Raw genomic sequence first — 88,181 nt, 5'->3', positions numbered from 1 at the left:
TTGAGAATGAATATAGAAAATATATTTACACCTTCATATGTTTCACTATTTTGTATAGAGTTATGAGTTTAATTGCTCTGTAGTATGTGGTTTTGGTTTTATTATGCTATTTGTTGATTAATATTAGGTGCGAAAGTTAAGATATTTTGTTATGATTAATTCATTTATTCATAACATATGTTTATGATTTCTAAACCCGTACGACTTTTATATCATCTTCCAGTAAGTAACAGATGTATCCACACACCTCATCACCTGTTATCTCTTCTATAGCTTTTACATAGTAGCGAACTTGTTTTAAATGATGCTCACTATAAGCTATGGAACTCTTGTAGTCAATGACATTCCAAGAGCCGTCTATACATTTAACAAGAAGATCTATGTAGCGAAGATTGTTTTTATAACGAAGTGCTTTTTCTTTGTAACAAATGCCATCTGTTAGCGTTAGTATCTCTTTTGAATCTAAAAACATCTTTACTCTATTCACAATGTCATCGACTCTCTCGGCTTCTAAAGAAAAGCCAAACTTATTGATCATCATGCTCTTTGCATTTTCTATACTCTCATGAGTAAACTCACTCATCATCTCTAACATATAGTGAAGTGCAAGACCAAAGTTAATGGCGTTTAGGTCGCCATTTTGCTCATCTTCTAAGACTAAAATATCACTCTGTGTTCCGTAGTACATTTCGTTAAATACTAATTTCTTAGGAGTTTTCTTCTCTTTTTTAGGCATTTCTTTACAACTAAGTTCTCCAAAATTTCCTACACAAAGTCCAAGGTCTCCAAAAGTAGATTTCTCAGATTTTTGAATGATTATAAGATTTTCTCTTGCTCTTGTAAATGCCACATATAAAGCGTTTAGACTATCTTCGCTTACTAGTCTTGCCTCTTTTTCTAGTGCATTCTCGTACTCTCTATCTATCTCCGATCTAGCCTTTGTTCTTAGATAAACATTTTGTAAGGTTATCCCCTCATATTCATAGATAATACTAGCTTTTGAAACTGGTGGTTTTTTAAGTCTGTCCATCACTATAACATGCTCGTACTCTAAACCCTTAGACTTATGAATAGTCAGTACCCTTACACCGCTCAGGTCAGAGGCAGCTGCTTTTGTGTCAAGTCTTTCATACTCAAAGAGCAGAGCTTCTATGTCACTGTAGTTTTTGACAACATTTAAAAAACGTATGAGATGAAAGTCATTGTGAAAGAGTTCAAACTTTTCTATGGCACCCTTTATGACGTCAAGGAGTTTTACAGAGTTAAAGTCCACAAACGCCACTCCGCACTCTTTCATCTCTATGAGTGCGAAGAAGTTGCGTTTATATATCTCTTTTTTAAAGTACAGGTATTTAAGGTACTCCAAAAGTGCTTGAATGCTTTTTTGGTTTATGAGTTTTGTTGTGGTCTCTGTTACTACTTCTATGCCCTCTTCTACAAGAGCGTTCTTCATCTCTTCCCCATCTCCGTTTGTTGCACACAAAATAGCGATTTCGTTTAGGTCTGCACCCTCTTTTATAAACCTCTTGACTTGTTCTATGCTTTCTTCTAGAACCTCATCATTTTGCACTATCTCTACATAGCCTTTGTCTGCTTCTTTTCTTACTAACTGAGGTGTGTATTTTTTTATCTTGCCAAGAAAGGCTCTGTTTACAAACTCTACTACCTCTTTTTGAGACCGGTAGTTTGTCAGGAGTTTGTCTACCTCAGTGGCGTTTTCTTCTACTACTTCACCAAAGAGCGCTGAAACTCCCCCACGAAACCTATAAATGGACTGCTTCACATCCCCTACAAAGAAAAAGCTTCCATTTTCAAAGATGCCATTTCCAGAAGTTATCTCTTTTATGAGTGGTTGGAGTATCTTGTACTGAGTTATGCTTGTGTCTTGAAACTCGTCTAGAAGTATATGCTCTATCTTCGCATCAAGTCTAAAGTATAAAAACTCACTATCATCAAGAGTATGGAGTATCTCATACACAAGTGCTGTTACATCTGAAAAACTTAGTTCGCTGTCGTCCATATAGAGAGCTTTTTTTGACTTTACATAGATGTCTACGAGTTCATTTAGCGCATAAAAGAAGTTCTGCTCTTTTGCTCTATGACTCATCTTTACAGCATTTTGAATGGTATGAAGATGTAAGTTCATCTCTAGTGTGAAACACTTCTTAAAAACCCAGTATTCTAAACTCTCTTTGACAACCCAACTTTTTTCTTTGAGTTCTTCAAAGCTTTGTGCTTCTACAGCTTTGATAAGAGAGGCTGAAGCACCTTTACAGTTAGAGACTATGCTTTGGAGTGAGCTAAGTGCTGCCATAGCTTCAGCCTCATAGTCTTTAGCTTGATACTTTTTAAACTCTAAGGTAGTGAGTTCTTCTTTTTTAAGATAAAACTCATCAAGCAAGGCAAATATGTCGCTCACTCTTTTTTTAGACTCCAAAGAGAGGTTTATAAGCACATCGCGTTTACCTGCCACACTCACCTCTTTTAAGAAACGCGACATGAGTTTTAGTTCGTGTTGGGAGTTAAATGTAGAGAAGTCTGGCATCAAAGAAGCATACAGAGAAAACTTTCTAAGTATCTGAGTGAAGAAACTATCTATAGTCATTATCTTAGTGTGTGAATTTAAAAACTCTAGGAGTATTCTCTTTCTATTTTCAAGTACGTAAGTTTGAGAAAGTTCTGTGACTTTGAGTATCTCTAAAAGTTCTCCACGAGTCTCTAACTCTTCTAGTGTCTCCACTATTCTCTCACTCATCTCATTTGCAGCTTTTTTAGTAAACGTGAGTGCCAAAACCTTGGAAGCATCCGCCCCGCCAAAAAGAAGTGATAAGTAACGAACAACAAGCATAAATGTCTTACCACTTCCTGCACTTGCCTCGTATGCGAGATTATTTTTTAGCATTTATCTAGTGATTTCCTCTCATAAAATTATCATGTTCATTCCACTTGAGTTTATCACAATACTTTGTTGTTGAAAATGCAAATATATGTAAAAACATATCCCAAAACTTGTTTACTGCTTTCATTATTTTATAATCCATTGTATAACTCCTATAATACTAACAACAAAACCACCGTATACACCATACTTTAATCCACCATATAGAATTTTAGTGGTATAAAAATCGCTCATTTCAAATATTGTTAATTTCTCTTTATTTTTTAATTTTTCTTCAATCTTCTTTCTTCTTTTTATAATGCCTTCTGACCTTTCATCTACATATTCAGCACCTCGTTTTGTAACCCAACATAAGTATGAAATCACTAATCCAATTATAATTAATCCCATGTAATTCCCTTTTTTATCTTCCACACATTATTTTGTACTCACAAAAGAGACAGTTTTTTACATCTTCACACATTACAGTTCCTATCTCTTCAACAAGCAGTAGGTCTTTTATGTGGCTTCCTAGTATTGCAAGTTTTTCAGATAGAAAAGCTTCTTGGACTATTTGTGATTCTTTAAGGTCATAAAACCCACAAGCACTTACTTCGCCTACACTACTTGCAAGCAGATGGTAAAACTCCAACTGAAAGTCTGTAGCTTCTGTAAAGTTGTTTTTGTTATAGAGTGAGTATGAGCCTGTTTTATAGTCTAGTACTTCTAGTGTGTCTTCGCGTTTGTCTATTCTGTCTATGTTTCCAACGAGGTTCATTCCCTCATACTCTATGCTAAAGTGCTCTTCGGTATAAACTACCTTATACCCATCGGCAAATCTTTGTATCTCTTTGTCATAAAACGCTACAAGTCTCTTTTTTTGTAGGGCGATAAGGTAAGTATCAAGCTCACTTTTTCCACATACCTTGTCAAGTTCTTTTTCTAAGTCCCTTTGGAGCTGGACTCTATCTTCATAACTATCTTTTTTACTATAGAGTTCTTTAAGAGCCAAGTGAACACCATTCCCTATTTCGTACTCTTCTGGCATGTCTTTGGGTATCTTATGTTCGCTCAGTCGCTCTATGTACTTGTGATAGTACTTGCGTTTACATGTTAGGTAAGTTTTAAGTCTTGTACTTGAGAGTTCTACATCTTTAAAAGAGTACTCTATCATTTTGTCCTCAAAGACTGCTTTTTCATGAGGTTTTACTTCAAAGAGTATGTTTGCAAACTCTAGCTCATCATATATTTTTTGCTCTTTTATACCTAACTCTTTAAGAAAACGCGAGGAACTGCTTTCCTCAGATGATACATAAGATATTGCCACTTCTTTTGAAGAGTTTATAAGCATCTCGTAGTAATGCTTTTGCAGGTTTTCTCTGTCTTTCATCGTTGGGAGTGATGCACTCTCTCGCAGTGAGGAGTTTAAAAACATGTCCTTATCACTGCGTTTAGGGACGTTTTTGTCATCAAAGTCTATAATGATGACTCCATCAAACTCTACAGAACGAGTCTCAAGAACTCCCAGAACAGTAACTTTACCGCCACGAACATCATCAAGTGTTCTTTGTGAGAGTCTTTGCATAAAAAGATTGAGCAGCGACTTTATGCTCATCTCTTTCATAAAGGGAAGAACTCTTCCAAAACTATGGAGTTCTTCTTCGTATATCTTTATCTCTTTTTTTGAAGCAAAGAACTCTTTTATCTCTTGCATAAACGCAACGAAGTCAACTTCGTTCGCACTTTTGTAGTAGATGCCAAAAAGAAGAGTATGCAACTCTTTACCAACTCTTTCTACTCTGGCTTCATTTTCTTCTGAGTCTTGCTCTATCGCTTTTATGGTCGCATTTAGCTTAGTGTACAAGCTCGTTGTGCTAAAAGCATCACCCATCGCGAGGTTTAGGTTAGACTTATCATCGAAGCTTTTTAAGACTTCCGCCATGCCCTCGTTTGGAACTACCACTACAATGTTTTCTGCCTCATAACCTTTTTGCACAAACTCATAGATTTTACTTTTAACAAACGCCACCTGTAAAAGAGACTCACTAAAACTTTCACAACTGATGTTGGAGTTTTTCACTATTGGATTCTTTTCTAAAATGGTTTTATCGTTTAAAGACAGGCGGTACTCATACCCAGCTTCAAGTTCTATGCCAAGGTCTGAAAATCTACTCTGCATTTTTGTGTTAAATCTACTTGTATTAAAAACAAGTTCAACTTCAGTATATTCACAACACTTGTCTAGAAGTTCAAACTCGAAGTTTGTCAAATGTCCATCTATCTTTAGTTTTATGCTTGTGTGGCTTGAAGCATATGCAGCATGAAACTCATATAACTTTGGAAGAAAAATCTTGTCTAAGTACTTTCTCTCGTTACAAAGTTTCTCATAACGCAGGTAAAGTTCTTCAAGGATGGTTATATGCTCTTCATACTCAGCATATAAGTCCGCACTTGCTAAGTTTTTTATATCATACTTCTCAGCACTTAACTCAGCAAAAAATTTAAAAATGTATGTTGAGTTTTTAGTAAAAGTAAAAAAGTTTCTCTGGATTTGAAGAGCCTCAAACTCTTTAAAATCAGAAGCTTCTAAAAGAAGTAAAACGCGAGAGTCATCATCTATTGTGATGTAGTTTGGAACTATGCAGAGCTTACCAATAAACTCACCCATAGTGACATAGTTTGGTAAAAAGAGTGATTCTTCTTGGAGTTTTAATTGTTCATGTCTAATCGCACGAGCAGAAGAGAGGATTAGTGTATTTTCATCCATGGCTTAGTATTCGTATGAGTTAGTATTTCTAGTATCAGCTTTGATATGATAGTACTTATAATCATCACCAATCTCTACTTTAGCAATAATATTCCACACACCCTCTCTAGGAAATTCTAAGCCTGAGAATAAATATATTCCATTTTTAATTTGTGGATTATCTAGTTTTTGATCAAACTCTTTTGTCTCAGGTCTACTTGTAGAAATAATAACTTTTGCATTATTAATAACCTCGGCATTTTTATCTGTTACTTTGAATGCTACACTATTTGTAAGTGCAAAACCTTCTACATAGTTTACATCATACTTTTTATCAAAGCTAATCGTTGCTCTAATAATTTCATTTGCATTTAAATCAGCATCTTGATACTTACTCATATATACATCACTTTCTTGAATATTTGCACTTTGAGTTACAACTATAGTTGCTACACAAAAACCAAAAACAAGCATTATTGAACCACCTATAAAGTATGGCCATATTCTTCCACTGCTAAAGAGACTCATTTTCTTGCCTTTTTCGATAAAGTTTTCTTTTAATCAACATAATCACAGCATACAGAATAACTCCATAAAAGAAGATTTTTACAGCCATAAAAACATACTTACCTGATTGACCTGTCCCATCTGTGAGTTCATGCCCATGACTCATTGCAATTTGCTCTGCAATATCAAGGTAACCGTTAAACATAGCAGCCGAATATTTATCCACTACTTCACCACTTTTAGATCTTTGACCTAGCAGTGGTAAAATTGTACCCCCATTGCTACTTGAAATTTCTTTGAAATTATCCCAAGAACGAGCATAAATAATTGCCATTAGATATGCTTGTACTGAAGAAGCATTTGGACTTAGCACTTGTTTTTTATCAAAATACTTATATAAAGACTCATCATTTGAGAATATGTCAACTTTAGAATCCATTTCAGCAAATACCAAAGTAATTGTTGGTTCAGTAAATTCTTGAACAAGTTTCTTTTCGTACTCTAGAATTTTTGTGTCTACTGGTAGATCTCTCAACATTAAAAGTCGTAAAGATATACCTGTTTTACTAAAAAGTTCAGTTCCTACTCTTTCAACAGAGTCACTAAACTTCTCATTGAAAACCACTTCATCTTTATATAAATATTCTGCTATTAATTGTGTTTGAAAAAACAGTGTGAAGATGAGGGCCGCAAGCCCCCTCGAATAATTCAACTAAACTCCCTAACCTATGAAAAGGTGATTAGGAGTGACAGCAACATAAATTGTATATGCTGCTAGTAGTACTAGACCAAGTGTTATTAATTTTTCCATTTATAACTCCTCTTCTTTAACTTCAACTACTTTACCATTTTCATCAATTTTTACATTAACTATATGGTTGGTTCTGCTCTGTGTATTACGCATTTCAATTGATTCTTCATTCACTATTTTGTAATACTTTTGTTGATTTTCATCTTGAACTGCCATTGATAAGTATGAAAAAGTTAAAGTTACAAGAACTAAAACTACAGTTGCTATTAAAAAACCCAACATGCCATCTATAACAAATAAGCCTCTCTTTTCATTTGTACGTTGATCCATATCTATCCCCCTACTTCGTTAAGCTAGTGATATATGCACCAACAGCTTGTTTTTGTGTAGCATTTAGTCTATTAAAGGCAGGCATAGAACCAATGAAACCTTTCTTCCCACGGTTTAAAACATCTACAGTAAATTCAGCAGTACCGTATGATGCTAAGTTAGGACTCATACCACCCATACCTTTTCCATCTAGACCATGACATGAAGAACAAGCTCCAGCAAACACATCTGAACCTTCACCTTTCATCCCATTTGCAACATAAGAAGATACTATCTCGATTTCTAAATCTGTAATTGGAGCATAGTCCTTGTTTGCATTCATAATACCATTACGGTCTGGCATATCACCCATTGGGTAGTTAAGACCTTTAGCCCCGTTATTTATTGTATCAACAATTGCTTTAGCACTTCCCCAAACATTTAAGTCTGCAGATTTACCGTCGATACCATCAGCTGAAAGACCATGACACACTTTACATTCTGATAAGAAAACAGATTCACCCATATTTATCATGTATTCTGTTTTTTCTTCTTCACTAAACTCTTGCATCTTATCTGCAAAATCTTTAGTAAACTTATCGTTAAGTACTTTTGTATCTTCGTTATACTCACCAATTTGTGAATAACTATTAACTGGATAACCAATTGTAAAATACCATGCAGCCCAAACCATCGTAGCTAAAAATATAACTGCCCAACCTTGAGGAACTGGATTTCTAAACTCTCCAATATCATCCCAAGAATCATCAACTAATTCACCATCAGCAGTATCAACTTGCATTTGACGAACATACTTAATAACAACAAATACTGTTATCACAACAAGTGCCATAGCAGCTAAAACTGTAAGTAAATTAACTATATCACCACTTAAAATTTCAGACAAATCTTTTCCAGAGTCGCCCGCAGTTATCACTAATGTATAATATGTTACTACCAACATAAGTACTGTAATAATAACTCCCCAAAGATAAATCTTATTCATATATCTCTCCTATTTCTTATCGTACCCATTAGGTACTTTATCATTTTTAACAGCATTTACTGGAGTATCTGTAATATCATCATGAAGTGCTAAATCAGCATACTCTTCATAGTCATGACCATCTGAATCTTTTCTATTTTTATATAAATGATATATATAAGCATAAAGACCAACTGTCAAAAATACAACAACTGCTAAATAACCATAAGCCTGTAGTTCGGCAATTCCCATTGTTTCTTCCACTTACTTTAGACTATTCATATATGCAATAATAGCTACAATTTCAGGAATCTTACCCTTAGAAACTGCATCTTTAACATCTTCATCTTTCATATCAGCAACAATGAGTTTAGCTTCAGCTAAAGCTAATCTTTTTGCATCTTCAAGTGTATCTCCCATTTCTATATAAGTGGTAGAACCATCTTTCATAGGAATCATTCTTGCGTTTTCAGTACCTATATCTTTAGTAAAAGTATATGGTGTTTTAAAAAATGAAGCAACAGTTAATTGTTCTGCATATGCAGTATCAATATCTGTCTCATTTTTGTACATCCATTTATATGCTGGCATAATAGAACCAGGAACAACACCAGCTGGATCTTTCATATGATGCTCATGCCAGTCAGTTGTACGGTAGTTACCTACACGTAGTAAGTCTGGACCAGTACGTTTAGAGCCCCAAAGAAATGGTCTATCAAAAGCATACTCGCCACTTAGTGAATAGTGCCCATAACGGTCAGTCTCTGACTTAAATGGACGAATTAACTGTGAGTGACATGCATTACAGCTATTATTTATATAAACATGACGACCTGCTAGCTCTAAAGTAGAGTAAGGAGTCGTACCAACAAGTGGACGCGCGGACTCTGCAAAGTTTGGAACAATCTCTACCAAACCAGCAAAAGCAATAGTAATAAATACACCTAGCGCAAAAGCAAATGGATTTTTTTCTAACCAATGAAACATATTATAATCCTTTATTAAGCGCCCATAGGCGATGCATTTTGTAGCTCAGATTCGTCAATTTCACGAGCAGATGTAGTTTTATAAATGTTATATGCAAACATAATAAAACCAATTAAATACAGAGTACCACCAACAGCACGAAGTGTAAAGTAAGGATGTAAAACAGTAACTGTATCGATGAATGAATAAGCTAAGTTACCATATTCATCGTGAGCACGCCACATCATACCTTGTGTAATTCCTGCAATCCACATAGAAGTAAAGTAAAGTACAATACCTAATGTTTGAATCCAAAACTGAGTTGCCATAAGAGACTTTGAGTATATCTCGCGTTTAAAGAAACGTGGTGCCATATGGTATATAGCTGCAACAATCGTAAATCCAACCCAACCAAGGGCACCATCATGAACATGACCAACAATCCAGTCAGTAAAGTGTGCAATAGCATTAACAGATTTAATAGCTTGAATAGGACCTTCTAATGTAGAGAACATATAGAATGTAGAACCAAGAATCATAAACTTAATTATTGGAGATGATGCAACTTGTTGCCACTCACCTTTCATAGTAAGAAGCATATTAATAGCTGAACCCCATGAAGGTAAAATAAGAACTATGGAAAATATAGAACCCATTGTCTGAACCCAGTCAGGAACTGTTGAGTAAAGAACATGGTGTCCACCTGCCCATAAGTAAACAAACATTAGTCCCCAGAATGAAAGTAATGATAGTTTATATGAGTAAATAGCTTGACCTGACTCTTTAGGTAAAAAGTAGTAAATGATTGCAACAATTGGTGTTGTTAAAACAAATGCAACTGCATTATGCCCAAACCACCACTGAACAAGTGCATCATTTGTACCAGAATACATAGAAACTGAATGATACCATGCTCCAATTCCACCTGAGAGGAAGTAAGTAGGTACTTCTAAGTTGTTAAAAAGGTGAAGCATTGCAACAGCAAGAAAAGTTGCAACATAGTACCAGATAGAAACATAAAGTGTCTTCTCTCTACGCATACCAACAAGACCAGCAATACTTGCTCCCCATAGTAACCATATAACTGTGATACCTAGATCTAATGGCCACTCAAATTCAGCATACTCTTTAGAAGTAGTAATACCCATCAGTAATGAAACTACAATAACAGCAGATGCTGCAAAGTAAATCCAAAAGTGTAAGTAACCTATCATCATAAGTGTTTTAGACTCAGCCATTGATACCTTAAGTACACGTTGACCAACAAAATACCAAGTTGACCACACAGAACTCAGTACAAAACCATAAATCACACTATCTGTATGTAAAACTCTTAAACGGCTAAAGTTTGTATACTCTGCTAAACCTTCTCCAAGAAAAGTGTTTAACCCGGGATAAGCCATTTGCCAAGCTATTAACACACCAACAAACATACCAACAATACCAACAAAAATAGCATTCATCATGAATAATTTTGCGATTGTATAATCATATTCTAACGGACGATCAACCATATAGTCTCCTCTAATATAGAAAATGTAAATTTACCTTAAACTTGTAAAAAGCTTAAATAAATAATTTACGTATATGATTTTAACCATTAATAGATTTGATAATCCTTAAAAGCTGTTGTTATAATAATCTAATGGAGTTTATTGTCTTTTCTCATTGCTTCAATAAGATCTGCATTATCAATCTTCATCTTTTGGAATGATTCTTGGAGATACTTGTAGAGAGATTCTTCATTCATTCCCTCTTTTGACACCTCTTTATAATATTCAAAAAAATCACTATATGGTGTTATGCCTGTTGCAAGTACTAAACGAAGACTAATATCACTAAAGTAATGGTTCCAAGATGGTGTAATTTTTGTTATTATTTTTTTCTTAATTCTAAGTGTTATAGTGAAAATAACTACCATCACAATTGAAAGAAAAACTATAAAAGCAACGATAGAACCTGCTAATCCTAGTAATTCAGAAGAGTACTTATTAAAAATAAGTCCAAATTCAATGAACGGTAGTGAAATAAATAAAAAAATAATACTCGTGCTACTCATGCCACCTAAAGGCTTGTTGTTAAATATAGTTCTTTTATTACCATTAGTGTTTGAAAAAGTTGATAAAATAGTTTGAAGTGAATATTGAGGCATTGTTATCCTTGATGGTTTATAGTAGAGGAAGTATTATTAAGAGTATAAACTATACTCTTAATGGTTTAAAAATTAAATTGTATGTATTCACCAATACTAACAAGTATCACAGTTGCTAAAAATGAAAGATTGATTCTCATAAATACTTTTCTAGCATCTTTAGGATTAAAGTCTTTACTTAACAGAACTAAACTGCTTATAAAAGCAAATATTCCTGTTACAACAAGTAAACCTAAAATAATGTAATTATCAGTTTTAAATATACTCACCATAAATATTCCAGTTTGAATAGTCATAACAAGCCATATAAAAGTTACACGCTGTAAGCTAATCTTGCCAAATAAACGCATAGCAGTAGGATAACCGCCATCTTTATAATCAACATAAAAAAGCATTACAAGTAACCAAAAATGTGGTATCTGCCATATAAAGTAGAATAAGCCTAATGCATAAAATTCTGCTTCTGCTAAAGATTGATAAGTTGCTATCCCATCTTCAGGTAGTCTAGCCGTAATCCAACCAATTGCAGGAGGAATAACACCAAGTATAGCACCAGGAACAACAGCTAAAGAACTGTGCTTTTTTAGAGGTGTATACACTATGTTATACCATACAAAAGCGAATAAGAAAAGATTAAATCCAACCAGTCCAAGCAAGTCATATATAAGTACTAATGAAGCGACTACAAGTGTAAGAGCAATAACAACACCTGTCGTAGGAGACCAGATACCCGAAGCTATTGGTCTGTGTTTTGTTCTATCCATTAGAGCATCTGACTTATACTCTTGAACTTGATTAAGAGCTGAAACACCCAAGGCAACTAGAAGTACGCCAAGAGTTGCTGTTAACATATCAATTCCAAATTCACCTTTTGCCATTACATAAGCAAAGAGAGCCGAAAGGCTCACTGCAAAAGAGAGATGGAACTTAGTGAGAACAAGAAAGTGTTTAATCATTACTTAGCTTCTAAGTACTTTGCTACTTCTTGTATCTCTGCTTCTGATACATAAGGGAATGCTGGCATTGTGCCCATCATACCTTTTTTACCATGCTTTAACACATTACGTAAAAGGTCTACATCATAGCTTACAAGACTTGGAGACGTACCATACTGTCCCTTACCATCTTCACCATGACATGAACTACATGCTGCAAATGAAGCAGGTTGATCACCTTTCATTCCACCAGCTACATAAGCCGCAATCTCCTCGGCATCTGTACCAGAAGCCATACCAGCAGGCATTGCACCCATAGCATAGCCAAGTTGATCTTGACCATTATTTATTACGTCCAATACTTGCTCTTTAGTCAATCTTCTAGTCTTAAGAGTAGGTCCAACAAGTTGCTTATCTGTTGTAATTGCATGACAACTTTTACATCCGTGTTGCTGTAATACTGCATCGCCTGATTTACCATAGTCACCTTTTGGTGTATCATCACTACTATTGAACCAAGCATAGTATTCATCTTTTGGAAGTACTACAATTCTAGAGTACATATATGAGTGATCCGTACCACAGTACTCAGCACACTCAACATCATATTCACCTACTTTTTCAGCATTAAACCACTGTTTTGTTATACGACCTGGAACAACATCCTCTTTCATACGGAAAGCTGGGACAAAGAATGCATGTATAACATCATCGATTGGTGCCGTCATATTTAAGATGATATTTGTATTAACTGGTACATAGAGTGCCGATAGGCCCATTGTTCCTTCTTGAACAATTTTACCATTTTCATCCCGTACAGGCTTAGTAAATGCTCCCCCAAGTTTGTGAACAAATCCACTTGGATTTGCAGCATATTCATATCTCCATTTCCATTTACTACCTTCAACTTGTACGGTAATACTTTCATTAGCTGCTGGCATAGTTCTAGCAGTTACCATTGATGTGTATCCGTACCAGAAACATACAAACAGTGTAATTGTAGGAACTACTGTCCATACAATTTCTAAAGCTGTATTATGTGTGATATTTTCAATATCTTCATTTTTTACATTACTTTCATGGTATTTCCATGCTAAATAAACCATTGGTAAAACAACAGAAGCAAATAGTACTACTGAAATCCAAAGGTTAATTACTAGAGCTTCATTAATATGCTCTGCAATGACAGTACCACTTGTGTTAAAACCTTCTAACATAGCGCCTCCTTAGTGACTTGAGTGTGCAGCTTTATGACTACCACCACTCGTAATTTCTGATGAAATATGACTCTCATCTGTATATTGAAAGTTCTGTACGTCGTAAATAACAACTGTAAAGAAAAATACAACGATGAAAACAGAAAAAGAAACCATCCATCCAATAAGTGTTTCACCTTTTAAGTGCATATAATAGAATAGAATAATAATTGCTTTGACTAGACCAATAAACATTTGAACAGCAAATATGTCATGAGTTAAGAACATACTTGGCTGAATAAAAGTAACTGCAGTTAAAATTAAAAGTCCTATTAGAACTTTATAATAACCACCCTTTTCTGCTTGATAATCTACTTTTGTACTAGTGCCCATTACTATGTCCTCCTGCAAAAATTGATCCAAAGTCTGGCATGTGATATCCGCCGACATCAGCACCAATCATATAGAAATAAGGAAAAACAAATACCCAGATTAAGTGAACTAAATCCCAGTAAAGTGCGATATTCCAATGAAGTATGTGATGTTCTGGAGTTACTTTGTTTGCATTAATACGCTTAAGTAACCAGACCATAAGACCAATACCTATAATAATGTGAAAACCGTGTAAACCAGTCATTGTAAAATACATTCCAAAGAATAATATTTGACCAAATGGCTTAGAGTGGTCATTTCCAGACTGAAGTGCATCAAGACCTAAGAAAACACCATGCTGATACTCAGCTGTCCACTCTATTGCTTTTACTCCTAAGAATACAAAAGCAAGAATAATAGTAGCCCATATCATAAGTTTAGCACCTTTGATATCACCACTACGCATCTTAAGTAAACCAAGACCCATTGTAAGTGCAGATACTAATAGTACAACTGTATTAAAACCACCAAGAACTCTATTTAAAGATGCTGATGCATCAAGAAAGTCTTGACTATGTAGTGTAAAGTAATATGTAAGAACCATAAACATAGCTCCAAACATAAGAACTTCAGTTAACATAAATAACCAAAATCCTAATTTACCACCGTAAAAGTCACCTTGCCAACCTTGAACTTCATGTTCTACTCCATCGCGAGTAGTCGCGATTTCTGGTACGTATGCGTGATCAGACATTAATCAATCCTTTTCATAGTTTCATAATCAAATTTAACCACTGGCTCACCATGGTGATATTCATATGGATTAAAATCAACATAAGGAACTTTTGTATGGTTCTCTAATGGTGGTGGTGAACTTGGCAAGTGCCACTCTAGTGTTGTAGCATTCCAAGGGTTAGTTCCTGAAAGCTCACCTTTTTTCCAACAACTTAAGAAGTTGTAAAACATAAGAACTAGTCCAGCTAAAATTACAGCTGCACCAACACCAGAAATTTGGTGATAAATCTCAAATTCAGGAAGATAATCAAAATAACGTCTCGGCATACCGTAGTAACCAGCGATAAACATTGGGAACCAAAGTAAGTTAATACCAACAAAGTTTAACCAAAATGCAACTTTAGCTCTTGTTTCGTTAAGTAATCTACCAGTAACTACTGGATACCAATAGTGCATACCAGCGAAGAATAAGAAAACAACTCCACCAAGAATAGCATAGTGAAAGTGTGCAACAGAATAGTAAGTATCTTGAAGGTGGATATCAGAACCAACCATAGCGATAGTTACACCTGTAAGACCACCAATAGCAAAAGTCACGATAGTTCCTAAAGCCCATAACATAGAAGATGAAAGAATAACCTTTCCTTTGTACATTGTAGCAATCCAGTCATAGAACTTAATACCTGTTGGAATCGCAACAAAGAATGTAAGGAATGAGAAAATTGTTTTAGCTATATCTGACATACCAGAAGTAAAAAGGTGGTGACCCCATACTAAATAACCAATACCTGCGATTGATGCAGATGAAAGTGCAATTGTACGGTAACCAAAAATTTCTCTTCTTGAGAATGTTGGAATAATTTCAGACATAATACCAAATGCTGGTAAAATCATTAAATAAACCGCTGGGTGAGAGTAAATCCAAAATAGGTGCTCAAAAAGTACTGGATCTCCACCTTTAGCAGGATCAAATATACCAATACCGAAGTATTTCTCTAATATAGCAAGAATAAGTGTAATACCTACAACTGGTGTTGCAAGAAGTTGAATCCATGCTGTTGCATAAATACCCCATACAAATAATGGCATTTTAAAGAAATCCATTCCTGGAGCACGTAAACGGTGAATAGTTACAAGAAAGTTAAGACCTGTAAGAATAGATGCCATACCAAGAACAAATGCAGCAACAAGTGTAGTAATTACATTTGTATCTGTGTTTAAACTATATGGAGCATAGAATGTCCAACCAGTATCAGCGAATCCATTTCCAGTCCATAATGAAGAAAGTGCTATTAAACACCCCACTATGTATAACCAAAAAGTGAACCAGTTAAGTCTTGGGAAAGATACGTCTTTTGCCCCAATCATTAATGGCATAATAATATTTCCAAAAACTGCTGGAATACCTGGAATGATAAATAAGAAAACCATTATTACACCATGAAGTGTAAATGCTTGGTTAAATGTATCCCCATCCATAATTTGTGCACCAGGTGCAAATAACTCTATTCTCATCGCCATTGCTGTAAAAATGGCAACAAAAAAGAATGTAAACATAACCGCGGCATACATAATACCAATACGTTTATGGTCTACAGTTAATAACCACTGCATAACTTTGGTTTTTGGGTGGCCAATGGCACAGTGTGTTTCGTCGAAATAACTTTTACTCATTCTCTTCTCCTTTTTTTTGATGGTCTTCTTCTTTTCTTCCAGACTTAACTAGGTAGATAAAAAAGCCAAATACTAATGTCAACATTACTATCGCTGCTATTTTCTCCCAAACAAAGATGTAAGTCTTTCCTTTAGGGTCATATGCAAAACAGTAAAGTAGTGTTTTTGCTATCGTAGGTCCAACTTTTCCGTCTGAAGCTTCGACTAAAGCCATCTTAGCATCAAAAGGAAGTTGCTCAATACCGTTAAGGTAACGAGTAATTTTTCCTTCTGGTGACAAGATAATTAATGCCGCAGCATGAATATAATCAACTTTACCTGCTTCAGATACAGTCTTCTCGTAAACAAATCCAACTTTCTCAGCTAATACGCCAGAACTGTTGTTTTCTCCAATTACAAAATGCCATGCATCAGCTACATAAGCTCGTGACATCGATGCTAGTTGGTTCTTGCGTTTAGACTTTGCTAAGTCAGGTGTCTCATCTTCTGCAAAACTTACAGTTAAAACTTTATAATCTGTATTTTCTGCAAGATCAAGACGACTTAGCATTTTTGCTAAATCATTTAGTTGAGGAGTACAAATACCCGCACATCTAAAATAATTTAAAGTAAGAATGGTTGGTTTCCCATCCATTAATTCCTTTAATGTGACACTTTTTGATTCTTCATTTAAAAATGTTAAATCAAGCGGTACCATGTTTCCTAGTTTCTCTTGAATGCCTAATGTATCTGCATTAGAAAAAGAAAAAAGTAAAGATAATACCAATAAGAATTTTCTCAAAATAGCCTCCTGATAGAAAATAATGTGAATTATACATTATACTTGCTTTAAGAAATCTTTAAGTTATATAAATTTTAGTTATGTTTTTGATTATAAAAAGTTATGACTTGGAGTATTTAGTTTATTTGGCTTGATCAGTATAAGAGCGACTAATGCGATAATGGAAAAAAGATAGAAATATAAGAGCTCACCACTTAATTTCAAAGCAATCATTCCAAAAACCGTATTTCCTTGAGGTATAAGAAAATATAATAATCTTACCTGTTTTTCAACTTTCTTAATCCATTCTAAATTATCTTTATTAGTTTTTATATTTGGGATATGACGATGAAGCAATATAAAATATATTATTGGGAGTTCTATGAACTTATATGCTACAAGTCCATAAACAAAGTACATATTATATAAACCATCATAATATAGTGGAGGGATTATTTCATAATTAAAACTAACTAGGGTAGCCACTACTGCCAAAAGTAGTACTACTAGCACCATCAAGCGACGACGTTTATCTAGTTTTTCAATTAATTCTTGCAATTTAGGTATCTAGACTAAGCTCTATTTTCTTTCATAAGATCTATAAACTGTTTAAAAATATAAGCACTTTCTTTTGGTCCAGGACTAGCTTCTGGATGATGCTGTACTGAAAATATTGGTTCATTTTTATACTTTAAACCTTCAATCGTATTGTCAAAAAGATTTGTATGTGTTACATCCGCTATCTCTATTATATTGTCAGGAACATTATAATTATGGTTTTGTGCTGTTATTTCTACGAGACCTGTCTTCTCGTTTTTTACAGGATGGTTTCCACCATGATGTCCAAACTTTAGTTTGAAAGTATCGTATCCGTGAGAGATTGAAAGAAGTTGGTGACCTAAACAAATACCAAAAATAGGAATTTTAGCAGTAATAAGTTTTTTAATTTGTTCTTGCTCTTTTTTAAGTACAAGTGGATCGCCGGGACCATTTGATAGGAAAACACCATCAATTATTTTTTGATTATATTGTTCTATTAAATCTTCTGCTTGAAAATCATTTGGTCTTACATCAACACTCATTCCAGCATTAACAAGTTCATTTAAAATATTACGTTTCACACCAAAGTCAATGACTGCTATTTTAGCCTTTACTTCTGGAGCTTCTTCATATTCAAAACCACTCTTATCATTATAAGTACTTGATGTATGTTTATAAGCTACTTTTGTACTCACTTGCTCAATGTAGTTTACATCTTCAATACGAGGAGAATTATCTAAAACTTTTTTTAGTTCTTCTTTGTCACTTATCTCAGTAGAAGCGACCATCATCATAGCACCTTCACTTCGTATCATCTTCGTTAAGTATCTAGTGTCAATGTTACAAATTCCCATAATATTGTGATTAATTAAAAACTCATGAAGTGATTCTTCTGCTCTAAAGTTAGAATAGCGTGATTGATAATTTCTAACAATCATACCCTTAGCATATGCAGATTTACTCTCCATATCCTGAATGTTTACACCAACATTTCCAATTTCTGGCATTGTAAATGTCACAAATTGTCCAGCATATGAAGGGTCACTAACGATCTCTTGATATCCACTTAAAGAAGTATTAAAAACGATCTCGCCAACAACAGTGTCTTCAACACCAAAGCTATCTGCCTCTAAAAATATACCATTCTCAAGATATATATAAACCCGCTTTAGATTTTGAAGACTAGTCACTATTCCATACCTCTTTTCACTATCTCTTCACGATATATTTTTTCATATAGTATATCGAATTCATCAGTCCCTGGAATATATCGTTTTTTATAAGATCTAATCTTATCAAGAACAGCATCCTCTATCTCAGAAGCTTCTGCAATAAAGCCAGTAATAGCATTATAGATTATATTTTTTATACGATTCTCTGTAACGTCAAACTGGATTAAATCTTCTTCATACAGTTCATCTAAAATTTTATGTGCAATATCGGAGTAGCGTTCTTCATAATTTAAGATAACACCATATTCAGGTGCTAATTTTTTCTTAATCATAAAAAATAGTTGTCTCTCGTCTGCAAGCATAAACTCGATTTCTTCTTCATTTTCTTCACAAATAATATCTACTTTTTCCTCAAGTGCCATCTCTTGTTTTACATTCTCTGCAAGCACTTTTTCTGCTTCTTGAGCAACACGTTCAAGCCCTTGAGTCATTGTCACGAAACCACTTTTATTTAAATCTATTGAAATTTTATTGGAAATATGAGGAATAGTTTTTAGTGATATTTTCATTGTGTGAGAACCCTACTTATTTATTAAATTTGGACATTTTACAATAAGTAAGGTAAAAGTTTGATTATTTATCTGACTTTCCTATTTAATATATATACAAATATTCTGTATCACTAATGTCATAAAATATTTTCAATGCATCTTCAGATCTTTTGTATGAACCTAAGATTGTGTTAGTATTATCTTTTACATTCATCACTTCTAAGGTGTCCATCTTTTCATTTGTAATAAAGTCTGCTTTAACACCATAAGAGTCTGCTCCCATAGAACTCAAACCATTTATGATAAAGCCCATTTGATAAGAAGTGTCTTGTCTTTGTAAGTATACAAACTGCTCTGACTCAGTGTAATCAACACTATAACTATAAGAAGGGTGATCTGCAGCAGTAATCTCTCCTGTAGCACTTAAATTACTATCATAACTATTCTCATCACCTACACTGACACTTGCAAGTATGTTTGATGTAATGCTGGTTTGAGCATAGTCAAATGTTAAATTAGCATCCATATCATACTGTTGTGTACTATTTACAAAGTTAATATCTGCCTGTATTTTAGCTTCACCTTGAGAGGCATTAACTTTCATAATAAAACCATCAATGCTTATAGCCTTAAAAGGGTTTAATGAGTTCCAGCCAAGAGTCAGTAAAGACTCTATATCAAATTCTATGTTATATGATGCTAGTGCCAACTCATCTAAAAGAATTGCCAATCCGTTTATGCCGACTTGAGAGATATAGATATTTTGAGCACCCATTTGACCAAAATCATCGCTAATATTTAAATCTTTAATGTAGTATTCCCATAAATTTTCATCTTCAATATTTTTCATCAATATATCTGCACTTAAGCTCTGAGATCCTTTAGATATAAGGACATCCATACTGTAAACATGTTCACCAATTGTATCAATTGTATATGGATCATTTATATTAGCTGACACAACTCTTATATTTGAAATACTTGCATCTTTATAATCAAATTCACTAAGGTTAACTTGTTCACGGGTATCCTCTTTTAACATAACTATTGTTGAAAGAGAAAAGTTTCTAATATTTTGGATATTTACTATATAGTAGTCACCATTATTTGTGCTTACAAGTAAAACTTCATCTTCTTCTAAAAATTTTAAAGTTTTATCTATCGTATCAAAAATATCCCGACAAGCATATGTCCCATCATTATTCTGAGTACAGTTATATCTATTATCAAATGTTTCAAATGTTTTTGCTTCTACTCTTGAAAAATTTGTTAAACTTGATAGAAGTTCAATAGTACCATCTGCACTAACCAAGTAAGGCATACCTTTTTCGAATGTAACATCATCACGACCATTTATCCACCAATCTAGATCTTTAAATGAAAGTGATGTTTTAAATACACCTTCTATTGTTGGTTCAGAATTTATACCAACTAAAGTACCATTTAGCTCATTGTTTTGAGTATTATGTGCATCAAAGTATAATTTACCATCAAAACTTCTTCCATCATCAGTTGTCACAGAGCCATCTAATGCTGCATTTAATGCATTTGGACTAAAATTCAGAGCTCCATATTCACTTACGAATACTCTTATATCAAAAGCATCTACAAGTGCTTGAGTTTGAGCACCTGTACTTGCACTAATGTCACCTGAGCCTTCTAAGTCCAAAGTCCCATTACTTCTATCAAATAAAAATCCAGATAAATTCATAGTATAGTTATCTGAAGATATTATGTTAATGTTATTTGTACTCACAACTCTGTTAAACTGTATTGCACTTACATCCATTGAAGTTGCATTGAAGTGAGTTTTAAATGCAACATTCGCTTTATTTCCATCAGTCCCTTCATTTGCAATTGTCAAGTATGCATCACCATCTACACTACTTTCACAAAGAAAAAATACTAAACAGATATTTGTATTTAAGTTTCCTATAGACAAGCTAACCTTATCTCCATAGCTTGTTGTATGTGAGCCAGATGATTGATTATCTGCTGCGATATCCATAGCAATAGCTGCACTACTAGCTATCTCACTCATTCTATCACCAAACAACAATAGAGTTGTATTTAGATCCTCCGTGACTTCTGTTTGAAATGCTGTAGCACTTAGATATGATTCTTCCAGAAGAGATTTCATACCAAGAGCACTTCCTAAACCTTGAGGCACTAACTCTCTCATAATATCTCCTGACACTAAAGAGAGTAAGTCATGTGTTTGATTATTTGTAGTGTATAAAGATAATGGTCCATTTCTCATACTTCTAGCAAAATATTTTGCATCATCTAAATCTACATTATTATTAAGTGATAAAAGTCCTTCTACAAGTTCTTTAGCATTAGTACCTGCAACCACGGTATGTCCAGTTCTAATATCTTCTATAGTTGTGAGTGAACCTTCCTCTATCACTACTACATCATCCTTCTCACCTTCACTGGCATTAGCATAACAAAGTGCTTTTGCACTTTTTAATGTTGTAGCCTGAGCTTCTATACTTTGATCTGAAAACCAATATGATTCATACTGATCACCACTTTCACTAATTGCATCTGCGGCTATACAATAACCCGCTTCAAGATAGTTGATATCTATTATCCATTCCCCCATTAAAGTTGTCGATATTGCAAGACCATTATTTTGTATATGATCCGTAAAGTCCATAGATATAAAGCCCATAGAACCACTTCCACTCAAGCCATCAGCACTCATACTTACTACCATGTCAACCTTAGAAGATATAACATAAAAAGTTTTTCCTTTAATTAACTCTAGTGTAAATTCTATAGGTGTATCATCTTTAGGCACATACACATCATCAGTTGAATTTTCATCAATACTATCAGTATTCTCTCCCTCATCATCTATAGTAAAAAATGTATTTATCCATTCAAATATCATAGACTTTAAGTAATCAATAATATCAGTAATAATGCTATTGCTTGTCACTTCATTAAGAGCTGGAGCTTTAGAAGAAGTTGATCTTAGCTTAGTATAGAGTTCCTGTATATATCCCTGAACCGTTTCATCAGCTGCTAGGTTATCTACATTAAATATATCACTATCAGAAACATACGATTGCAAGAGATATGGAACATACTCGGATATTAAATCTTCTTTTATAAGGTAAATAGAGTCTCTAGTAAAATCATCGATGTTTGCAGAACTTCTAGCAATGTTTTGCAAGTCTGATGTCATTTCAAGAGGCTCTACTGTTTCTATCGCAGTCTCTTCATTTATAACAGAAAGAGAATTTCCTTGCCCCTCACCTCCACATCCTGAAAGTACTAGTAAAACTAGGGTTAAAAAAGATATCTTGAGCATCATTGTTTGTCCTTTTTATTCTAATATTAGAACTAATATAGCCAAACAAATGATGATAACTAGTAAATTATATGCTTTAGGTATATTAAAATAACTTATATGTTTCCTAATGAAACAATAGTGCTTTACTAGGTATTAAGGAGTATTGTGAGCTCGGAAGCTTTATTAGCATCCATTTTTGTAAGAATTTTACCTACAACTTTTGGTTTAAGGGACTGTAATATCTTCACAGCATCTTCAGCTTTCATTTTAGAGAGTATCCCTGAAGCTGCTGCTGGCTTCATTTTTGAAAATGTTTCAGCAATTTTAGTCATTTTTATATTCTTTAGTTCTCTAAGTACTTCCTCGTTCCTCTTCAGCATTTTTTTTATGCTTACTACTTTTTGAACAATTTTTTCAAGTTTAATATTCACTTCTTCTTCTTTTATTGAGAGCATGTCGCCTTTTTGTTTCAATAATTCTTCTGTTGCAATTTTAAGTGCATCTAAAGCCTGTTTTTGTTCATCAATTCGTTCAAGCTCAACTAAAAGTTCGCTCTTTCGCTCTTGAAATATTTCTGTACATTCAAAAAGTCTATCGCTTGTCTGGAGTGCAAAAAGTGAAATAGTATATATAGACAGTAGTATAATTTTTTTCATGTAAGGGTTCCTCTATTTTTTTTCTTAGCATAAGTCATTAGTGCCACTTCATCCAAATCTTTCGCTTCTTGTATTTTAATTTTCTTAAGCACTTTTTTGACCTCTTCAAGTTCTAAGTAGTTAAACTTTTCAAACTCGATCATATCAACTTTTAACTGCTCTTTTGCTTCTCTAATCTCGTTCTTCGCAAATCCTACCCATTCTTGATTATGTTTTATCATTGCTCTTTGAGCATCAAGAAGTGTTCTTGCTGATAAAAATTCAATGATTTGACCTGTTTGTGGGGCAGAAATAGTATTGAGTTCATTAAAAGATATTTCTAGTGCTTTAGTAGCACTATTGAGATTTGCATTTGCAGATTGAAGAACTCGTTCACTCTTTTGCATTGTATTTTTTTTAACACTCACAAGAGGGCTGTATCGAGTCTTCATCAAGTATTCCTTAAAGGATTATAGTGTCATCTCTTTCAGGTGATGTAGATATTATACCAACTTTAGTTTTACTAATCTCTTCGATAGTCTTAACAAAGTCTTGTGCATCTTTAGGAAGAGCATCAAAAGTTCTTGCACCAACAGAGTTATTCCACCCTTTAAAAGTTTTATAAATCGGTGTTACTTCATCAAGGTTTGATGGCATATAGTCAATAGTCTCACCATTAAGCTCATAAGCTATACAAAGTTTAACTTCATCAAAACCATCAAGAACATCTAGTTTCATTAAAGCTAATTCATCACAGCCATTTAGTCTCGCCGCATGACGAGTAGCAACTGCATCAAACCAACCACATCTTCTTGCACGTCCTGTAGTTGTTCCAAACTCATTCCCTTGTTCACCTAGACGTTTTCCATCTTCACCAAAATCTTCAGATGGGAATGGTCCATTACCAACACGAGTACAGTAAGCTTTCACAATTCCTATAACTTTTCCAATATCTTTAGGATTAATTCCAAGACCTGTACAAGCACCAGCAGAAACTGTCGCTGAAGAAGTCACATAAGGGTAAGTTCCATGATCAATATCTAAAAGAGTTCCTTGAGCACCTTCGAGTAGAATACGCTTATTATCATCTATTGCTTTCCATACTAACTGTGTAGTGTCTGTTATGAAAGAGCCAAGTTTTTCTTTATAGCCTTCTAACTCAGTAAGAAGTTCTGACTCTTTTGGTGTAGCAATTTCATAAATATCAAAAATTTGTCTATTTTGCTCAAAATACTCAATAATAGAAGCTGTAAGTTTCTTAGGATTTAAAAGCTCACCAACACGAAAACCAGTACGATTAATCTTGTCTGCATAAGCAGGCCCTATTCCCTTACCAGTTGTACCAATAGCTTTATCACCTTTAAGGCGTTCTTTCGCTTGGTCAATAAGTGCATGATAGTAAAGATTTAAATGTGCTTTATCAGAGATAAAAAGACGACCTTCAAGACCTTCAAACTGTACCATCTCTTTAATGATAGACTCAGGAGAAAGAACTACACCATTTCCAACTACATTTATAGCTTTAGGATTTAGTACACCTGATGGAACAAGATGAAGTGCAAACTTAACACCATCTACCCAAATAGTATGTCCCGCGTTATGACCACCTTGAGAACGACAAACCATATCATACTCACAAGCAAGTCTATCAACTATCTTACCTTTACCCTCATCACCCCATTGAATACCAACGATTAAATCTGCTTTACGACTCGGCATTTAGTGCCTCCCTGCATTGAACTTTAGTTCTCATCATATTTTCCTCTTTATTCTTAATAATTATTTTGTTATTTCTTCACAAACTGCGTCTGTGTATATTGCGAAACCTACTGATGTAAGATTCTCATTTTTATATCTTCCGCCACGTGCAAAAACTTCATTTCCTGATATACAACGAAAGAAAAGCTCATCATAGTAAAGCATCTTAGCATAGTACATTGGTGCTAAAACAGTATTTTCACAAGATGTCTCCGAACACAAATCTTTCATTTTTCTGAGTTCTACTTTAATCTTATTTGGTGCAATAGATATAATTGCATCAATTTGCTCTACATACTGAAGATAAACAAGTTTAGTAAGCCACTCAACATCAAGTCTAATAAACTTATCTATATTGATATGTTTAAAATCTTCAATACTTAGTTCATCAAACATCTCTACTAGAAGTTCAGGAATTTTAATATTTGATATTTGAATAAGTGGTTTTACGTCTAGTTTAGTAAAAATGCTTGTTGCGATACTTAATGCACTTGAGAGTTTTTTCTCACCCATTAATTCTACACCAACTTGATACTGTTCAGTTGTTGGATATGTAACAATTGGCTGAATATAAAACCATTTTTTATGCTCAGTGTTTGTACCTAAACGCTTCTCTATAATACGGACAACATCTATAGTAGAGTCTGCTCTTAGAGAAAGGGAATTATTTTGTGTATCATTAATGCGGATAAGTTTCTTTTCATCAGCGATACTGAGATGCTGGTGATATGAGAACATAGGAGTAACTATCTCCTCGAAACAATTCTCATATAAAATTTCACTTGCTACATTTTCTATGCGGCGTTTTACCTTAGCTGACTCACCAAAGTAAAGTTTTGAGCCATTAGGTATTTCATGCTCAAGTATCATTTATTTACCTATTCCAAAAGTTATCTCGTTAAAGATTTTGTTTGCAGTTCCATCGTAAGGACGACGACCAAGTTTTGCAAGACTTAACTCCACTGCGTTTACAACCCAAGCCATCTCATAGTGTGAAATAAGGCCCATCTGGTTTATACGGAAAATCTTGCCTTTTAAGTGGTCTTGTCCACCTGCTACATTCACATCAAAGTCTGTTTTTAAAAGTGCTCTAATTTCTGCTGCATTTTCATCATCTATAGTTGTCATAGACTTTGCAGGAGTTTGAGGATATACATGTAAACCTATAGCCTTTAAAGCCGATTGTACAGCATTTGCTCTAACTGCAGTATCAGCATATAATTTCTCTATACCACCATCAGCCTCTATACTTTTAAGAACTTCTAAAAGTCCTATTGTTAAAGTTGTTGCTGCAGTCCAAGCCGTTGTATTCTGACGTTGTTTCTTAATCTCTGTAGATAAGTTCAGGTAGTAACCTTTACCACTTCCTATCGTTTCAATCGCCGCATTTGATAAACCCAGAATTGATAAACCAGGAGGGAGCATAAGCGCTTTTTGACTTCCTGCAATAAGAACATCGATGTTTGTAACATCAATAGCTTCAACACCGACAGCAGTAATACCATCAGCAATAATCATAATCTTAGGGTTTATAGCCTTTACAGCTTTTGCTATTTCTTCTACTGGATGTCGAAGTCCACCAGCTGATTCGCTGATTTGAATAGCTATCGCATCTATATTTGTATTTTCTTTGAGTGCATTCACTATGGCTTCTACAGATACAGGAGTGTTCCATTCATTTTTTATCTCTACATTTTTAAGTCCGTGAGCAGTAGCAATTTTGCCAAAACGCTCACCAAACTTTCCAGAGTTAACACTTAGAAGTGTGTTTTTACAAAGATTTATTACCGCAGACTCCATTGCACCCGTGCCTGATGAAGCTATCACAACTACTTCATCTGTTTTAAAAAGATTAAAAAGGTGTTTACGAGTTTTTTCAAATATCGCTTCAAACTCAGGAGTACGATGATGCATAGTCTCATCGCTCATGGCATTACGAACATTTTGTGAAACAGGAGTTGGTCCGGGTGTAAAAAGTAACATATAAAAATTCCTACTAAGATAAAATAAAACCACGTATTATATCGAAATAAGTTTAAACTTTAGAAGAGTGCTTTATTTTACTTCATTCTAGTGATTTTAAACCTTCTATTATTTCTTATGCTATAATACTGTCATATATCTTAATAAGGATTTTAATGGATATTTTCGACTCTCTGAGTTTAGGAATCATCGAAGGATTTACTGAATTTCTCCCTATTTCTTCCACTGGTCATCTCATTGTCGCAAGTCATTTTTTAGGTATAGAACAGACTAATGTTACAAAAGCCTATGAGGTCATTATACAGTTCTCCGCTATCTTAGCTGTCATGTTTAACTATAAAGATAAATTTACTCCAAAACACATAAGTCTTTGGTATAAAGTTTTTCTTGCCTTTATCCCAATCGGAGCAGTAGGCTTTGTTTTTTCTCATCAAATTAAAGAACTCTTTAGTATTAACATTGTTGCTATTATGTTCATTGTTGGAGGTATTGTTTTTTTAATTGTTGAAAAGTTTTTCATCAAAGAAGAAAAAGTACTTGTTCATGATGTAGAACAAGTTACTTTTAAACAGGCAAGTTTTATCGGTTTAGCACAAGTTTTAGCACTTATACCCGGAACAAGTCGGGCAGGCTCTACTATTATAGGGGCCCTGCTTGTTGGTATGAGTAGAAAAGCAAGTGCTGAGTTTAGCTTTTTACTTGCTCTTCCTGTCATGTCAGCTGTGACGGCTTATGATGTTTTAAAGCATTATCATGAGTTTACATCTGAGAATTTACTAACATTAGGGATAGGGTTTATAGTATCATTTATTGTTGCATTTATAACGATAAAACTCTTCTTAAAATTTTTAGATAACTTTACTTTTCTCGCGTTTGGCATCTATAGAATTATATTTGGGATTACTCTACTTTTACTCTTTAATTAATATTTGGAATAATTATTGCTTTTATTTTAATAATCTTAAATGTTAAAGGAGATATCGTGCAGACAATGATCCGATATAACGCCCACTTGCATATTTTTTTACTCAACTTAGAAAAAAAAATTTATAAGTTGAGTGTTAAGGTATTATAGAGTATTTATAATTTTTAGTGCTAGCCCTAATGCTTTAGAACGATGAGACAATGTTTTTTTAATCTCATCGTCTAATTCACCTAATGTTTTTTCATACCCAAGAGGTATAAACATCGGGTCGTATCCAAAACCACCCTCGCCTCTTGTTTCACAGATTGCCGTTCCATACATCCAACCGTGAACAGTTTTTTCAACATCTTTTGTCACTATGGCTATCGCAGCCGTGTAATGTGCACCTGACTCTGTTGCACCCTTTGCTTTTATATCTTCTATAAGTTTATAGAGATTATCTTTGTCACATGCATCTTCACCCGCATGCCTAGCACTGTATATACCAGGTGCACCATCTAAAACATCTATGCTGATACCACTGTCATCAGCAATAACGACCATGTTTTTATTACCTATGGCATTAAAAACAGCCCTAGCTTTAAGAAGTGCATTATCTTTAAATGTATGTGCATCTTCTACGATTTCAAACTCTTCTATAAGTTCTGAGTAAGATATAACCTCATGTTCTGTACAAAGGGCCTTAATCTCACGTAATTTTCCTTTATTAGATGTAGCTAAAACTAATTTCAATTGTTTGTCCTTATAGTATATTGTAATAATGTTTCGTTATAATCCCATAATTATACTATAAAGGCTCTTTAGATGTTTAAAAAAGTACTTCCCCTATCCTCTATTATTTTCCTGAGATTTTTAGGACTATTTTTAGTTTTACCGGTTCTTTCTGTTTATGCCCTTGACCTTCCTGGTGCTACACCATTTCTTGTAGGTATTATTGTTGGTGGCTATGCACTTACTCAAGCTATTTTTCAACTCCCATTTGGAACTATGAGTGATAAAATAGGACGAAAACCTACTATTTTATTTGGTCTTATCATTTTTATCATAGGTTCACTCATGTGTGCTTATTCTACTGATATTTACATGCTTATGGCTGGTCGTTTCCTTCAAGGTGCAGGAGCTATAGGTTCTGTTGCTACAGCAATGGTTTCAGACCTGGTTGAAGAAGAAAAACGTGGTAAAGCAATGGCAATCATGGGTGGCTTCATCGCTATGAGTTTTGCTCTAGCTATGGGTTTAGGTCCTGTTATAGCTTCAAGCTATGGCATAAATGTTATCTTTTTCATTACAACAGGATTAGCTATTTTATCTATAGTTATTCTTTTTACAAAAGTTCCTACTCCTCCAAAGATTAAGCATACATATCACAACGATTCAAGAACACTAGATATTCTAAAAGACAATAATCTTTTAAATATGATAATCATTAATACTTTACAAAAAGGTCTTATGACTATGGCGTTTGTACTTATTCCAATTATATTAACAAAAGAGCAATATGGTTTTAACTGGGAAAAATCAGAATTATGGATGGCTTACCTTCCAGCTATGATAGCAGGTCTTATAGCTATGGGTCCCGCAGCTGTTTTTGGTGAAAAGAAAAATATCCCTAAGCAGATATTTCTTATCTCTATAGTTTTATTTTTAGCATCATTTTTAATAATGGGATACACAACTTCAAGTAAAATATTTGTAATTGGGGTTGTATTGTTTTTCATTGGTTTTAACATGATGGAACCACTTGTTCAGTCAATGATTAGTAAGTTCGCTCGTGTGCACCAAAAAGGTGCAGCACTTGGAATTTCAAACTCTTCAGCATACTTCGCAACTTTCCTAGGTGGTACATTTGCTGGTATTTATCTGGACTTTAGTGACAGAGAAATGCTAACTGCTAGTGTTTCAGTTGTAATCGTTTTATGGCTTATATGGACAGTGTTAAAACTTCAAAATCCAGTAAGGCACTCTCACCTATACATCGATAATGATAGTGTTGATTTCGATAAACTAAATGCTCTTGAGCATGAACATATCGCAGAGTGGTATATCAATGAAACAGAAAATCTTGTAGTTATCAAGTATGTAACTGCAGAAATAGAAGAAGATGATTTAAAAGCGAAAGTCTCTAGGTAGAGGCTCTCTTATCTTATTCTATCTCCACTTCGCATCATATTCCATTTGTGTGGCCGACATTAAAAATGCTTTTATACCCTTTTTACTTAGCACTTGATTACACATATTTATATTGTTAACAATCAAAAATTTAAAAGTCGGACCTTTCAAAGTCATTATTCCATCTGCTAAAATAAATCCTTCATTTCCCTCTATATTAGTTTCAAGATCAAAAGTTATAAAATTACTTTTTTCATTTTATTTTGTCAAACTCGCTTAAAGAGGCTACTGAAGCATCTCGAAAACCATCTCCACGATTTATATAAAGAAAAAAATCATTCTTGTATAGGGCAAGTCTGGTTGCAGGTGCAATAGAGTGTCTGTATTAATTCGAATGACAACTATCCTGACATAGGGGGCTAAGCCTCTCCTACGATGAACAGCTTAGTTTAATGTTTTTTGATTCCATCGGTGCTGACTTACTAAGGTGGTCTAAGTTTGGGTGTTCCTCGCAAGGTGAGAGGGAAACTTTAAGTAGGTCTTGAACCATTGAGTAATCCCCTTTATCCGCTAAAACAATTGATTCTTGAAGTATATGGTTTTTAAGTATGTACTTTGGATTAACCGCTAACATCTTTTCATGGCGTTTACTAGCCTCTTGTGTCTCTTTTTCTAAACGCACTGAGTATTTATCTAACCACTTTTCCATTGAGTCTCGGCTAACACAGATGTCTAAAATATCCGATTTATTTCCATCATAACGCGATAGTTTTCTAAAAAAAAGTGTGTAGTCTATAGTAGCTCTCTCGAGGGATCGTAGAAGCTGGTAAGACAACTCTTTATCACTCTCTTCTTCAGCATAGAGACCCATCTTTGCATTCATTATCTTGTTATACTCTCTTTCATAAGCCGGTCTAAAAACATCATCTAAAATATCTTCAGCAACTTCGTAGTTGACTATAGGAGAAAGTGCAACTGCAAGCCGATCTAAATTCCAGTGAGCTATTGCTGGTTGACTAGAAAAGCGGTACATACCATCTCGATCTGTATGATTACAAATATAGTCTTTTTCATAATCATCTAAAAATGCAAATGGCCCATAATCTATAGTTCGTCCATCAATGCTCATATTATCAGTATTCATAACACCATGGTTAAAACCTACACTTTGCCATTTAGCTATAGTTTTTGCGGTATTGTTTACTATTTCTGCATACATCTTTAGGTACATGCTCTCTTCGTTTTTTAAGTGAGGAAAAGACTCTTCTATGACATAATCAGCTAATTTTTGTAGCTTGGCATGCTCACCAGTGGAGTTAAAATACTCAAAAGTCCCAAAACGCACCCAAGTAGGAGATAAACGCAGTACTATTGCACCTTTTTCCCATCTCTCTCTCGCTACATCTGTGTCACTCCCTATAAGAGCCAAAGCACGAGAAGTCTCTATGCCTAAACCATGCATGGCCTCACTCATCAAGTACTCACGTATTGATGAACGTAAAACTGCACGACCGTCTCCTTGACGAGAGTACTGTGTCAGACCTGCACCTTTTAATTGTAAATTTTGTCCATTTATTTTACCAAGATTTATAGCTCGTCCATCACCTAAACGTCCTGCAAAGTGACCAAACTGATGTCCAGAATAACACATAGCAAAAGTTTCGCTTCCTTCTAGCTTTTGTGAGCCATTAACAATATCTAAAAGTTTTTCATCAAGATTTAAATCTTCATCAACCCCTAAAAGTTTTGCAGCACTTTGTGAAGTAGAAATAACAAAAGGTTTATCTAGTGGTGTTGGGTCAACTCTAGTGTAAAAGACTGGATCATGTTCTAAATAGGGAGAGGTAAGTTTTAGGTTTGAAAATTTCATACTGAGGTTTTATCAAAAGAGATATTAAAGAATGCTAGAATTATTTTTTTAACAAATTTTTAGAGTTTTGATTAAGAAAAATACACTAAACTTCAAGTATGAATAAAAACCTACAAACAGTATTTCACTACCATGAAACTACAAAACACGCACAACAAAGATATGCTCGTTCACTTGGATATATGGACTGGTCAACACAACCTAATCCTTTTAGAGAGTACCAAGGAGCAGAGAAAATTTCTCTGCCTTTAGCATTCGACAATTCAACGCCACCTTATCATTTACTTGATACTGACTTACCATCTGCTCCACTTATGAAAGAGTCAATATCTCAACTTTTACAATACTCAATGGGAATAGCTGCATGGAAAGTCTCTGGAGATAGCTCTTGGGCAGTAAGATGTAATGCATCAAGTGGAAACCTTCATCCAACTGAGACTTATTTAGTTTTACCTCCAGTACTAGAGGAACAAGGTGACAAGACTTCTATCTATCACTATAGTGCTAAAAAACATGCACTTGAGTCTTTAGCTGATATAGAAACAAGCTTTTGGGACACTTTACCAACTGGAAGTTTTGTTATTGGTCTTTCAGGAATCTCTTGGAGGGAAGTTTGGAAGTATGGAGAGAGAGCATTTAGATATGTAAACCTCGATGCTGGTCATGCTTGGCAATCAATTAATGTATCTGCAAAAATGTTAGGCTGGAAACTTACTCGTCTTGATACTATAGGCGATTCAGATATAGAAACTCTTTTTGGCTTAGCTCAATCACAAAGATTTTCTGAAAGAGAAAGAGGCGATATGCTTTTTGTAGTTTCTCCCGAGGAAGTAAGTTCTTCATTAAAAATTGACTCTTTAACTGAAAACATTCCTCTAGTTTATAATTCTATTGCTAACAAACTAAGTCCAAGTATGCAAGAGTGGGAAATAATTCCTACTATTGAAGAAGCAACGGCAACAGAGCCCATAGTGCAAGAAACTACAACTAGGAACATACCTAGCATGAAAACGACTCTAGAATCTAAAGCGGTAATCCTTAGACGTAGAAGTATCCATGTAATGGATCCTGTTCGATCTCTTATAACAAAAGATGAGTTTCATACGCTCCTTTCAGGTGTAGCAGGTTCGCTAGATTCAAAAGAAAACGCAGCACATTTAGTTCTTTTTGTTCACCGTGTTGAAGAGTATGACGCAGGTCTTTACATCTTAGTGAGAAATCCAAAAGATTTAAAAGCCTTGCAAGATCAAATGTTCTCTGTATTTGCTTGGGAAGAAACAGAGTTTGAGAATCTCTATTTACTTGAGAAAAAAGATCTACAACTTGCAAGCAAAACTATAAGCTGTTCACAAGAAATAGCAAGTGATGGAGCTTTCTCTCTTGGAATGCTATGTAACTTCTCAGAGCAAATAAATAAATATGGTGCACATAGATATAAGGAGCTTTACTGGGAGTGTGGAGCAGTAGGCCAACAGCTTTATCTTGATGCTACATCTATGGGTCTGAGTGGAACTGGAATCGGTTGTTTCTTAGATGACATTGTTCATGGTATGCTTGGACTCAAAGATAACAACTTTCAAACACTTTACCACTTTACAATTGGCCGTGGATATGTAGATAGTAGAATACAAACACAGGCAGCTTATGAGGAAGAGAGATGAAAGTAGTTTTGCTCTCTTTTGTCTTTAGTCTCGTATGTTTTGGGGATTATGAAAGAGGCAGTATAGATATGCATGGTGGAGCAGATTCTTATAAGTACGAACAGAAAAATAGTTTTAATAAAAGAGAAATGGGATTTTCAACTTTTTTAGATGCAAATGCATCTAAAAAAACAACGAAAGAAGAAAAGAAAAAAAGTAAGTAATTATTTTATTTTTTCTATTACAGATTCTACTGAGAAACCAAACTTAAGAAAAAGTTGGCTTGCTGGAGCTGATGCACCAAAAGTATCCATAGCAATAACAGTGTCTGCAAGTCTATACCACTCTAAACCACGAGCAGCTTCAATAGCTACAGTTTTTGTACCCTTGACGATGATAGAATCCATATAAGTAGAATCTTGTTCAATGAAAAGATCATAACATGGAACTGAAACAACATTTACAGAAACATTTTGCTCGGCCATTGTATCTCTTACTTTAAGAGCAAGTTCTACTTCAGAACCTGAAGCCATTATAGTTATAGTTGCATTATCACTCTGCGCGACTAAGTAACCACCACGAGATGCCGTACCTGTAACAGCACTTGGAAGAACTGAAAGGTTTTGACGTGAACATACAAATGCTGATGGAGATTTTTTCATAGTAAGTGCTGTTTTCCAAGCTTCTACATTCTCTGCACCATCTGCTGGGCGCCATACATAAAAGTTTGGTAATGCTCTAAACTGTGAAAGGTGTTCTATAGGCTGATGCGTTGGACCATCTTCACCAACACCAATACTATCATGAGTCCAAATATAAAAGTTTTGGATTCCAGTAAGTGCCGCAATACGAGCTGCTGGTTTTAAGTAATCTGAAAATACAAAAAATGTAGCAGAGAAAGGAAGTAGTGGACCATATAAAGCCATCGCGTTGACGATAGATGCCATTGCATGTTCACGAATACCAAAGTATATATTTCGCCCCTTAGGGAAAACACCCATATCGTTTAGGTTTGTTTTGTTTGATGGGCTTAGGTCTGCTGAACCACCTACAAAACTTGGAAGACCACGAGCTATAGCATTCATAATCTTACCATTAGTTGAACGAGTCGCTTCAGCTTTCTCAAAAATAGGATAATTTATACGAGAAAAATCAGGATTTTCTAAACCTGTAAGTGCTTCATTTTGCTCCATAAGTGGAAGAGTTTTTTGAGAGTGAATCCATTCACGTTCTAGTAAATCACCCTCTTCGATTGCACATCTAAATCTAGCCATAACATCTGCGTCAACATGAAAAGTTTTAAGAGGGTCAAATCCAGCATCAGTTTTTGCTTTTGCAATTACCGCGCCACCTAAAGGAGCACCATGAGCATGGTGTGAACCTTCTAACTCTCCAGCACCCTTAGCAATAATAGTATTTGCTATGATAAGAGTTGGTCTCTTGTTCGCTTTAGCAGTTGTAAGTGCTGTGTCAATCTCATCAAAATTATGTCCATCTATTTCTAGAACATCCCACGCTTGAGACTCAAAACGCATACGGATATTTTCACTTATACTTAAGTCAGTAGAACCCTCAATTGTTATACGATTTGAATCATAAATAACAACAAGGTTATCAAGTTTGTTGTGTCCAGCGATAGAGCAAGCTTCATAAGAGAGTCCCTCTTCTAAATCGCCATCACCACATAAACAGTAAACGTTATGGTCAATTAACTCAGCAGTGTCAGAATTAACTTGAGCACCTACAAATTTTGATGCCATTGAAAAACCAACTGCGTTTGCTACACCTTGACCTAATGGACCAGTTGTAATCTCAATACCCGCAGTATGTCCAAACTCTGGATGTCCTGGTGTTTTAGAATCTAGTTGACGGAAATTCTTTAAGTCTTCTAACTCAAGACCGTATCCCCATAAATAATAAAGTGAGTAGATGAGACCTGTTGCATGACCACCAGAAAAAACTAATCTGTCACGATTTAACCATGAAGGATTTTTAGGGTTATGATTTAAGTGCTCGCTTAAAACTGTTGCTATATCTGCAAGACCCATAGGTGCACCAGGATGTCCTGAAGAAGCACGTTCCACCATATCTGCTGCTAAAAATCTAATCGAATCTGCCATCTTTTGACGCATTACATTACTCATTTTTTTTCCTTATTTATGTCTATTAATATATTTAGTTAGTAACGAAGACAGCTCACTCTGTAGGTTCTCCTCAAAGCTAAGCATTACATTACTTAATTCGTCTGCTAGTTCATTTGCTTGTTTCATCGACTCATCAAGCCCTAGAATAGTTACAAAACTATTTTTATCTTCATCGTTGTTTGTAAGTTTACCTGCTTCTTCACTGCTCTGCGTTACATCGAGTATGTCATCTTGGATTTGGAAAAGAAGTCCAAGTTTAATACCAAACTCATATAAGCTATCAGCTAAATCTTCTTTACCAACTATAATCGCACCCATTTTTAGTGAAGCTGCAATAAGCTTTGCTGTTTTGTTTGTATGGAGTATTTTTATATCTTCAACTTTAAGAGGTTTGTTCTCAAAGTGACAGTCTATTGCTTGACCTAAAACCATACCATTAAGTCCACCATTACTTGCTAACTCTCTGATGAGTTTTACACGTGTTTCATTTGAAAAAGGTGCATTTGATAAAACTTCAAAAGAGTAAGTATTTAAAGCATCACCAACAAGAATCGCTGTCACTTCATCAAAAGTTACATGCAGTGTAGGATTACCACGACGAAGTGGTGAGTCATCCATAGCTGGTAAATCATCATGAATAAGCGAGTATGTATGAAGAAGTTCTATAGCAAACGCAGCATGACGAGCACCCTCAAGTAAAAGTGGGTTATATGCATTTACAACACCCAGTAAAAGTGCAGGACGAAAACGCTTGCCACCGGCAATAAGCATGTTTTGTAAAGCATTCTCATAATGAGGGTGAATACTCTTTGAAGTTGGTAGGTTATCTGTTAAAAATTTCTCAAAGTTTTGCATATGCAATATTATACTTTTTCTACTTAATATTTACAAAAAATTGAAAGTTTCTTCTCTCAAAAAGAAGTGATGAAAAGTCTTTAAAGCCTTCTATGTGCTTACGGAGTTCTTTTTGTGTTTTTACTTCAGCTCCATTTACCTGAATAAGTCTATCTCCAACTAATAGTCCATAGCCTAAAAAATTCTGAGAAAGTTTTGTAATATGAAGTTGCTTATCAAAATAGACACCCTTTTGCTCTAAAAAAGTATCGCTAACATAACCACCACCATATCGCTTAGATGTTTCTACAAGTAAGTTAAGAACTTTTCCATCACGCTTCACTTGTACTTTATGCTTTGAACCTATTTTTGAAAAAAGCACTTTTCTCATTAAGACAGAGGCAGCTTTTATTTTTACACCATCAAATGTAAGAATACAATCATCTTTTTTAAATAGGTTATTTTTCATATATGGATCACTCTCAGAAACTAAAACATAACCACCTTCATTTTTAACTCTTATTCCAATATCTGAATATGCAACTTTACTTGAGGATACAAATCTTTTTAAATACTCTTTTTGAATAATTCCTTCTGGAGTCACAATAGCTTCTAGAGAACAACAACTACTTGTAATTAATGCAGGTGTTGTAGTTTTTTGACTAAAAGTAGCAAAGGAATTAAGACCAACTTGATTCTTTAAAACCTTGCTCTCTCTTGCATCAGTTGTATTAACCATTGCTAAACCGAGTTGTAATCGCATATTTATAGCAAAAGGGTAAGGGAACTTATTTGTATCTTCAATAAGGTAGAGGGAAAGAAAAGGGTCATATTTTAATATTTTAGCATTTGGAGTAGTTTTGGACCATATAAGTAGTTCTGTGTTTTTTATAGGAATATGTAAAGAATTATTTTGAATTGTTTTAGAGTCATTTATTTTTTCTATGCAGGAATCATAACCACCTTGACAGGAATAAAGGTTAAATAAAAGAAGGTTTAGTGCTATAAATAGGCGAAGCACCTATTTAGTCCCACTAAAGGGATTACCCATGGAATTTAGCATTCCCATGGCACTCTGTTGTTGGTTGGTTTGAACCATTTTATTTGCATCATTTATAGCACCTATGAGTAAAATTTCTAGTGAACTTTTGTCAGAAAGTAGTTCATCATCAATAAGTAAATCGATAACTTCACCACTTCCATTAACACTTAGCTCAACTAGGCCACCACCAGTTTTAACACTGTAAGTCTTTTGTTCTAGTTCACTCTTGAGTTTATCTGCATTTCCCTGCATTCCCTCAAGCATTTTACTCATATTTTCCATATCAAACATTGTTTAGATATGTTCCGCTATTGTTTCTATATCGTTGTTATCATCGAGAATAACAACTTTTGGTTCATAATTTTCAAGTTCTTTTTCATCATAAGTTGCATAAGCAACAATAATTACTTTGTCGCCTTTATGAACTTTTCTAGCAGCCGCACCATTTAGGCAGATATCGCGAGAACCGCGTTCACCTAAAATAATATAAGTAGAAAAACGCTCACCATTGTTGATATTTAATATCTCTACTTTCTGTCCAACTCGCATCTTAGAAGCTTCTAAAAGCTCCTCATCTATAGTAATAGAACCAACATAGTTTAAGTTAGCATCAGTAACAGTAGCACGATGAATTTTGCTGTACAACATATCAATTAACATAGCTCTTTCCTTACATTCCCATTTGTTTTTTTGCGTCAGCAGGAGATATTGGAGCATCCCACATTTCGTCACTAATTACATACTCTTGGACAACATTTCCACCAACAATATGCTCAGCGATAATTCTGTCTATTTTCTCTTCTGTAAGACCAACATACATAGTATGACCTGGCTCTACTAGCATTATTGGACCTGCTGAACATCTATTCATACATGAAGTTTTGATGATTGGTGCAGTCATCATAATCCCTTCTTTCATAAGTTTCATTGCTGTGTACTGAAAGAGACCTTTAGTATCTTCTGTTACACAAGATGGTTTTGGCATACCTGGAGGAGCTGACTGCTCACACTTAAATATATAAAATGCTGGTTGAGGGATTCCCATAATAATAGTCCTTTGAAATATTTATGAAATTATATCTAAAAATTTATCCATATAAACTCATGGAGGAAAATAAGTTATTTTATTTAAGTTAAGTAGTAAGTTTTTAGATATAATTCACTAAATTATAACATAGGATATGCTCTCTTGAAAACTTTACTATTTTTTATGGTTCTTGCTTCTTCTTTGTATAGTGATGCTAAGATTTATACTGGGGCAAACTATGGCTTCTACAATGAATCTTTCACTAATACCCTAGCAGAAAGTTCCAACCAACTTGCAAGTATAAAACTCGGATATGGCAAACGTGAAGCTTATGCCATAGAGTGTTCCCTAGAATTTCTAAAGAATAACTCAAAGATATTTTCAGCAGAGGATGCTAATAAGTATGCTTTCAATCTAGAACTTATCAAAGCATTTGAATTAACAAAACACCTTAATCCCTTTGTAAAAATAGGCTTTGGAACAGGAATTTTAAAAATCGAGAGGAAGCTTCAGTCTGGTTTATCTTATGGAACCTTTAATGTAGGGCTAGGTGCATACATTCCACTCTCTGAGCACTTTGATTTTGAGGTGGGCTACTTATATAAGGCTGCCTCTTATGAACAGATAGACACTATAGTAGAACAAACTTCTTATAAATCGGATATAAACATGTTTTATACCGGTTTAAATGTAAGGTTTTAGGAGAAAATATGAAACAAATAATAACTACACTATTAACTACTCTTGCACTTATGCTCACAGCCTGTGGTCAAGGCACTTCTGCTCCACTTAAAGATGTAGTAGGCATCAAGATAAATGAAGCAAACCAAAGTATTTATTCTACGGATGCGTCAATTCAACTAAGTGCTACAGTTACTTATGATGATAATTCAACAGATGATGTAACAGAGTATGTTGAGTGGAAAAGCTCAACTGATAAACTTACTGTTTCAACATCAGGTGTAGTAAGTGTTGGTTTTTATAATGGAGGTGATTCAAATATCTCTATTGCTTATGAAACATTAACGGATGGACCAGTAAATATAGCTCTTATTCCAATGAAAGATTTTAATATCACGGTTTCTGATGGAGGTACCCCAGCAAGTGGTGATCAACCTTTACTAGCAACAGGAATATTTGAAGATAATACAAGTAGAGTCATCCTTAGAAATATTTTATGGGATTTAAACAATAGTGCTACCATATCCATAGAAGGAAACGATACTCTGATAACACTACTTAGTGGAGACACAAAGATAACTGCAAGTATGTTTATCTATGATAACGACTATAATCAAACTGAAGAGATAATTTATACAGCACCTTAAGAGAGCTATTAAATATTTAAAAGCTCTCTCACAACTTCTCTATCATCAAATGGAAATCTCTCTCCATAGATGATTTGGTGTGACTCATCACCTTTTCCTAGTATAACAACAACCTCTTCATCACCTTGCTCATCGAGAGCCATCTCAATTGCTTTTCTTCTATTTAACTCTACCATTACATTTGTTTGGTCTTCTATACCACTAAGGATATCATTGACTATTGCGTCTGGATCTTCGTTACGTGGGTTATCACTAGTTATATAGACTCTTTTAGCTAAAGAAGCTGCAACTCTGCCCATCATTGGACGTTTACTTACATCTCTATCGCCACCCGCTCCAAATACTACTAATAGTTCTTTCTCTTTAAGTGCATTAAGAACCTGCTGCATACCATCAGGTGTGTGAGCAAAATCTACAATTACATTTGGCACTTGACATACCTGCTCCATACGTCCACTTACTCCCGCGAAGTTATCCATAGTAGCTGCTACCTCTTCGAGTTTTAGCCCTGTTAGTAGATGAACTGCTCCAACAGCAGCCATAAGGTTATAAAGATTAAAAAATCCATGAAGAGCTGCAGTAAAAGGTACTATATCTTGAAAATGTTGAATAATTCCACTACTTGCGTTATTTAATGAATAAGCCATAAGTCTATATGTTGCAGGATTTTCTATTCCATATGTGTAAGCATTTTTAAAGTTAAAGTCAGCCTTTGGTTCATCTTTATTTATAAGCTTTTTACCATCATCCTTAAAAAAAGAATTTTTAACAGCTGTATATTCTTCAATGGTTTTATGATAATCTAGATGATCCTGAGTTATATTTGTAAGTATCTTTAACTCAAAATTCAAGCCTTCAACTCTTTTTTGTACAATGGCATGAGAGCTTACTTCCATAATAAAAAACTCACAACCAGCATCAACAGCCTGATAGATATGCTTATAAGTGTTTAAAACTGAAGGAGTAGTCAGCGTTTTACCTTCTAAAACTTTATCATTCATAAAAAGACCACGTGTTCCTTGCATCGCCACCTTATAACCCAAATCTAAAAGAAAAGAATAAATAGCACTTGCTGTAGTAGTTTTACCATTTGTACCTGTAATTCCAATAATTTTTATTTTGTCTATACCAAAAAGTTTTGCAATTTCTTCTATTTTAATAATAGAATGGGCATTATTGTTTTCAGCATTTTGGAGGTATTTTTCATTTTGTGTAGTTATAACAAAAGCTGTCTCACTGTCACATTCTTGAGAGTTCTCAGTTACGTATTTATAGGGCTGGTTTGGTAATTCAATCTTCAATAATTTAACCTTTAACAAGTTTTTCAAAAAGTTTACTCAGTAGTTTATCACTTGGATAAATACTTAAAGCATTTTCTAAATATGTGAGTGCCATCTCTGCAAAATCATGTTCTATTAATTTATCTAAGAAATCTATAAAGTCATCTTTTTGTGTAATAATAACAGGTGTTGAAAACATAATATTTTCAAATGTCTCTTTAAATTCTCCACCTTCACTAAGAATCTTTTTAAAATCACTATAAAGAATTCCATCTTCATACTCCAACTTTTCTCTAAGAGGTGAGCTAAATGCTTCACTTAATTTTTCAAGTGAGCCGTTCATATTTTCTAAAATATCTCCCATAATCTTATCGGCAGACTCTTTATCCTCTTCTTTAAGTATCTCATAATAATCAAAAAGTGCTTCAGCCCCACCTTCTCCACTCATAGCCATTTCAGAAAGTATCACGCAGTTATATGCTTCTTTTGAATTTGGATAATTTTGTAGTACGATGGCAAATTTTTCTAATGCTATTCTATATTCAGCTTTAGAGAAACTATCTTTTGCTTGTGTTAATGTTTTATACTTATTTATAATATTCATTCTTATCTTTTGGGGCACTAAATGCCGATACTAAACTCGCTAAAGTGAGAGTTTGCTATTTATCTTAAAGGTTGTCTATATCATTTTCCATACCTGCAGGTACATTTATAACTGACAACTCTGGATGTATATCCATTCTTAGTTGGCGTTCAACACCATACTTTAGAGTTGTTCCACTACTTCCACAACCTACACATGCACCTTTTAGTTGTACATATACACATCCGTTTTTTACAGTTACAAAGTCAATATCTCCACCATCGAGTGCTAATGATGGACGTACTTTATCTATTACTAATTTAACTGGTTCTACTAACTCTTCATCAGAAAATGGTATCATTTTTTTCCTTTTATTTCATTTCATTTGTTTAAATTTTTTTTAATATCATAAAGTATGACAATATCGCTTAACAAGTCATAAAGAAATAAACTAGCTAATATTTTAAAGAGAGAATATCTTGTACATAAGATGGACTTCTCATGCCCACAAGTATATAATCAATACTTTCTTCTTGTAATAAAAAGTCTATAGCTATCTTCACAAGAGGCATATCACTTGTACCTAATTCTTCTTTTAGCGATATTCTAGTAGATTTACTACACTCATAAGCTACCATTTTTCTATACTCACCTAAAAACATATCTATATATTTAAGCATTCCGTCAAGGTTGGCTTCTTCTATGTTTTCAAGACTAGTTTTAATATGTGGAATGATTTGAGAGTACAAAAAGCTATCATAATCACCCAGCCAACCAAACTTATGTTTATTTTCATCTAGCTGTTGCAATAGGTTATATAAAGGTTTTAAATCATCATTATCACAAACATCCATTAACTCATTAAGATGATGAAAATACTCTTGACTTTCATCATAATCGGCAAGCCTAAACATAAGCTCTTCTTTTTGAGCATTTAATGGACGATTCGTTAAAACTCTAAGCCCATTTTCTTTTGCCCATAAAGCACATTTTAGCCCCTCTGTTTCTAGTAAATTAATTGGTAATTCAATAGTTGTAAAACTGTGTTGATTATTACCAACAAATTCAGACGCTTTGTCCGCTAGTGTAATTAAGTCTTCATATGGAAGAAATTCAACATCTGTATTTTCTTTTGCAAAACTATTAGAACTTATACCATAAGATCCTACTGTTCCAGCCTTTACTTGTTCTTCTAAACCGACAAATACATCAAATATTCTATCGTACATAGTATCTAAAGCTTCGTCTATATCTTTCTTTCTTTTAAGGGCATCTAGGAGAAAGTATTCAGGATTATGTACAAGGTAACAATCAATCTTGGTTTGTTCTAAACGTGATAAAGATTTAAAAAGCTGGTCTTTCATGAAAGATGTAGAAATCGAGTGATAACAATCATCTGAAAACATAACAACATCTTCAAATGCTTCTTCCTTGTGTGCTATTAAATTTGAACCTTGTATGTATCCGAACTTACTGACAATCTCTATGCTATCGCGTTTATCTTCATCAAAGTTTCTTAAAGCTAGTGCAATAGCTCTCTCAGCACCACCATCCATATAGTTTGATGATGTATCTATCAGAGTGACACCAGAGTCAATGGCCTCAATAAGTGCTTGAATATGTTGGGGGTTTTCATCTGTAATTCTATATGTTCCAAATGCGAAATTACTCATTGTAAATCCTGTTTGTTAAAGTATTTTAGTATGTGGAAGTTTAAAGGGGTTAAACGCGAGGCAAAGCCTTGCATTTAGATTTTAGCAGTTAAAACTAAACTAACTCGATAAATGCCATTGTAGTAGCATCACCACGACGAATTCTAGTTCTAATAATTCTAGTATATCCACCATTACGGCCTACATACTTAGGAGCTATTTCATTTACTAAAGTTTTTGTTGCTTCTTTACTTTGAAGCGCAGCAAATACTGTTCTATGAGCATTAGAATCATTCTTAGTAGCAACTGTAATAAGTTTTTCTACATATGAACGTAATTCTTTTGCTTTAATAACAGTAGTTTCAATTTTTCCATGTTCTATTAACGAAATACTAAGGTTCTTTAGTAAAGCAGCACGGTGTGCACTTGTACGACCTAGTTTACGATATCCATGACGGTGTCTCATATCTAATCCTCAATTAAGCTTGTAAAGCTTCTATTTTCTTTTTTAATGCAGTAACTACATCATCAGCTAGGTCTGCACCAACAGCAAAACCGAACTCTTGAACTTTCTCAACGATTTCATCGTAAGATTTTTTTCCAAGATTCTTAACATTTTTCAAATCGTTAGTACTCATAAGTGTAATTTCACCTATTAGTTTAATGCTTGAACGGTCAAGGCAGTTGAAACTACGAGCACTTAAACCTAAACTATCAATGTTAGTAGTTAGTTTTTTAAGATCTGGTGACTCTTCAACTCTTTCAATTGTTGCAGGAGCTTTAATACTAATCTCAGAATTAAATACAGCAAGTTGTGCATACATAACTTCTAAAGAGTTTCTAAATGCATCTACTGGAGTAATCTGACCATCAGTTTTAATGTTCATAACAACTCTTTCAAAGTTAGGGTTGTCTTCAACTAATACATTTTCCATTTTATAAGTTGCACTTCTTACCGGAGTAAAAAAAGCATCTAAAGCAATGTATCCATCTTCTAATTCTTCATAAGTATCTTCACTAGGAACATAACCTATACCTTGAGCAATTTTAATGCTAAAGTTAAGAGTAGAATCTTCATTTAAAGTAGCTAGTGGTGCATCTGGAGTAACAATAGCTACTTCATCGTTAGAAAGGTCTTTTCCTGTAATAGTGCAAGGACCTGCAAAACTATAATTTACTTCTGATTCAGTTGCATCATCATTTAATTTAAAGCGAATCTCTTTAAGGTTTAAGATAAAGTCTGAAATATCTTCAAGCATACCACGAACAGAGTCAAACTCATGTTTAGCACCTTCTATTTTAATAGCTATTGGTGCATAACCAACAGAACTACTTAATAGAAAACGGCGAAGAGGATGAGCTAGAGAAACACCATATCCTGTTTCAAAAGGATATGCCATAATGTTAGCTTCATTCTCACTAATTTGTTCAACTTCAAACTCCTGAGGAGCAAGTGGAGTAGTTTTAATTTTTTTCATCTCTTATACGCCTTTAATTACTATTTAGAGTAAAGCTCAACGATTAAACGTTCTTCAACAGGAATAACAACTTCATCACGTTCTGGTAGACGAGTAAAAATACCAAATACTTTCTCAGCATCGATATCAACCCATGGCGCTAAACCAGTTTGATTAGTAAGTTCAATAGCACGAACAACTTGGTTGTTCTTTTTGCTTGCTTCACGAACTTCTATTTTCTGACCAGGCTTAACACGGTAAGAAGGAATATCAAGTTTTTTGCCATCTACTAAAAGGTGACCGTGAGTTACAAGTTGACGAGCAAATCTACGAGTTGAAGCAAAACCCATACGATAAACAACGTTATCAAGTCTAGATTCAATTAAAGTAATAAGGTTTGTACCTGTATTTCCTTCTCTTCTTTTTGCTTCAACGAATAAAGCACGGAATTGCTTTTCAGAAACACCATACATGAATTTCGCTTTTTGCTTTTCATTAAGTTGTAAACCATACTCAGAAACTTTCTTACGACGCTGACCATGTTGACCAGGACCATAAGGTCTTTTTTCTAATGCAGATTTACCTGCTAAACGACGCTCACCTTTAAGGTTAAGGCTTACACCGAATCTTCTTTCGATTTTTTCTACTGGACCTCTATATCTTGCCATCAGTAATCTCCTTAAACTCTACGACGCTTAGGTGCGCGACAACCGTTGTGTGGTAATGGAGTTACGTCTTTCATAAATGTAACACGAATACCCTCAATTGCACCAACAGCTTTAGTTGCAGTCTCACGACCAGAACCAGGACCTTGAACTTTAATACCAAGTTCTTTTATACCATGTACTTGCGCTTTTGCAATTGCATCTTCAGTTGCAGCTTGTGCAGCAAATGGAGTCGATTTCTTAGAACCTTTAAATCCTAAAGAACCAGCAGAACTCCAAGCAATCATGTTACCCATCTCATCTGTAATAGTTACAAGAGTATTATTAAATGATGCAGCAATGTGGCAGATACCACGTGCAATATTCTTTTTTACTACTTTTTTTCTAACAGCTTTTCTTTTTGCCATCTATAATCCCTTACGCTGCGCCGACAGTCTTACGTTTACCCTTACGAGTACGCGCATTTGTCTTTGTTTTTTGTCCACGACATGGAAGACCACGACGGTGACGGAGACCTCTGTATGAACCTAAATCCATAAGAGCCTTAATATCCATAGCTACTTTCTTACGTAAATCACCTTCAACCATATGGTTGGCACGGATTTCAGCAGTAATTGCAGCTACATCAGCTTCATTGAGTTCGAAAACTCTTTTGTTATAGTCTATGCCAGTCGCATCTAAAATTAGACGAGAAGCATGAAGACCAATACCATAGACATACGTTAGACCGTATTCTATTCTTTTCTTTTTAGGTAAATCAACACCAGATATACGAGCCATGGTTATCCTTGTCTCTGTTTATGTTTTTTAACTTTGCAGATTACTCTTACAATGCCTTTTCTCTTGACAACTTGACAGTCATCACACATCTTCTTAACTGAAGCACGTACTTTCATTGAAAGCTCCTATATTTTCTCATAGAATCTGAACTAGTCCAGATTCTATTCAGTCACTAAAGCTACACCTATCGGTGAGAATTAATGAGTTAGTTTATCTTTGCTGCTTGTAGGCAAGCGATTGTTTTAGCTTGCCAATACTTTTATCTTTATAGAGTGTATATAGATAGAAATACTCTTTTTGTTTTGTTAAAACAGCAAAGCGGATGGGAATTATACCCAAACTATTTTAAAAGTTTTATTAATCCCACAATACACTCACTCCATACTCTTGATTTAGTACTATATATTTATTGTAATAAACTTTTTTTCCATATTTTTTACTGAGCAACTCTACTTCTACACTTTCATCGTTTAGTAGAGCTCTTACATCTTTATATTGTAACCATTTGCCATATCTCGACAATGTGTTTTGCCAAATTCTAAAATCACATGTTGCTTCTTCGGTGAGTTCAAATACTTCTCCATCTTCAGTCATCCAATGAGCATTTGAGCATGCATACAGTTTAATCTTTTTTCCAGAGACTTCTTTATCTCTCACTTCTATATCTCCATCTTCACAATATGGGCATTTTCCTAATGTCATATCAGATCCTTCTTCTTAAAAGTATAGGAATTGTATATGAAATATTAACTATAATACATTATTATTGCAGAGTGACATATTATTTAAAATTAGGAGTATTTTATGCAAAATGAATTTATGAACGCGATGGACTTTAGACATGCATGTAAAGTATTTGATGAGACGAAAAGAATATCTGATGAAAAAATAAAGTTTATCCTTGAATCTGGACGAAAATCCCCATCATCTTTTGGAATGGAGGCTTGGAAGTTTTTAGTAATCACTAACGAAGAATTAAAAACGAAACTTAGACCAGCTTGCTGGGATCAGGTTCAAGTCACAAGCTGTTCTCATTTAGTTGTGATACTTGCCGGAATAGACAGTGTAAAAGTGGAGTCAGGAGAAGTTAGAAAAAGGTTTGCTAGACGCGAGATGCCAGAAGAAGCACTTGATTTTTATATGGGGCTTTACACAAGTCATCTTGAGAGTACTTTAAGTAGTAATGAAAATATATATGCTTGGACAGCTAAGCAAGCATACATTGCAGCAGGAAATATGATGACTGCAGCTGCGTTTATTGGCATAGACTCTTGCCCTATCGAAGGCTTTGATAAAACGCAAGTAGAGAGTATACTTAGTCTAGACACATCAAAATACCAAGTAGCAATGGTTTTACCATTTGGATATAGAGTGAATGAGCAATCTCAACAATTACGTTTAGACTCTAAAGATATTATTGAGTTTATAAACTAGAATAAATAAAGCAACTAAAATTATATTTTATACCTAATCAAGAGAAAAGAGTATAAACTGCGATTATGAATGAATATATAAATAAATTCCAAAATGCAATAAACAATACATTTTTTTTAAAATTACCTCAAGAAGAGCAAGAGTTTATTAAAGAGAAATCTTTTGAACTAAAATTTTCACATCAAGAGCTTAAACAGATTATAGATATAGCTCGTGACCTAGGCATGTGGGATGAAAAAAGAATTACAGAAATTTTTCCAGATCATACACAGAGAAAAGTAGTTTTCACAAGACTGAGAGAGGCTTATGAGGCGATACGTAATCGCCCCAACTCTTATGAGAACTTCACACTTAAAAATATCCCACAAGAGCAAAAATTCACATTTAAAGTCGCTGATAAAAAAGGATTTGGTCTTGGTCTTTGCCCTGTGGCAAGTGAAAAAACACGTTGTTGTAACCTTATGACTCTTGATGCTGTAGAGTCGTGCGGTTTTGACTGTTCTTACTGTTCTATTCAAAGTTTTTACAATCAGAACACGATTACATTTGATAGTAGTTTTAAAGACAAACTTCTAAACTTAGAACTCGACAAGAACAAGACATATCATATAGGTACTGGTCAAGCTTCGGACTCTTTAATGTTTGGGAACAGAGAAGGTGTTTTAGATGCTCTTTTTGAATTTGCATTTAAAAATCCTAATGTTATACTGGAGTTTAAAACAAAATCAGACAATATCAAACACTTCTTAGAGAATGATGTCCCTAAAAATATTCTCTGTACTTGGAGCTTGAACACAAAAACTATCATAGAAAATGAAGAGCACCTTACTGCTTCACTTGATAAACGCATAGGTGCTGCCAGAAAACTAGCTGACAAAGGTGTTAAAGTAGGTTTTCACTTTCACCCCATTGTAGAGTATAATGGTTATATTGAAGAATACCAGAGTGTTTATCAAAGATTAATCAAAGAATTTCTACCTAGTGAAGTTGCTCTTGTAAGCTTTGGAACACTCACTTTTATTAAACCTGTTGTTAAACAACTTCGAGAGCGAGAGTTTAGAAGTAAAATCACACAAATCCAACATGTTGATGCTAGTGGAAAAACATCATATCCAGATGAAACAAAAGTAGAAATGTTTAAGTCAGCTTATGAAAGTTTCAAGGAATGGCAACAAGGTAAGGAGAAGGTATTTTTTTATCTATGTATGGAAGAACATCAAATGTGGGGTAAAACTTTTGGTTATCAGTATGCGACAAACAATGATTTTGAGCAAGCAATGCTCAGTTCATATTGTAATACATTAGAGCAAGATTATCTACTATAGATTAAGAAGCTCTAAGATAACCTAAATCTTTTTTATCTCTAAGTAAACAATATTCCTATTTAAATCAATTAACTCATTTTTATCATAAAAGTTTCAGCAACCTCTTCTAATATGAACTTATGTTTTGAACAAAAAGAATCATTCATAGTACTTACAATTTCTAAAGCTGTCGTTAAAGCATCGTCTTTTGAGTCGAACTCTACATTGTTATTCATATCACTTCTTTTGAAACAACCACACTCTCTATCTACTATTATTTTAAACATTTAATTTCCTTTAGTTTTTATTTGCGAATAATACCCAAATGCACTTTTCTGCATCTGAGTTCTTTTATATATATATTTTCTTAAGATATTAATAAAACTTGACTTACTTAAAGAGTTATTAGTTACAATTACACATATATATAAAGGCTACCAAGTGAATAAAAAAGTTTTACTTCTATGTACAGATAATAGTGCATTATCTATCTTTGGAGAAGCAGTTCTCAACAAGTATCTTCCTGGGGTAGAAGCTTATAGTGCTGGGGTGATAAACTCTACAAAGATTAATCCTAATGTAAAAACAGCCCTCGTTAAAGACGGTTCATGGTCTGATAAGTTTACTTCAAAAAACTTAAATGAAATGATGGATGTTGAGTATGACCTCGTAATCATTCTTAGCCAAAAAGCGACAAAGGCTTCTTCTAATTTTGGAGAGAAAACAGTTGTTATAGAGATAGAGTATGAAGAACCAAATTATGAAAATTCTACAAATATTGATCGTTTTATTAAAACAATCAAGATGGAACTCATTCCAATTACTCGAGATATTTTAGAACTATAATCACTCATATATGTGTAAGTACACTATATATAAATTAATATAAAACGGAAAAACCAAATGACACAAAACACACAAAGCTACTTTTTAGAGCTCGGAATCATAAACACTTTACTTATTGACAGACTAACGACACCTGGTGCTTATCTTATGGCACAAGATGGCAATGATGTCTTACTCCCTGGACCATACTTAACACAAGATATGAGAGAAGGAACACTTGTCGATGTCTTTATTTACACAGACTCAGAAGACAGACTCGTAGCTACTACACTAAAACCTACCGCTATGTTAGATGAACTTGCTCTTTTTGAAGTTATAGATGTAGCTCCTTTTGGGGCGTTTATGAATTGGGGACTAAGCAAAGATTTACTAGTTCCAAATATGTTTCAAAAGACTCCATTTAAACTTGGTGAAAAGAGATTCATAAGAGTCATTTATGATGAAAGAACTCACCGTCTAGTAGGAACAGAAAAACTAGGTGATTTTTTCGATAGAGATGTAAAAGGTTTAGCAGTAAATAAAGAAGCTAAAATACTTGTTATTGCAAAAACACCGCTAGGATTTAAGTGTCTTGTTAATGATAAATATGAGGGACTTATCTATCATAATGAAATCTTTGAAACCATTACACTTGGTGATGAAAGAACTGCTTATGTTAAATCTGTAAGAAAAGATGGCAATATCGATCTTACGCTCAGAAAAGCAGGTAGTAAAAAATCTGGTGGCAGTGATGAAAAAGTTCTAGCACTTCTCAAAGAGAATAAAGGAATCATGCCATATAACTATAAAAGTGATGCTGACCTTATCAAAGATGTCTTTAGCCTAAGTAAAAAAGAATTTAAGAGAACACTTACTTCACTACAAGATGCAAATAAAATAGAAGTAAAAGACACTGGTATATATCTAAAGGATTAAAAGATGATAAAGAAAAAAATCAATGAAGACTTAAGAGCGAAAAATATAGAGTTTATGATAGAAACAGTCAAATATAAAGCTCTTTACTTTTACCAACTTAAAATGACTGTTGACGTTATGGTACTTAATGATGAAAATGAAAAAGGTATAAAAAATATACCATTTGCTCATATTCCAAAAGCTACAAAAAAGATCATAAGACCAACTTAGTATGCAAGAAGAGCTTAATCAAGCAGCGAGTGGTGGTGATTTTTACATATGGATTGTAATGTTTTCTATTCTAGTTGTTGGTGTTGGTTATTTAGCTTATATAAATAAAGATATTCAAAGATAAATATGTTCTCAATATTATTTAGTGTACTTATTATAAAGCCTTTATATATTTTTTGTTATCATATAAATATTTATAAATTTCAAGGAAAAGATTATGAAAAAATGTGATTCACTGGACGAAGTAAGAAGCGAAATAGATGTAATTGATATTAAAATTGTTGAGTTGATTTCAGAGCGTAGTCATTTGATTCATCAAGCTGCTGGATTTAAAAACTCTGTAGAGGAAGTTAAGGCAGAAGATAGAATAGACTTTATACTTCAGCGTGTGCGTCATAAAGCTATAGAACTTGGAATAAATCCAAATATGCTTTCAGAATTATTTACAATTATGATTGATGAAATGGTTGAAATGGAAATATCTGAGTTTAGAAACTCATCCGTATTTTAAAAGAGGCGCCACACTTATGCTTTAGCGATAGTGGTGTTGGCATTCGCCCTGAGGTAAATCCGAGGAAGTACTCTTGGGGTGTAGTGCCAGAAATTCTTTTAACTATTTGTATCTATAAGTGATACGACCTTTATCAAGTGAGTATGGAGTTAACTCTAGTTTCACTTTATCACCTGGAAGAATCTTAATGTAATGCATTCTCATTTTTCCAGCAATGTGACATAAAATAATATGTCCATTATCTAATTCTACACGAAAAGTTGCGTTTGGCAATGCTTCAATAATCTTGCCATCAACTTCAATAACGTCTGTTTTAGCCATTATAAGTCCTTTTTTCTCTTAAGCAAGAGATAGTATTTCAGCTTTACCGTTGATAACTGCAACAGTATGCTCATAGTGTGAACCGCGTAAACCATCGGCACTAACAACATCCCACTTATTTGCTAAAATAATTGGTTTTGATTCTTTTTGACAAATCATAGGTTCCAAACAAAATACCATTCCATTTTTTATCTTTGGTCCAGCTTTCGCTTTTCCATCTAAAAAGTTAGGAATTTGAGGTTCTTCATGAGGTTTTCTACCTATTCCATGTCCACAAAAATCTCTTAAAGGTATATACCCTGCATCCAATATTGATTTTTCAAGAATTCCGGAGAGTTCTTTAAATCTCATTCCATCTCTTATCTGTTCGATAGCATGATAGAGTGTATCTTTTGCACAAGCAATTAAAGCTTCGTCCTCTTTTGTTATACTACCAACACCAACGCTAATAGCTGCATCACCGAACCAACCATCAAGTTCAGTTCCAATATCAAAACCAATAACATCTCCATCTTGGAGTTTGTAGTCAGTTGGAATACCGTGAATAATAACTTCATTGAGTGAAGTACAAACAGCATTTGGAAAACCGTATAAACCTTTAAAAGAAGGCTTGGCACCATGAGAACGGATATAATCCTCTGCCATAGCATCAAGGTCTTTTAAAGATGCTCCAATTTTTGTGTTTGTACGTAGTAGATCAAGAGCACCACCAACAATCTTGTTGGCAGCACGAAGTTTTTCAATCTCTTGGGGTTTTCTTAGCGAAATCGCCATTTTTAGAGACCGACCGCACTTAATGTTTCATATTTGCTCATATAAACCTGAGCTTCAACTTTTCTCATTGTATCAAGTGCAACTTGAACAACAATTAAAACTGCCGTACCACCAAAGAAGAATGGAACACCCATCCCTTTAATAATCATAAATGGTAATGTAGCTACAAGTCCTAAATAAAGTGCACCAGTAACAGTAAGTCTACTAGCTGTTTCATTTAAAAACTCTTTTGTCGCATTACCAGTACGAATACCTGGAATAAATCCACCTTGACGTTTTAGGTTATCTGCAATATCTTTTGCATTAAATGTAATAGATGCATAAAAGAATGCAAAGAATATTACAAATGAAAAAGTCAAAAAGTTAAAGAAATAACTATTTGGGTTGAGATAATCAGCAAACATTTGTACAGTTGGGTTTGTACTTGTTGACATTACTGTCATCGGGAACATTAATATTGCAGAAGCAAAAATAACTGGAATAACACCAGCCAAGTTTACCTTGATAGGAATATAGTTCATTACACGTTTATTTTGGTTCTGCATCATAGTCTTTTTAGCATATGTAACAGGAACACGACGTTCACCAAGTTCAACATAAATAATAATAGCTACTGTTCCTAAAATAAGGGCGAGTATCGCTATTACTGTAATAAAACTCATTGCACCAGTATTTACCATAGTTATTGTTTGACCAATAGCAGATGGAATAGCTGAAACAATACCAGCAAAAATGATTAAAGAGATACCGTTACCGATACCACTCTGTGTAATTTGCTCACCAATCCACATAAGTAACATAGTTCCAGCTAACATAGAGACAGCAGAAAGAAGTATAAATGTATTTTGATCAGCTAAAATTGCACTATTACCAGTAGGTCCAGTTAGGCTTTGGAGTCCAACACTTACACCAATCGCTTGAATAATTGTAATTACAATTGTTGCATAACGAATTATTTGCATGTATTTAACCATACCATCACGCTCTTTTTTCATTTGACCTAAAGTAGGAAATGTTGCAGCTAAAAGCTCCATAATAATTGAGGCTGTAATGTAAGGCATAATACCAAGTGAAATAATTGAGAGTCTCTCTACCGCGTTTCCGCTGAACATATTAAAAAGTCCTAGAGCATCTGCTTGATGTGAGTCGAAGAAAGAAGCAATAACTGCTGTGTCTACACCTGGAACTGGCACATAAGCCAGTAGGCGATAGACAAATAAAAACCCGATAGTAATAAGTATCTTATTAACTAGATTTTTATTCATTGTACTAGTTACCTGTAGTAGTAACGTTTTCGTCTTTAATTTTTGAAGCTAAATCTTTCGCAGTAGCTCCAACTAATTTAACTTTAGTAACACCTGCACCGATTTTGTGAACACTACGGAGAGTTTCCATAGTAATTTCAGCAAGTTCTGTAACAGCTTTTATTTTAGAAACATTAATCACATATGGCTTAACTAATCTAGAAGTAAATCCTATTTTAGGCATACGCTTTGCAAGTGGTTGTTGACCACCTTCAAAGTTTCTTTTTCTCTTGTAACCTGAACGAGATTTCTGACCTTTTTGACCTCTTGCTGAAGTCTTTCCAGTACCAGAACCTTGTCCACGTCCAACACGTTTACGATTTGCAGTAGAACCTTCAGAAGGTGTTAAATTTTCAATACCCATCATCTATCCTTTTAATCTGCCAAGTGCTTCAACAGTTGCGCGCACTAGAGTGTTAGGGTTGTTAGAACCGATTGATTTTGTAAGAATGTCTTTAATTCCTGCAAGCTCAAGAACTGGACGAGCAGCTCCACCAGCGATAACACCAGTACCTTCAGATGCTGGCTTAAGTAAAACACGAGAAGCGTTATACTTATGCTCAATATCGTGAGCGATTGTAGTACCTTTAATCTTAACAGTTGTTAAGTTTTTAAAAGCGTTATCAACAGCTTTACGAATAGCATCAGGAACCTCTTTAGCTTTACCAACACCGTAACCGATAGTACCATTTTTGTTACCAACAACTATAAGTGCAGTAAAACGAAAACGACGTCCACCTTTTACAACTTTAGTAACACGACCAATATTTACAATTGATTCTTCAAAATCATCTCTGTTAATTTCCATCATGTCTCCTTAAAACTTTATTTCGTTTGCACGAAGTGAGTCACCAAACGCAGCGATAACGCCGTGGTACTGGTAACCATTACGATCAAAAACAATCTCATTGATGTTAGCAGCTTTTAGTGTAGCAGCAAATGCTTCACCAAGTGCAGCAGCACCTTCTTTGTTTACTTTATGACCAGTTGACTTTGTGTTTAAAGCACATAATGTTGTTGCAGTAACATCATTAATTGCTTGTACACTTAAGTAACGATTTGACTTAAATACAGAAACACGAGGAAGTGAAGCACTACCAGATATTTTTGCACGAATACGTAACTTACGCTTTAAACGGTTTGCTACTTTTAATTTTAATACTTTTGCATTCATAATTTAATACCCTCCCTTACTTCTTAGCTGTTTTACCGGCTTTACGCACGATATGCTCTTCCATGTATTTAACACCTTTACCTTTGTACGGCTCTGGTGGACGGAAACTTCTGATTTTTGCAGCTGCAGAACCTAGAAGTTGTTTGTCATGACTCTTAAGTGTAACAACGTTTTTCTCAACAGTAGCTTCTAGACCATCAACTAAAGGAAAGTCGATGTCATGTGAATGACCAAGTTGAAGATTAAGAACTCTACCTTTAACAGCAGCTCTGTAACCAACACCGTTAATCTCTAGTTGCTTAGTGTAACCAGTTGTAAGACCAGCAACAATATTAGCAGCTAAAGCTCTGTAAGTTCCCCAGAATGCTCTATGAGCTTTCTCTTCTGATTTTGCAGCAAAAGTTAAAACATTGCCATCAAGAGCGAAGTCAACATTTCCTTTTGTGTCTAAATCCATAGTTACTTTACCTTTAGTAAAAGTAATAACATTTCCATTTGTACTAACATTAATGTCAGTAGTAAATTCTACTGGTTTTTTTCCAATTCTTGACATGTTATCTCCCTACCAAACCGTACACATAACTTCGCCACCAATGCCAAGCTCATAAGCTTTGTCATTAGCAAGAACGCCATGTGATGTACTAACAATAATAGTTCCGTAACCATTTTTGAAACGCTTTATGTCTTCTTTAGCTTTATAGACACGACGTCCAGGCTTAGAAACTCTTTTCATTTCATTAATTACAGTTTTACCATCTTCATCGTACTTAAGTACAACTTTTATAGTTTTTTTAACGCCATCTTCTTGAACGTTACAAGACTCTATATAGCCTTTGTCTACTAAGATATTTGCTAATGCTTCAACACTCTTTGAGTGTACTAAAGTAGTAACTGGTAATCTTCTCATACCTGCATTACGAACACGTGTTAATGCATCTGATACTAGGTCATTAATTGCCATTATTTTTCCTTCAATGTGTAGTTCATATCTCGAAAGATCGAACTGCTAATAATTAGAAGTTTCCTCTTGGATTACCAAGAAGACTTTCTAACACCTGGGATTAATCCCTCATTTGCCATTTTTCTAAAACATACACGACAGATACCGAAGTCACGAAGTACTGAATGTGGACGACCACAGATTTGACATCTTGTGTATCCACGTACTTTGAACTTTGGTGCTCTTGCCGCTTTTGCGATCATAGACTTTTTAGCCATTAGTTACTCCCTTTTGTGAAAGGCATACCCATTTTCTCTAGAAGAGCAAATGAAGCCTTGTCTGAATCAGTAGTTGTAACCATAGTAATATTCATACCATGAATTTGTATGATTGAATCATAACCAACTTCTGGGAAAATTAGTTGCTCTTGAAGACCGAAGTTATAGTTACCACGACCATCAAAACCATTTCTTGGAACACCACGGAAATCTTTTACACGTGGAAGTGCAATAGATACGAGACGATCAAGAAAGTTGTACATGTTTTCACCACGAAGAGTAACACGGATACCAACTGGCATACCTTCACGAACTTTAAAACCTGCAACAGATTTCTTAGCGATTACAGTCGTAGCTTTTTGACCAGCTATTTTAGTAATTGTGTCTTCGATATTTTTGATAAGCTTGTTATCTTTCATTGCAAAACCAGCACCAACAGAGATAATTATCTTCTCTAGTTTTGGTGTTTGCATAGGATTCTTAATTCCTAAATCAGCTTGTAATTCAGATTTTAAACCTAAATATTTTTCTTTAAAACGAGCCATAATTATGCCTCCACTTTACGTACATTTGAAGCATCGATAGGCATTTCTTTATTGATATGACCACCTTTTGCATTTTCTTCAGTTGGCTTAATAGCTTTCTTAGCTATTTTACAACCCTCAACAATAACCTTGTTTTTCTTAGGCATAACTGCAACAACAGTAGCCTTAGTTCCACGATCATCACCAGCGATAATTTCTACAGTATCGCCTTTTTTAAAATTAAACTTTGACATTAAACAACCTCCGGCGCTAGAGAAACAATTTTCATGAATCCAGCATAACGTACTTCACGACCAACAGGGCCAAAAATACGAGTACCTATTGGTTCTCTTTTATCATCAAGGATTACAGCTGCATTATCATCAAAACGAATTAATGAACCATTTTCACGTTGAACTTCTTTATGAGTTCTAACGATAACAGCTTTAACAACCTTACCTTTTTTAACTTTAGAAGTTGGAGTCGCTTTCTTCACAGAAGCAACAATAACGTCACCTATTGAAGCATAACGACGCTTAGAACCACCAAGCACTTTAATACACATAATCTCTTTAGCACCTGTATTATCAGCTACTACTAAACGAGTAAAACCTTGGATCATTACTTAGCTCCTGATACTACTGTTTTAAGTCTAAAAGATTTAGTCTTAGAAAGTGGGCGACATTCGATTGCAACAATCTCGTCTCCAACTTTTACTTCATTACGCTCATCATGTACTAAGTACTTTTTGAAACGTTTTACAACTTTATGGTAACGAGGGTGCATTACGCGACGCTCAACCACAATAGAAACAGTTTTGTCTCCAGCGATAGTTACTACTTTACCTTGAATTTCACGTTTGTGTGTCATATCCCGGCTCCTTAGTTTGCCACTGCTGTAATAGCAGTGTTGATTTTTGCAATATCTTTCTTAGCAACACGTAGTTCGCTAGTATCTTGAAGTTGCATCATCTTTTGTTTAATTTTAAGAGTAAAAAGCTCAGTTTTTCTCTCTTTTAGCATAGCATTTAATTCTGCTACTGTTTTATCTGCTAAATCAGAATATTTCATTGTTCATCTCCGCAGTGATAATTTTACATTTAAATGGAAGCTTGTGCATAGCAAGAGTTAATGCTTCACGAGCCATCTCTTCTGGAACACCAGCCATTTCAAATATGATACGACCTGGCTTAATATTCATAACCCATTGATCAACCGCTCCCTTACCTTTACCCATACGAGTTTCAAGAGGCTTAGCAGTTAATGGCTTAGCAGGGAATACACGAATCCAAATTTTACCACTTCTTTTAATGTGACGAGTTGCAGAGATACGTGCCGACTCTATTTGACGAGAGTTGATACGACCAGCTTCAACAGCTTTAAATGCTATGTCACCAAACGCTAGCTTGTAACCTGCACGAGAGTAACCACGGTTACGTCCCTTCATTACCTTACGGTATTTAGTTCTTTTTGGCATTAACATGATTAATCAGCCTTTTCAGTAGTTTCACGAGGAGCACGTTTACGTGGACGCTCTTTTTTCTCTTCAGCAACTTCAACAGGAACGCCTTTAGTAAGAACTTCCCCTTTGAATATCCATACTTTAATACCGATAATTCCGTATGTAGTATGAGCTTCAGCAAAACCGTAATCTATCTTAGCACGAAGTGTATGAAGAGGAACACGTCCCTCTAAGTACCACTCAGTACGAGCCATTTCAGCTCCACCAAGACGACCAGCAACTGCAATTTTAATACCTTTAGCACCAGAACGTTGTGCAGCTTGCATAACTTTCTTCATAGCACGTCTAAATGCTATACGACGCTCAAGTTGAGTACCAACATTTTCAGCAACTAATTGTGCTGAAGTTTGAGGCTTTTTCTCTTCTTTGATATTTACAGAAATCTGTTTACCAATAAGCTTTTGAAGACTTGTCTTAAGCTTCTCAATATCAGCACCTTTCTTCCCGATAATAATACCAGGACGAGCAGCAACGATAGTTACACGAAGTCTTTTAACTGTTCTTTCAATGATGATGTTAGCAACACCAGCATAGTAAAGCTCTTTCTTTAAATATGTTCTTATCTTGTGATCTTCACCTAAATCAGCAGCAGCTGTTTTAAAGTTAGGGAACCAACGGCTCTCCCAGTTACGGTTGATACCAAGACGTAAACCAATAGGATTAACTTTGTGACCCATTCTATTTACCCTCCACTATTACTAAGATATGTGCTGTTGGTTTTCTAATACCTGAAGCCATACCACGAGCACGTGGACGGAAACGTTTTAGAACTGGACCATTGTCAACACGACATGATTGAACGATACAATCTTCAGCTTCCATACCACTATTTGCTACTGCAGATGCAATAACTTTAGAGATAATTTTAGCCGCTTTGTTTGGTGTAAATTCTAAAGCAGCCATAGCTTCTTCAGCGTTCATACCTTGAACTTCTCTCGCTATTAAACGAGATTTAATAGGTGATACACGGATAAATTTTAATAATGCTCTAGCCATGTTCTATCCTTTCTTCTGTACAGAGCCCTTATGGCCCTTAAATGTACGAGTTGGTGCAAATTCACCAAGCTTGTAACCGATGTGGTTCTCAGAAACATGAACAGGAACAAATTGACGTCCGTTATGAACAGTAATTGTAAATCCTACCATATCTGGAGTAACCATTGATCTTCTTGACCAAGTTTTGATAGGTTTTTTATTACCTTCAGCCTTAGCCTTTTCGATCTTCTTACTTAAATGGTCATCAACAAATGGACCTTTTTTTAATGAACGAGCCATAATTAACCTACCCTTTTAGCATTTGGTTTACGACGAGTAATAATTAACTTATCACTTGCTTTCTTACGACGAGTTTTAGCACCCTTCGTTGGTTTACCCCATGGAGTAACTGGGTGACGACCTGAGTTCGTTTTACCTTCACCACCACCGTGTGGGTGATCTATTGGATTCATTGCTGAACCACGAGTCTGAGGACGAATACCAAGGTGACGTTGACGACCAGCTTTAGCGATAACAATGTTACCAAACTCTTCGTTTCCAACACTTCCAACAGTAGCTAAACACTCACCAAGAACTAAACGCATTTCAGATGAAGGCATACGTAATGATACATATCTACCATCACGACCCATAATTTGAGCAGAAGTTCCAGCAGCACGACACATTTGTCCACCCTTACCAGTCTTAAGTTCAATATTATGAATTAGTGTACCAACTGGGATACTCTTAAGTTTCATAGTGTTACCAGGCTTAACGTCAAGACCTTCAGCAGATGAACTAATAACATCACCTACATTTAGACCTTTTGGTTGAAGGATGTAACGCTTTTCACCATCAGCATAGTTGATAAGTGCAATACGACAGTTTCTATAAGGATCGTACTCAATTGCTGCAACTGTACCAGGAATATCAAATTTATTTCTTTTGAAATCAATGATTCGGTAAAGTTTTTTAGCACCAGCTTGACGGTGACGAGAAGTGATACGACCATTGTTGTTACGACCTGAATGAGTAGGTAGTTTTACAAGTAATGAACGAACACTAGCTTTTGCCGTAATATCTGAGCTATCAACATTTGTATAAAAACGACGAGACGGAGTTATCGGTCTATAAGTTTTAATTGCCATGTTATACCGCCAAACTTTCTATTTGTGCACCTTCTGGTAAAGTAACATAAAACTTCTTGAAGTTATTTTGTTTACCTTGTACACCACGGAAACGTTTAGTTTTTCCGCTTTGATTTAAAGAGTTTATTTTATTTGGAACAATTCCGAAATATTCTCTAAAAACTTCCTTAAGACCAGTTTTAGTCATACGAGTAGATGTTTGAACAACGATCACACCATCTTCTTGCATACCAAGAGTCTTCTCTGTATATATAATAGATTTAATATCTGTAATATCAGCCATTACTTAGCCTCACTTGTTAATGCTTCAAAAACTGCTTTTTCGATCACTAATGAACGATAGTTAGCAGCTAAGTATGCGTTTAACTCATTAGATTCGATAACGTAAGTAGCTTTTAAATTTTCAAAAGCTAAAAATGTTGGCTCGTCTAATAAAGATTTTACAATTAGAACATCTCTTTGACCTAGTGCTTTAAACATTGCAGCTGCATCTTTAGTTTTACCAGATGGAATTTCAATATTATCAACAACAAAAAGAGTACCATTTTGTGCATGCTCATTTAAAGCAAAGTTTAAAGCTAATTTCTTTTGCTTTTTATTTACTTTAAGGTTGTAGTTATGATTGTTCATTGAACCGAACGCTTTACCACCACCTACGAAGATAGGAGAACGACGTGAACCAGCACGAGCGCGACCGCCACCTTTTTGAGCCCATGGCTTCTTACCACCACCACGTACTTCACTTCTACCTTTTGTAGTAGCTGTGTTAGCACGTTGTGCAGCTTGAACTGACTTAACATAAAGCCAAAGGTTATGAGGGTTAATACCTGAGAAAGACTCAGGGATTGCTAACTCAGCACCTTTTTCCATTTTTTCATTTAAGATAATTGCGCTCATTATTTAGCTACCTTTACACGACCTAGAGCACCGTTAGCACCAGATACAGAACCTAAAACCGCAATGATTTTATTTTCAGCATCGTAAGAAACGATCTCATTTTTTACACTGTTTTGACAGTTTCCGTAATGTCCTGGCATTTTCTTACCTTTCATTACACGACCTGGCCACTCAGCATTACCGATTGAACCTGTTCTACGACCAAATCTATGACCGTGTGATGCAGGACCACCAGAGAAGTTCCAACGTTTCATTGCACCAGCAAAACCACGACCTTTTGTAGTAAAAGTTGACTTAACTATTTTAGCTTCCACTAAAGGTGTTAAATCAATGTCGCCAGCTTCAGTGTTTGTTACTTCTAAAGTAACGAAACGGTTGAATTCAGCTGCTAAAGAATACTTCTTTTGCTGACCTTCAATTGCTTTGTTCATTTTTTTACCGCTGTTGTAAGATGCAATAGCAGTCCCATCGTTTACTTCACATACCTTTGTGTCAAGAACTCTTAAAAGAGTAACTGGCTTTGAAGGAACAGAAATAGTACGACTCATACCGATTTTTTCAACAATATATTCCACTACGAACTCCTTACTTATCCATAGAGCGTACTTCTACGTCTACTTCCGGTGCAAGATCAAGCTTCATTAATGAATCTACAGTTTCTGGCGTAGCAGAAACAATATCAATCATTCTAGCGTGCATACGAATCTCAAATTGCTCACGAGCTTTCTTGTTAACGTGAACTGATTTAAGTACTGTATACTTACGAATCTTTGTTGGTAAAGGGATTGGACCACGAATTGCAGCACCTGTACGCTTTACAGCCTCAACTATTGATGCTACAGATCTATCAAGTACACGATGATCATAAGCTTTCAATTTTAAACGAATTTTTTCCATAATTTTCCTTCTAAAAGAACTCGTTAGGCGTGACCTAACTATTAACCACTATTTTTTAGGGTGGCGAATTATAGCAAAACTACTCTCTATATTCAAGGATTTAGGGTACAAAAAGTGAATCTAGTAATAATTTATTTCCTTTTAATAAGGAAGCGATACAATTGTAAACATAAAAATAGTGAGAAAAAATGGAAATATTACTTGAAGAATTCTATAAAACAGATATAAATGCAGAGAAATTTCATGCTAGAAAGTTATTTATTGATGATTTATCCTATCAAATCAATGGAATAACTCAAAGCGGAAAGACTAAACTTGTTAAAAACTATCTACTTGGTTTAAAAAAAAGTACTTATCTTTATATAGATTGTAACGATATTAGAATAGATATAACTCTTTTAAACAATTCTCTAACATCTTTTTGTAATAAGAACAAGATAGATATTCTTGTTTTAGATAATTATCGTGAAGAAATAAAGTTTGCAAATGTCTCACAACTTATAATTACATCTCAAGTGCAATACAAGATAGATGTCTTGCATCAAGTTCAATTGTTTCCTTTAGACTATGAAGAATTCCTAGCTTATGAGCATAAGTATGATTCTAGTGCTTTAAATCATTTCTTTCAACTAGGAGGATTTCCATCTATGCATAAAGTAAATGCTGATGAGAGAAATCTTTACCTACAAAAATCTCTCCAATATTCATTAGGTGATATAGAGTTTGACATACTCTGTTTATGTGCAAAATTCATGTCTCAAAAACTATCTGCATTTACAATATATGAAAGGCTCAAACTTAGTCGTAAAATATCTAAGGATAAACTTTATAAATCTTTTGATAATTTGCACCTAAAAAACTATATACATCTACTTGCAAAGTTTGAACACTCACGTGCAACTAAAAAAGTATATCTCTGTGATACATCACTTAAAAGTGCTCTTACAGTTGAGAAGAACTTTGGACGCCTCTTTGAGAATATGGTCTTTCTTGAATTACTCAAATCAAATAGGGCTTGCTTTTATGAAGAAGAAATAGATTTCTACCTTCCTCGCAGTCATGAAATAATTTTATGTAAACCTTTTGTCGATGAACGAAGACTCTTTAAAAAACTAGAAAGCATTGAAGCGTTTATATTTACCCACTCTATAAAAAAAGTAACAGTTATAACTATGAATAAGGAGGGGAATATATCACATCCTCTCTCTCAGGTTGATATAATACCCTTTGATATTTGGGCACTAGGAGATTAGGCTTCTTCTTTAAAATATTTTTTCGTATAAAAAATTAGGTTACTAATCAGCCTATGAAACAAAAATAGAATTCTAATATTCACATCCAATAAACTCTATTAAAAGCCTGTAAATAGGACCAATTAGCTATAATTCACTACATAAAAAGTAGGAATAAATTTTAAAGAAAACTCTCCAACAACCTTGTCTAAGAAACACCACCAAAGAATCCAAACAACTCTAGTATTTCACCATCAAGTGAAATAGCACCTACTCAAAAAAAATAATAAAAATAAATCTCTTCGAGAGAAGAGTGGTAAAAGTGTTGGTGGTCAGTCAGAAGAGATGGGGTGCAAATATCATAAACATTCTTCCAGTTCTTTAACTTTTAGCCTTTCACAAATTTACTTCAAATTTTTGAAACCTTTGTGAAAAGATTTTGGAATTTTAAGTTGGCGAAATATTTGAGCTCCTAAACAAGCTAAACTTAACTTACGAACCTAATATTAATCAAAAAGTAGCATTAAATTCCCAAAACAACATACTATAAAGTAATTTTTTTTATTACTCTATACATGATAAGTAAACATATGAAAGTGTGAAAATATTCTGAATATTACGACTTAATGAAAGACTATAAATAGGGATTAAAAGCTATAATTATAGTAATAAATCACTTTTAAAAGGTAAGCACCAAGTAAACCCCATCTTGACAATTTAAAAACTTTTGACTTTATCGAGTTTTATTAAGCCTCCATAAGTTAGGTGTTTTACCCTATTTTTACAGCAAAAACTGCCAAGGTATCACTATGAAATAATCAGTTAGAAAAAATTGATATCCAAGATAAGAAAATTGCTGATTTGCAAGAAAAGTTAGATTACATGATTTGTCAGAAATTTGCCTCTTCATCTGAAAAATTTCCTAATAATCAACCATCCCTATTTTTTAATGTGGTAGACAATGTAAGATATGTATATGCTTGTGAAGATAAATGTGGAGAAGCTGTTAAAACATCACAATTGAGATTAGAACATCAGCCCATACACAAGAAGTTAATAGTATGAGAGATAGTAATAGTTTCATTTTTAATATTTCCTTTGTGTATAACGGTCGACTTGAAAAATAAGTTACCCTTAAATCAAGTCTTTTTGTCTTTGATGTATCTTATCTTATTTTAGTTTAAACTAAAAAAAAATGCGGCTGGCTAACTTATTTTTCTTCCAAGGTTTTGTTATCTTTTTAGACTTAATGAAAAATACGGGGGTCTAAAAAGTGCTTGAAAGTATGGTGTACTTGTAGTAAACAAAGGTTTTTTTATAAATTCCAATTGTTCTTCGTCAGCTGCTTTAATACATAAATGAAGTCAGTTTTGCTATGATTCCAAAAAGTCTTAATAATAGGACTTGTTACTTACAAAAGGAATTTTAAACATTATGGAAAATATAAGAGAACTATCACAAAGGATAATAAACAATGAAGCAATAATATTTGCTACTTTTAGTGGTATAAAAAATAAATCACTTAAAACTTTCAATAAAGTAACAATAAAAAAAGTAATGATTAAAAATGAACTAAAACAACAATTCGAATATATTTATGATAAAAATGTAGAACATAAGAACTTAAACAAGCTCGATTCAATAAATGAAATAGACAACTTACTTCAAACATATTTTAAACAAGCATTGATAAATACACTAGAATCTGATTATCATATTTTAGTTAGTAAAAGTGGTGTTGCTAAGATAAATAAAAAAGCTGCTACTAAGAAGTTTGAAGAAATCTCTCATAATAGAAAGAAAAAGTATATTTTAAATGAAGGTGAAGTAACATCGTTTTTAGTAGAACTAGGAATTATGACAGCAGATGGTAAAGTTATAAATTCAAAATATGATAAGTTTAAACAAATAAATCGTTATTTGGAGTTGGTGTCTGATTGTATTCCTTATTTAGATAAAAATAAAACTATCAGAATTATTGATTTTGGATGTGGAAAAGCATACCTTACTTTTGCGCTTTATGATTTCTTAGTATTAAAAATGGGTTACAATGTAGAAATAGTTGGCTTAGATTTAAAAGAAAATGTAATAAATTTTTGTTCAAACTTGGCAAAAAAATTAAATTTTGATGATTTAAGATTTGTACAAGGAGATATTAAAGGATTCAATGAATTTAAAAATGCAGATATGGTTATCTCTTTACATGCTTGTAATACTGCAACAGATGATGCACTAGCAACTGCTGTAAACTGGGGAGCTAAAGTTATTTTAGCAGTACCTTGCTGTCAACATGAGCTACTTAAAAAAATAAAAAATAAAAAAATGGTTCCTATGCTAAAATACGGAATTATTAAAGAAAAACTATCTTCATTGCTTACTGATAGCTTAAGAGCAAATGTATTAGAAATCATGGGTTATCGTACACAAGTATTAGAGTTTATAGATATGGAACATACGCCTAAAAATATTATGATTAGAGCTTTTTTTGAAGAGATTTCAAATGTTGATAAAGTTGTAGAAGAATACAAAGAATTTAAAAAAGAATGGCAAATTTCTCCCTATATAGAAGAAGCTTTTGGAAAAGGATTGACGAGTAAGTTAGAATAGCTGACTCCCTCAAAACTAATTTGCTATAATTAATCTATGCAAATAATCTTTGAAAATCATGATTTCGTTATATTTAACAAACCACAAAATCTCAACTTCCATAGTGAAGATGGTGAAGCTGGTTTTGTAGTTTTAGCTACAAAGCAGTTACATGTAGAGCAGTTATATAGTGTTCACAGACTAGATAAAATGACTTCTGGTTTAATTATCTTGGCAAAAACAAGTGAAGTTGCGAATAGATTTGCGAAAATGTTCCTAAACAAAGAGATACAAAAGTTTTACTTAGCTTTGAGTCTAAGAAAACCAAAGAAAAAACAAGGCTGGGTAAAAGCTGATATGGGAGCCTCTCGCCGTGGAACTTACAAGCTTCTAAAAACAAAAGAAAACTAAGCAATAACACAGTTTCATAGCTCTACATGTAGAGCGGGTGAGCGTATATTTTTAGTAAAACCACATACAGGAAAAACTCACCAAATTAGAGTAGCATTAAAGAGCATAGGATCCCCAATAGCAGGTGATGTTAGATATGCAAATGCTGATGAAGCAAAAAAAGAAGACCGCGGATACCTTCATGCTTATGCTTTAGGGTTTACACTAAATGGTGAAGAATTTTCTTTTGTTTGTCCACCTTGTGATGGGGAGAGATTTTTATCTGATGAAGCACAAAAAACTTTACTAGAATGGGCTAAACCTTGGGAGTTATTTAATTAAGTCAAAAATCATATCCTCTATTGATGATAGAGTATTATTGTTTTCTTCTATAGCCTTGTCTCTTAATAGAGAGTCAATCCATTCTAATTGTAAATCGAATTGTAGATTCAAATTTTCTAATTCAAGATGTATATTTTGTAAGTTTCCAGTTTTATTATCAATAATTTTTGCTAACTCTTCATATGTTCCTGCATCTATATTATTCATCATACTCTTTATTTTTTTGTAGTCTAACGGCTATCGTGAGCGATAATTTTCTCGCTAGGGTAAATTATTAGTCTCCTCGAACTTGTTATACTTCTTGTAGCTTTTTTCTAAGTAATGCATTAATAAGTGTCTGATAAGGTACTTTCTGTTCACTTGCTAATTTTTTAAAAAACAGAACAATGTCATTATCTAATCTTAATGATACAGGTATCTTTTTTGGTTCATAAAATCTACCACGAACACCATCACTGAAGTCATATTCATCTAGCATTTCATAGTCATCAAACTTTTCTCTTTCTTTAATGTTGCTCATAAAAAATCCTTTCTTTTTGGTTTGCTCGTCTTGCACTAATAATTCTAATTATTTCTTGGCCATCTTCATCAAAAAACATATTTGCAACAACTAATATTTTTTCTTGTGTTGTTGTACCTAATGTAATCCATCGTTCTTCAAAGTAATCAAATCGATGGTCAAGTTTTGAAATTTGCATTGGATCCAAAAAAATTTCTTTGGCTTCTTCAAAACTAACTTGATGTTTTTTGATATTTAATTCATTCTTTTCATCGCTCCACTCAAATTTCATAAAGCAAACCTTTTCTTTGTATTTTAAATTATAGCATTTTGTATTTACGGTGTCAATATTTTTTGTGAGAGTATAACGATTGTCTTGATAAATAAATCGCCTTTAGGCTACTTATTTATCTCCTAGTTCTTGCTATATGTTTTAAAGTACTCGTCAAATTTAATAAACTTATCATCTATTACTTTGTCTGTGTTCATTCGTATTAAATTCAAGATGCGGTATACCTTTTGTTATAGTAGTGATGATATTTTAAATTTACTGATTATTAATTGTTTTTTCGAGTGTATTCTCTTTGTCAAAATCAAGCTTACCTTCTATAAAGTTTATTATAATAAAAATGACAAGAGCATACAAATGTGCAACCAAGCCAAATAATGCCCAAAGTTTATACTTTTGATTACTTTGTTTAGATATATTGTAAAGCCATATTGCTATTACAATATTATGTAAATAACTTATAAAAAAACCAAGAGGAAAAATAACATAGGCAATTATCCGTGCAGATTCTTCTGTAGCTTTCATATATTCTACAAGAAACCAACCAAGGGTTATTGATATGATGTATGCTGGGACATACCAATAGATTAACTTTTCTATTTCTTTTCTTAAGTGCATATATTTACTTAATATTTTAAATTTAAAATATTATAGCAAAAAAAAGAAGTTAATATTGTTATTCTTGGTATGAGTGTATTGTAAAGTTATACAAACTAAGGTTAGAAAAATAAATCTGAAGTTTTCTTAAAGTCTCTAAAAGTTCGTTGTAGTAGTTGTTTTGATAGATTAAAGAAGTTGATGGTGCGGATGAGAGGACTTGAACCTCCACGCCTTGCGGCACCAGATCCTAAGTCTGGCGTGTATACCAATTTCACCACATCCGCATGTGATTGTAATAAGAGTAGAATTATAGTTTAAAATTCTTTATCTTAGTTTAAACGATGGTACCCCCTACACGATTCGAACGTGTGGCCTACGCCTTAGAAGGGCGTTGCTCTATCCAGCTGAGCTAAGGAGGCATATATTATATAAAAGGTGGTACGCCCGATAGGATTCGAACCTATAACCCTCGGAGCCGAAATCCGAAACTCTATCCAGTTGAGCCACGAACGCTACTATTATTTTATATTTTTTTGATTTAAGTTTTATATTTTATTATTATGGGGTAGGATACGGGATTCGAACCCGCGACCCCCGGTACCACAAACCAGTGCTCTAACCAACTGAGCTAATCCCACCATATATTAAGTATAAAATGTAAAACTTGTATTTTTTAAAAAGGTGGTCGGGGTGAAAGGACTCGAACCTTCGGCCCCCTGGTCCCAAACCAGGTACTCTAACCATACTGAGCTACACCCCGACCTATATTCAAAAACCAAGCTAGCGCTGATTAATGAGCCGGAATTATAGTTAATATAACAAAAAAAGTCAATAGTATTTCATCAATTCTTTTATTTACTTCGATTTTTAAGTATAATCATATTAATAAATATAGGGATTCATACATGAAAATAGAAAGATTTACGAAACTAGGCTTTATCTTAGCTGCAGCAGGAAGTGCTGTTGGCCTCGGTAATATATGGAAGTTTCCATACATTACTGGTGAAAATGGTGGTGGAGCATTTGTCATAATCTATTTACTAACAGTCTTGCTAATTGGTTTTTCAATTATGATAGCAGAGATACTTATAGGTTATATGGGTAGACTTGATACTGTATCTTCATTTGAAGTTCTTGCACCAAAAAACAAAAATATTTGGAAATTTGGTGGTTTTCAAGGACTTGCTGGTCTGTTTATCATGATATTTTATTCTGTTGTTATTGGATGGATATTTAATTATATAGTTACTTCTATAACATCTCTTCCTTCTACAGTTGAAGAAGCTGAAAGTATTTTCTCAAATATGCTTCATACAGAATTTTTAACACAACTTCTCTATCATACTCTCGCATTTTTTTGGATAACTTATGTTCTTAACAAGGGACTAAAGGGTGGTATAGAGAAAATGAATATGTTCCTTATGCCTGCTCTGATGATAATACTCTTAGGTATGTTCTCTTATGCAACTACACTTGGTGCATTTTCACAAGCCTTTGAGTTTATGTTTTATCCTGATTGGTCAAAAATAGATTCTGGTGCTTTTGTGGTAGCAGTCGGACATGCTTTTTTCACACTGAGTCTTGGAATGGGTGCTATTATGACCTACTCTGCTTCTTTGGAAAAAAACTCAAACATTCTTAAAAATGCTTTTTGGGTTGTACTATTAGATACAAGTATCGCTATTATTGCAGGTTTAATGCTTTTTACTTTTCTTTATGAGTATGGTTCAATCCCTTCAAAAGGTCCTGGTTTAGTTTTCATCTCATTGCCTGCCGTTTTTTATGAAATGGGTGTTCTCGGTAACTTCTTTTCCATCATCTTCTTTATAGCCCTCGCATTTGCGGGACTCACTTCTTCTGTTTCCCTTGTTGAACCAATGGTTCAGTACTTTATAGATAGATTTAGATGGAGTAGACTAAAAGCTTCTATCTCTATGGGAATGTTCTTCTGGCTATTTGGTATAGTTGCTATACTCTCTAATATCGACGGATTTAAAGAATCTCTTGCATGGGGAGGTAAAAACTTCTTTGATTGGGTAGATTATGTGACTGCTGCTATTATGCTTCCTTTAGGTGGCCTTGTAATGGCTATTTTTGTTGGTTTTATCATTCCAAAGTCTCAAGTAGAGTCGATTCTCAAACCTCAACTCAAGTGGGCTTTTGCTCCTTGGTATTTTTCACTGCGTTACCTCACACCAATAGCAATGTTTATCGTCATGCTATCTTTAGTAGGTATTATATAATGAACAAGATATCTGATGAATGTAAAAAACTACTTCTAGAAGAAAGTATTGATACTGCTTCACAGATAGAGTATGATGTAAATGGGAAAGTCCATACCTTCACATTTGAGCATATTATAGATACATATATGCAAGCCTCAGATGAGTCTCAACTAGTCTTTTTATCGGCTCTTAAAAAAGCTCTTACTGTCGAAGATATAGGTGTAAATAAGTTCTTTGAAGGAATGGGTCAATTACTATTAATGTCTCATTTATCTGATAAATTCGAATAACATAACAAGTAAAGGTCTTATTTGACAAGAAATATATACATTAAGAATCTTAGAGTAGTGTAAATCAAAGACGATGCAGAGCTAAACTTATGTCCTGAGTGTGAAGAACTTTTTAACTATGTACACCATAAACTAAGTAACTGTAAGCTTGATCCAAAACCAAAATGTCGAGAGTGTAAAGATAAATGCTACTCAAATATTGAGTGGAAAAAAATGGCAGCAGTTATGAAGTACTCAGGAATGAGACTCGGACTGATTCAACTCAAAAAGAAAATCTTTTTTCAGTAAGTCCAAAAGAAGAGTAAATAAGTCTACTTCTTAGTCTCAACTCGAGGAACAAACTCTAGAACTATCGCATTTATGCAAAACCTTCTTCTTCCATCTGGACGAGGAAAAACATGCCCTAAATGAATACCACTCTTTTTGGCTATAAGTTCTACTCTCTTCATTCCATACCTATTGTCTTCTTTTTCTATGACAGAATTATCTGCTGCCTTATAAAAGCTCAACCAACCTGTTCCGGAGTTAAAACGTTCTCTTGTATCAAAGAGTACCTCTCCACTTAGTTTATCGATAAATACACCATCTGGAGTGTCTTTAAAGATGTCATACTGCTTACAGTACTTTTTATCTGTTCCCTCATTAAATGCCACAGCATAACTCTCAGACTTACGTCCAAGTTTAAAATCACCCAAAGCCTTGTAAAATTCAGCTGAATTCATAAGTCCAACATGTGATGAGACCTCTTTGCCATCTACTATAAAAAGTATTGTAGGTGTCGCAAAGATTTTAGTTTTAATAGTAAAACCCTTTAAAGAACTCTCATAGACTACTCTTAAAGGTACACTACCTTTATAAAGTGAGCTGACATCCATCTCAAACTTTTTACAGTAAGGACAGTATGTCTCTGAGTCTATGACAATTATCTCTTTACCACCTAAAGGAAGTGTTTTATCATCTTTTATACTTGCCTCTGTAAACTTTACTCCCGTACTATGATTTGGACAGTATCCATGAGGGTTTTTTGCTAAATAATCCTGGTGATAGGTCTCTGCATTATAAAATACACTCAGTGGTTTTAACTCAGTGACTATCTTTGCATAGTTATTTAATGAAAGAAGTTTTTGATATTCATTTTTTGTACTTTTAGCCACCCGTTCTTGTTTCTCATTAGTATAGTAAATCGCACTTCTATAGTTATTGCCAACATCATTACCTTGTTGGTTCAACTGTGTTGGATCATGCAGTTCCCAGAAAGATTTTATAAGTACTTCGGCGTCTACTTTAGTATTGTCAAAAGTAACTCGTACACCTTCTGTATAGTTAATAATTTTTGAGTCATGCTTAAGTCTTCTATACTTTAAAACATCATCATAAGTAGGATTAGAATAGTTTCCGCCTACATATCCTGACTCAGCTTCTATAACACCCTCGAAATTATCGAAGTGTTTCTCTACACCCCAAAAACATCCAGCGGCAAATACAATCTCTACTATCATTTCTTACTCCTTAATTTTACAGTTATGATTATTGACATTACAAAAAAGTGATACTCACGAGTTAAACACTAAATATATAAGAGGTGCATAGACCAAAAGTCCAACATAAGGCATAAACTTATTTAAAGGTGAAAGTAGTGCTAGAGTCATCTCAGCAGAGAGATTCTTTTCTATAAAAACTTTTCTAATGAGAGTCATCTTGGTTACGATATCAATGGTTTTTATGCCTACAAGCACAAGAGCATATTCATTGTAGTTACTAATAATTGCGAACATAATACTAAAATAAAAGGTAGGCTGCATGAGTAAAAAAACAAAAATATTTTTACGATACTGCTCATACATACGGGCAAGCATCCCGATCATAGTATTAGCTTTTTGCCATTGCACCTCATATATTTCAAGTACGATATAGAGGAGTAAATAGTTTAAGAGTGCATCTTCAATCATTTCGACAATCTGCCCTTGATAATATCCGCCACTCGAAATGAGTTAGCATAAATAGTCCATGTATATGGAACACTCCCGCCTGTTGGCATAAAAGAAGCGTCACTTACATAGAGGTTATCTAAGTCATGTGCTTTACAATTTTTGTCTAAGACAGAATTTGTTGCATCATTTCCAAAACGACATCCTCCTGCAACTAGGTTTGGCGGAGGTGAGGCTGAAATAGAGTAGTCTATTTCTACTGCTCCCATCTCTTCTAAAACTTCTACTGCCTTTTTCGCTAAGTATTCACCAACTTCTAGGTCATGAGGATGAGAAGATAAATTTATCACACCAACGGGAACTCCATATTTATCTGTTTGCTTGTCATCAACACTAACATTACAGTTATCAGTTGGCAACCAGTCATTAAAAACTTCAAAGGTCAAAACGCGAGAAGTTTTTAAACTCTTTTCTATCTTTTTTGCGAGTTTATCTCCCCACATGATGTTGCCATCTTCATCATAGAGTTCTTTATTTACACGGCTAATGATGTTTTGATGTTCAAAAAGAAAGTCAATTGTTCCACCTTTGTACTTACGACAGCCATCATCATAATCATACCAATCTTGTAAACTTCTGTTAAAAAATAGTCCTGTTTGCATAAGCTCTGTTTGCTGCGTTTGCGTTAGTTTGTCAAACACAAAACGACCACTTCCACTTCCACCTGCTGAGAAGATAAGGTTCTTGCCAACTTCACCACTCGAGTTAGCCAAGCCATTTGGAAACTCTTTGTTTTTAGAGTTTAGAAGTAAACGCGAAGACTCTATAGCTTGGGCACTTAAAACAAAGATACTCGCGCTTATAGTATGCGAACGAAGGTTTTCATCATAATAATGAGCACCGGTAACTTTGCTATCCTTACTATCAAGTTTATACACAAAAGCATCAGTTATGACTTCTGCACTGCATTGTTGCAAGAGTGCAGCTCTTGCACTTCCCTTAGCTCCACTTGCACATCCATAACTTCCACAGAAGTTAGAGTAGTAACAGGCATCGCGTTTGTTAGCACTTTGAGAGAGAACAGCACGAGGTGTTGGTATACTTACAAATCCTAACTCCAGACAAGCTTTATCGAACCATTTTGTCACACCGTTTGTTTGGAGTGCTGGATAAGGAAAGCTCTTAGTTGAACGCGGCTCTTCGAACTTATGTTTCACTGCACTTCCACTCACTCCAACTACTCTCTCTACCTTTTCATAGTAAGGTTCTAATTCTTCATAATTAATAGCCCAGTCCACAACATTTGCCCCTCGAATCTTTCCATAAGAAGAACGAAGTTTAAAGTCTCGTGGTTTCATTCTATGAAAATAACCACTCATCAAGTTTGATGAACCGCCAACCATAGAGCCATTCCAAAAGTTCCAACCAGACTCGGCCCCATCATAACGAGTAAACTCTCCACTTTGAGAGTACTCATTTATAATATGCTTTTGTTCTTTAAGCGGAGGAGTGAACATATCTCGACGAGAAACACCTAACTCATCTTTAGAAAATTCTTTCTCTGTATAGTTTTTACCTTTTTCTAAAACAACCACACTATATCCTGCATTTGAAAGCTCATAAGCTATGGGAGAGCCACCTGCTCCACTTCCTACTATACAAATATCATACTTCATAGGTATAACTCTTTTGGACGAGGATTTCCGCCTTTAAAGCCAAGCCACTTCCATCCTGCTTCTTCATTGTTTCCACTGTAAAGAGGATCTCCTAGCATTGCTTCAAAAATATATCTCATCATATTATCTATCCAATTCTCGCCCCATCTATACTTAGCAATGCCTTCTAAAACTTCTTGGCGTTTACTCTTTGATAATTTTGTATAAGGAACTTCGAACATCTTTACTGCTTCTTCATTGAGCCATTTAATTCCATTTTTTATAAATTCTTTATCAGTTTCGTCTACTCTGCTATGTTGGAAAATTATATTCATGTATTTTGAGATGTTTATGTGAAGTTCTTTTGCTTTAGGGAATAGGTCATTTTGGACTACTTTTATTGTGTCACTCAATTTTTCTACACCAAGAATATCGCAGCCATTTGTAAAGACAATAGCCGATGAAAAGAATCCGACTTTTAAAAAAGTCCTGCGTTTATTCAAAGATATCAAAGAATTTCCATTTTTTCTCTTTATTTACTACTATTATACTCCGATTTTGTTGAGACATCTTAATTTTTATCGCCAAAAATCAATCTATCAAGCGAGAACTTTCCAGCACCCTGAGATAAAAAAACCAGTAAAAATAGCATGTAGTAAAATGGAATCTCAAAACCATTATCGCCAGCTGAAAAACCATTTGGTATGTGAACAGTTGTTATAGCAACAATCATAACAATTATAAGTGGTATAGAAATAGCACGAGTAAAAAGTCCTAGTGTAACTAAAAGTACACCAAGGGCTTCTGTGCTAGCAGCCATATATGCATTAATTGTTGGGAACGGTATCCCCATAGAACTAAACCATCCTATTATACTATCCATATCTGCCCACTTGTTTTTAGCAGGTTCGTAAAATCCGTATGCTATAGTTAATCTAGCCACTAAAAGACTAAATGGTTTTAAATAGGTACTCAGTTTTGTAAACTCAGAATATAGGTCATTGCATTTCATACTAGACTCCTTTTTATCCTAGAAGTTTATCGCTTATCTGTGTAGTTTTTGTGTAGTAAGATTAATGGGAACTCGTTTGAAGAAGACACTTCTGTATAGAAGGGGTTTATAACAGAGATTATCTCTGTTATAAAAGATATAAATTCACTCTACTTTGCATCACCACATTTACCAGAACCACACTTCATAGATTTAGCATCATGTGAACAACCCTTAGTTGTACACTTTTTACCCTTGTCACACTTGTCTGCATTTTTACATTTTTCATCACAGTTACAAGCAGGCTTGACTTTTGCATCACCACACTTACCAGCACCACATTTTGAAGCTGCACTTAGTGAAGTAGCACCAAACCCTATAAATAACGCTGCTCCAAGTAATAATGCCCATAGATTTAACTTTTTCATTTTCTTCCTTTTAGTTTTAATTTCAAGCATTATACATTATTTGTGTGTAGCCTTTGTGTAGTAATTAATGTATACTTACATATACTATTAACAAAGGCTCTAACATCATACTAAGCAAAGAGACTCTTCTTGAGCAATTCAGATCATTTTACAAAGAACACCAACCAAAAGATATGGAAGATGCGATAGAGAAGTTTTCTATTTTTGGTGGTGTAGGTTGGAGTAAGTTCGACACCTCAAAAGACTCTATGGAGCTTATAGAAGAGTTCATACTTCCTGATTTTAGGTACATTCGTAATGATGTAACTGACCTTACTACAGGTATGCCACTTCACCACTCACTCCTGAGTGCAATAGCTCTTGGCGATGGACAAACACACACGGCATATAAACGTGCAAATGTTTCTAAAGAAGTTGGTGATACTGCAGTCGAAGAGCTATGTGAAACGGGTGTTATCAGGCTAGACAAATCAAAGGCTATTTTTACTACATGGGGTGATAATGAAACCGTCTCAAATAAACTTTACTTTACCTCTCCATTCTTACGTTTTTGGTTTGCATTTATATCGCCAATATTTAAAGGTATTCGCGATGGAGATTACAAAGAAGTAAAAGAAAGATTTGCTAACAGGAAAGCTGAATATTTTCAGCTGACATTTGTCGAACTGGCTCATGAGCTTTTAAAACTTAACTTTAAAGATGATGAACTTAACAGCATAGGTACATACTGGGATAAAGAAGTAGAGTTAGATATATTTTCTAAAACTATCTCCGGTAAGACTATTATCGGTACATGTAAATACACAAACGCGAAGGTCAAAAAAAGTGAACTCACTCGCTTACAAGAAATCAACGAAAAGGCTAATATGGATGCTGATATTTTTGTTATCGTCTCAAAAAATGGATTTTCTAATGAGCTCAAAGTACTTAAGAGTGAAAACATTAGACTTATAAGCCTCAAAAATTTTAAAAAGCTTGTAGAGTAAATGTCTAAAAAAGTACTCCTTATCCATGGATGGGGTGGTAGCCAAACACCACACTGGCAAGCCTGGCTAGCATCCGAGTTAGCCTTAGATTATGGAAAAGTAAGCTTTTTAAAATTCAGTGATATAGAAAATCCAAAACTTGATGTTTGGATGCAAGAACTCCAAGAAGAACTCAAAGATTTTCAACCTGACATCGTTATTTGCCACTCTTTAGCAAACACACTCTGGTTTCACCTCTGTAACAAAGGAACTCTCTCTCAAATAGAAAAACTCTACCTTGTCGCCCCTCCAAGTATGAAGTGTAATGTCGAAGAACTCAAAGAATTTTTTCCTGTAAAAACACCAACAAACTTATATGCAAAAAAAGCATGTCTTGTAAGTTCAACAAATGATCCCTATATCAAAATATCTGAAGCTCAAAGGCTCCAAAAAGAGCTAAAAATAGAAATGAAAATACTACATAATGCAGGACATATAAATAGTGATAGTGGTTTTGGAAAATGGATGTGGATTTTAGAAGAGGTTCAAAAAGGGTAAACCCTTAGGCATATACATCTAAAAGATTTGTTCCTGTTGGTAAGTACTCTTCTATTGGTTGTGGAGCTGCTGTTGTAACAACTGGTTCTGCATCTTTTTTTGTCTCTTGTGGCTTCTCTTTTTCCACTGAACTAAGATCTAATCTTCCAACTTGTACTTGCGAAGAAGAAGGCGATTGAAAGGTATATTGAGTGACATTCATAATATCCTCCTCATTGTGTATACAATAATTATAGCACAAAAAGAATATCTTATCAAATTTGGTGTTTTAATCCATCCACTTTTTAGGGTTATAACCATCGGTGGGACGGACTACTTCTTGTACTTCTAGACTCTTAAACATCTTATCTGTTACATCATCTTTGTTAAATCCAAACTTCTCATAAAATTTGACTGCGTTTACATCCTCTGGAACTTTAGTACTCAAAGCACTATATTTTGCACCTGCCTCTAGTAAAAACTGCTGCATCATATGTGAGCCTATACCAAGAGAGCGAAGTTCGGGAAGTACTGCTATGCTGAGTGTTGGTTCAGAGCTTGAATCAATCTCTCTTGACCAAATAGCTCCTGCGATTTTGTTATCCACCAGGGCATAGAGGCCTAAGTCTTTGTGTGTCAAACCAAAATTCTCTGTATACTCTTTAAACTCGCTACACTCTTTTCCATGAGCCAAAGGCAGCATATCCTTCACTATTTTTTCTTCACTTGAACGTAAAAAATAAAGTTCTATATTCAAAATTATTCCTTATCCAAATATTTTTGTATGTCACTCTCTATACTTTTAGGTTTTGTAATTGGTGCATACCTATCAACAACATTACCCTCTCTATCTACTAGAAACTTTGTAAAGTTCCACTTAATAGATTCTGTTCCAAAAAATCCAGATTGTTCTTGTTTGAGATAATTATACAGAGGATTTGCATTTTCTCCATTAACATCTATTTTAGAAAACATATCGAAATGAACATCGTAAGTACCTTGACAAAAGAACTTTATTTTCTCATTTGAAGCACTCTCTTGTTCTCTAAACTGATTTGATGGAAAACCAAGTACTACAAAACCCTCATCTTTATGTGTGCTATAAAGTTCTTCAAGGCCCTTGTACTGAGGAGTAAAACCACATTCACTTGCCACATTTACTATCAGTAAAACCTTGCCCTTATACTTGGACATTGAAACATTCTTTCCATCAATGTCTAAAACATTAAAATCATAAATACTCATCTTATTCTCCCCTGCGTTTAACAACAAAGTCATGCTAAATATAAATAATAATCTATAAAATCCAAGCACTAAACTTTTTCCCTTTTATCTTTCCATCATGCAAGCTTTTTTGTGCTTTTTCAATGAATCTTGTTTCTATGGCAACATAAGCCTGTCTATCATAAATATCTATCTTTCCGATGCTACTACCATCAAGTCCAGCGTCTCCAGTTAAAGCACCAAGCAAGTCTCCCGCTCGAAGTTTATCTTTTTTTCCCCCTTCAATAACAAGGGTAACAAACTGTGGTTTTAACTCAAAGTTGGTACTGCCCTTAAGACAACTCTCATCTAAAAATTCTCTTGAGCCGTTTTGATACTCATCAGCCTTATCACTCTCAAAAGAACCGTATAAAGTAATGGCTATACCGTCTGCTCCTGCTCTACCTGTTCGTCCGATTCTATGAGTATATGTTTCATTACCATGAGGAATGTCATAGTTAACAACCATACTCAACTCTTTTATGTCAAGTCCACGTGCCGCAACATCTGTTGCCACTAAAATAGGTGTTGATTTGTTAGCAAACTGAACTAAAACATCATTTCTTTCATACTGTTCTAAATCCCCATGAATAGCCAGTGCATCAATCTTTTTTGATTGTAAACTCTCAGCTAACTCTTTTGATTCTATTTTAGTGTTAGTAAAAACAATGACGTTATCTGGTTTAAACTCTGAGAGTATCTTTATAAGAGTTTCTTCTTTGTTTTGTGTTGCATAGAACTGTTCTTTTATTTGGTTTGGAAGCTCAGTACTTGTTGTTTTTACACTCACGGCATCTGTTTGAATTCTCTTACTAATAGTCCGGATTGCATTATCGTATGTTGCCGAAAAAAGTAATGTCTGGCGTTTCTCTGGAATAAACGCGAGGACATTGTCTATCTCTTCTATAAAACCCATATCTAGCATTCTGTCGGCTTCATCAAGAACTAGCATATCTAAGTTTGAAAGGTCTAAACTCTCTTTGTTTAAGTGTTTTAAAATACGACCAGGAGTACCAACGATGATATGTGCCTGATGCGCAAGCGATCCAAGCTGTTTTCCAAAAGACTCCCCACCTGTTAGCATAAGAATTTTGATGTTATGTTTGAAGCGTCCTATTCGACGAAGTTCTTTTGCCACTTGGTCAGCAAGTTCACGTGTTGGACACATAACAAGAGACTGAACACGAAACTTTTTTACATCGAGTTTACTGAGGAGTCCTATACCAAACGCAGCAGTTTTCCCACTTCCTGTCTTTGCCTCAGCAATGACATCTTTACCATCAAGTATAAGAGGAAGTGCCTCTTCTTGAATAAGTGTTGTTTGCTTGTAGCCTAATGCATCGAGGGTTTCCACCATTGCTGGTTCTAGAGGGAGCTCTGAGAAGTTCATATGTTTATCTTTTTTATGATTATACCATTACTTAGCATAATCCATCTACAAGGGTTTTGTTTATTTTAGTAACTAAATTTAGGAATTTTGAAACTTATACATAATTATAGAGGCTGCAACTGAAACATTAAAACTGTTAACACCCTCTTGCATCTCTATACTTACAACCTCATCACAAAGTTCTAAAATATCTGGTGCTATTCCTCTTCCCTCATGTCCCATTATAAGTACCCATTTTTTTGCTACTTCCACATTACTTAGAGCTACTGAATTTTCACTTATTTCTGCTGCATAAACGCGGTAACCACTCTTTTGCAAATGCTTAATACTCTCTTTTATATCTTCATGTATATGTGTTTTCATCATCTTTGAGTGTCCCATAGAGACGCGAAGAGCACGTCGGTTAAATGGGTGTGGCGTTTGCGCGGCAATAACTAAAGAGGTTACCCCAAGCCCTGAACAACTGCGTACAATTGAACCTACATTTTCAGCAGAAGTTATACCATCAAGAAGGAGTATCGCATCATCTAAGGACTCGAGACTAACATCATCTGGACGAATACCGTGCATCATACAGTTGTGATGTATCTTATGTCCGACTATTTTTTTCATCTCTTCTTTAGTTGTGAGGTATTTTAGAGGAATTTCTTTAGTATTTACAAGAGTAGAGAACTCATCATAGTACTCCTGTGTTGCAAGCATACTCTTAATCTCTAGGTCACTCTCTAAAAGAAGGTTCACAACCTTGGGTGAATCTGCTATAAAACTTCTATCTTCTCTAAACGCAGACTCTCTTAATGTACTATATATCTCAAGCTCAGGTATTGTTATGTCATCTATCTTATTCATCGATTTATACTCTTGTACTATAATATTTTCCTAGACTATAGCATATTTATTTTTAGGAAGAGTGAATCACATATATGAATAATTTCAAACTCTCTCAAAATAAACTTCAAGAATGGTATGTAAATCATGGTAGACATGACCTTCCATGGAGAAATACAGACAATATGTACCATATCTACCTCAGCGAGATTATGCTACAACAAACGCAGGTCAGTCGCGTTTTAGAAGAGTACTATCCTCAGTTTTTAGAGAAGTATCCTACTCTTATGTCTCTTGCCTCTGCCCCACAAGAAGATGTTTTATCTGCATGGAGTGGTTTGGGCTATTACTCAAGGGCTAGGAATCTACATAAAACAGCTATTGCTTGTCCAGAATCTCTCCCTAAAACGCAAGAAGAACTCATGAAACTACCAGGAATAGGTAGATATACTGCAAGTGCTATCTGTAGTTTTGGGCATGAGCAAAACATTCCTGTGGTAGATACAAATATAGCAAGAGTTATAAAACGATTCTTTTCTCTACTTGAACCTAAAGAAGTGACTCTTTGGTCACATGCTAAAGAGTTTGTAAATAACAATGAGTCAAGACATCATAATCTAGCACTCATGGATTTAGGTTCACTTGTTTGTTTACCAAAAAATCCACTCTGCCAAGAGTGTCCACTTGAGAAAAAATGTCTAGGAAAGAGTAGCCCTGAACTCTATACACAAACAAAGAAAAAAGAGTATGAGTTTTTAGAACTATTTTATGGCGTTTACATTAAAAATGGGAAAATTGCTTTACAAGTATCAACCAAAAAAATGTATAAAGATATGTACGTACTTCCAAGTGTTGAACCAATAGAAGAAGATTTGATTGGTAGCTTTAAACATGCCTATACCAAGTATAGACTAAAGGTAAATCTTTATAGGGTTGAGGAAGTGAACGAGGAAGTCATTTGGATAGATGTAGAGAAACTTGCTCTCTCGCCTATTTCTTCTTTGACAAAAAAAGCAGAGAAGTTTTTTAAAGATCTATAGCAAGACTTTTGAGTGTTTCTAAATCTACAAGCTGTAAAATAGCTTGGTGTGTTGCATGAATAAAAATTTGAGGAGCATTCCCATTTTTAACAGCCGCTGCGAAATGTCCACCTGAAAGACACCAGCTCTGTCCTGGCTTAACTCCGGGGAAGTTATACTGAGGGAGAGGTGTTGAAAGATCATTTCCTGCACTTTTAGAATATGCTAAAAACTCTTCTGTTGCATAAATACAAACAGCATGAAGCCCTTTGTTATCTGGTGTTACTTGACAAGTTCCAGTTCTATGAAAACCTGTAAGTGGATCGAGACTACATGGTTCAAGATACTCTCCTAAAACATTTAGTTCTTCAAATATTAATTGATTTTTTGGCATAATTACTCACCTTGTAAATTTTATGTGTGATTGTAGCTTATAATCTAGTAAGTTCTTTTCTCCCTCGTAACTAATCAAGAGACTTAAAGCTCTACTAATCTTTAAACAGGAAAGAACAATGGCAGGAAACCCAGGAATAACCGTAATGCAAATGGAATCAGCTCTAAATAATATGCAAAATACAATGGTCAATGAAGATGGAACTTTTAATCTTGATGACATGTTTTTTGAACTCTTTGATGATTTGATGATAAAACTACAACAAACACGAGAGATAGCACAGACATTTCGAGAGAAAGAGATGAAACACGAAGGTTAAAGATTAGACCGTTCAGAGTTTAGTGTCATTAGCCGATAGTCATTAAAAAAATATCATTGTTCAACAATTTAGTTTGAAACTTAGAGAAAGTTCCAAAACCTACACTTTTTGGAACTTATTTTACACTCATCTTTTTATCCCTACTTTTTATCATTTTTAGAAATAAGAAAACTGATTTTACTGGTTCTGTTTTAGGGGTTCATTATACTTTGCAACAACAGGAGTGGCACCACTTCCAGTTCCTCCACCAAGCCCAGCAATTAAAAACACCATACTAGTACCTTGCAAAGTAGTTTTTATCTCTTCGTAACTCTCAATCGCAGCTTCTCTACCTAAAGATAGGCACATATTTGTACCAAGACCTTGAGTAAGATCTAATCCTATTTGTAATCTTTTATGAGCTTTTGCATATACTAGACCTTTGGCATCTGTATTGATAGAGATTAAGTTAACTCCTTTTATCTCTTTGTCGTGCATAAAGGAGACAACATTCCCACCAGCTCCACCAATGCCAATAATTGTGATTTTTTTAGCTTCAGATTTTTGAAGCATTTGCATTAATTCACTTGCTCTGTTGTAGCTTACCTGAAGTTTTCTTTGTAAGAAACTGACTGAGTAGTTGTTGTTTGATACAATTATCTCTTTGGCTTGTTTATATAAATCTGTATTTTTATTCATAGTGATACTCTCCATATTTTTTTAAATCATAGTTCCAATCATGTAGGCAGGAATATCCAGTTTCTTAATATTATTTATAAACAATAATGGAAGTGGATATTTTTTTGAAATTACACAATGTAGATTTATGATATAAACCTTATTATTACTTGCTTTTAAATCAAATTTCTCAATATCATCAGTGTAGTATCTCATAGATATACAAGATTCAATACTACCTGTACTATCTTGTAGTTTTATAATATAAAACAAAGTTCCATCAATATTTTTTTTCACTTCTGTAATACGGGCTTCAATAACTACATCAGTATCATTCTTAATATTATAAACATCGATTATATTTTTCCTATTTCTATAATTAGGAGGAAATTTAATCTTTAAAGGAGGATGTGATACTTCGCTGATAAAGTTCTCATTGTAAGTTAGTTCTTTTTCAAAACCAGTAGCGACAATAGTGATTTTCACAAAGTCTTCAGAAAAACTTTCATCAGTAGAAGTTCCAAAAAAAATATCTGCATCTTCACCAGCACTCTCATGAACAACATTTATCGCTTTATTAATTTCCATAATTGGAAAGTCTGGATGCATCGTAAAGTGTACTAGGACACCCATCGCACCATTGATTGACATATTGTCTAGTAATGGAGACCCAATAGCAGCTTTAATAGCTTCATAAGCGGCATTATCACCCTCATGTTCACCAACACCCATAAGTGCCATACCTTTATGACTTATTACAGTTTGTAAATCGGCGAAGTCAAGGTTGATATCATTATCTCCATTTGAAAGGATAACACCAGATGTTCCACTAACAGCTTGTGCTAGTACACTATCTACTATTTTGAAGCTCTCTTTCATTCCAAGTTTTCTATCAATGATAGAAAGAATCTTGTCATTTGGAATAACAACAATAGAATCGCTCTCTTTTTTAAGTTCTTCAAGACCTGCTTCTGCGATTTTGAGTCTTTTTTTACCTTCAAAACCAAAAGGTATAGTAACTATAGAAATTGTTAAAGCACCTATCTCTTTGGCAATTGAAGCAATTACTGGTGCGGCACCTGTTCCTGTGCCACCGCCAAGGCCAGTAGAGATAAAGACTATATCAGCACCTTCTAAAGCATTTCTAATCTCATCATGATTTTCAATTGCAGAATCTTTACCAACAGCTGGTTTCATTCCTGCACCAAGACCTTTTGTAAGTTTAGAACCAATTTGTATCTTAGGTATAGAAGTATTCTCTAAAAGCACTTCTGCATTAGTATAAATCATTAGAGTATCTATTCCGAAAATATTTTTTTCACTCATATGTTCTAGCATATTGCAACCGCTATTACCAATACCAAGCACGATAATTCTAGCTCCCTGAATATAGTTATGTTCTTCTAATAACAATTTATACATGTTTTTTTCCTTTTTATAGTATTAGTCCCAATTTATAATTTTATAAGAAACTGCTTCTTTCATTTAAAACAAGTAAAGCTACCTCTTTTTCTTTATGCATTGAATCGCTGGTGTTCCCAAAACAAGCATGAATAGTATGTTTAAAATCAAAAAGAATTTTTCTGTTATTGTTCAGTTCTAACTTTCGTGAAAGATTTTTAGCTCCAAAAATACTACCAGCTTTATAGACTAACCTACCACCCTTTGCAATATGTTCAAATATTTTCATATATGTTTCAAACTTATCTTGAGGAATATTGACAATATTAATTTCTTTGTATTCACCATTTAAATAATATTCATGATAAACACCTAAATTCTTGAGTGCTACTTTATAATCTACCCCTTCACTATCATCAGAGGAAAAATTAAACTTTAAAACCTTTTCCATCTTATGCAACCTTTGTACTAAAATAATCATATAACACTTGCTCTTGAACTTCAGAAATCTGAACAAAACCAATTACAAAATTTACACCACTTTGTGAATGTTTTCTTATAAATTCAAATGCCTTTTGGTGTTTTATATACTCTGAAAATGTCACACCTTCTAAATAAACTATTTCAGGTTCATTTGACTCGATGTAGTATTTTAATTTTTGTAGTGGGTCTTTATCACCAGAGTCTTCAAACTCGACATCATCTAAAACTTTATGCATGTTTTTCATGAGTTTAACTAGCTCTTTAGTGTTAGTATTTTTAGAAATATATTCCTTAATGTCTAAATTTATAAGTCCTGAAACAAGTATTTTAACTATGGAGTGTTCACTAAAATTAAAACTTGCAATTAAAAAGTCTTCGGTATCGTCTTTAGTATATATTTTTGTGAGTTGTTCAAGCATTTTAATATCTATCTTCTTATGTGAGAAGAATAAGTTGATGTTGTCATGCAAACTGTTCTTAGGCTTCTTTGTCTTATCCGATGTCCCAGATAAAAGTATCTCAAATATTTCCTGTGCTTCTTGTTCTGTAACACTACTTGAAGAAGATTTTACATTTTCATAAAGATGTTGTACTTTTTCAACAAGTTCTTTACTCTGTAAACCTAACTCATCGGCTATCTCTTGTATCTTAATATTATCCATCTGCACTTCCTTTTTTTTAGAATTGTATAGGATAAAGTCGAAGGCTTTGTGTCTGGTTTTGCTATGGTATAATATTTTAATTTAATAAAATGGATTAATTATGAAAAAAATGTCTCAAAATATATTTGATTATGCAACATCAGAATTAAGCCAAGATGCTTTCATAAGCTTAATGGTTAGTTGGTATGATAACACTGAGGACTCTATACTCAAGAAATTATCTATTGACTTTATTACACAACTGTATGATGGTTATAATGATTTATTCTTAAATAATGAATTACCTATTTTAGAAATCACATCAATTAAAATAATACAACAACATCATAAAATAGATGTTTATTTTGAGGTAACCGATAAAAATGGAGACATAATACCTTTTATTATTGAAGATAAAACATGGACAGAACCACATAGTAATCAGCTTCAAAGGTACAACGATAAAATTAAAAGTCACAGTATAAAAATATTTTTTAAAACAGGTCACCTTACTGAAAAAGATCAAAAATTAACTTATGAAGCTCAATATATGATTCTTGATGCTAAATGGATATATGATTTTTTAAAACCATATATAAATAAAACTTCTAATGTAATTTTACATAATTTTTTCGATTATTTAACACGAGAATTTTATAACAAATTGTATACTGAATCAGGAAATAAAAAGACTTTACATGACTGGGACTGTAATGACTTAAAAGAAGGATTTGTTCAATATGAATTAATCAAGTCAATCAAAAATATAATTTTGAAACCAAATGAAAATTTGATTCGGTATACAAAGAATGGGAAACTATGGGATACATGGTGGACTTTTTTAAATATAGAAAAGAAAACACAATTTTTCATAAAAATTAAAAGAATAGGGAAAAAAGGAAATGAGAGCTATAGACTTAGATTGATTGAATATTCAACTTCCACAGATAAACAGATGAACAGTGAAATTTGTGGAAATATTATTACTTCTTTATCTGATACTGATATAAAACTCACAAAAAATCCAAGATTTAAAGCAAAAGAAACAGAAATTGCATACCTTGAAATGTGTGATGGAGAACTTGAAAAATATGCAGATGATTTTGCTATTTTTATACAAAAATTTATAGAAAAATCAAATGGCATATAAACAAGACTACGATAAAACACTAACCAGACTTAACACCATTATCGCTAGACTTAATGAAGGTGAAGCTCTTTCCGTAAAAGAGTTAGCCCAAGAGTTTAATGTAAGTGATAGAACAGTTCAAAGAGATTTTAATGAGCGTTTAGTGACACTTTATCCTATTTATCAAGATAAACGCCGATGGAAAATGCAACAGGGCTTTAAAATAGAAAAAGCTAAATCTATCGAAGACACAATCATTCTTGATATTCTCGATAAAATGACAGATGGACTTGGCTCAAAGTTTTCCATAAAAGCTAAAAAAATGCTCTCTAAGATAAAAAACAGTGACTTCAATCCTATCTATGCCAAGCTAAACTTAGAAGATATAAGCTCCAATATAAATGATATAGCGACTTTAGAAAATGCGATTAAAAATAATCAACAGATTGAGTGTCGTTACGACTTTGGAACTTATGATTTAAAAATAAAACTCAAACCTTTACGAGTAGCAAATTTTGAAGGATTTTGGTATCTCATAGCACTTGATGCAAGAAACGATACACTTAAAAAATATCATTTGAAAAGCCTAAGTGATACTGTGATTCTTAATATAAAGTTTATTCTTGATGATACAATTGAGACTACTTTAGATAATGCTATAAATATCTGGTTTAATACAACTACCGATGCTTTTGAAGTGATACTTTTTTTAGATAAACATGCAGCGAAGATACTCAAACGCAAACCTATTAGTAAATCACAAAGAGTTATAAGTGAGTATAAAGATGGTAGTTGTGACATTAGCTTGATGATTACTCATCAAAGAGAGATAACTTCTATAGTGCAGTATTGGATGCCACACATAAAAGTCATCTCACCTACAAGTGTGAAGAACTTTGTTGTTAAAAATTGTCAAAAGTTTTTAGAGGAAATTTAAATATTTTAAACAGACATAAAGATGTCGGATTCATTTTATACACTTCTTCTATTAATTCAAGAGGAGAGATACTACAATGACAACTCAAGAAAATAAAATTTCTACAAGTAAATTTTTAGAAATTTTAAAAGACTCAATATGCAAGCATGAGAACCAAGAAATCAATATTGCAATAAATGCACTGCGTAATAATATGATTAATAATGCAGATGGTGACATCTGTTTTAGCCATGACGATCTATTATGCTTTGATAATACAATATCTGGATATATAAATATAATAAAATCCAAGGATATAAACACTGGAATAAATCAAGTAACTACACTACTTAACAATCAAGTAGAATCCATATTGATACACTTTAACATTTTACCTTCTTATGACATGATGGAACTTGCTGCTGTAATTGCAAAAAACGGAGCAAATCGGACACCTATGACACTTCAGTTCGGACACCCATGACAGTTTCATTCGGACAGTGATAACGGAAATGAATCGGACGCTTTGGTCTAAAAACCGTCAAGAAAGAAAAATTTAAGAAAGG

At 34.2% G+C, this 88,181-nt stretch carries 116 protein-coding genes and 5 tRNA genes; 26 read left to right on the top strand and 95 right to left on the bottom strand.

Annotated elements, in window-relative coordinates; genetic code table 11:
* Nucleotides 1-190: 190 nt before the first annotated feature.
* The 27 genes from HOG88_RS08130 to HOG88_RS08000 form a co-directional block, all read right to left on the bottom strand.
* Nucleotides 191-2,902 (bottom strand): RecB-like helicase, encoded by a 2,712-nt coding sequence (locus HOG88_RS08130; RefSeq protein ID WP_295005028.1) that lies wholly within the window; start codon nt 2,900-2,902, stop codon nt 191-193.
* Between the two features lie 4 nt (nt 2,903-2,906).
* Nucleotides 2,907-3,041 carry a hypothetical protein gene (locus tag HOG88_RS08125; protein WP_295005026.1) on the bottom strand — a complete coding sequence of 45 codons (135 nt, stop codon included), beginning with the start codon at nt 3,039-3,041 and terminating at the stop codon, nt 2,907-2,909.
* Nucleotides 3,026-3,289, bottom strand: a complete 264-nt coding sequence (locus tag HOG88_RS08120) for a hypothetical protein (RefSeq protein WP_295005024.1) — start codon at nt 3,287-3,289, stop codon at nt 3,026-3,028. The genes HOG88_RS08125 and HOG88_RS08120 overlap by 16 nt, the downstream gene beginning before the upstream one ends.
* A 13-nt stretch (nt 3,290-3,302) precedes the next feature.
* On the bottom strand, nt 3,303-5,645 hold the full coding sequence (locus HOG88_RS08115) for a PD-(D/E)XK nuclease family protein (RefSeq protein WP_295005022.1): 2,343 nt from the start codon (nt 5,643-5,645) through the stop codon (nt 3,303-3,305).
* Nucleotides 5,646-5,648: 3 nt separating this feature from the next.
* Nucleotides 5,649-6,152, bottom strand: coding sequence for a hypothetical protein (locus tag HOG88_RS08110; protein WP_295005020.1), 504 nt, complete (start codon nt 6,150-6,152; stop codon nt 5,649-5,651).
* Nucleotides 6,139-6,843: a 3-dehydroquinate dehydratase gene (locus tag HOG88_RS08105; protein WP_295005018.1), complete on the bottom strand. Its 705-nt coding sequence runs from the start codon at nt 6,841-6,843 to the stop codon at nt 6,139-6,141. The genes HOG88_RS08110 and HOG88_RS08105 overlap by 14 nt, the downstream gene beginning before the upstream one ends.
* A gap of 99 nt (nt 6,844-6,942) precedes the next feature.
* Nucleotides 6,943-7,212: a DUF4006 family protein gene (locus HOG88_RS08100; RefSeq protein WP_295005016.1), complete on the bottom strand. Its 270-nt coding sequence runs from the start codon at nt 7,210-7,212 to the stop codon at nt 6,943-6,945.
* Nucleotides 7,213-7,222: 10 nt separating this feature from the next.
* Nucleotides 7,223-8,197 (bottom strand): cbb3-type cytochrome c oxidase N-terminal domain-containing protein, encoded by a 975-nt coding sequence (locus HOG88_RS08095; RefSeq protein WP_295005014.1) that lies wholly within the window; start codon nt 8,195-8,197, stop codon nt 7,223-7,225.
* A gap of 9 nt (nt 8,198-8,206) precedes the next feature.
* A complete protein-coding gene (locus HOG88_RS08090) occupies nt 8,207-8,440 on the bottom strand; it encodes a cytochrome c oxidase, cbb3-type, CcoQ subunit (protein WP_348653107.1) in 234 nt (77 codons plus the stop codon).
* Nucleotides 8,441-9,163 (bottom strand): cytochrome-c oxidase, cbb3-type subunit II, encoded by a 723-nt coding sequence (gene ccoO / locus HOG88_RS08085; RefSeq protein WP_295005012.1) that lies wholly within the window; start codon nt 9,161-9,163, stop codon nt 8,441-8,443. It lies immediately after the preceding gene.
* Between the two features lie 14 nt (nt 9,164-9,177).
* Nucleotides 9,178-10,656: a cytochrome-c oxidase, cbb3-type subunit I gene (gene ccoN, locus HOG88_RS08080; protein WP_295005010.1), complete on the bottom strand. Its 1,479-nt coding sequence runs from the start codon at nt 10,654-10,656 to the stop codon at nt 9,178-9,180.
* 128 nt (nt 10,657-10,784) lie between these two features.
* A complete protein-coding gene (locus tag HOG88_RS08075; RefSeq protein WP_295005008.1) occupies nt 10,785-11,294 on the bottom strand; it encodes a hypothetical protein in 510 nt (169 codons plus the stop codon).
* 65 nt (nt 11,295-11,359) lie between these two features.
* On the bottom strand, nt 11,360-12,250 hold the full coding sequence (locus HOG88_RS08070; RefSeq protein ID WP_295005006.1) for a UbiA family prenyltransferase: 891 nt from the start codon (nt 12,248-12,250) through the stop codon (nt 11,360-11,362).
* Nucleotides 12,250-13,446 (bottom strand): cytochrome c oxidase subunit II, encoded by a 1,197-nt coding sequence (gene coxB, locus HOG88_RS08065; protein ID WP_295005004.1) that lies wholly within the window; start codon nt 13,444-13,446, stop codon nt 12,250-12,252. The genes HOG88_RS08070 and coxB overlap by 1 nt, the downstream gene beginning before the upstream one ends.
* Before the next feature lie 9 nt (nt 13,447-13,455).
* Nucleotides 13,456-13,818, bottom strand: coding sequence for a cytochrome C oxidase subunit IV family protein (locus HOG88_RS08060; RefSeq protein WP_295005002.1), 363 nt, complete (start codon nt 13,816-13,818; stop codon nt 13,456-13,458).
* Nucleotides 13,808-14,551 (bottom strand): cytochrome c oxidase subunit 3, encoded by a 744-nt coding sequence (locus tag HOG88_RS08055; RefSeq protein ID WP_295005000.1) that lies wholly within the window; start codon nt 14,549-14,551, stop codon nt 13,808-13,810. The genes HOG88_RS08060 and HOG88_RS08055 overlap by 11 nt, the downstream gene beginning before the upstream one ends.
* Nucleotides 14,551-16,206 carry a cbb3-type cytochrome c oxidase subunit I gene (locus HOG88_RS08050; protein WP_295004997.1) on the bottom strand — a complete coding sequence of 552 codons (1,656 nt, stop codon included), beginning with the start codon at nt 16,204-16,206 and terminating at the stop codon, nt 14,551-14,553. Before HOG88_RS08050 ends, HOG88_RS08055 begins: the two co-directional genes overlap by 1 nt.
* Nucleotides 16,199-16,987 carry an SCO family protein gene (locus HOG88_RS08045; RefSeq protein ID WP_295004995.1) on the bottom strand — a complete coding sequence of 263 codons (789 nt, stop codon included), beginning with the start codon at nt 16,985-16,987 and terminating at the stop codon, nt 16,199-16,201. The genes HOG88_RS08050 and HOG88_RS08045 overlap by 8 nt, the downstream gene beginning before the upstream one ends.
* Nucleotides 16,988-17,077: 90 nt before the next feature.
* Nucleotides 17,078-17,524, bottom strand: coding sequence for a hypothetical protein (locus HOG88_RS08040; protein WP_295004993.1), 447 nt, complete (start codon nt 17,522-17,524; stop codon nt 17,078-17,080).
* Nucleotides 17,525-17,538: 14 nt separating this feature from the next.
* Nucleotides 17,539-18,696, bottom strand: a complete 1,158-nt coding sequence (carA, locus tag HOG88_RS08035; protein ID WP_295004991.1) for a glutamine-hydrolyzing carbamoyl-phosphate synthase small subunit — start codon at nt 18,694-18,696, stop codon at nt 17,539-17,541.
* Nucleotides 18,696-19,247: a DUF507 family protein gene (locus tag HOG88_RS08030; RefSeq protein WP_295004989.1), complete on the bottom strand. Its 552-nt coding sequence runs from the start codon at nt 19,245-19,247 to the stop codon at nt 18,696-18,698. Before HOG88_RS08030 ends, carA begins: the two co-directional genes overlap by 1 nt.
* 85 nt (nt 19,248-19,332) lie before the next feature.
* Nucleotides 19,333-22,554, bottom strand: coding sequence for a hypothetical protein (locus tag HOG88_RS08025; protein WP_295004987.1), 3,222 nt, complete (start codon nt 22,552-22,554; stop codon nt 19,333-19,335).
* 125 nt (nt 22,555-22,679) lie between these two features.
* The gene (locus tag HOG88_RS08020; protein ID WP_295004985.1) at nt 22,680-23,189 is read right to left on the bottom strand and encodes a PDP protein; all 510 of its coding nucleotides are present in this window, start codon (nt 23,187-23,189) and stop codon (nt 22,680-22,682) included.
* Nucleotides 23,186-23,620, bottom strand: coding sequence for a flagellar export protein FliJ (locus tag HOG88_RS08015; protein WP_295004983.1), 435 nt, complete (start codon nt 23,618-23,620; stop codon nt 23,186-23,188). The genes HOG88_RS08020 and HOG88_RS08015 overlap by 4 nt, the downstream gene beginning before the upstream one ends.
* 10 nt (nt 23,621-23,630) lie before the next feature.
* Complete coding sequence (locus HOG88_RS08010; protein ID WP_295004981.1) at nt 23,631-24,887, bottom strand: adenylosuccinate synthase; 1,257 nt, start codon at nt 24,885-24,887, stop codon at nt 23,631-23,633.
* 60 nt (nt 24,888-24,947) lie between these two features.
* Complete coding sequence (locus HOG88_RS08005; protein ID WP_295004979.1) at nt 24,948-25,796, bottom strand: ATP phosphoribosyltransferase regulatory subunit; 849 nt, start codon at nt 25,794-25,796, stop codon at nt 24,948-24,950.
* Nucleotides 25,797-26,909, bottom strand: a complete 1,113-nt coding sequence (locus HOG88_RS08000; RefSeq protein WP_295004977.1) for an alanine--glyoxylate aminotransferase family protein — start codon at nt 26,907-26,909, stop codon at nt 25,797-25,799.
* Between the two features lie 155 nt (nt 26,910-27,064).
* On the opposite strand from HOG88_RS08000, the gene HOG88_RS07995 reads away from it, so the two are divergent.
* Nucleotides 27,065-27,835, top strand: a complete 771-nt coding sequence (locus HOG88_RS07995; protein ID WP_295004975.1) for an undecaprenyl-diphosphate phosphatase — start codon at nt 27,065-27,067, stop codon at nt 27,833-27,835.
* Between the two features lie 143 nt (nt 27,836-27,978).
* On the opposite strand, the gene rdgB is transcribed toward HOG88_RS07995, so the two are convergent.
* Nucleotides 27,979-28,566, bottom strand: coding sequence for an RdgB/HAM1 family non-canonical purine NTP pyrophosphatase (rdgB, locus tag HOG88_RS07990; protein WP_295004973.1), 588 nt, complete (start codon nt 28,564-28,566; stop codon nt 27,979-27,981).
* Between the two features lie 72 nt (nt 28,567-28,638).
* On the opposite strand from rdgB, the gene HOG88_RS07985 reads away from it, so the two are divergent.
* Entirely contained in the window at nt 28,639-29,964 is a 1,326-nt protein-coding gene (locus HOG88_RS07985) for an MFS transporter (RefSeq protein ID WP_295004971.1), read from the top strand.
* 409 nt (nt 29,965-30,373) lie between these two features.
* Here HOG88_RS07985 and HOG88_RS07980 read toward each other — a convergent pair whose 3' ends face one another.
* The gene (locus HOG88_RS07980) at nt 30,374-31,813 is read right to left on the bottom strand and encodes a YdiU family protein (RefSeq protein WP_295004969.1); all 1,440 of its coding nucleotides are present in this window, start codon (nt 31,811-31,813) and stop codon (nt 30,374-30,376) included.
* A gap of 98 nt (nt 31,814-31,911) precedes the next feature.
* On the opposite strand from HOG88_RS07980, the gene HOG88_RS07975 reads away from it, so the two are divergent.
* Entirely contained in the window at nt 31,912-33,474 is a 1,563-nt protein-coding gene (locus tag HOG88_RS07975) for a SagB/ThcOx family dehydrogenase (protein ID WP_295004967.1), read from the top strand.
* Nucleotides 33,471-33,677: a hypothetical protein gene (locus HOG88_RS07970; RefSeq protein ID WP_295004965.1), complete on the top strand. Its 207-nt coding sequence runs from the start codon at nt 33,471-33,473 to the stop codon at nt 33,675-33,677. Before HOG88_RS07975 ends, HOG88_RS07970 begins: the two co-directional genes overlap by 4 nt.
* Here the strand turns inward: HOG88_RS07970 and tkt are convergent, their stop codons facing one another.
* Genes tkt through HOG88_RS07940 form a run of 6 tightly spaced genes read right to left on the bottom strand, consistent with a single transcriptional unit; the run spans nt 33,678 to nt 38,518 of the window.
* Nucleotides 33,678-35,597 (bottom strand): transketolase, encoded by a 1,920-nt coding sequence (gene tkt / locus HOG88_RS07965; protein ID WP_295004963.1) that lies wholly within the window; start codon nt 35,595-35,597, stop codon nt 33,678-33,680.
* A 9-nt stretch (nt 35,598-35,606) separates the two neighbouring features.
* Complete coding sequence (locus tag HOG88_RS07960) at nt 35,607-36,452, bottom strand: polyprenyl synthetase family protein (RefSeq protein ID WP_295004961.1); 846 nt, start codon at nt 36,450-36,452, stop codon at nt 35,607-35,609.
* A gap of 19 nt (nt 36,453-36,471) precedes the next feature.
* Complete coding sequence (locus tag HOG88_RS07955; protein ID WP_295004959.1) at nt 36,472-37,452, bottom strand: PDZ domain-containing protein; 981 nt, start codon at nt 37,450-37,452, stop codon at nt 36,472-36,474.
* Nucleotides 37,453-37,764 carry a YbaB/EbfC family nucleoid-associated protein gene (locus tag HOG88_RS07950; protein ID WP_295004957.1) on the bottom strand — a complete coding sequence of 104 codons (312 nt, stop codon included), beginning with the start codon at nt 37,762-37,764 and terminating at the stop codon, nt 37,453-37,455. It lies immediately after the preceding gene.
* Nucleotides 37,765-37,767: 3 nt separating this feature from the next.
* Entirely contained in the window at nt 37,768-38,133 is a 366-nt protein-coding gene (gene panD, locus HOG88_RS07945; RefSeq protein ID WP_295004955.1) for an aspartate 1-decarboxylase, read from the bottom strand.
* Between the two features lie 10 nt (nt 38,134-38,143).
* A complete protein-coding gene (locus HOG88_RS07940; protein WP_295004953.1) occupies nt 38,144-38,518 on the bottom strand; it encodes a (2Fe-2S) ferredoxin domain-containing protein in 375 nt (124 codons plus the stop codon).
* Nucleotides 38,519-38,662: 144 nt separating this feature from the next.
* Here HOG88_RS07940 and HOG88_RS07935 point away from each other — a divergent pair, with 144 nt between their 5' ends.
* Nucleotides 38,663-39,202, top strand: coding sequence for an outer membrane beta-barrel protein (locus HOG88_RS07935; RefSeq protein WP_295004951.1), 540 nt, complete (start codon nt 38,663-38,665; stop codon nt 39,200-39,202).
* Between the two features lie 8 nt (nt 39,203-39,210).
* Nucleotides 39,211-39,828 carry a hypothetical protein gene (locus HOG88_RS07930; RefSeq protein WP_295004949.1) on the top strand — a complete coding sequence of 206 codons (618 nt, stop codon included), beginning with the start codon at nt 39,211-39,213 and terminating at the stop codon, nt 39,826-39,828.
* 8 nt (nt 39,829-39,836) lie between these two features.
* Here the strand turns inward: HOG88_RS07930 and HOG88_RS07925 are convergent, their stop codons facing one another.
* The 11 genes from HOG88_RS07925 to HOG88_RS07875 all read right to left on the bottom strand — a co-directional run bounded on the left by HOG88_RS07925 (nt 39,837) and on the right by HOG88_RS07875 (nt 46,947).
* Entirely contained in the window at nt 39,837-41,129 is a 1,293-nt protein-coding gene (locus HOG88_RS07925) for a UDP-N-acetylmuramoyl-L-alanyl-D-glutamate--2,6-diaminopimelate ligase (RefSeq protein ID WP_295004947.1), read from the bottom strand.
* A 4-nt stretch (nt 41,130-41,133) separates the two neighbouring features.
* A complete protein-coding gene (locus HOG88_RS07920) occupies nt 41,134-41,712 on the bottom strand; it encodes a hypothetical protein (RefSeq protein ID WP_295004945.1) in 579 nt (192 codons plus the stop codon).
* Nucleotides 41,713-41,776: 64 nt separating this feature from the next.
* A complete protein-coding gene (locus tag HOG88_RS07915) occupies nt 41,777-42,052 on the bottom strand; it encodes a NifU family protein (RefSeq protein WP_295004943.1) in 276 nt (91 codons plus the stop codon).
* A gap of 94 nt (nt 42,053-42,146) precedes the next feature.
* Entirely contained in the window at nt 42,147-43,364 is a 1,218-nt protein-coding gene (locus HOG88_RS07910) for an aldo/keto reductase (protein WP_295004941.1), read from the bottom strand.
* A gap of 94 nt (nt 43,365-43,458) precedes the next feature.
* Entirely contained in the window at nt 43,459-43,809 is a 351-nt protein-coding gene (rplQ, locus tag HOG88_RS07905) for a 50S ribosomal protein L17 (RefSeq protein ID WP_295004939.1), read from the bottom strand.
* A gap of 13 nt (nt 43,810-43,822) precedes the next feature.
* On the bottom strand, nt 43,823-44,821 hold the full coding sequence (locus HOG88_RS07900) for a DNA-directed RNA polymerase subunit alpha (RefSeq protein WP_295004937.1): 999 nt from the start codon (nt 44,819-44,821) through the stop codon (nt 43,823-43,825).
* 20 nt (nt 44,822-44,841) lie between these two features.
* Nucleotides 44,842-45,468, bottom strand: coding sequence for a 30S ribosomal protein S4 (gene rpsD, locus HOG88_RS07895; protein ID WP_295004934.1), 627 nt, complete (start codon nt 45,466-45,468; stop codon nt 44,842-44,844).
* 11 nt (nt 45,469-45,479) lie between these two features.
* Nucleotides 45,480-45,872, bottom strand: coding sequence for a 30S ribosomal protein S11 (gene rpsK, locus HOG88_RS07890; RefSeq protein WP_295004932.1), 393 nt, complete (start codon nt 45,870-45,872; stop codon nt 45,480-45,482).
* Between the two features lie 10 nt (nt 45,873-45,882).
* The gene (rpsM, locus tag HOG88_RS07885) at nt 45,883-46,245 is read right to left on the bottom strand and encodes a 30S ribosomal protein S13 (RefSeq protein ID WP_207562110.1); all 363 of its coding nucleotides are present in this window, start codon (nt 46,243-46,245) and stop codon (nt 45,883-45,885) included.
* Between the two features lie 2 nt (nt 46,246-46,247).
* Nucleotides 46,248-46,361: a 50S ribosomal protein L36 gene (gene rpmJ / locus HOG88_RS07880; RefSeq protein ID WP_295004930.1), complete on the bottom strand. Its 114-nt coding sequence runs from the start codon at nt 46,359-46,361 to the stop codon at nt 46,248-46,250.
* A 241-nt stretch (nt 46,362-46,602) separates the two neighbouring features.
* On the bottom strand, nt 46,603-46,947 hold the full coding sequence (locus HOG88_RS07875) for a hypothetical protein (protein ID WP_295004928.1): 345 nt from the start codon (nt 46,945-46,947) through the stop codon (nt 46,603-46,605).
* Between the two features lie 102 nt (nt 46,948-47,049).
* On the opposite strand from HOG88_RS07875, the gene HOG88_RS07870 reads away from it, so the two are divergent.
* Nucleotides 47,050-47,679 carry an NAD(P)H-dependent oxidoreductase gene (locus tag HOG88_RS07870; RefSeq protein ID WP_295004926.1) on the top strand — a complete coding sequence of 210 codons (630 nt, stop codon included), beginning with the start codon at nt 47,050-47,052 and terminating at the stop codon, nt 47,677-47,679.
* 65 nt (nt 47,680-47,744) lie between these two features.
* Nucleotides 47,745-49,004 (top strand): spore photoproduct lyase family protein, encoded by a 1,260-nt coding sequence (locus tag HOG88_RS07865; protein ID WP_295004925.1) that lies wholly within the window; start codon nt 47,745-47,747, stop codon nt 49,002-49,004.
* A gap of 68 nt (nt 49,005-49,072) precedes the next feature.
* Here the strand turns inward: HOG88_RS07865 and HOG88_RS07860 are convergent, their stop codons facing one another.
* Complete coding sequence (locus tag HOG88_RS07860) at nt 49,073-49,270, bottom strand: hypothetical protein (protein ID WP_295004923.1); 198 nt, start codon at nt 49,268-49,270, stop codon at nt 49,073-49,075.
* Between the two features lie 154 nt (nt 49,271-49,424).
* Between HOG88_RS07860 and HOG88_RS07855 the strand changes: the two genes are divergently transcribed.
* From HOG88_RS07855 to HOG88_RS07835, 5 genes are all read left to right on the top strand, one after another.
* Nucleotides 49,425-49,829, top strand: coding sequence for an arsenate reductase ArsC (locus tag HOG88_RS07855; protein WP_295004921.1), 405 nt, complete (start codon nt 49,425-49,427; stop codon nt 49,827-49,829).
* A gap of 57 nt (nt 49,830-49,886) precedes the next feature.
* Nucleotides 49,887-50,744: a S1-like domain-containing RNA-binding protein gene (locus tag HOG88_RS07850; RefSeq protein WP_295004919.1), complete on the top strand. Its 858-nt coding sequence runs from the start codon at nt 49,887-49,889 to the stop codon at nt 50,742-50,744.
* Between the two features lie 3 nt (nt 50,745-50,747).
* Nucleotides 50,748-50,954: a hypothetical protein gene (locus HOG88_RS07845; protein ID WP_295004917.1), complete on the top strand. Its 207-nt coding sequence runs from the start codon at nt 50,748-50,750 to the stop codon at nt 50,952-50,954.
* Nucleotide 50,955: 1 nt separating this feature from the next.
* Complete coding sequence (locus HOG88_RS07840; protein WP_295004915.1) at nt 50,956-51,078, top strand: hypothetical protein; 123 nt, start codon at nt 50,956-50,958, stop codon at nt 51,076-51,078.
* 93 nt (nt 51,079-51,171) lie between these two features.
* Entirely contained in the window at nt 51,172-51,465 is a 294-nt protein-coding gene (locus tag HOG88_RS07835; protein WP_295004913.1) for a chorismate mutase, read from the top strand.
* A 102-nt stretch (nt 51,466-51,567) separates the two neighbouring features.
* On the opposite strand, the gene infA is transcribed toward HOG88_RS07835, so the two are convergent.
* The 23 genes from infA to rpsJ all read right to left on the bottom strand — a co-directional run bounded on the left by infA (nt 51,568) and on the right by rpsJ (nt 62,218).
* Nucleotides 51,568-51,786, bottom strand: coding sequence for a translation initiation factor IF-1 (gene infA / locus HOG88_RS07830; RefSeq protein WP_295004911.1), 219 nt, complete (start codon nt 51,784-51,786; stop codon nt 51,568-51,570).
* Between the two features lie 18 nt (nt 51,787-51,804).
* On the bottom strand, nt 51,805-52,560 hold the full coding sequence (gene map / locus HOG88_RS07825; protein ID WP_295004909.1) for a type I methionyl aminopeptidase: 756 nt from the start codon (nt 52,558-52,560) through the stop codon (nt 51,805-51,807).
* Between the two features lie 2 nt (nt 52,561-52,562).
* On the bottom strand, nt 52,563-53,825 hold the full coding sequence (gene secY, locus HOG88_RS07820) for a preprotein translocase subunit SecY (protein WP_295004907.1): 1,263 nt from the start codon (nt 53,823-53,825) through the stop codon (nt 52,563-52,565).
* A gap of 4 nt (nt 53,826-53,829) precedes the next feature.
* Nucleotides 53,830-54,228: a 50S ribosomal protein L15 gene (gene rplO, locus HOG88_RS07815; protein WP_295004905.1), complete on the bottom strand. Its 399-nt coding sequence runs from the start codon at nt 54,226-54,228 to the stop codon at nt 53,830-53,832.
* Nucleotides 54,229-54,231: 3 nt separating this feature from the next.
* Nucleotides 54,232-54,672, bottom strand: a complete 441-nt coding sequence (gene rpsE, locus HOG88_RS07810) for a 30S ribosomal protein S5 (protein ID WP_295004903.1) — start codon at nt 54,670-54,672, stop codon at nt 54,232-54,234.
* Between the two features lie 9 nt (nt 54,673-54,681).
* Nucleotides 54,682-55,038 carry a 50S ribosomal protein L18 gene (gene rplR, locus HOG88_RS07805; RefSeq protein ID WP_295004901.1) on the bottom strand — a complete coding sequence of 119 codons (357 nt, stop codon included), beginning with the start codon at nt 55,036-55,038 and terminating at the stop codon, nt 54,682-54,684.
* A 16-nt stretch (nt 55,039-55,054) separates the two neighbouring features.
* Nucleotides 55,055-55,591, bottom strand: coding sequence for a 50S ribosomal protein L6 (gene rplF / locus HOG88_RS07800; protein WP_295004899.1), 537 nt, complete (start codon nt 55,589-55,591; stop codon nt 55,055-55,057).
* 9 nt (nt 55,592-55,600) lie between these two features.
* Nucleotides 55,601-55,999, bottom strand: coding sequence for a 30S ribosomal protein S8 (rpsH, locus tag HOG88_RS07795; RefSeq protein ID WP_295004897.1), 399 nt, complete (start codon nt 55,997-55,999; stop codon nt 55,601-55,603).
* A 71-nt stretch (nt 56,000-56,070) separates the two neighbouring features.
* Nucleotides 56,071-56,256 (bottom strand): type Z 30S ribosomal protein S14, encoded by a 186-nt coding sequence (locus HOG88_RS07790; protein ID WP_295004895.1) that lies wholly within the window; start codon nt 56,254-56,256, stop codon nt 56,071-56,073.
* Entirely contained in the window at nt 56,256-56,801 is a 546-nt protein-coding gene (gene rplE, locus HOG88_RS07785; protein ID WP_295004893.1) for a 50S ribosomal protein L5, read from the bottom strand. Before rplE ends, HOG88_RS07790 begins: the two co-directional genes overlap by 1 nt.
* Nucleotides 56,802-56,803: 2 nt before the next feature.
* The gene (rplX, locus tag HOG88_RS07780) at nt 56,804-57,034 is read right to left on the bottom strand and encodes a 50S ribosomal protein L24 (RefSeq protein ID WP_295004891.1); all 231 of its coding nucleotides are present in this window, start codon (nt 57,032-57,034) and stop codon (nt 56,804-56,806) included.
* Nucleotides 57,034-57,402, bottom strand: coding sequence for a 50S ribosomal protein L14 (rplN, locus tag HOG88_RS07775; protein ID WP_295004889.1), 369 nt, complete (start codon nt 57,400-57,402; stop codon nt 57,034-57,036). Before rplN ends, rplX begins: the two co-directional genes overlap by 1 nt.
* A complete protein-coding gene (rpsQ, locus tag HOG88_RS07770; protein ID WP_295004887.1) occupies nt 57,402-57,650 on the bottom strand; it encodes a 30S ribosomal protein S17 in 249 nt (82 codons plus the stop codon). Before rpsQ ends, rplN begins: the two co-directional genes overlap by 1 nt.
* Nucleotides 57,651-57,661: 11 nt before the next feature.
* Complete coding sequence (rpmC, locus tag HOG88_RS07765) at nt 57,662-57,850, bottom strand: 50S ribosomal protein L29 (RefSeq protein WP_295004885.1); 189 nt, start codon at nt 57,848-57,850, stop codon at nt 57,662-57,664.
* A complete protein-coding gene (gene rplP / locus HOG88_RS07760) occupies nt 57,837-58,262 on the bottom strand; it encodes a 50S ribosomal protein L16 (RefSeq protein WP_295004883.1) in 426 nt (141 codons plus the stop codon). Before rplP ends, rpmC begins: the two co-directional genes overlap by 14 nt.
* A 2-nt stretch (nt 58,263-58,264) precedes the next feature.
* A complete protein-coding gene (rpsC, locus tag HOG88_RS07755; RefSeq protein WP_295004881.1) occupies nt 58,265-58,978 on the bottom strand; it encodes a 30S ribosomal protein S3 in 714 nt (237 codons plus the stop codon).
* A 1-nt stretch (nt 58,979) separates the two neighbouring features.
* Nucleotides 58,980-59,297 (bottom strand): 50S ribosomal protein L22, encoded by a 318-nt coding sequence (rplV, locus tag HOG88_RS07750; protein ID WP_295004878.1) that lies wholly within the window; start codon nt 59,295-59,297, stop codon nt 58,980-58,982.
* Between the two features lie 3 nt (nt 59,298-59,300).
* Entirely contained in the window at nt 59,301-59,576 is a 276-nt protein-coding gene (gene rpsS / locus HOG88_RS07745; RefSeq protein ID WP_295004876.1) for a 30S ribosomal protein S19, read from the bottom strand.
* A gap of 2 nt (nt 59,577-59,578) precedes the next feature.
* On the bottom strand, nt 59,579-60,424 hold the full coding sequence (rplB, locus tag HOG88_RS07740; RefSeq protein ID WP_295004874.1) for a 50S ribosomal protein L2: 846 nt from the start codon (nt 60,422-60,424) through the stop codon (nt 59,579-59,581).
* Nucleotide 60,425: 1 nt separating this feature from the next.
* Nucleotides 60,426-60,707, bottom strand: coding sequence for a 50S ribosomal protein L23 (locus tag HOG88_RS07735; RefSeq protein WP_295004872.1), 282 nt, complete (start codon nt 60,705-60,707; stop codon nt 60,426-60,428).
* Nucleotides 60,707-61,321 (bottom strand): 50S ribosomal protein L4, encoded by a 615-nt coding sequence (gene rplD / locus HOG88_RS07730; protein WP_295004870.1) that lies wholly within the window; start codon nt 61,319-61,321, stop codon nt 60,707-60,709. Before rplD ends, HOG88_RS07735 begins: the two co-directional genes overlap by 1 nt.
* Entirely contained in the window at nt 61,321-61,896 is a 576-nt protein-coding gene (rplC, locus tag HOG88_RS07725) for a 50S ribosomal protein L3 (RefSeq protein ID WP_295004867.1), read from the bottom strand. Before rplC ends, rplD begins: the two co-directional genes overlap by 1 nt.
* Nucleotides 61,897-61,906: 10 nt before the next feature.
* Nucleotides 61,907-62,218 (bottom strand): 30S ribosomal protein S10, encoded by a 312-nt coding sequence (rpsJ, locus tag HOG88_RS07720; RefSeq protein WP_207562077.1) that lies wholly within the window; start codon nt 62,216-62,218, stop codon nt 61,907-61,909.
* Nucleotides 62,219-62,406: 188 nt separating this feature from the next.
* On the opposite strand from rpsJ, the gene HOG88_RS07715 reads away from it, so the two are divergent.
* The 3 genes from HOG88_RS07715 to HOG88_RS07705 all read left to right on the top strand — a co-directional run bounded on the left by HOG88_RS07715 (nt 62,407) and on the right by HOG88_RS07705 (nt 66,447).
* Nucleotides 62,407-63,471 carry an ATP-binding protein gene (locus HOG88_RS07715; RefSeq protein WP_295004865.1) on the top strand — a complete coding sequence of 355 codons (1,065 nt, stop codon included), beginning with the start codon at nt 62,407-62,409 and terminating at the stop codon, nt 63,469-63,471.
* 1,536 nt (nt 63,472-65,007) lie between these two features.
* Nucleotides 65,008-66,057 carry an SAM-dependent methyltransferase gene (locus HOG88_RS07710; protein ID WP_295004863.1) on the top strand — a complete coding sequence of 350 codons (1,050 nt, stop codon included), beginning with the start codon at nt 65,008-65,010 and terminating at the stop codon, nt 66,055-66,057.
* A 36-nt stretch (nt 66,058-66,093) separates the two neighbouring features.
* A complete protein-coding gene (locus tag HOG88_RS07705; RefSeq protein ID WP_295004861.1) occupies nt 66,094-66,447 on the top strand; it encodes a pseudouridine synthase in 354 nt (117 codons plus the stop codon).
* 309 nt (nt 66,448-66,756) lie between these two features.
* Here HOG88_RS07705 and HOG88_RS07700 read toward each other — a convergent pair whose 3' ends face one another.
* The 9 genes from HOG88_RS07700 to HOG88_RS07660 all read right to left on the bottom strand — a co-directional run bounded on the left by HOG88_RS07700 (nt 66,757) and on the right by HOG88_RS07660 (nt 68,916).
* Nucleotides 66,757-66,975 (bottom strand): hypothetical protein, encoded by a 219-nt coding sequence (locus HOG88_RS07700; protein WP_295004859.1) that lies wholly within the window; start codon nt 66,973-66,975, stop codon nt 66,757-66,759.
* Nucleotides 66,976-67,060: 85 nt separating this feature from the next.
* Nucleotides 67,061-67,288, bottom strand: a complete 228-nt coding sequence (locus tag HOG88_RS07695; RefSeq protein ID WP_275847839.1) for a BrnA antitoxin family protein — start codon at nt 67,286-67,288, stop codon at nt 67,061-67,063.
* Complete coding sequence (locus HOG88_RS07690; protein WP_295004856.1) at nt 67,275-67,559, bottom strand: BrnT family toxin; 285 nt, start codon at nt 67,557-67,559, stop codon at nt 67,275-67,277. Before HOG88_RS07690 ends, HOG88_RS07695 begins: the two co-directional genes overlap by 14 nt.
* A 255-nt stretch (nt 67,560-67,814) precedes the next feature.
* On the bottom strand, nt 67,815-68,081 hold the full coding sequence (locus HOG88_RS07685) for a hypothetical protein (RefSeq protein ID WP_295004854.1): 267 nt from the start codon (nt 68,079-68,081) through the stop codon (nt 67,815-67,817).
* Nucleotides 68,082-68,355: 274 nt separating this feature from the next.
* Nucleotides 68,356-68,440: transfer RNA gene (locus HOG88_RS07680), tRNA-Leu, on the bottom strand.
* 58 nt (nt 68,441-68,498) lie between these two features.
* A tRNA-Arg gene (locus HOG88_RS07675) sits at nt 68,499-68,575 on the bottom strand.
* Nucleotides 68,576-68,592: 17 nt separating this feature from the next.
* Nucleotides 68,593-68,669 (bottom strand) — tRNA-Arg (locus HOG88_RS07670).
* 48 nt (nt 68,670-68,717) lie between these two features.
* Nucleotides 68,718-68,794 (bottom strand) — tRNA-His (locus HOG88_RS07665).
* Nucleotides 68,795-68,838: 44 nt separating this feature from the next.
* Nucleotides 68,839-68,916 (bottom strand) — tRNA-Pro (locus HOG88_RS07660).
* A gap of 145 nt (nt 68,917-69,061) precedes the next feature.
* Here HOG88_RS07660 and HOG88_RS07655 point away from each other — a divergent pair.
* The 3 genes from HOG88_RS07655 (at nt 69,062) to HOG88_RS11925 (ending at nt 70,959) form a co-directional block, all read left to right on the top strand.
* Nucleotides 69,062-70,399 carry a sodium-dependent transporter gene (locus HOG88_RS07655; protein WP_295004852.1) on the top strand — a complete coding sequence of 446 codons (1,338 nt, stop codon included), beginning with the start codon at nt 69,062-69,064 and terminating at the stop codon, nt 70,397-70,399.
* Entirely contained in the window at nt 70,399-70,671 is a 273-nt protein-coding gene (locus tag HOG88_RS07650) for a hypothetical protein (RefSeq protein ID WP_295004850.1), read from the top strand. The genes HOG88_RS07655 and HOG88_RS07650 overlap by 1 nt, the downstream gene beginning before the upstream one ends.
* A 63-nt stretch (nt 70,672-70,734) precedes the next feature.
* Nucleotides 70,735-70,959, top strand: coding sequence for a nitrous oxide-stimulated promoter family protein (locus HOG88_RS11925; protein WP_367234880.1), 225 nt, complete (start codon nt 70,735-70,737; stop codon nt 70,957-70,959).
* 23 nt (nt 70,960-70,982) lie between these two features.
* Here HOG88_RS11925 and msrA read toward each other — a convergent pair whose 3' ends face one another.
* The 6 genes from msrA to HOG88_RS07620 form a co-directional block, all read right to left on the bottom strand.
* On the bottom strand, nt 70,983-72,170 hold the full coding sequence (gene msrA, locus HOG88_RS07645) for a peptide-methionine (S)-S-oxide reductase MsrA (protein WP_295004848.1): 1,188 nt from the start codon (nt 72,168-72,170) through the stop codon (nt 70,983-70,985).
* Nucleotides 72,171-72,224: 54 nt separating this feature from the next.
* A complete protein-coding gene (locus tag HOG88_RS07640; RefSeq protein WP_295004847.1) occupies nt 72,225-72,620 on the bottom strand; it encodes a hypothetical protein in 396 nt (131 codons plus the stop codon).
* A complete protein-coding gene (locus tag HOG88_RS07635) occupies nt 72,617-74,275 on the bottom strand; it encodes a GMC family oxidoreductase (RefSeq protein ID WP_295004846.1) in 1,659 nt (552 codons plus the stop codon). Before HOG88_RS07635 ends, HOG88_RS07640 begins: the two co-directional genes overlap by 4 nt.
* Nucleotides 74,272-74,766 (bottom strand): gluconate 2-dehydrogenase subunit 3 family protein, encoded by a 495-nt coding sequence (locus tag HOG88_RS07630; RefSeq protein WP_295004844.1) that lies wholly within the window; start codon nt 74,764-74,766, stop codon nt 74,272-74,274. The genes HOG88_RS07635 and HOG88_RS07630 overlap by 4 nt, the downstream gene beginning before the upstream one ends.
* A 59-nt stretch (nt 74,767-74,825) precedes the next feature.
* On the bottom strand, nt 74,826-75,266 hold the full coding sequence (locus HOG88_RS07625) for a DoxX family protein (RefSeq protein ID WP_295004842.1): 441 nt from the start codon (nt 75,264-75,266) through the stop codon (nt 74,826-74,828).
* Between the two features lie 149 nt (nt 75,267-75,415).
* The gene (locus tag HOG88_RS07620; protein ID WP_295004840.1) at nt 75,416-75,673 is read right to left on the bottom strand and encodes a hypothetical protein; all 258 of its coding nucleotides are present in this window, start codon (nt 75,671-75,673) and stop codon (nt 75,416-75,418) included.
* A gap of 173 nt (nt 75,674-75,846) precedes the next feature.
* On the opposite strand from HOG88_RS07620, the gene HOG88_RS07615 reads away from it, so the two are divergent.
* Together HOG88_RS07615 and HOG88_RS07610 are read left to right on the top strand one after the other, a co-directional pair.
* Nucleotides 75,847-76,659, top strand: a complete 813-nt coding sequence (locus HOG88_RS07615; protein WP_295004838.1) for a DUF234 domain-containing protein — start codon at nt 75,847-75,849, stop codon at nt 76,657-76,659.
* Entirely contained in the window at nt 76,660-77,196 is a 537-nt protein-coding gene (locus HOG88_RS07610) for an alpha/beta hydrolase (RefSeq protein WP_295004836.1), read from the top strand.
* 4 nt (nt 77,197-77,200) lie between these two features.
* Here the strand turns inward: HOG88_RS07610 and HOG88_RS07605 are convergent, their stop codons facing one another.
* The 5 genes from HOG88_RS07605 to HOG88_RS07585 all read right to left on the bottom strand — a co-directional run bounded on the left by HOG88_RS07605 (nt 77,201) and on the right by HOG88_RS07585 (nt 80,677).
* Nucleotides 77,201-77,398, bottom strand: a complete 198-nt coding sequence (locus HOG88_RS07605) for a hypothetical protein (protein WP_295004834.1) — start codon at nt 77,396-77,398, stop codon at nt 77,201-77,203.
* Nucleotides 77,399-77,464: 66 nt separating this feature from the next.
* Nucleotides 77,465-77,932 carry a GNAT family N-acetyltransferase gene (locus tag HOG88_RS07600; RefSeq protein WP_295004832.1) on the bottom strand — a complete coding sequence of 156 codons (468 nt, stop codon included), beginning with the start codon at nt 77,930-77,932 and terminating at the stop codon, nt 77,465-77,467.
* A gap of 2 nt (nt 77,933-77,934) precedes the next feature.
* A complete protein-coding gene (locus HOG88_RS07595; RefSeq protein WP_295004830.1) occupies nt 77,935-78,420 on the bottom strand; it encodes a glutathione peroxidase in 486 nt (161 codons plus the stop codon).
* A gap of 52 nt (nt 78,421-78,472) precedes the next feature.
* Nucleotides 78,473-79,828 carry an ATP-dependent RNA helicase DbpA gene (gene dbpA / locus HOG88_RS07590; RefSeq protein ID WP_295004828.1) on the bottom strand — a complete coding sequence of 452 codons (1,356 nt, stop codon included), beginning with the start codon at nt 79,826-79,828 and terminating at the stop codon, nt 78,473-78,475.
* Between the two features lie 78 nt (nt 79,829-79,906).
* Nucleotides 79,907-80,677: an RNA methyltransferase gene (locus HOG88_RS07585; protein WP_295004826.1), complete on the bottom strand. Its 771-nt coding sequence runs from the start codon at nt 80,675-80,677 to the stop codon at nt 79,907-79,909.
* Nucleotides 80,678-80,751: 74 nt separating this feature from the next.
* Here HOG88_RS07585 and HOG88_RS07580 point away from each other — a divergent pair, with 74 nt between their 5' ends.
* Nucleotides 80,752-81,696: an A/G-specific adenine glycosylase gene (locus HOG88_RS07580; RefSeq protein WP_295004824.1), complete on the top strand. Its 945-nt coding sequence runs from the start codon at nt 80,752-80,754 to the stop codon at nt 81,694-81,696.
* Here the strand turns inward: HOG88_RS07580 and HOG88_RS07575 are convergent.
* Nucleotides 81,683-82,069: a DUF2237 domain-containing protein gene (locus HOG88_RS07575; RefSeq protein ID WP_295004822.1), complete on the bottom strand. Its 387-nt coding sequence runs from the start codon at nt 82,067-82,069 to the stop codon at nt 81,683-81,685. The genes HOG88_RS07580 and HOG88_RS07575 overlap by 14 nt on opposite strands.
* A gap of 118 nt (nt 82,070-82,187) precedes the next feature.
* On the opposite strand from HOG88_RS07575, the gene HOG88_RS07570 reads away from it, so the two are divergent.
* Nucleotides 82,188-82,388, top strand: a complete 201-nt coding sequence (locus HOG88_RS07570) for a hypothetical protein (RefSeq protein WP_295004820.1) — start codon at nt 82,188-82,190, stop codon at nt 82,386-82,388.
* Nucleotides 82,389-82,565: 177 nt separating this feature from the next.
* Here the strand turns inward: HOG88_RS07570 and HOG88_RS07565 are convergent, their stop codons facing one another.
* Genes HOG88_RS07565 through HOG88_RS07550 form a run of 4 tightly spaced genes read right to left on the bottom strand, consistent with a single transcriptional unit; the run spans nt 82,566 to nt 85,591 of the window.
* Entirely contained in the window at nt 82,566-83,066 is a 501-nt protein-coding gene (locus tag HOG88_RS07565) for a DNA translocase FtsK (RefSeq protein WP_295004818.1), read from the bottom strand.
* A gap of 21 nt (nt 83,067-83,087) precedes the next feature.
* Nucleotides 83,088-84,467: a cell division protein FtsZ gene (gene ftsZ, locus HOG88_RS07560; protein ID WP_367234838.1), complete on the bottom strand. Its 1,380-nt coding sequence runs from the start codon at nt 84,465-84,467 to the stop codon at nt 83,088-83,090.
* 40 nt (nt 84,468-84,507) lie between these two features.
* A complete protein-coding gene (locus tag HOG88_RS07555) occupies nt 84,508-84,897 on the bottom strand; it encodes a hypothetical protein (protein ID WP_295004816.1) in 390 nt (129 codons plus the stop codon).
* 1 nt (nt 84,898) lies between these two features.
* Nucleotides 84,899-85,591: a translation initiation factor IF-2 N-terminal domain-containing protein gene (locus HOG88_RS07550; protein WP_295004814.1), complete on the bottom strand. Its 693-nt coding sequence runs from the start codon at nt 85,589-85,591 to the stop codon at nt 84,899-84,901.
* A 100-nt stretch (nt 85,592-85,691) separates the two neighbouring features.
* Here HOG88_RS07550 and HOG88_RS07545 point away from each other — a divergent pair, with 100 nt between their 5' ends.
* The 3 genes from HOG88_RS07545 (at nt 85,692) to HOG88_RS07535 (ending at nt 88,099) form a co-directional block, all read left to right on the top strand.
* Nucleotides 85,692-86,720: a hypothetical protein gene (locus HOG88_RS07545; protein WP_295004812.1), complete on the top strand. Its 1,029-nt coding sequence runs from the start codon at nt 85,692-85,694 to the stop codon at nt 86,718-86,720.
* Nucleotides 86,710-87,636 (top strand): YafY family protein, encoded by a 927-nt coding sequence (locus HOG88_RS07540; RefSeq protein ID WP_295004810.1) that lies wholly within the window; start codon nt 86,710-86,712, stop codon nt 87,634-87,636. The genes HOG88_RS07545 and HOG88_RS07540 overlap by 11 nt, the downstream gene beginning before the upstream one ends.
* Before the next feature lie 76 nt (nt 87,637-87,712).
* A complete protein-coding gene (locus HOG88_RS07535; RefSeq protein ID WP_295004808.1) occupies nt 87,713-88,099 on the top strand; it encodes a hypothetical protein in 387 nt (128 codons plus the stop codon).
* Nucleotides 88,100-88,181 lie beyond the last annotated feature (82 nt).

The sequence above is a fragment of the Sulfurimonas sp. genome (assembly GCF_018698455.1).
GTDB lineage: Bacteria > Campylobacterota > Campylobacteria > Campylobacterales > Sulfurimonadaceae > Sulfurimonas.
Note: the sequence above shows the minus strand (reverse complement) of the source record. Positions and strands in the feature narration are given on the sequence as shown.

Coding starts and splice junctions, on each gene's coding strand:
- rplV (WP_295004878.1), bottom strand. CDS start 59,297: ATGGCTAGAGCATTATTAAAATTTATCCGTGTATCACCTATTAAATCT.
- HOG88_RS07595 (WP_295004830.1), bottom strand. CDS start 78,420: ATGAGTATTTATGATTTTAATGTTTTAGACATTGATGGAAAGAATGTT.
- HOG88_RS07995 (WP_295004975.1), top strand. CDS start 27,065: ATGGATATTTTCGACTCTCTGAGTTTAGGAATCATCGAAGGATTTACT.
- HOG88_RS07910 (WP_295004941.1), bottom strand. CDS start 43,364: ATGAGTAATTTCGCATTTGGAACATATAGAATTACAGATGAAAACCCC.
- rplQ (WP_295004939.1), bottom strand. CDS start 43,809: ATGAGACACCGTCATGGATATCGTAAACTAGGTCGTACAAGTGCACAC.
- rplB (WP_295004874.1), bottom strand. CDS start 60,424: ATGGCAATTAAAACTTATAGACCGATAACTCCGTCTCGTCGTTTTTAT.
- HOG88_RS07540 (WP_295004810.1), top strand. CDS start 86,710: ATGGCATATAAACAAGACTACGATAAAACACTAACCAGACTTAACACC.
- HOG88_RS08050 (WP_295004997.1), bottom strand. CDS start 16,206: ATGAGTAAAAGTTATTTCGACGAAACACACTGTGCCATTGGCCACCCA.
- HOG88_RS07865 (WP_295004925.1), top strand. CDS start 47,745: ATGAATGAATATATAAATAAATTCCAAAATGCAATAAACAATACATTT.
- HOG88_RS07870 (WP_295004926.1), top strand. CDS start 47,050: ATGCAAAATGAATTTATGAACGCGATGGACTTTAGACATGCATGTAAA.
- msrA (WP_295004848.1), bottom strand. CDS start 72,170: ATGATAGTAGAGATTGTATTTGCCGCTGGATGTTTTTGGGGTGTAGAG.
- HOG88_RS08025 (WP_295004987.1), bottom strand. CDS start 22,554: ATGATGCTCAAGATATCTTTTTTAACCCTAGTTTTACTAGTACTTTCA.
- HOG88_RS08005 (WP_295004979.1), bottom strand. CDS start 25,796: ATGATACTTGAGCATGAAATACCTAATGGCTCAAAACTTTACTTTGGT.
- map (WP_295004909.1), bottom strand. CDS start 52,560: ATGGCGATTTCGCTAAGAAAACCCCAAGAGATTGAAAAACTTCGTGCT.
- HOG88_RS07610 (WP_295004836.1), top strand. CDS start 76,660: ATGTCTAAAAAAGTACTCCTTATCCATGGATGGGGTGGTAGCCAAACA.
- rpsS (WP_295004876.1), bottom strand. CDS start 59,576: ATGGCTCGTTCATTAAAAAAAGGTCCATTTGTTGATGACCATTTAAGT.
- HOG88_RS07620 (WP_295004840.1), bottom strand. CDS start 75,673: ATGAAAAAGTTAAATCTATGGGCATTATTACTTGGAGCAGCGTTATTT.
- HOG88_RS07625 (WP_295004842.1), bottom strand. CDS start 75,266: ATGAAATGCAATGACCTATATTCTGAGTTTACAAAACTGAGTACCTAT.
- rplO (WP_295004905.1), bottom strand. CDS start 54,228: ATGGGTATTGAAAATTTAACACCTTCTGAAGGTTCTACTGCAAATCGT.
- HOG88_RS07900 (WP_295004937.1), bottom strand. CDS start 44,821: ATGAAAAAAATTAAAACTACTCCACTTGCTCCTCAGGAGTTTGAAGTT.
- HOG88_RS08120 (WP_295005024.1), bottom strand. CDS start 3,289: ATGGGATTAATTATAATTGGATTAGTGATTTCATACTTATGTTGGGTT.
- ftsZ (WP_367234838.1), bottom strand. CDS start 84,467: ATGTATAAATTGTTATTAGAAGAACATAACTATATTCAGGGAGCTAGA.
- HOG88_RS07975 (WP_295004967.1), top strand. CDS start 31,912: ATGAATAAAAACCTACAAACAGTATTTCACTACCATGAAACTACAAAA.
- HOG88_RS08070 (WP_295005006.1), bottom strand. CDS start 12,250: ATGATTAAACACTTTCTTGTTCTCACTAAGTTCCATCTCTCTTTTGCA.
- secY (WP_295004907.1), bottom strand. CDS start 53,825: ATGAATAAAAATCTAGTTAATAAGATACTTATTACTATCGGGTTTTTA.
- HOG88_RS08055 (WP_295005000.1), bottom strand. CDS start 14,551: ATGTCTGATCACGCATACGTACCAGAAATCGCGACTACTCGCGATGGA.
- HOG88_RS07695 (WP_275847839.1), bottom strand. CDS start 67,288: ATGAGCAACATTAAAGAAAGAGAAAAGTTTGATGACTATGAAATGCTA.
- rpmC (WP_295004885.1), bottom strand. CDS start 57,850: ATGAAATATTCTGATTTAGCAGATAAAACAGTAGCAGAATTAAATGCT.
- HOG88_RS07920 (WP_295004945.1), bottom strand. CDS start 41,712: ATGAATATTATAAATAAGTATAAAACATTAACACAAGCAAAAGATAGT.
- rplD (WP_295004870.1), bottom strand. CDS start 61,321: ATGAGCGCAATTATCTTAAATGAAAAAATGGAAAAAGGTGCTGAGTTA.
- HOG88_RS07650 (WP_295004850.1), top strand. CDS start 70,399: ATGAACAAGATATCTGATGAATGTAAAAAACTACTTCTAGAAGAAAGT.
- HOG88_RS07715 (WP_295004865.1), top strand. CDS start 62,407: ATGGAAATATTACTTGAAGAATTCTATAAAACAGATATAAATGCAGAG.
- HOG88_RS08020 (WP_295004985.1), bottom strand. CDS start 23,189: ATGAAAAAAATTATACTACTGTCTATATATACTATTTCACTTTTTGCA.
- dbpA (WP_295004828.1), bottom strand. CDS start 79,828: ATGAACTTCTCAGAGCTCCCTCTAGAACCAGCAATGGTGGAAACCCTC.
- rpsE (WP_295004903.1), bottom strand. CDS start 54,672: ATGGAAATTAACAGAGATGATTTTGAAGAATCAATTGTAAATATTGGT.
- rplE (WP_295004893.1), bottom strand. CDS start 56,801: ATGGCTCGTTTTAAAGAAAAATATTTAGGTTTAAAATCTGAATTACAA.
- HOG88_RS07850 (WP_295004919.1), top strand. CDS start 49,887: ATGACACAAAACACACAAAGCTACTTTTTAGAGCTCGGAATCATAAAC.
- HOG88_RS07655 (WP_295004852.1), top strand. CDS start 69,062: ATGAAAATAGAAAGATTTACGAAACTAGGCTTTATCTTAGCTGCAGCA.
- ccoN (WP_295005010.1), bottom strand. CDS start 10,656: ATGGTTGATCGTCCGTTAGAATATGATTATACAATCGCAAAATTATTC.
- HOG88_RS08115 (WP_295005022.1), bottom strand. CDS start 5,645: ATGGATGAAAATACACTAATCCTCTCTTCTGCTCGTGCGATTAGACAT.
- HOG88_RS07980 (WP_295004969.1), bottom strand. CDS start 31,813: ATGAAATTTTCAAACCTAAAACTTACCTCTCCCTATTTAGAACATGAT.
- HOG88_RS08075 (WP_295005008.1), bottom strand. CDS start 11,294: ATGCCTCAATATTCACTTCAAACTATTTTATCAACTTTTTCAAACACT.
- HOG88_RS07580 (WP_295004824.1), top strand. CDS start 80,752: ATGAATAATTTCAAACTCTCTCAAAATAAACTTCAAGAATGGTATGTA.
- HOG88_RS08100 (WP_295005016.1), bottom strand. CDS start 7,212: ATGGATCAACGTACAAATGAAAAGAGAGGCTTATTTGTTATAGATGGC.
- rpsM (WP_207562110.1), bottom strand. CDS start 46,245: ATGGCTCGTATATCTGGTGTTGATTTACCTAAAAAGAAAAGAATAGAA.
- ccoO (WP_295005012.1), bottom strand. CDS start 9,163: ATGTTTCATTGGTTAGAAAAAAATCCATTTGCTTTTGCGCTAGGTGTA.
- HOG88_RS07640 (WP_295004847.1), bottom strand. CDS start 72,620: ATGATTGAAGATGCACTCTTAAACTATTTACTCCTCTATATCGTACTT.
- HOG88_RS08030 (WP_295004989.1), bottom strand. CDS start 19,247: ATGAAAATATCACTAAAAACTATTCCTCATATTTCCAATAAAATTTCA.
- HOG88_RS07635 (WP_295004846.1), bottom strand. CDS start 74,275: ATGAAGTATGATATTTGTATAGTAGGAAGTGGAGCAGGTGGCTCTCCC.
- HOG88_RS08010 (WP_295004981.1), bottom strand. CDS start 24,887: ATGCCGAGTCGTAAAGCAGATTTAATCGTTGGTATTCAATGGGGTGAT.
- coxB (WP_295005004.1), bottom strand. CDS start 13,446: ATGTTAGAAGGTTTTAACACAAGTGGTACTGTCATTGCAGAGCATATT.
- HOG88_RS07585 (WP_295004826.1), bottom strand. CDS start 80,677: ATGAATAAGATAGATGACATAACAATACCTGAGCTTGAGATATATAGT.
- HOG88_RS07570 (WP_295004820.1), top strand. CDS start 82,188: ATGGCAGGAAACCCAGGAATAACCGTAATGCAAATGGAATCAGCTCTA.
- HOG88_RS08110 (WP_295005020.1), bottom strand. CDS start 6,152: ATGAGTCTCTTTAGCAGTGGAAGAATATGGCCATACTTTATAGGTGGT.
- HOG88_RS07735 (WP_295004872.1), bottom strand. CDS start 60,707: ATGGCTGATATTACAGATATTAAATCTATTATATATACAGAGAAGACT.
- HOG88_RS07970 (WP_295004965.1), top strand. CDS start 33,471: ATGAAAGTAGTTTTGCTCTCTTTTGTCTTTAGTCTCGTATGTTTTGGG.
- HOG88_RS08060 (WP_295005002.1), bottom strand. CDS start 13,818: ATGGGCACTAGTACAAAAGTAGATTATCAAGCAGAAAAGGGTGGTTAT.
- HOG88_RS07790 (WP_295004895.1), bottom strand. CDS start 56,256: ATGGCTAAAAAGTCTATGATCGCAAAAGCGGCAAGAGCACCAAAGTTC.
- HOG88_RS07545 (WP_295004812.1), top strand. CDS start 85,692: ATGAAAAAAATGTCTCAAAATATATTTGATTATGCAACATCAGAATTA.
- HOG88_RS07700 (WP_295004859.1), bottom strand. CDS start 66,975: ATGAATAATATAGATGCAGGAACATATGAAGAGTTAGCAAAAATTATT.
- HOG88_RS08095 (WP_295005014.1), bottom strand. CDS start 8,197: ATGAATAAGATTTATCTTTGGGGAGTTATTATTACAGTACTTATGTTG.
- HOG88_RS08125 (WP_295005026.1), bottom strand. CDS start 3,041: ATGGATTATAAAATAATGAAAGCAGTAAACAAGTTTTGGGATATGTTT.
- HOG88_RS08015 (WP_295004983.1), bottom strand. CDS start 23,620: ATGAAGACTCGATACAGCCCTCTTGTGAGTGTTAAAAAAAATACAATG.
- tkt (WP_295004963.1), bottom strand. CDS start 35,597: ATGAGTAATGTAATGCGTCAAAAGATGGCAGATTCGATTAGATTTTTA.
- rplP (WP_295004883.1), bottom strand. CDS start 58,262: ATGTTAATGCCAAAAAGAACTAAATACCGTAAGGTAATGAAGGGACGT.
- HOG88_RS07930 (WP_295004949.1), top strand. CDS start 39,211: ATGAAACAAATAATAACTACACTATTAACTACTCTTGCACTTATGCTC.
- HOG88_RS07565 (WP_295004818.1), bottom strand. CDS start 83,066: ATGAATAAAAATACAGATTTATATAAACAAGCCAAAGAGATAATTGTA.
- rpsK (WP_295004932.1), bottom strand. CDS start 45,872: ATGGCAAAAAGAAAAGCTGTTAGAAAAAAAGTAGTAAAAAAGAATATT.
- HOG88_RS08000 (WP_295004977.1), bottom strand. CDS start 26,909: ATGTTACTTTTTACACCCGGACCAACTCCTGTTTCACAAAATGTTCGT.
- HOG88_RS07860 (WP_295004923.1), bottom strand. CDS start 49,270: ATGTTTAAAATAATAGTAGATAGAGAGTGTGGTTGTTTCAAAAGAAGT.
- HOG88_RS07575 (WP_295004822.1), bottom strand. CDS start 82,069: ATGCCAAAAAATCAATTAATATTTGAAGAACTAAATGTTTTAGGAGAG.
- HOG88_RS07950 (WP_295004957.1), bottom strand. CDS start 37,764: ATGTTTGATATGGAAAATATGAGTAAAATGCTTGAGGGAATGCAGGGA.
- HOG88_RS07615 (WP_295004838.1), top strand. CDS start 75,847: ATGGAAGATGCGATAGAGAAGTTTTCTATTTTTGGTGGTGTAGGTTGG.
- rpsJ (WP_207562077.1), bottom strand. CDS start 62,218: ATGGAAAAAATTCGTTTAAAATTGAAAGCTTATGATCATCGTGTACTT.
- HOG88_RS07605 (WP_295004834.1), bottom strand. CDS start 77,398: ATGAATGTCACTCAATATACCTTTCAATCGCCTTCTTCTTCGCAAGTA.
- rpmJ (WP_295004930.1), bottom strand. CDS start 46,361: ATGAAAGTACGTGCTTCAGTTAAGAAGATGTGTGATGACTGTCAAGTT.
- HOG88_RS07940 (WP_295004953.1), bottom strand. CDS start 38,518: ATGGGAATCCCTCAACCAGCATTTTATATATTTAAGTGTGAGCAGTCA.
- panD (WP_295004955.1), bottom strand. CDS start 38,133: ATGTTAATTGATATGTTGTACAGCAAAATTCATCGTGCTACTGTTACT.
- HOG88_RS07840 (WP_295004915.1), top strand. CDS start 50,956: ATGCAAGAAGAGCTTAATCAAGCAGCGAGTGGTGGTGATTTTTACATA.
- HOG88_RS07835 (WP_295004913.1), top strand. CDS start 51,172: ATGAAAAAATGTGATTCACTGGACGAAGTAAGAAGCGAAATAGATGTA.
- HOG88_RS07690 (WP_295004856.1), bottom strand. CDS start 67,559: ATGAAATTTGAGTGGAGCGATGAAAAGAATGAATTAAATATCAAAAAA.
- HOG88_RS07845 (WP_295004917.1), top strand. CDS start 50,748: ATGATAAAGAAAAAAATCAATGAAGACTTAAGAGCGAAAAATATAGAG.
- rpsQ (WP_295004887.1), bottom strand. CDS start 57,650: ATGACACACAAACGTGAAATTCAAGGTAAAGTAGTAACTATCGCTGGA.
- HOG88_RS07535 (WP_295004808.1), top strand. CDS start 87,713: ATGACAACTCAAGAAAATAAAATTTCTACAAGTAAATTTTTAGAAATT.
- rplX (WP_295004891.1), bottom strand. CDS start 57,034: ATGTCAAAGTTTAATTTTAAAAAAGGCGATACTGTAGAAATTATCGCT.
- HOG88_RS08130 (WP_295005028.1), bottom strand. CDS start 2,902: ATGCTAAAAAATAATCTCGCATACGAGGCAAGTGCAGGAAGTGGTAAG.
- HOG88_RS07710 (WP_295004863.1), top strand. CDS start 65,008: ATGATTAAAAATGAACTAAAACAACAATTCGAATATATTTATGATAAA.
- rpsD (WP_295004934.1), bottom strand. CDS start 45,468: ATGGCAAGATATAGAGGTCCAGTAGAAAAAATCGAAAGAAGATTCGGT.
- rpsH (WP_295004897.1), bottom strand. CDS start 55,999: ATGGCAATTAATGACCTAGTATCAGATGCATTAACACGTGTTCGTAAT.
- rpsC (WP_295004881.1), bottom strand. CDS start 58,978: ATGGGTCACAAAGTTAATCCTATTGGTTTACGTCTTGGTATCAACCGT.
- HOG88_RS07555 (WP_295004816.1), bottom strand. CDS start 84,897: ATGGAAAAGGTTTTAAAGTTTAATTTTTCCTCTGATGATAGTGAAGGG.
- rplN (WP_295004889.1), bottom strand. CDS start 57,402: ATGATCCAAGGTTTTACTCGTTTAGTAGTAGCTGATAATACAGGTGCT.
- HOG88_RS07960 (WP_295004961.1), bottom strand. CDS start 36,452: ATGCAAAACTTTGAGAAATTTTTAACAGATAACCTACCAACTTCAAAG.
- infA (WP_295004911.1), bottom strand. CDS start 51,786: ATGGCTAAAACAGACGTTATTGAAGTTGATGGCAAGATTATTGAAGCA.
- HOG88_RS07550 (WP_295004814.1), bottom strand. CDS start 85,591: ATGGATAATATTAAGATACAAGAGATAGCCGATGAGTTAGGTTTACAG.
- HOG88_RS07685 (WP_295004854.1), bottom strand. CDS start 68,081: ATGAAAGCTACAGAAGAATCTGCACGGATAATTGCCTATGTTATTTTT.
- HOG88_RS07875 (WP_295004928.1), bottom strand. CDS start 46,947: ATGACATTAGGAAAATGCCCATATTGTGAAGATGGAGATATAGAAGTG.
- HOG88_RS07915 (WP_295004943.1), bottom strand. CDS start 42,052: ATGATACCATTTTCTGATGAAGAGTTAGTAGAACCAGTTAAATTAGTA.
- rplF (WP_295004899.1), bottom strand. CDS start 55,591: ATGTCAAGAATTGGAAAAAAACCAGTAGAATTTACTACTGACATTAAT.
- HOG88_RS07985 (WP_295004971.1), top strand. CDS start 28,639: ATGTTTAAAAAAGTACTTCCCCTATCCTCTATTATTTTCCTGAGATTT.
- HOG88_RS07705 (WP_295004861.1), top strand. CDS start 66,094: ATGCAAATAATCTTTGAAAATCATGATTTCGTTATATTTAACAAACCA.
- rplR (WP_295004901.1), bottom strand. CDS start 55,038: ATGAATGCAAAAGTATTAAAATTAAAAGTAGCAAACCGTTTAAAGCGT.